Below are 112011 nucleotides of genomic sequence, written 5' to 3'. Positions count from 1 at the left end.
GACGATTAGCGCGGGCCACAGTCGCAAGACGCGCGCAAGGCCGAAGTGCCAAATACTCGCGCGGCGATCGAAGCTTCGCGCAATCAGCAGCCCCGAAATTGCGAAGAACACCGCCACGGCCAGGAAGCCGATGGATGTGCCAAGCGGGGCGTGCAGTGGGTCGGCAAACGGATCGCCGCTCGTCAAAACGAAGGCGTGCGACACGATCACGGCCATTGCGGCCAGAATACGCACCAGATTGAGATTGTTATTTCGTCCGGTCAGGCGGCTTGCCAGAAGCGGTCCGAAGCGGTGTTCTCCCTCGTACTCCATCTCGTGCCGCTAAGGTCGTTGTGCCAGCGGGCGCCACCATGCTTCGTTTTGCAGGTACCACTCGACCGTTTGCACCATGCCTTCCTCGAAGGTCCAACTGGGCGCGTAACCTAGCTCGGCCCGTGCTTTCGTTTCGTCGATTGCGTAGCGGCGATCATGGCCCATTCGGTCGGTGACGAAGGTCTTGAGCGTGGCCGTCGGGCTACCCTTGGCGGCGGGCGCGTTGGGGAAGCGGGAGGACAGTGCCTCGTTCCCGGCAAATGCCTCGTCTACCAGCGCGCAGATCTTATCGATCACCGCCATGTTCGCAAGTTCTGCGCCGCCCCCGATATTGTAGTTCTCCCCGACGGTACCGTTATCGAGGCAAGCCTCGATCCCTCGGCAATGATCTTCCACATGCAGCCAGTCGCGCACATTCATCCCGTCGCCATAGATCGGCAGTGGCTTGTCGTGCAGCGCGTTCAGCAGGAACAGCGGGATCAGTTTCTCCGGGTGTTGGTAAGGTCCGTAATTGTTCGAGCAATTGCTGCTCGTCACCTCGAGGCCGAAGGTTTGGTGATAGGAACGGACAAGATGATCGGACGCTGCTTTTGACGCTGCATAGGGCGAATTGGGCCGGTATTGCGTCGTTTCGCTGAAGGCCGGATCGTCCGGTTCGAGCGATCCGTAAACTTCGTCGGTTGAAATATGGTGGAAGCGGTGCGGCTTGCCCGATCCTTCGTCCAGCCACGCGGTGCGCGCAGCTTTGAGCAACGAATGTGTGCCGACTACATTGGTCTCGACAAAGGTGTCAGGCCCGCTGATCGATCGGTCGACATGGCTTTCTGCCGCAAAGTGGACGAGCGTATCCACATCGTGGTTACGCAGCAGCTTCTCGACCAGTGCCGTGTCGCGAATGTCGCCTACAACCAGTTCGGCCTGTTCGACACCGGCAATTGTCGCGCGATTGCCGGCATAGGTCAGGCTGTCGAGCACGATGAGCTTGTCTTCCGGATGCCGTGCCGCCCAGAAATGCACAAAATTGCCGCCGATAAAGCCGGCGCCGCCGGTGATGAGGAGGTTAGCCAAGCTCCTTCTCCGCGCGCAGCATGTGCCACAGGTTCATGCGCCAGTGAGTGTGGCCATCATCTAGCAGGGTTCGTGTCTTGCTACTGTCCAGCAGCGAAAAGGCCGGGCGTCTTGCCGCCGTCGGGTAGTCTTGCGTGCTAACGGGAATGATCGGCACACTCTTGCCCAGCAGGCCGATGGCGCGTGCCTCTTCCTGGATCGCAACGGCGAAATCGTACCAGCTCGCAACGCCCGTATCGCTATGATGGAATGTCCCTGTAGCCTCTGCATTGACGAGGCCCCAGATCGTCTTTGCCAGCCCCGCTGCCCATGTCGGTGCGCCGATCTGGTCGGCTACCACGCGCACCTCGTCTTTTTCCGTCATAAGCCGCAGCATCGTGCGCACGAAGTTCATGCCCCCCGCGGCATAGAGCCATGATGTCCGCACCAGCAGATCGGTATCGCGCAAGTGATCCTCGCCTGCCGCCTTGGTACGTCCATAGACGGACAGAGGACTCCGCGTATCATCGGGGCGATAGGCGCGGCTGGAATCGCCGCCGAACACGAAATCGGTCGAAACGTGCACCAGCTTTCCCGAATGCGCGGCGACGAGCGCTGCCACGGCATCTGCATTCACGCGGCGTGCGGTCTCTTCGTCACTCTCCGCCTGGTCAACCGCGGTATAGGCAGCCGCGTTGATGATCAGGCCGGGTTCAACGTCACCAACCATGCGGGAGATAGCGTCGCTATCGGTAAGGTCGCATTGCTCGGCGGAAACGGGCACCAGTTCGGCCTCGGGCGGTGCGGTTGTGATCAATGCGCGGCCAAGCTGGCCGGTCGCCCCGGTGATCAGGACCTTCATACCAAGGCCTCTATCTCGGTGAGCGATCGCCCGTCGCGATCCTTCGCCGATAGCCGGATGTCCAGCCCGGCGGTTGGCCATTCAATCGCGACATCGGGATCGTCCCACGCCAGCGTTACTTCATGCTCGGGCGCGTAGGGCGCATCGCATTTGTAGAGGAAATCGGTTCCGTCCTCGAGCGTCAGGAAACCGTGCGCGAATCCGCGTGGTATCCAGAGCATCCTGTGATTGCGCCCGGACAGCTCGACCCCCACCCATTTGCCGAAAGTGGGAGAGCTCCGGCGCAGGTCTACGGCCACATCGAACACGGCGCCCCTCACCACGCGCACCAGTTTGCCTTGGGCACACGGATTCTGGAAATGCAGGCCGCGCAGCACCCCCTTGTCGGAACGCGAATGGTTGTCCTGTACGAAAGCAATGTCCAATCCGGCCTCGGCAAACGCGCCTGCATTCCAGCTTTCCATGAAGAAGCCGCGATCATCGCCGAACACCTCGGGTTCGATGATCAGCGGCCCGTCGATGTCGCAGGCGATGACCTTCATCAGCGCTTGCCTTCGCGCAGCAGCGCCATCAGATACTCGCCATACCCCGATTGCACGAGCGGCGCGGCAATCTCCTCCAGTCGGGCATCGTCGATAAACCCTTGTCTCCAGGCAATCTCTTCCGGGCAGCAGATCTTCAGGCCCTGCCGCTCTTCGGTGATACGCACATAACTGGCGGCATCGAGCAAAGAGCTATGCGTACCGGTGTCGAGCCATGCGAAACCGCGGCCCATGATCTCAACCTGCAGCAAATCATCATCGAGATAGCTCCGGTTGAGATCGGTGATTTCCAGCTCTCCGCGCGCAGATGGCTGCAAGCTCTTCGCGCGGTCCACCACGGTCTCGTCGTAGAAATAGAGACCGGTTACAGCAAAGCGGGATTTGGGCTCGGCCGGTTTTTCTTCGATTGAAAGGGCGGTGCCATCAGGGGAGAATTCAACCACGCCATAGCTCTCCGGATTGTTGACGCGGTAAGCGAATACAGTCGCACCGCTTCCCTGCGCGGCCGCATTGCCAAGCAACTCGGGGAGTCCGTGCCCGTAGAATATGTTGTCCCCCAGAACGAGAGCGCTGCGGTCACCGCCGATGAAATCGGCACCGATGTGAAAAGCCTGCGCCAATCCATCGGGGCTCGGCTGGACAGCATAGGACAGCGCGATGCCAAAACCGGAGCCATCGCCAAGCGTGCGATGGAATTGCTCCTGATCCTGCGGCGTAGTGATGATCAATATGTCGCGAATACCCGCCAGCATCAGTGTGCTGAGCGGATAGTAGATCATCGGCTTGTCATAGACGGGCATCAATTGCTTGGAGACGCCGCGTGTCAGCGGATAGAGGCGCGTTCCCGATCCGCCGGCCAAGATAATTCCCTTGCGCTGCAAAATCTCCGACCTTTCCCGGTATTATTGCTGAAACTGCGGTGTCTGCGGCGCAACATCGCGGCATGCTCATACTGCGTCAACCTATTCCCCCTGCCAATCGAGTAGGTTGCGGAGTGGAACTGGCAATTGCGCGGGCGGCAGTGCAGACGTGCGTTGTGCAGGAGAACGAAATCACATCAAAACCCCCTCAGGTTGGTCCGCAACAAACGGAGGACTGGGTCGCTGTCTTGAGTGCGCTGCTGCGTGGTGAGACCGTTGCTTGGCAAGACACGTGGGAGCCGGAGCGTATTACCGATATGATCCGATATCACGGTATCGCGCTGGCACTCGTCGAGGGCGACTCCGACCTCTCGGCATGGCCTGCGTCGGCGTTGAAGCCTGTTCGGGAAGAGGCGCGCCTGCAGGCTCTGTGGGAAGCATCACATCGGGAGATGCTGGTCCGTGTACTCGATGCCCTTGCGAAAGAAGGGATCGAGACGCGACTGCTCAAGGGGGCCGCAGTCGCTTACCTAGCATACGAAACGCCCGCCGTGCGGCGGCGCGGGGATAGCGACCTTCTGGTTCGTCCAGGTCGGGAACAAGACGCCGAACGGGTATTACGCGGCCTTGGGTTGAAGCCGGAGGGCCCGCCATCTTTCGGACAGCAGAACTGGGTGTTCGACACCGGAATGGGGTTCCGCCACGCCATCGACCTGCACTGGCGGCTGGTCGGCAGCCCGTACCTTTGCTCTGTTCTCGACGAGGTTGCTTTCTGGGGCGAGCCGGTCGCCCTGCCGCGCCTCTGTGTCACCGCGCAGACGGTGCCGCAGGAGCTGTTGATGCTGCGCGGACTGATCAACCAGGCACTGCATGCAACGCATGGCTATTATCACGATGGAGAGCGCGTGCACGAGGGGGAGAGGCTTATCTGGCTGATGGACCTTGCTTTGCTGATGCGGCGGTTCGCTCCGGCAGACTGGGAAAGGCTGGTTGCCGCCGCTACCAAGAGCGGGTTGGTCGCGCGTTGTCTTGCCGGAATGCAAAGAGCAGCGGCTCTGCTGGACGCACCATTGCCGCAGTCGATCGCTGCGCAGCTGGCCGCCGCGTCAGGGCCACATGCAACAGAGCATTATCTTACCGATGCAACCCTTGGAGAACGGGTTCGCAAGGACTTTGTCAGCCTTGATCGGTGGAGTGATCGCCTGCAGCTGATCCGGAGGCATGCGTTTCCGGACGCGCAATCGCTCCGCAACCGGTATCCTGAAAATGCGCATTGGCCTCTCATCATGCTCTACGCAAAACGGATGCTTGGCGCGCTGTCGAAGCGCCTGACTAGGAGGCGTTAAACTGCGCGTTTCACTAGCGCGTTCGCTTCAAGCTCGGTCAGCAAAGCACGCAGATCTGCTTCGGCATCCGCGACAGTAACGTCAAACTCGTCCGTGAGCAGAGCGATAATCTCGCCAATCGTGCGGTCGCCGCCTTCAAGGAACTCCCAGATACGCCCGCCAACAGCGTTCAACCCGTAATAGGTGCCCTGACCAAGATCGAGCAGCACCGTTTCGCCACCAACCTCGCGGGAGACTACGTCATCAGAGCGGGAGATCGTGTCACTGTCCTGCATCGGCGGCCCATTCGGTCTGGAAGTACGCGGCAATTGTGTCGACGGTTTCGGAAAATTGGGCAAAATCGCGAGGGTAGTCAAGCGCGTAGCAAGGGACGGCTTCGGCCAGCCTTGCCAGCCGTTCGAAATGCGACCGAAGCGCCGCCTTGTCCTCAACATCGAGAATAAAGCTGTGTTGCATGATCTCCGCCAAGATGTCGGACTGGCGCATAGGAGAGATGGAGAGTTCTTCCGTCTCTCCCGGTCCAAGGATGCACATTGCACCCAGCGGCACAGGCGCGCTCGCCACCGGGATGGCACCGCTTGCGATATCCCGTTTTTCGCTTTCGCTCTGTGGCCTTTCCGGCCTTCCGAGAAGGAATGCAGCGCTATCTTCAAAAACCCTGAGCGAAGCGCGCTGCGGAGTGACCATGTGCCGGTCTTCAGTCCGGGAAATCGCCAGTACGTCTTCGGTCAGTAAGGGCAAACCGCGCATGGCCAACGCGCCTGCAAGCGTGCTCTTGCCACGGCGTGAATAGCCCATCACCGCCAGTGCACGACCCTCTATATTAACCGCGCTGCCATGCAGATTCAGCGAGCCTGCGTGATTCGAGAGCACGGGGCGGACGGAGTTCTCGAACAGCGACTGCAAGGAAGCCTCATCCATGTCCGGTGCGGGCGAGCATCGGATATCTCGCAAATCGCGGGTGATGAAGAAGTCGGCTTGCTCGGGAAAGCGCAAAAGAAAGTCTCCGGCGTGGCGGTAGAATTCCGCGATGACCGTGTCGTCGGGAGAAAGCCATCTGTCGTAAGGATCGGTAGCCAGATCTCGTTGTGGGCCGGGCGCAAGAAGGACGAAGGAAGAGGCCGGTTTCACTCTGCCCCCTTCGCCAGGTCAGCGGCCGAAAGGATTGTACTCTTCCACGTGCTCATCGTTTGCGCTTCGCCACCGTTGCCCGGCTGGATTGTCCAGGTGAACAGTTGCGCTTTGTGATCGATACGCATCGAGACTCCAATGCGATTGCCGGCTTCTAAGTCGAGTGGCTTTGCCAGCGGGAAGAAGGCCTGCGAGCGATTGATTGCGTCTTTTTCCAACGGCGAATTTGTCATCCACACGCCTTCGGCCAATTCGCAGTCGAACCATCCGGCGATGCCATGCATCATGCCCGGCTGGGTGATGACCAGTTCTGAATTGAACTCGAGCAAATCGGGGTTGTCTTCGTCCAGCCTCACACGGCCGATGCGAGCGGGCGCGCTGCACAGGTCGTCGGGAGCAAATTCGAATTCGTGGCGGCTGTTCGCGGCATAGGTGTCGAGCCAGGCGTACTCAGCCGGCACGGGCGCGCGTGACCATGCCGTGGCGAGGTCATGGCATGCTTCGGATGAAACCGCCGCAACGTTCAGGTCCAGGTGCTGGGGAACCACTGCACCGTCCGGCTTGAGCATCCGTTGGCGCGCATCCTGCAGCATCGCGATGATACCGTAATCGATGCCGAAGTATCCCACATGATCGCAGACCAGTACGTCGGCCTTCTCGGGCAATTCGGCTTTGAACGTGCTGGAATGCAGGCAGGTGTAACGGTCTTCCAGTCCGCTTCGTCGTGCAGTTTCCCGGGCAATTTCGATGGCCGCAGTCTGGTCAATTCCGAAAACGCGATCAGCCCCTGCCGCCAAACTTTGGAAACCGAGGACGCCAAAACCGCAGCCGAGATCGGCCACGACATCTCCGGGTTGTACAACCTGGCCAAGCGCCCGCGCGAACAGCGCATGCCGCCCTGTGGTGGAAAGATATTCCAGATGCTCTTCAAGGATGCCAACCATTATCTGGCCACCCTTCGGCAATGTGCGTGAAGGCGTAAACCCCTAAATCAGGCTTGCACGATGCCAAGCTGCGCGTAGTCGACGCGCGCATAGCCGCTGGCATCACGCGAAACTGCGGCCGGAACAATGGCCTCAACCTCGTCCGCCATAACGCCGAACTGGCGATCCGAACCGTGCTGCTCTCGGAACTGCGGCTTGTAGTCGAACAGGTAAAGTCCGAAGCCGGCAGGGTGTGTGCCAACGCGCTGCACGTTTTCTTTGGCCCGCGGATCGGACATCAGCATATTCATCACGCCGCCATCACCGGCGGTCCCGAGGCTGCCGCCGGTCAGGTTCCGGACGGAGCCGAAGACAGTCAACTGAGGGCGGGAATATGTCTTCTTGTGTTCGGTGCGCTTGTTTTCCATCGGCCTTACTCTTGCTGTGCCGCGGAATTCTCCGAGAGAAATGCGGCAGATGCGTACAATCCCCATAGCGTCCATATGGGCGCGCGGTCAAACGGCTGGGCACAAGGGGAAGCGACCATCCGCTTCACTGCTGGCGGATCAACAAGAGTGGAAAACGGTTGCTTATCAATATCTTGAAGGATGGGTTGCCGCATCTTCGGCAGATGCTTGTAAAATGTCTGATTGAAGTGCGCCTTGCTGTCACGGCGGACAATTTCGTCCGGCAGCACGCCTGACATCGCCACGCGATGGATGAATTTGGTTTGCCCGCCGCGCCACCTGATATGTTCGGGAGTGGCCGTGCTAAAGGAGAGGAAACGGCGCGAAAGTATGGGGTGGCGGTATTCGAGGCCCGAACGTGATGCCTGCAAGTTCATCATGTCATAGACGAGCAGGGGGAACGGAGATTCCAGTTTCAGGCGCTTGATCCGGTCATCCGGCGGGATATCGGCGAACCGTGCTGCAAACACCGCGCGCCGTTCAGCAAGAACGCTGCGCATGTCATCGGAGAGAATGTGCGCAGCGCTATCGTCCTCACTTGTCTCGATTGTTTGGCGGAATCGCTTCAGCCGGTCATGCAGAGCGGGGGGAGCCAGAGCCATCGCGGATTGCTTGGCAAATTCGCGGATCGTCCAGATCGCACCTTTGGCGCGCCAGTCGGCGCGCCAGTTCCGCCAAAGTGCATTCCAGTCGCGCATTTGCAGCGCTTGGCGGAAATGGTGCGGAAGCCCGTCCAGCCATTGATCGCCGCCTTGCCCGACAAGGTTGACGCGGCACCCCTTGCTGGCAGCTGTCTCTGCCATGTTGCGCATCATCACGGTATTGGGAAGGAATGGGAGCCGGCGGTCAGCCTCTCCCTGCCCCTCGAACCAGTCCAGGCCGGGCATGAACAGATCGACGGGAGTAATGACCCGCGAAGTTTGCTGTTCAACGGCGCGAACATACATCGCCTCGTCAGCTGCCGTTCCTTCAGGTGCCCTGAGAGTGAACCCGTGCAGAGCGGGGGCGGGAAGTTCGCCACTCTTTTCCAGCCGGTCCGCAATGCAGAATATCGCCGATGAATCGAGGCCGCCGCTGACATCGCAAGCCAATGGCGCATCACTGCGCGAAGCGCCGCGGATGCAATCGACCAGAACGCTGCGATAGTGCTCTGCATACTCCGCGTCGTTGGCGTGCCGGATCGTGACTTCGGTCGGCAGCTGCCAGTACTCGCGGCGCTGTGGTCCCGAAGCACCAACAGTCAGTGAATGGGCTTTTGGCAGCCGCTTGATGCTTTGCCACGGCGTCTCGTCTTGCGAATACCACTCGTTCGCCACATGCTCGGCGAGATAGGGGAGGTTGGGGGCGGGGCGCTGTGGAAGCGCCGCCAGCACCCCCGCTATGTCGGTCGCTGCAAGAAGGGCCCTCCCGTCCCAGTGATAGTGCAGCTGGCGAAGCCCTGCATGGTCACAGGCGCAGAAGAGTGCTTGCTCGGCATGATCGGCGATAATGCAGGCAAATTCGCCCTCCAGCCTGTCGAGGCAGTCGGGACCCCACAGTATGTATGCTTGGAGGAAGAGCTCCGCATCGCTGCGGTTGTGGAGTGCCACTCCGCGCCCGAGCAAGTCGGTGCGCAGATCGGCATAATTGGCAATGTAGCCATCAAGAACAATCGCGAAGCGCCCGTCCGCTCCGGTAAGAGGCTGCGCTGCATCGCGGTCTTCGGCGCTGGTGTGGAAGGCGCAGTGTCCCAGCGCCACGGGGCCGCGAAGGTGACGACCCGTGCCGTCGCGTGCACGGTATGACATGGCGGATGTCATAGCCTCGATCATTGGCACACCGGCGGGGCGGCCATCTGTGTGCAGTATCGCTGCAATTCCGCTCATCCGGCGTTCTCGTCCTCTGCGCCGTCGCGAGTGCGAGGGCATAACCTTGCGAAACGGCTTAGGGCGGCCGGGGAGATCGTGTCCATAGCCGGTCGGGGGAATTGAGGCTCGACCAGAGATTGCGGCTGCGGTGTAACGCGGCCTTAGGTCTTCTCGCCTACCCTTGCTTGCATCCGTTGCTGCGGTGCAGTACGAATATGGGTCTGATTTGAAGGGAAAGAGACATGCTGAAGCAAAGCCTGGCGATCGCTGCAGCCACCATGCTGGTGCTATCCCCCATTGCTGCAGAGGCGAATACCCGTGCGGCAGCCGCATCCGTCTCGCTCGATATGGCGCCTTCACAGATCATTGAAGGCGATGATGACGACGATGAGTTTCCCATCTGGGCGATCCTGCTCGGCGTGCTGATCCTGGGCGGTGTTGCTGCTGCTATTGGCGGTGATGTGAGCGAGAATAACGAGGGTTTCCCCGGCAATAACGCTTCGCCGGGCACGGGTGGCTGATTCTTCCGGCGGTCAGGCTGATCCGGTAGTCACCGTCTCCTCACCAGAGCGGTTGGGTGGCCCGCTTCTGCATCTCCAGATCCTGATTGTTCTAGCTGTCGCGCTTGGTGGGGGCGGCCTTGCCTACGGGCTGCGGAACCTTGCTATCCAGCTCTTCGCGCTTGCTGTGTTGGCGGTGAACCGTGACGCGGTACTGGCTTTCTGGCGCAGTGCTCCACGTGCCTTGGTGGCGCTTGTCAGCATATCGGTTGCCCTGCCGCTGATCCAGCTCATCCCGCTTCCCGCGTCCCTTTGGCAAGGGCTGCCCGGGCGCGAACCGGTTGCGGAGAGCTTTGCGCTCGCCGGGCTGGCCAGCGACCGGTGGTTCCCGATAAGTGTTGATCCGATGCGCACGCTGGTGGCTTTTAGCGGGACACTGGCGTCGGCTACGATCATTGTCATCGGGAGCACCCTCCAGAGGCCGGCGAAGCTGCGGCTTGTTGCGGCGGGCCTGCTCGTCATCCTGGCCGCTTTTTTCCTAGGCGCGGTGCAGCTCTCGACCGCGAACAGTCTGGGCCTGCTTTATGGGGAGCGCACCGAGGCCGACGTTTTCTATGCCACCTTTGCAAACCGCAATTCGACAGCGCTGATGTTCGTGGTCGGACTGACACTGCTGGCATCGCTTCCACGGCCAAGGCAGGCGCAATGGCTCTTCGCTGCTGCGATTACCGGCATGTTCTTCGCGCTCGCAGTCGTTTTGACCCAGTCCCGCACGGGAATGGTGCTGCTTGGCGTACCGCTCGCGATCCTGCTGCTGCGTGCAGTTGCCTTGCTGCGAGTGGGCGTGGTGCGGCCGGGCAAGCTGTTTGGCGTGGGCGTCGGCATAGTTCTGCTTGCCACTGGAGCGCTCGGCGCTTCCTACGCCAGCGGCGGACGCGTGGCGGAGAGCGTGGAGCGCTTTGCCTCGGCGGGTGCGGCAGACCGTCCGGAGATCTGGGAGGATGGCCTCTATGCAGCCGGGCAATACTGGCCTGTCGGCAGCGGTATGGGCACTTTCGACGAGGTGTTCCAGCTTCACGAGTCGCTCGAGCATGTGTCCCCGCGCAAGGCGGGCCGGGCGCATAGCGACTGGCTGGAGATCGCCATCGAAGGTGGCATTGTCTCGCTCGCCATGGCCACTGCGTGGCTCATCTGGATCCTGCTCGCTGCGATACCGCGCGGTTCGGCGGAGGGCATGTGGATGCGGCTGGGCGGAGCAGCGGCATTGGCAGCCATTGCCGCGCAATCGCTGCTCGACTATCCGCTTCGTAACCAGACGCTGTTGTGCCTCGCTGCCGTGTGTGCCGTCATGCTCGTTCGCCAGCGAGAGGAGCGGGCATGATCGCACGAGTTCCATTCTATCTCCTGCTTGGCATAGTGGCTGTTCTCACAAGCTTCGCCCAGCTTGACAGGTCCTCGCGTTTCGCGCCGCAGCTGGCGGCATGGGTGCCTCCTGCTTTGTCCGGCTTTGCGGCGGAGCAGCGCACGCGCATCGCTATCGAGGCGCAACAAGGCGATGTTGCGCTGACCGAAGCCCGCAACCTGATCGCCCGACGTCCGCTGCCGGGCGAGCATCTCGCCCTGCTTTCCACTGCCGCGGTACTGGAGGAGGACCGCGTGCTTGCCCTTTCCGCACTCGAAGCCAGCGCAGCGCGCGGCTGGCGGGTGCCGGTGGCGCAGTACGCTTCTGCCCGGGCCGCCCTATCGAGCGGTCAGCATGACATTGCCGCCCAGCGCATCAGTGCCCTGCTTGCGACCAGCGCGTTGGCTGACGAGACCCACGCGCTGCTCGCCGAGCTGATTGCTTCACCCGAAGGTCGCGGCGCGATGGCGCGGCGCTATGCGGCCGGGGGCCACTGGCAGGCGAACTCGCTCACTTCGGCGCTTCCTGCTGCTGATCCGCAGCATGTCGCGCTGCTGCTGGCAGAGGCGTTGGATGCGGGCGCCTCGCTTCCCTGTGAGCGGCTGGCGCTGGTCGCCGGGAGCTACACACCCGAGCAGGCCGATCTTGCAGCCTTGTTCTGGCCGCGCGATTGCACGGACTGACCTAGTTACCTTCCGGCACCTCGAAGGTGCCCGATACGCGGCCATTACCGTCGCGCGAACCGGCGCCATCGACCGAGGATACGCCGGAGTTGAGGTCGATCACCAGACGTCCACCATCAAGCCGGTCCTGCCCGCGGTTGACCGAGACGCCGCCCGACAGCACGATCACCCGGCGGTTGAAGTCGTAAACAGCCGCATCGCCGCGCGCGCGCTCGCTGCCACGCGTCACCACTACGCCGCCGGTGGCGTTGATCCGCAGGATGCGCAGCGCGCCTGCATCGTCATAGGCGATGGTGGTGCGTTCCGCTGTCATGCGCAGGTCGCCCTGCTGGATGATCACATTGCCCGAGAGCACCACGCGGTTCTGCCGGTCCTGCAACTGCCCGCTATCGGCGGACCAGGTCACCGGTGCATTGGAAGTGAGCCCGGTGATGTTCTGCGCGCCCGCAATCGAGCCGAAGCCCACCGCGCCAATGCTGCCAGCCAGCAGTCCCGCGGCGAGGCCGCGCAGGGCCAGCTTGCGAAGGGTGGGGCGATTGCCTGTCATGTCGCTCATCATTCTGGTCTCTTTCATCGTCCGGGCATTTCCATACCGCGCGGGGCGCGGACCTGGCCGGGAACCATCGTCATCCGGGCATTGCCCGATAGCGTGTAGGTGCGGGTTTCCAGATCGACACGCATGGAGTCGGCAGAGAAGCTGCCGGCCGGAAGCTCGCCGGTCACGCGCCCGTCACCGCGCACTACGCGGGCGGGCAGGTCAATCGTCACATTGCGTGCGGAGAAGGCATAGCCATCGGCAGCAGTAAACTGCACGATGCCGGGAACGCCCACCTCTTCATCGTCGATGTCGTATGTACCCGCAGGCGCGCTCAGCACGGCTGGCCCGTCAGGCAGCAGGATACGCGCGGTCAGATCTTCCAGCTGAACCACGGGTACCGCATTGCTTTGCTGCACGGCAGAGCCTGCCATCAGGCTGAAGGGGCGACCCTGCGTGTCCTGTCCGCGGTACATCGCATTGTTCACCCGCAAGCGATCCTCGGCCAGGGCGACCTTGTTGCGATCGAGCAGGAAGCTCACTTCGCCGCGCGGGGAAAGCGGCGTGATCAGCATCATTGCCGCCACTACGCCTACCAGTGCAGGCAAGCCGACGGCCATCGCGCGTACAACCTTGTCGAGCTTGCTGCCCGGGGCGGCGAAGGCCTGGCGCCTGGTGCGCATCTGGTCGGCGGCGAGTGTCATACCTTGTATCTCTAACGCCCGTGCATGGCACATGGTGCCTTACATGTGGCTGAAGATGTCCTGTTCTGCCCATCCGGCGATATCGAGCCGCGCGCGGGTCGGCAGGAAGTCATAGCAGGCCTGTGCCAGCTCCATGCGCCCTTCGCGCTCGAGCCGCTCGATGAACACTTCGCGCAGGCGGTGGAGATAGCGCACGTCCGATGCCGCATATTCGCGCTGCGCATCGTTCAGATTGTCCGCACCCCAGTCAGAGCTTTGCTGCTGCTTGGAGATGCTTTCACCCAGCAGCTCCTCGACGATGATCTTGAGCCCGTGGCGATCGGTGTACGTCCGCGTCAGCTTGCTAGCGATTTTGGTGCAGAACACCGGCCCGGCTTCTACGCCAAGGTAGTGCTCGATAGCGGCAAGGTCGAAGCGCGCGAAGTGGTAGATCTTGATGCGGTTGGGATCGGCCAGCACGGCTTTCAGGTTCGGTGCGTCATAGCTGCTGCCGTTGGCGAAGCGTACAAGGTGCTCGTCGCCCTTGCCGTCGCTGATCTGAACAACGCAAAGCCGGTCACGCGAGGTCACCAGACCCATGGTTTCGGTATCGACGGCCACCGGGCCATCCGCGAGTACGCCTGCGGGCAGGTCTTCTTCGTGAAAGTGTACAGTCATTGCCCGTCCCTTAGTCGCAATGGGGATAGGAGGGAAGGGTGGCTTTGCTTCGCGCGAGAACCATCCGTACACCGGGTTCCATGAGTGATGCCATTCCTGACAGCTGGGCTCCCGTGCTCGACCCCGCGCTTGCCATGCCCGAAGCACGCAGGCTGGGCGGCTGGCTGCGCGCTGAGGAAGAGGCGGGCAAGCGTATCTATCCGCCGCGCGGTATGCGGCTCAAAGCGCTTGAACTGACCCCGCTCGAAGCGGTTAAGGTCGTGATCCTCGGGCAGGACCCGTATCATGGCGAAGGCCAAGCGCATGGCCTGTGCTTTTCGGTGCCCGAAGGCGTTCGACCACCGCCGTCGTTGGTCAACATGTTCAAGGAGATGGAGAGCGATCTCGGCCTTGCACGGCCCGATCATGGCAACCTTGAAAGCTGGGCACGGCAGGGCGTGCTGCTCCTGAACAACACGCTGACGGTGGAGGATAGCAAAGCGGGCAGTCACGCTGGGCGCGGGTGGGACGCGATCACCGATGCCTGTGTTGCCGCCGTAGCGGAGCGCGATGCACCTTGCGTCTTCATCCTCTGGGGCAGCCATGCGCAGGGCAAGGCCTCGCGCATTCCGGCGCTGGGCGCGAGCGACAAACACCTCGTGATCAAGAGCCCGCATCCCAGCCCGCTCTCGGCCCATCGCGGGTTCTTTGGCAGCAAGCCTTTCAGCCAGACCAATGCGTTTCTGGAACAGCACGGGCTTGGCGCGGTGGATTGGGCGCTCTGACCGCGAAGCGCTTGACGAAGTTGACATCGTGACGATGCGCTTTGGTGAAGATTTATCGTTGTTTATCAACAGCCTGGTGACGGCGTGCGCAGTTGACACCTTGCGCGGATTTTCGGACATGATGGCCTCGGTAAACATGTGATCGCTTTGACAAGCGGGTACTTTGTAGGAAAGCTGTTTCCGTCCATGACCGAAGACGATGCCCGCAACGCCTTGGAAGCGCGCCTTGCAGAACTGGATCGGCTCGACGCGATAAGCGCCGAAGGCCGTGAGCCCGTCACCCTGCAGCAGGACAGTGTTGGTCGTCTCAGCCGTATGGACGCCATGCAACAGCAGGCGATGGCGCAAGCCGAAGAGCGCCGTCGCCAGGCCGAACGTGCGCGGATCAGGGCAGCCTTCGCGCGGCTCGCAGAAGGCGAATGGGGTTACTGCGCCAAATGCGGCGAGGAGATTGCCGAAGGGCGGCTGAAGAACGACCCCAGCGTGGCACGCTGCGTGGGGTGTGCGGGGTGAGCATTGCATCCCTTGCAACAGCCCTTCGCAAATGGTCACTTTCGCGCCGCGCAGAAGCGCTTAAAGTAAAGCCATGACACGCGCTCTGATCGCTCGCATTCCGCGCAATGTCGCGGTGATCCTTGCCACTCTTGCCGCCTTGGGCCTCGCGCGGCTCATGACCTACACCGATTGGGCGGCGGCCAATGCCACGCTGGCGGCACTGCTGTTTGCGTGGATCGTGATCGACGCGCTGTGCCTCTCCACCATTGCCAAGGCGAAAGACCGCAAGCCCCCCGTTTTTGCCATGCTCGGCGCTGCGGCATTGGGGGCATTCATAGTGCTGGTCGGTGCTTCGTCGGCGGTGCGCGAGCGTATCTTTACAATGCCAGCCTTGCTCGCTGCGCTGGGTGGGACGGTGCTTCTGTGGCTTGTTCTCGCCGCAACGCGCGTTGCAAAGAGCCGCCGCGCAGGCGCGACCTGGGACGCGGCATTGGCCGAAGTGGCGCCGGGTCCGTTCGTGCAATTCTATCTTACCGAGCTGCGGATGATGCACCTCGCGCTGTTTGTCTGGCGGCGTCCGCCCGATGTGCCCGAGGGCGCACAGGGCTTCGCCTATCACCGCTACCTCACGCCGATGCTCGCGACTCTGATCGGGCTGCAAGTGATCGAGCTCGGGGTTGTTCACCTGCTGCTGGTGCTGTGGAACCCGACGGTGGCGTGGGTGATTTTTGCGCTGACTTTTGCCGGGCTGTTGTGGTTCATCGCGCTGACCAAGAGCTTGCGTCTGATGCCGCTCCTGCTCACCGAAACGACGCTACGCGTGCGCATGGGCACGCTTATCGACCTGACTATTGATCGCGACGCCATCGCGGCGATTGGCGAGACCTTCGATGCCGACACGCTGAAGGACAAGCGCACGCTCGATGCGACGATCCTGAGCGCACCCAATACCACTTTGCGGCTCAGCCGCCCGGTGCCGATGAAGCGCCTGTTCGGCAAACCCCTCATGGTGGATCGCATTGCCCTTAGGCTGGACGATCCAGCGGCATTTCGCGCGGCGTTTGACTAGGCCGTTTTGCGTCCGCGCATTGGCCAAAATGACACAATCAACGTGAGCACCATTGCGGCATAGCTTGCCCACATGTTCATCGCGCCAGAGGGCATGCCGAACACCAGGATCGTGCCGTTGCCACCTGGGATGCCGGTGGCTGCTGCGCCCATGATCACGCCGCCAGTGAGATGGCGCGCCCAGTCTATTCCGCTGCCTATCTTCACGCTGAACCGCCTGCTGAACAGCGATGCCGAGACTGCACCCAGCACCAATGCGGAGGCGCCCGCAATCGCCTTGGCATCGATCATGAGATTGCTCTGGCCCGCAGCCACGCGGCCTTCCGATTGCAGGACCGCGATAAGCGTCCAGCTCCCGGCAAGCGCATAGAGCAGCCCACCGAGCACGCCGATCACCAGCATCGCGGTAAACGGACGCAGAGTGCGGGCATTGCGGCGGAACAGGCTGCGCAGGTTCTGCAAATGGCGCCGTTGCAGCGCGGGTGCGGCGATGCTGATGCAGACGATCAGGGCGAATATGCCGATCAGGTTGGGCTGACCGAACGTGACGGCCCCTTCGCTGGGCAGAGCGATGCGAGACGATGCCAGCACATATCCCGCAACCGAGCCGACCAGCGTCGCCGCGAAGGAAACCTGCCCCGATCCCAGGCGATAGATCGTCCCGAATGCGCACCCGCCATTAATCCGCGCGCCCAGCCCGAAGGCGATCCCGCAAACGAGCGTTAGGAGGGTGACCGGCAGGCTCGGCGCGAGTGTGATCGCTGAGGGAAAGGCCCATGCCAGCGGCAGAATCACACAGCCGGAAGCGGCGGCGGCGATATTGAAGGCGCGGATACGGCCCGAATTCCGCTTCACCGTCCACTGCGCGACGGCATCGACCAGGCAGATACTTCCCTTGCGGATGGCGAACCCCATAACAAAGGCGAGTGCCAGCGCGCACAAAGCCAGCAGTGTGTCGCCGATCATGTCAGGCATGGGTCAATCCGATTCAACCCGCACCATCTCGACTTTGCTGTCGCACGGCCACAACTGGATGTCGGTCTCGGTTGGCGTCATTCGGGCGCGGGGTGCAGCGATGGCAGGTGTGGCAAACAGGCGATGCATGCCTTCAGCGTAACGCAGGCGCCGGGCCCCGTCCATCAGGTCAACGCGGCAGCTCGGTCGCTCCCATTAGCGCCTCGTCCACGCTGGCAGCGCACTGGCGGCCTTCGCGAATGGCCCAGACGACAAGGCTCTGGCCCCGGCGCATGTCTCCGCAGGCATAGATCTGTTCGTCGCTGGTGCGGTAGCTGATTTCGTTCGCTTCGATATTGCCGCGCTGTGTCAATTCGACACCAGCCTGATCGAGCATCCCGCGCTTGCGCGGGCCGAGGAAGCCCATTGCGAGCAGGATGAGGTCTGCCTTCAGCGTGAATTCGCTGTCCGGAACTTCGGCTAGCTTCCCGTCCGACCAGTCGGCACGCACGCATTTCAGGCCGGTGACCTTGCCATGTTCGCCGATCACCTCCTTGGTCAGCACGGCCCAATCGCGCTCAACGCCTTCTTCATGGCTGGAGGAGGTGCGCAGCTTCATCGGCCAGTCGGGCCAGGTCAGCAGCTTGTTCTCTTTTTCGGGCGGCTGCGGCATGATTTCGATCTGCGTGACCGATGCCGCGCCCTGCCGGTTGGAGGTGCCGACGCAATCGCTGCCGGTGTCACCACCGCCGATCACGATCACGTGCTTGCCAGTTGCGGTCAGCGTGCCACGCGGCGCTGCGCGCGCTTCATCATCGCCCGCATTGCGCTTGTTCTGCTGGGTGAGGAATTCCATCGCGAGCCGCACCTCGGGCAGCTCCGCGCCCGGAATTTCGAGCTGGCGCGGGTCTTCTGCACCGCCTGAAAGCACAATCGCGTCAAAGTTCCCTTTCAGCGACTTGATCGACGTATCGACGCCGATCTCGTTGGAGGTTTTGAAGATGACGCCCTCGGCTTCCATCTGTACCGCGCGGCGGTTGATGAGGGTCTTTCCCATCTTGAAGTCGGGAATGCCGTAACGCAGCAGGCCGCCGACACGGTCGCTCTTCTCAAACACCGTTACCGAGTGCCCCGCTCGTGCCAATTGCTGGGCGCAGGCCATGCCAGCGGGGCCGGAGCCGACCACGGCAACCGTCTTGCCCGTCTGCTTGGCGGGCACTTGCGGCTTGATCCAGCTTTCCTTCCACCCGCGATCAACGATGGCGCATTCGATGCTTTTGATCGTCACCGGCCCGTCGGTGATGTTGAGCGTGCAGCTTGCCTCGCAAGGGGCGGGGCACACGCGGCCGGTGAATTCGGGAAAGTTGTTGGTCGAATGCAGCACTTCGAGCGCGTTCTGCCAGTCGCCCTCGTAAACCAGATGGTTCCAGTCCGGGATGATGTTGTTCACCGGGCAGCCGTTGTGACAGTACGGGATGCCGCAATTCATGCAGCGGCTAGCCTGCTTTTGCAGCGCCGGCTCGTCATGCGGAACGACAAATTCCTTGTAGTGCTTCAGCCGTTCCTTGGGATCGTCATAGGTGCGATCCTGGCGGTCGACTTCGAGAAAGCCTGTTTCCTTGCCCACGAGGTCAAATCTCCGATTTGTCCGAAGCCCCAGCGAAAGCTGGGGTCGGGTTGTTCTGAGAGCGATCCCAGCTTTCGCTGGGATGACGTGTGAAGGCGCGCATCACTCTGCGGCCTCCATTGCGGCGGCATCTCGCTCGGCTTCGAGCTGCCCCAGCGCGCGCGCGTAATCCTTCGGCATAACCTTCACGAACTTGGTCAGCGTGTTGTCCCAATCATCGAGCATCGCTGCTGCGCGGGCAGAGCCCGTGTGCAGCTTGTGCCGCTCCAGCAGCACCTTCAGCCGCGACGCATCGTGATATAGCGGATCGCCCATGCCCAGATCATCGACAGTATTGGCGCGCTGTTGCGGCAGGCCCATTCCTTCTGGGTCATCAGCATTAGCATCAAGCGGCAAGAGATCGACCTGCGCCAGGTTGCAGCGCTGATCGAACGTGCCCTTGGGATCGTAGACGTAGGCAATGCCGCCGCTCATCCCGGCTGCGAAATTGCGGCCCGTGCGGCCGAGCACCGCGACAACGCCGCCGGTCATGTATTCGCAGCCGTGATCGCCGGTGCCCTCGACCACTGCAACCGCGCCCGAATTGCGCACGGCAAAGCGTTCACCCGCCACGCCCGCGAAATAGGCCTCGCCAGCGATCGCGCCATAAAGGCAGGTGTTGCCGACGATGATGTTCTCGCCCGGATCGCGGTCCACATTGTCCGGTTGGCGCACGATCACGCGGCCGCCCGAAAGACCCTTGCCGACATAGTCATTGCCATCGCCGACCAGATTGAGCGTTACGCCATGAGCGAGCCATGCGGCGAAACTCTGGCCCGCAGTGCCGGTGAAGTTCACGCGAATAGTATCGACGGGCAGGCCCTTGTGGCCATGCAATGTGGCAATTTCGCCCGACAGCATCGTGCCGACAGTGCGGTTCACGTTGCGGATCTCGCGATCGAGCTGCACCGTGTCGCCCGCGTCGAGCGCCGGACGGCACGCAGCAAGCAGTTCCATGTCGAGCGCTTTGTCGAGCCCGTGATCCTGGCATTCAGTCTGGAAGAGCGCTTTGCCCTGCGGCGGCTCCACCGTGTGGAGCAGCTTGGTCAGGTCCACGCCGTCTGCCTTCCAGTGGCGGATCGTGCGGTTCATATCGATGCGGTCTACGCGGCCGATCATTTCCTCGACCGTGCGGAAGCCCATTTCGGCCATGATCTCGCGCAGTTCCTCGGCGACGAAGAAGAAGTAGTTGATTACGTGCTCGGGCTGACCGACGAAGCGCTTGCGCAGTTCGGGGTTCTGCGTGGCAACGCCAACGGGGCAGGTGTTCAAGTGACACTTGCGCATCATGATGCAGCCAGCGGCAATCAGCGGAGCAGTCGCGAAACCGAACTCGTCCGCACCCAGCAGTGCGCCGATGGCAACGTCACGCCCGGTCCGCAGGCCGCCGTCGACCTGCACCGCGATGCGGCTGCGCAGATCGTTCAGAAGCAGCGTCTGCTGCGTTTCGGCCAAGCCGATTTCCCACGGGCTACCGGCGTGGGTGAGGCTGGTGAGCGGCGATGCACCCGTGCCGCCTTCGTAACCCGAGATTGTCACGTGGTCCGCGCGCGCCTTGGAGACGCCCGCCGCCACTGTGCCGACGCCTACTTCAGCCACGAGCTTGACCGAAACACGCGCGGCAGGGTTTACGTTCTTCAGATCGTGGATCAGCTGCGCGAGGTCTTCGATCGAGTAGATATCGTGGTGTGGCGGGGGAGAAATCAGGCCTACGCCGGGGGTCGAATGGCGTACCTTGCCGATCCGCTTGTCGACCTTGTGGCCGGGCAGCTGGCCGCCTTCACCGGGCTTTGCACCCTGCGCCATCTTGATCTGGATATCGTCCGAATTGGCGAGATACTCGGTGGTCACACCAAAGCGTCCGGACGCCACCTGCTTGATCCGGCTGCGCATCGAATCGCCATTTCCCAGCGGCTGGAAACGGAACGGTTCTTCGCCGCCCTCACCGGTGTTCGAGCGACCGCCGATCCGGTTCATCGCCACGGCGAGCGTCGAATGCGCTTCATGGCTGATCGAGCCGAAGCTCATCGCCCCAGTGCTGAACCGCTTGACGATCTCTTCCGCGCTCTCGACTTCGTCCAGAGGCACCGGATCGTTGGCGGGCTTCAGCTGCATCAGGCCGCGAATGGTGAGCAGACGCTCGGCCTGTTCGTTCACGGACCTGGCGAAGGCGCGGTACTTGTCTTGCGCGTTACCACCCTGCTCGCTGCGCACGGCGTGCTGCAGATCGGCGATATTCGCAGGCGTCCAGGCATGTTCCTCGCCGCGCAGGCGGTATTGGTAGATGCCACCCACATCGAGCATGTTCTTGTAGATCGGATTGTCGCCAAATGCCTCTGCATGGCGGCGCACCGTTTCCTGCGCGACTTCGGTGAGGCCTATGCCTTCGATAGTGGTCGCGGTGCGGGTGAAGAAGCGGTCGATGAAGTCGGAGCTCAGCCCCACCGCGTCAAAAATCTGCGCGCCGCAATATGACTGGTAGGTCGAAATGCCCATCTTGGACATGACCTTCATAATGCCCTTGCCGACAGCCTTGATATAGTTCTGTTCGACCTGCTCTGTCGTCAAGTCGGGCGCCTTGCGCTGGCGAATATCCTCGAGCGTCTCGAAGGCGAGGTACGGGTTGATCGCCTCTGCGCCGTAGCCTGCGAGCACGCAGAAGTGGTGCACTTCGCGCGCTTCGCCGGTCTCGACCACGATGCCCGTTTGCATGCGCAGGCCTTGGCGGGTGAGCTGGTGGTGCACGGCTGCTGTGGCGAGCAATGCGGGCATGGGAATCCGGTCTGGCCCCTGCGCGCGGTCAGACAGGATCAGGATGTTCTTGTCCTGCAGCACGGCTTCGGTCGCTGCCCAGCACATTTCCTTGATCGCCATCTCAAGGCCATCGGCTCCGGTCTCTGCGTCCCAGGTGATATCGATTGTGGCGGTGCGGAAGGCTCCGTCGAGGCTCGCTTCGACCGAGCGGATTTTCTCCATCCCGCGGTTGGTCAGGATCGGCTGGCTGATCTCGAGCCGTTTGTGCGTACCCGCTTCCATGCCGAGCAGGTTGGGGCGCGGGCCAACCATCGTCAGCAGGCTCATCACCAGCTCTTCACGGATCGGGTCGATCGGCGGATTGGTGACCTGCGCGAAGTTCTGCTTGAAGTAATCGTAGAGAAGACGGCTCTTGCTCGAGAGCACGGCAATCGGCGTGTCGGTGCCCATCGATCCGATGGGGTCTTCACCCGCCATGGCCATCGGCTCGAGGAAGCGCGAGACGTCTTCCTGCGTGTAGCCAAAGGCCTGTTGGCGATCGAGCAGACTGACGTCGTGTTCGAGCACCGCCTCGTCATCGGTCTCGATCGCTTCGAGGTCCTTCAGCTTGTACTGCGCGGCTTCGAGCCATTCCTCGTAGGGCTGGGCATTGGCGAGTTCGGCTTTGAGCTCTTCATCCTCGATGATGCGGCCTTGCTCCAGATCGATCAGCAGCATGCGACCCGGCTGCAGGCGCCACTTGCGAACGATATTCTCTTCGGCCACCGGCAGCACGCCGCTTTCAGACGCGCAGATGCACAGATCATCCTTGGTCACGCAGTAGCGCGCGGGGCGCAGGCCGTTGCGGTCGAGCGTCGCGGCGATCTGGCGGCCATCGGTAAAGGCGACCGAGGCGGGGCCGTCCCATGGCTCCATCAGCGCGGCGTGGTATTCGTAGAATGCGCGGCGCTTGGGATCCATCAGGTCGTTCTTCGCCCAGGCTTCGGGGATCAGCACCATCATGGCATGCGCGAGCGAATATCCGCCGAGCAGCAGCAGTTCGAGCGCATTGTCGAGGCAGGCAGTGTCAGACTGGCCGTGCGGCACAATCGGCCACAGCTTGTCGAGGTCCGCACCGAGCAGCTCGCTTTCCATCGTGCGGCGGCGCGCGTTCATCCAGTTCACGTTGCCGCGAACCGTGTTGATCTCGCCGTTGTGGGCGATCAGGCGGAAGGGTTGGGCAAGCCGCCAGCTGGGAAAGGTGTTGGTGGAGAAGCGCTGGTGGACGAGGCCCAATGCGCTTTCGCAATCGGGGTTGCGCAGGTCGTCGTAAAAACTGCCGACCTGGTCGGCGAGAAGCAACCCTTTGTACACGACGGTGCGGCTGGAAAAACTCGGCATGTAGAGCTTAACCAGATCGGGCATGTCGTGCTTTTCGGCGAGTTCCTTGAGCGGGTTTTGCGTCTGCTTGCGAATGACAATCAGCTTGCGCTCGAATGCGTCCTGGTCGGCGCAATTCTCGCCACGTGCAATGAAGCACTGGCGGATTACCGGCATCGAATCGAGCACCGCCTTGCCAAGCCCGTCGACTGTTACCGGAACATCGCGCCAGCCGATCAGCCGCTGGCCTTCCTTGGCGATGAACTTCTCGAATTGCTCGGTAATGAAGCCGCGCGCTTTTTCATCCTGCGGCATGAAGCACATGGCAACCGCGTAGTCGCCTTCAGGCGGCAGGGTCAGGCCTTCGCTTGTCGCCCATTGACGATAGAGCCTGTCCGGGATCTGGATCAGGATGCCTGCGCCATCGCCCAGCAACGGGTTCGCCCCCACCGCACCGCGGTGATTGAGGTTGGCGAGGATTTCCAGCGCCTGTGGGATAATATCGTGCGATTTCGCGCCCTTGATGTGCGCGACAAAACCCATGCCGCAATTGTCATGCTCGTTGCGGGGATCATACAGGCCCTGGGGATCAGGGAAATCGGCGCGATACTCGGTCAAAAGCTACTACTTCCATGTTGCAGTGCGAAGAAATCGCGCTTCGGAACCGGTTTCACCGGTAACGAAACGCGAATCTTCAGCACGGGGCTGCACGAAAATGTCGTGAGCCACCCCTATGGCGACATGAAACTACTCTTACAGGATTTGCTGCACCGCACAAGGGCATGCAATCCTATGCGCGCAACTGCACGTGGAGAAGTGGCCGGATTGTGAAGGTGCGCGGGGTTCTGCGCCGTGGGCTTACTTGCCCATCCGCTGCAGGTTCATCAGCGCCTCGCGCAGGGCGCGCTCGTTGTCGTCACTGTTAGCCGGCTGGCGGTCTGTTTGCGGGGCCTGCACTGGCGCAGGGGCATCAGCGGGGCGATCAAACGGGCGTGCCACATTGGAAGCGGGTGCTTCCTGAGCATCGACTTCCTCTACCGGAGCTGGAGCGGGCGTTGCCATGCGTGTTTCCTGATGCGGGAAGACCACGGCAGGCCGTACAGATTCGACATCGGGCTCGGGCTCGTCGATGCGCACGAATTGTTGCGCGTCCTGCTTGAACGGATTGTTCACGCTGGAAAGCGAGCTGTAGGCAGCATCGCTTTGCGGAGATGTCTCTTCTTCTTCTTCGTCTTCTCCGATCTCTTCGCTTTCAGCTGCAGCTGCAGCGTCGGGCGGAGGGATATCGAAAGACGGACGCGGGGTTGGTGTGACCGATGGCGGGATCGGCGACTCAGCGCGTGTCAGCGGCAATGCAAACGACGCGGCGAGGTCATCCATCTCGTCCTCATCGTCTTCATCGCGAATACGCATGTTCTCGGCCAGTGGAGCGAACTGCTGACCCGGGATTGGGGCGGGCGGAGCAGGCTGATCCGCGTCAGGCATTTCGTCCTCGACCGGAGTAGGCGCTGCTTCGGCGGGCCGACTGAAATAGGCGGCCATGGCTTCGGCCGCATCATCCGGACGCGCGGCTTCGAAATCTTGCGGGATGCTCGGCGCAGCTTCGCTGGCTTCGGCTTCGTTGGCCGGTGCAGGTTGCGGTGCGGCGGCGGCTTCTGCTGCGCGCTGCGCGCTCCATTCACGGTGCTTGTCGAGCGCGTCACCCAGCTTCTGGACCAGTTGCACCAGCCCGACGCTATCTCCCTGCGCTTCTGTCGGGGCAGCGGGAGGTGTCATATCTTCCTGCGGCGTTTCGGCAGATGCGATCTCAGCTTCGTTGGCCGCCTCGCGTGGTGCCTCGAAAGGCTGGGGTACGGCTGGCTGGAAGGTCTGTTTGTCTGACACAAGGTCCTCTTGGGGTTCTTCCGGCATTTCTGCCTGCGCTTCTGTGGCTTCGTCACTCGCGGAAGGTGTATCGAAGAGGCGTGGCGCCGCTTCTGCCTGGGCGGGCGTCTGGCGTGCCATCGACGGGGGGGAGAATGCCAATGGCTCGGCAGTGTTCGAACGATCCCGGAATGCGAAAGGCTGTGGCTCTTCACCAGCCTCCTCACTGTCTTCCGGTGCCACGAATTCCTGGTGTGCAACAGCTGGAGGAGCCTCCACAGGCCCGTCGACGGGTTCCGGTGCGGGTACATCGGGTTCAGATTCGTCGGTGAACTCGACTTCATCTTCCAGCTCGAGAGCCTCTTCCATCAGGTCGAGGCCGGCATCGCCTTCTTCAACGCCGGGGAGCGGGGCGACGGACAGGAAATCGCTTGGTCCCTCTTCCTCTTCCATCGCCAAAGCGCGGCGGCGCTTGCGCTGGCCGGATTCTTCATCGGGGGCATAGTCTGCGTCCGGATAGAATTCTTCGGCTTCGATCCCGTCTTCCTCGAGATCGTCATGCGCGCTGAAAGCGCGACGGGCACCGGTTGCTTCACCGATATCGTCATCGCGGTTGCGGCTCGCATTGGCGACACGCTTTGCAGCGACAACCCCCAGCAGCGCTCCAAAAATGGTCGCGACGAGAGCGATCGCGGCGCGCGCGGTAAAGCCGAGTGGTGGCGCGGCTGCGGGAATGAGCGAAGCAATGCCGGTCGCGCTGACAACGCGCTCGATCAGTTGCACGGGAAGGATAAGGCTGCCCAGCCCCAGCAGCGCGGCAAACCATAGTGCTACGATAGCGGGGAACGCAGGATGCGCGCTTACCGGCGGCTTTCCGCCTCCGCGCCGCGCTTCGTGTTCCTGATCCATTGGCATTGATGCCACGAGCAAATCCTGTTTCTACGCCTTTTCCCGGGTGCGCTGATTAATCAGGCCGCCGCGGAAATCGGGCTATTCGATTTGGGCTCTAACAGGGTTTGGTAAACGACCTGATAACGCTGTGCATTGCGGTGCCAGTCATGATTGTCGCGGACATGTACCTTGCCCCGTGCGCGGAAGGCGTGCCAATCGCTGCGCTGGTCGATCAGATCGGCCAGGGCAACCGCGCAGGCCGCGGGATCGTCTGGCGTGAACAGCATGCCGGTATCGTTATGCGTCACCAGTTCGCGGTGTCCGCCGACATCGCTTGCCGCGACCAGCTTCATCTGCGCCATCGCCTCGAGCGGCTTGAGCGGGGTCACGAGATCGGTCAGGCGGCTCTTCTTGCGCGGATAGGCCATGACATCGGTGAGCGCGTAAAAGCGTTCCACTTCGCTGTGCGGTACGCGGCCGGTAAAAATGATCGCATTGCGGGCGGATGAGGCGGCAGCTTGAGCTTTCAGCGCTTCCTCCATCGGTCCGCCACCCACCATCAGCAGGCGCGCGCCGGGATGCCGCTCTATCAGCATCGGCATCGCGGCGATCAGGTCATCCAGCCCCTCGTAATCGTAGAAACTGCCGATAAAGCCGATAACCGGCCCGCTACCCACGCCGAGTTCTTCGGCAAGAGCATCGTCGCGCACAGCGGGCTCGCCAAACATGGTCAGGTCCACGCCGTTGGGCATGATGCCGATCTTGTCCGGGGAAACGCCGCGCGAAACCAGATCGTCTTTCAGGCCCTGGCAAATCGTCATCACATGGTCCGCGCCGCTGACGGCTATGTTTTCCAGCTGGCGGGTGAGGCGGTATTTGAGCGACCCTTCGCGCGACGTCAGGTTGCCGACCGCAGCATCTTCCCAGAATGCGCGAATTTCATAGACGACCGGAATGCCCAGCTTCTTGCCCGCACGAACGGCGGCGAGACCGTCGAGCGCGGGAGAGTGAGCATGCAGCACATCGGGCCGCCATTCCTGCGTGAGCGCGACGATGGCATCGGTCAGCGCACCGATTTCGCGCCACTCCTTGAGGCCAGCTGGCCCCTCTGCCTTGCCCGGCGTGCGATGGAAGGTGAGGCCGTCTACCTCCTCTTCGGATGGACCATCGGCGCTGTGTCGCAGGCCGGTAATGCCGCGTACTTCCAGCCCTGCCGCTTGCTGCGCCTTCAGAATGGCGCGCGTGCGGAAGGTGTAGCCGCTGTGGAGCGGCAGCGAGTGGTCAAGAACGTGCAATATCCGTGTCATCGCCGCTTCCCCTGCCACATCTTGCTTAACGCAGCGTCAAGACCATGCGCGTATGGGCGACATTGCAATACCTGTTTGGAACCGACGAAACGTGATCGATATCTTCTCCATCCTGCTGACGCACGGCCTGATTCTGGTCGCCGCATGGCGGTTGCTGGCGCGTGAGGATCTGGACAGGAATTCCGGCGATGAAGCGCCACCACCGCCGCCGTGGTTGAAGAACCACGAAGGGCCGCATGGGGGCGATGCCGATGCGTGACATCGTCCTGATCATCTTTATCGGCCTGATCATCGCCATGGGCTTCAAGCGCCCGTTCCTGTGGGTGCTGTTGTATATCTATGTCGATATCGTGTCCCCGGGCGAAGTCGGCTGGGGGTTCATTCGTAGTCTGCACCTGTCGGTGGTAGCCTTTATCGCCGCCTTTGCCGGATATGCCTTGCTCGATACGAAAGAGGGCAGCCGCTTTACCTTCCGCCAGGGCCTGATCGTCGCTCTGCTCGCCTGGTGCGGATACACAACGCTGGGTGCCGCCTTTCAGGATACCGCCTGGGCCAAATGGGACTGGGTGTGGAAGAGCCTGATCTTCGCCGCCTTCCTGCCACTTACTTTGCGCACGCGCTTGCGGATCGAGGCTGCCGTCCTCGTGTACATCCTTTCCATTGCAGCGATTGCCATCAGCGGCGGTGTGAAGACTGTGGCGGGCGGTGGCGGATACGGCTTGTTGGTGCTGCTGGTGCAGAACGATTCGGGGATTTACGAAGGTTCGATCTTCTCGACCGCGGCCATCGCTTCGATCCCGCTGATCCTTTTTCTTGCGCGGCACGGCACCATTTTCAAACCCGACTGGCGGGTGTGGACTTTCGCCGCCGCGCTGATCTTCTCCTGCTTGCTCATCCCGATCGGGACGCAGGCACGCACGGGGCTTGTGTGCATTGGAGTCTTGGGCGTGTTGATGATGCGCGCGGTCAAACACCGTTTCCTGTTCGCCGGCCTCGCCAGCGTGGCATTGGTTGCGTCTATTCCCTTCCTGCCACAGGCTTTCACTGATCGCATGGCAACGATCACCGGATTCCAGTCCGATGAAAGTGCATCTACTCGCCTGCAGGTGTGGAAATGGACTTATCACTATGCGCTGGCAAACCCGACCGGCGGTGGCTTCGATGCCTATCGCTCCAACAGTTTCACCTATGAAGTTCCCAAGATCGAAGGTGAAGGCAACAACCAACAGATCACCTATGAAACTGTGACCGATGAATCGCGCGCCTACCACTCCTCCTACTTCGAAATGCTCGGCGAACAGGGATGGCTGGGACTGTTCATGTGGCTGCTGCTGCAGGGTCTCGGCGTGTGGCACATGGAGCGGATCAGGTGGAGGGAAGGCCCCAAACGCGCAGACCGCGACGTCTGGATGTTCGATCTCGCTACCGCGCTCCAGCATGCCCAGATCATCTTCCTCGTTGGCGCGTTGTTCGTCGGGATTGCGTTCCAGTCGTTCGCGCTGATCCTGATCGGCTTCCAATGCGCGCTGTGGAGTTTCTGGCGCATCCGCCGCAAGGGATTCCAGCGCTCTGCAGTGGCAGAGAAACTGGCGGCGGAGCGGGGAGAAGGCTCGCCTTTTCCCACCTAAGGCTCGACATTTGCGCGGCTTGCGGGAATACTCATCTGTATGGACGCACCTGCAGCGCTTGGCATCATGGAAATCATCGGCATTGCCGGCAGCGTGAGCCTGCTTGCGGGATGGCGGCTATATGTCGTTGTGCTGGGCACCGGCATTGCCATGCAAAGCGGTGTGGTGCCTTTGCCCGAACATCTCGAATCGCTGCAAGTCCTCGCCAATCCATGGGTGATGGGCATTGCTGGTTTCGGTGCACTGGCAGAATTCTTTGCGGACAAGGTGCCCTGGCTCGATAGCGCGTGGGACACGCTGCACACACTGATCCGGCCCATCGGCGGCGCGCTGCTTTCGTTGGCCATTGTCGATCCGGGTGACCCTGCGATGCAGGTAATCGCCTTCCTGCTGGGCGGCGGCGGTGCTCTGCTGGCGCACGGTGGCAAGGCCGGCGCGCGCGCTGCGATCAACACCTCGCCCGAACCCGTCAGCAATATCGCCATGTCGACGGCAGAAGACGTCGCGACCATCGGCCTCTTGTGGTTCGTCTACGAATATCCCGTCGCAGCCGCAGGCGTGGCTGTGGTGCTGTTGCTGATTGCCATCGGAATGGTGCTGTTGCTGCGGAGACTGATCAAGAAGGTGCTGGGTCGGCGCGAGGTGGAACCGGAAGAGGTCTAGACCTCACCCATTCTCCCGCATCCATTCCTCGACCACAGGGGCAATTCGCGTGCGCCACTTGCTGCCGTTGAAAATGCCGTAGTGACCGCAGTCCTTGGCCAGGTGGTACTTCTTCTTCGCCTTGGGCAGGTGCTCGGCGAGATCGAGTGCTGCACGGGTCTGGCCGATGCCGGAGATGTCATCGAGCTCCCCCTCGATTGCCAGTAGCGCAGTGTCACGGATGGCATCGGGGTCAATCGCCTTCCCGCGATGAACGAACTCGCCTTTCGGCAGCGAATGCTCCTGGAACACGTGCTCGATGGTCTGGAGATAGAACTCTTCGGTCATATCGCAGACCGATAGGTATTCGTCGTAGAACTGCTTGGTCCGATCCGCACTGTCATGATCGCCAATCGTCATGTGTTTGAACATTTCGTAATGGCTCATCATGTGATCGGAGAGGTTCATGGAAATGAACCCGGCGAGCTGGAGGAAGCCCGGATAGACCTTCCGTCCCGCGCCCGGATAGTTGAACGGCACGGTGGCGATCACATTGTTTTCAAACCAGCTTAGCGGTTTGTCCATCGCCAGGTCGTTCACGCTCGTCGGGCTGGCGCGGGTATCGATCGGGCCGCCCATCATGGTGAGCGTTTTCGGACGGCACGGATCCTTCGCCGCGCCCATCACAGCTGTGGCCGCGAATGCAGGGACCGAAGGCTGGCACACCGCCAGAACATGCGTGCCCCCCTTTGATTCTTGGCCAATAAATTGCAGGAATTCGATCAGGTAATCGATATAATCGTCGAGGTCGAAATGCCCTTCTGACAAGGGAACGTTGCGCGCATCGGCCCAATCGGTGATCCACACTTCCTGGTTCTGCACCATGCGCTGCACCGTGCCGCGCAGCAGCGTGGCGTAGTGGCCGCTCATTGGCGCGACGATCAGCAGCTTGGGCGCATTCTTGGGCAGGTTATCGCGCTTGAAACGGCGCAGTGAGCCGAAGGGCTTTTCCAGCACCACGGTTTCCGAAACAGGCCTTGCGACGCCTTCCACTTCCACCGGCTGGATATCGAAATCGGGCTTGCCGCGCTCTTCATAGAGGTGAGCGAAGACTTTCAGCGCGCTCGCCGCCGCCGGGCCCATCCCGAAATAGCCCATCGGCAATGATGGATTGTCGAGCAGCCGCGCGCCCACGGTCGCCCAGTTGCTGGCCGAACTGAACCACGCTTTCTGCAATTCATAGGCGGAATAGAGCAATGTGGAGCGTCCCCTGCAAAATTGTGGCCACCGGGACAGTCGTCTCGCCAGGGCCGGAAGTTGGTGCGCCTGCCTGTGGGCTGTTTTGCGCGAGCGGGAGGCATGCCCCTTTTTGACAGATGTTGCAATGCGGCAAAGCGATTCCGCACTGCGGCGGTGGAAAATTTGCCTCACTTCCTTCTGTTGCGAGCGCCGCGCTGGCTTGACGGCGCGGTACATTGGGTTAGGTCGAAACGCGATATGGCACTTCCCGAAACTGCAGACGATCCCAAACCGGCCAAGACGCTGCGTCCGTTGCGGATGATCTATCGAGAGGCAGTCAAGTATCCGACGCAAATCACGCTGGCGCTGATTGCCCTGTTGGTCACAGCTTCGGTCATGTCGCTCGCCATTCCCTATGGCATGAAGCTGGTGGTGGACCGCGGTTTTGGCGCGGCGGGTGAGGGCGCCGGGGATATCGACCGCTGGTTCCGTTACCTGATGCTGCTGGTCGGCGTACTTGGACTTGGTACAGCGCTGCGTTTCTATTTCGTCAGCTGGATTGGCGAGCGTGTGGTCGCGGATGTTCGCGAGAAGGTCTACACCAACCTGTTGCGGCTATCCCCGGCCTTTTTCGAAGAGAACAGTCCCAAGGAAATCAGCAGCCGTATGACATCGGACACGGCAATTATCGAGACAGTGGTGGGCACCACCGTTTCGGTGGCGCTGCGCAATTCGATCATGGCGGTGCTCAGCATCGGGTACCTGTTCTGGCTTGCTCCGCAGCTCACTGTCTGGTTGCTCCTCGGCATTCCGGTGGTGATCGTGCCCATCGCTGTTTTCGGGAGGCGACTGCGCAATGTCAGCAGATCCAGTCAGGATCATGTGGCGGATGTTGGCGGGATCACGACAGAAGTCCTGTCTTCGATGAAGATTGTCCAGGGGTTCAATCAGGAAGAGCGCGAGGCTGGGCGCTTCAGCAAGGCTGTGGACGCGACCTTCGCAATGGCGAAAAAGCGCATCCTTATCCGATCGGTCATGACGGCAACGATCATGACGCTGATCTTCGGTTCGATTGTCCTGTTGCTGTGGCGCGGTGCGATGTTGGTCAGTTCGGGCGAGATTACCGGCGGCACGATTACCTCCTTCGTGGTTGGCGGGATCATCGCTGCGGGTTCGTTTGGCGCCCTGACCGAAGTCTACGGTGATCTCTTGCGCGGCGCAGGTGCGGCAAGCCGCCTTGCCGAATTGCTCGAGGAAGAGCCCGAGATCACCGCGCCTGCGCGTCCGCAGGCCTTGCCCCAGCCACCGCGCGGAGGGCTTGCCTTCCAGAGCGTCACTTTCAGCTATCCCACACGGCCGGATGAGCAGGCGATTGCCGAGTTTAACCTGACCGTGGAGCCGGGCGAGACCGTCGCCATCGTCGGCCCCTCGGGCGCGGGCAAGTCGACAATTTTCCAGCTGGTCGAGCGGTTTTACGATCCGCAATCGGGCACGATCAAGCTCGATGGCGTTCCGTTGACGCAGGCTGACCCAGCAGAAATCCGTCGCCGCATGGCGCTCGTGCCGCAGGAAGGCATCCTGTTCGCCGCCAGCGCGCGCGACAACCTGCGTTACGGTGCATGGGGAGCGGGCGAAGAGGCGATCTGGGACGCAGCGCGCGCGGCCAATGCCGAACAGTTCCTGCGCGACCTGCCTGATGGCCTCGATACTTTCCTGGGTGAAGGCGGTGCGCGGCTTTCGGGCGGCCAGCGCCAGCGCGTGGCGATTGCCCGTGCCCTGCTGCGCGATGCTCCGATCCTTTTGCTCGACGAAGCCACCAGCGCATTGGACGCCGAAAGCGAGAAGCTGGTGCAGGACGCACTTGAAAACCTGATGCAGGACCGCACTACGCTGGTCATTGCCCACCGCCTTGCCACCGTGCGCGCGGCCAATCGGATCATCGTGATGGAGGATGGCCGGATCGTGGAGCAGGGCGATCACGCCAGTCTGACTGCCAAGGGCGGACTTTACGCACGTCTTGCCTCACTCCAGTTTGACGAACCTGCGATGAAGTGAGTCATTCGCGCGATGACTTGCGTCGGAGCGAATCGACGCTTAATCGAATTGGTAACGACAGAAACCGCTGCACAATGCTGTGCGAAACTGGTCATACCCTATCTACATTTGACGAGAGGACTAAACGGACATGATCCGCAAGATCTTGATTACATCGGCATCGGTCATTGGCCTTGCTGCCGCATCGCCCGCGCTGGCTCAGGACGAGCACCAGCACGGGCTTCACGATGAACTCGCCAGCGCCCCACAGGATGGCGGCGGTGAAACGCCTACCATGGACTTCGGTGAGTGGGGCGTTGGCCTCGACTACGTAAACACCGACCTCGATCCCGGCGATGATTTCAACGCCTATGCCAATGGCATGTGGATCGAACAGAACGAAATTCCGGCAGACCGCCAGCGTTTCGGCGCATTCGACATGCTGCGTGAAAAATCGATTGTCGATGTGCAGACGCTGATGGCCGATCTTGTAGCGTCAAATCCTGCGCCGGGCACCACCGAGCGCCGCATCGTTGATGCTTACAACGCCTTTGTCGACGTGGAAGCGATCGATGCCAGCGGTCTGGCACCGGCCTATCCTTACCTTGCGCAGATCTTCAACGCTCCCGACCTGGAAGCGCTTGTACGCCTGATGGAAGAGCCGGGCATGCCCAGCCTCGTTTCCGCCGGTGTCGGCATTGATGCGCGTAACCCGACCGAATATGCCGTTTCCATCGGCTTCGGCGGTCTCGGCCTGCCTGATCGTGACTACTACCTCGTCGATTCAGAGAGCAATCTCGAGATTCGCGAGCAGTACCTTTCCTACATGGAAACGATCTTCGGTGCGGCCGGCTACCAGGATCCGGCGGCAACGGCCCGCGCGGTCTACGCCTTCGAACACAAGATTGCCGAGCTCGAGTGGGCGCGGCAGATGTTCCGCATTCCGCAGCTGACCTACAACGTTCTCAGCCGTGACGAGCTTGATGCGCTTGCGGGTGATTTCCCGGTTGGTGCGCTGCTCGAAGCCGGCCAGTTTGCCGATCAGGACCGTTTCCTGGCCAGCCAGCTGCCGCCGACCGATGAAGAAATCGAATCGATCGGCCTGACGGAAGAGCAGCTTGCGATGATCGGTGGCGGTCTTCCGGCAATGATGGAACTGCTTACCGAAACGCCGCTCGAAGTGATCAAGGCACACATGGCCGGGAACTTCCTGGCCGGTAACGCCGCAGTGCTTTCTACCGAGCTCGATGAAGCCAACTTCGACTTCTTCGGTCGCACCATCGGTGGTGCCGAACAGCAGCAGGAACGCTGGAAGCGCGGCATCAGCACCGTTGAAGGCATGCTGGGCGAACAGCTCGGCGCGCTCTATGTCGAGCGGTATTTCCCGCCCGAAAACAAGGCTCAGATGGACGAGCTGGTTGCCAACCTTTCGCGCGCCATGTCGCTCGCTCTGGACGAGAACGAGTGGATGACGCCGGAAACGCTGGCAGAAGCACGCACCAAGCTCAACGGCTTCGTTCCGATGATCGGCTACCCTGACGAATTCGAGACCTATGACGGCCTGGAAATCACCGGTGACGATCCGCTGGCCAACCGTATGGCGGCATCGCGCTGGGGCATTGAAGACAACCGTTCGCGTCTTGGCACGCAGGTTGATCCTACCGAGTGGGGCATGCTTCCGCAGACGGTGAATGCCTACTATTCACCGCTGACCAATCGCATCGTCTTCCCTGCAGCCATCCTGCAGCCGCCGTTCTTCAACGGTTCGGCTGATCCGGCTGTGAACTACGGCGGTATCGGCGCGGTGATCGGCCACGAAATCGGTCACGGCTATGATGACCAGGGCTCGCAGTTCGATGCCACCGGCACGCTGCGCAACTGGTGGCAGGATGCCGACCGCGAAGGTTTCGAGCAGTTCACCACTCGCATGGGCGAATTCATCGAGGCGTTCTGCCCGGTTGAAAGCGCGGAAGGCCCCGTTTGCCTGCGCGCGCGCCAGTCGATGGGTGAAACGCTGGGTGACGTCGTCGGCCTGCAGATGGCCTATCGTGCTTACCAGCTCTCGCTGAACGGTGAAGAAGCACCGGTGATCGACGGTCTGACCGGCGACCAGCGCTTCTTCCTCGGTTTCGCGCAAATCTGGCGCGGTATGGAGCGTGAAGAAAGCCTGCGCAACCGCGTGATGACGGCCAACCACCCGCCGGGTGAGTTCCGCCTCAACAACGCCGTGCGTCACCTTGATGCATGGTATGATGCGTTCAACGTCACCGCAGACGATGATCTTTATCTGCCGCCCGAAGAGCGCATCCGCATCTGGTAAGCGCGCCTTACCTGGCAATTGAAAGCCCGTCCCTGGCACATACCAGGGGCGGGCTTTTCATATCCGGACATCCCCATTCGCTTGACTTGGCGCGGCGAGCCGCCATTGAGCTTGGCGTATGACTTTTCTCCAGCTGCTGCTGATCGCCATCGTCCAGGGCATTACGGAATTCCTGCCGATCTCATCGTCAGGGCACCTGATCCTGATTCCCTACCTGACCGACTTTCCCGATCAGGGGCCGCTGATCGATGTGGCCGTCCATGTCGGATCGCTGCTTGCGATCATGGTCTATTTCTTCAAGGACGTGGCCATGCTCGCGCGTGGCGGTTTTGCCAGTGTTGGGCTGGGTGAAGCGCCCGAGGCGAAGAAGCTGTTCTGGTGGATCGTGCTGGGCACTATCCCTGCGGTTGCGTTCGGCCTGTCGATCAAGCTGGGCCTGTTCAACGGTATCGCCACCAGCCTGTTCGGCATCGAGATTGTCGATGATGATCTGATGAGCTCGATCCGCTTTACCGATCTTATCGCCTTCAACCTGATCTTCTACGGAATCCTTCTCGGCATTGCCGACCATTTCGGGCGCGAAGTGAAGAAGTTTGAAGACATGACCTGGCGCGATGGTCTGATTGTCGGCATCGCGCAGGCGCTGGCGATTATTCCGGGCACAAGCCGTTCGGGTGTCACGATGACAGCTGCGCGAGCGCTCGGATACAACCGCTTTGAATCCGCGCGCTTCTCCTTTTTGTTGTCGATCCCTGCCGTGGCGGGGGCGGGCGTCCTGATCGTGCCGGAAATCTTCGAGGCAGGCGGAGATCTGGCGTTCGAAGCCCTGATCGCCGGCGTGCTGACTTTCATCGCGGCCTTCCTGACGATGGCCTTCCTGATGAACTTCCTGAAGAAGGCGAGCATGCTTGTCTTCGTGATCTATCGCGTGGTGATGGGCGCCGCCCTACTGATGCTGTTCTGATCAACGCCGGACCGCAAAAACAACTCGTCGTAAACTCCGCACCGCGTCGGAACAAAGCGCTTAGCGCACTGTTTCTTGGGTGAGTTCCAACGCACCAAGAGGCGCGTTTAACCGTGGGTATCGTATTCATGATTGTTGCCGGAGCAGCCCTGGGCTGGCTGGCAGCCGTCGCGTCCCGTGCGCAGGAATTATCGCGCAGTGTACATATGCCTATCGCAAGCGGCGTTGCCGGTGCGCTTCTGGCAGGATTGGTCGTGAGCCCGCTGCTCGGCACGGGTAGTATGGCGGGCGGGCCGTACGATGTTTCCGCGCTGCTCGTCTCTGTTTTGGGTGCACTCGTGGCTATCTCTGCCGTGGTCCTTTTACAGGTGCGCAAATCGGGTTAGTCCCACGCCGGGCGCGAGCCAGAAAGGCAGCGCAAACCGGACAGAGGATGCCCTTATGAAGAAGATTGTTGCTTTCGCATCGGCCGCCGCTCTCAGCCTCGGCCTGGCTGCCTGTGGTAACGCCGCAGAAGAAGCCGACGACATGGCAGAGGAAGTCGAGGATACCGCCGGCGCTGCGGAAGAAGCCGTCGTCATGAGCGACGAAGAAGCCGAAGCCATGGTCGATGAAGCCGCCGATGATGGCGAAGCAATGGCCGAAGAGTCCGGAGATACCGAAAGCGAAGGCGGTGAAGAGATGTAGTCTCGGGCCTGTCATGCAAGCCAAAGCAAAGGCCGGTTACCTTCGCGGGTGCCGGCCTTTTTCGTTGGTCTTCCAGTTGCGCTTTACACAGGTGCGGCGCTGCTCCCACGGCCACCACGCAGGAAGTATTCTTGGGTGCCGCGATGCACGACATTGTCGACGTCGATCACCGCCGAATTGGCATAGGTGAAGCTCGGGTCGAGATTGCGATAGAGCCGGTCAAAATCGCGCTCCACCGTTTGGCGATAGAGATCGTCAAAACTCTCGATCACGAAATAGGTCGGCTGCAGGTCGCTGATCACGTAGTCGGTACGCATCACGCGATCGACATTCAGCATGATACGGTTGGGGGACTGGCCTTCCAGCGCAAATACCGCTTCCTGCGGACCGGACAGGATACCCGCGCCGTAAATGCGTGGCTCGCCCTGCTCCATGATCAGGCCGAATTCGACCGTGTACCAATAGAGTGAACCCAGCGCCTTCAACTTGTTGTACCGCATCGCCTTCCACCCGGCGCGGCCGTATTCCTGCATGTAATCGGCAAACACCGGGTCGGTCAGCAGGGGTACGTGGCCGAACACATCGTGGAACACGTCGGGTTCCTGGATGTAGTCGAACGTTTCGCGGGTGCGGATGAAATTGCCCGCCGGGAAGCGGCGATTGGCAAGGTGCCAGAAGAACACGTGATCGGGGATCAGCATCGGCACAGGAATGACGCTCCAGCCCGTCAGCGCGCCCAGCTCCTCGCTCAGCCGGTCAAAATCGGGAACGCCGCCCTTGCCAAGGTCGAGCTTTTCCATGCCCCGCATCATGGCGCTGCAAGCGCGGCCGGGGAGCACTTCCATCTGACGCGAAAACAGGTCGTTCCAGATCTGGTCGTCTTCAGAGGTATATTGTGTTTGCTCCGGCTCGATCCAGTCTTCACCCACGTGGGCAGGGCGCTGGAGCGGCGCGGTAAACACGTCCGCCGAGATTTCCGGTAGCTTGGAAAAATCCTGCGTTGCTGCAGGCGTATCTGTCATAGAATTCATACCGCGCGATCTACCACAGAAGTCCGGCGCAATCCAGTTTCGTGTGATACCAGATAACCCCTAATCCGCTGGGTCGCTCCCTTCATCGGACGGAGCCGCTTGCGGCGCATCCTCGCGTGGTCGCTCTTCGAGCATCTCTGCCGCCTGTGACAGCGCGCGCGCTTCATCGGCGGTGGCAGGATCGGGTCCGCGGTCACCCCTGCTGTCGGAGCAGGAGGAAAGCACCGCGCCCAGCGCGAAAAGCGGCAAGGCGCGGCGCATCATGGCCAATTACTCGGCGGCCTCTTCCATTTCGGCCTGAGCAGCCTCGGCTGCTTCGACAACGCTCATGGCATCGTCGGCAGCTTCTTCGGCGTCGGCTTCGCGCGCTTCCATTTCGGCAGCGGCATCTTCCTCGCTCATTTCGTCTTCCATCGCTTCATCGGCGACAGGCTCTGGCGCGTCTTCCATTGCATCGTCAGCGGGGACTTCCACGGTGTCTGCCACGGCATCTTCGGATGCATCGGTGGAGGAACCGCAGGCGGCGAGCGCGAAGGCCGCGCCGGTGGCGATAATTGCAAGCTTCTTCATAACAAGAACCCCTCTTGTGGTGGTTTGAAACAGAACAACCTGCTTAGCCCAGCGATCGCCCGCGTGGAAAGCCGTTTTGCGACAGTGGTCGCACAGGGCGTGATCTGTCAGAGACGAATGGCAATGGACACCGCTCCCGCCCCCGCCATGACACTTGACCATGCAGCCGAAGAACTGCGCCGCCTGTTCGGCTTTACCGACTTTCGCGGCGTGCAGAGCGATGTGATCGGGCGCGTGCTTGCGGGGCAATCCACGCTGGCGGTGATGCCTACGGGGGCGGGCAAGTCGCTAACCTATCAATTGCCTGCGACCATGCTGGACGGCACCTGCGTGGTAATCTCTCCGCTGATCGCACTGATGCATGACCAGCTGCGCAGTGCGCGCGCCAATGGCATCCGCGCGGCGACGCTCACCAGCGTCGATGCTGACTGGCGCGAGACGTTGGACGCGTTTGAGGCGGGGGAGCTCGATTTGCTCTACGTCGCGCCCGAGCGTGCTAGCCAGCCGGGCTTTCGCGATCTGCTCTCGCGCGCGAAGCTTAGCCTGTTCGCGGTGGACGAGGCGCATTGCGTGTCTGAATGGGGGCATGATTTCCGCCCTGACTATCGCCAGCTTCGCCCGCTGATGGACACATTCCCGCAGGTTCCTCGGCTGGCGCTGACCGCGACTGCAGACGCCCATACGCGCAGCGATATCCTCACCCAGCTTGGGATTGCGGAGGACGGGCTGATCATTGCGGGCTTCGACAGGCCCAATATCCGTTACGCCTTCAATCACCGCGATTCGCTGCCCAAGCAGCTCGCGCGCCTGCTGGCAGACGAGCCAGGGCCGGGCATCATTTACGCGCCAACACGCCGCAAGGTGGAGGCGCTGGCAGAGCAACTGGCGGCAGCGTCGGGCCGTCCGGTGCTCCCCTACCACGCAGGCCTTCCGCCGGAGGAGCGCGCGGCCAACCAGGCGGCCTTCGTTGCCAGCGAGGATATGGTGATGGTCGCCACCATCGCTTTCGGCATGGGGATCGACAAACCCGATGTTCGCTTTGTCGCGCATGCCGGAATTCCGAAATCGATAGAGGCCTATTATCAGGAAACCGGGCGCGCGGGCCGCGATGGCGATCCGGCGCTGGCGATCACCCTGTGGGGTCCGGGCGATTTTGCGCAGGCACGGGCGCGGCTGGGCGAAGTGGGCGAGGAGCGTCAGCGCGGCGAACGTGCACGGCTCGATGCGCTGGCTGGCCTCGTGGAAACCGCCGGATGCCGCCGGGCGGTGCTATTGCGGCACTTCGGCGAGGACCCGCCAGAGACCTGCGGGAATTGCGACAATTGCCTCGAACCGCCGCAGCAGATCGATGTGACAGAGCTGGGGCGCAAGTTGCTCTCCGCTGTCTATCGCACCGGGCAAAGTTATGGCTTCGGCCATGTGCAGAAGGTGCTGACGGGCGCTGCCGATGATCGCGTGGTCCAGCGCGGTCATGATCAGCTTTCGGTTTACGGCATTGTCGAAGGTGAGGATGCACGGCTGTTGCAGGCCGTCGCCCGCGCCCTGCAGGTGCGCGGCAGCCTGGTGCAGAACGAACATGGTGGGTTGAAGCTTGCGGGCGATGCGCGCGCGCTCCTCACCGGTGAAGCTGAGCTGATGATGACGCGTCCTCCCGAACGCCCATCGGGCCGCAAGCGGCGCAAGGACCAGACGCCCAATCCTGTCGGCGATCCGCTGTTCGATGCGCTACGGGCACTGCGCCGCGATCTGGCAGCAGAGGCGCAGGTGCCGCCCTATGTCGTGTTTCACGATGCAGTCCTGCGCAGCATGGCTGCAGACCGCCCCGCTTCGCTTGCCGAAATGGGCACAATCTCGGGCGTCGGCGAGAAGAAACTAGCAGCCTATGGCGAGGCGTTTCTGAGGGCGATCCGCGAAAACTGACCTCTGCCGAACCGATTCTCCTTGAAAATCCGGCCCGATGATATAAATATGATATCATAATTATATTACGGAGAAGGATATGACAGACAATAGTTCCGCCATGACCGCCAGCCGGGAATCTCCCGCAAGCGGGCACAATGGCTATCTCATGCTTGCACTCGCCCTGGCGCTAACGGCGGCTATCATTTGGTGCGTGGCATCCGCGATTGTGGCGGAGGAAACAGGCGGTTCGGGGGAGCCTTGGTTGCTCAGCGGCGCGGTCACTTTCATACTTGCGCTCTTCACCTGGTGCGGATTCTACATGATCCAGCCCAACCAGGGCGCGGTAATCACGCTGTTCGGCGAGTATCGCGGCACCGATCGGACCGAGGGTCTTCGATGGGTATTGCCATGGATGGGCCGCAAGAAAATCTCGGTGCGCGCGCACAACGTTCATTCGGAACGCGTGAAGATCAACGACAAGCGCGGTAATCCGATCGATGTCGCCTGTAACGTTGTCTGGCGGGTGAAAGACACCGCGCAGGCTGTATTCGATGTCGATGACTTCAAGGAGTTCGTGAACATCCAGATCGAAGCGGGTCTTCGCACGGTTGGCGCACGCCACCCCTATGACGATTTCGAGGAAGGCGAAACGACGCTGCGCGGCAGCCCTGAAGTGGTGAACTCCGAACTGCGCGAGGAGCTGAACGAACGGCTGGCGGTGGCTGGTATCGTCGTGGACGAAGCGGGCCTCACCCACCTTGCCTATGCAAGCGAAATTGCCGGTGCGATGCTCCGTCGCCAGCAGGCTGATGCGGTTATCGCGGCGCGCAAAAAGGTGGTGCTCGGCGCGGTCGGTATGGTCGAAGACGCGCTCGAAAAGCTGGCTAAGGACCAAATTGTCGAGCTCGATGACGAGCGCCGTGCAGCGATGGTCTCCAACCTGATGGTCGTCCTGTGCGGTGATCGCGAGACGCAGCCCATCGTCAACACCGGCTCGCTCTACCAGTAAAGTGCGAATGGCTTCGCGCGGAGGTTCATGATGACCAAGGCGACAAAGAAAGCATTTGCCCTGCGGCTCGATCCGGCGCTCCACGATGCGGTGGAGCGCCTTGCCGCGAAGGAACTGCGTTCGGTTAATGCAGAGCTTGAGGTGCTGATTCGTGAAGCGCTGAAAAAGCGCGGGATCGATGTCCCGATTAGCGCTAGGCCGAGACGCGGGCGACCGCCTAAAGGAGAGTGACCATGCTGCACCGCATTTTGAGTGACGAGCCGTGGTTTCACCCGAAGAAGTACGGCTACGGATCGGGCTTGCCCTGCGCGTGGCAAGGGTGGGTTCTGCTCCTGCTCTACATCGCTGTCGCGACATTGATTGGCCTCTATGTCGAAGCAATGGGATGGATTGTGTTCGCCCTTGCCCTCACCGGAATCACCATTCCATTTCTCTGGCTGGCCAAACGGCACACCAAAGGCGGCTGGCGCCAAAGGCTCTGATGCAGCAGCCGTGCTTAGCTGCCCGTTAACCGTTTTCCGCTACGCCTGCGGGCATGACTTACGCCGCCAGCCGTCCGCCCGTTTCGCGTCTCACGTCCAAGCTTGCATTGGGTGTCGCTGCGCTTGCCATCGCTGCTATTCCAACCGCGACGCTGTTCGCACAGGACCGTGCCTCGCCGTACACCGTGGTCGAGACGGGGCAGGGCTTTACCCGCTTGCAGGATGCGGTGAACGCGATTGGCAGCGGGACCGGCACTATCGCGATTGCGCCGGGCCGACACGAACAATGCGCGGTGCAGACCGCGGGCAATATCTCATACTTCGCCAGCACGCCGGGCAGCGCCATTTTCGACGGCGTGACGTGCGAGGGTAAAGCCGCTCTCGTGCTGCGTGGCCAGAGCGCAGAGGTCTCCGGCCTCATTTTCCAGAACATGCGCGTGCCCGATTACAACGGTTCGGGCATCCGGCTGGAAACGGGCAACCTGACAGTTGCTCAGAGCTGGTTTCGCGATAGCCAGCAAGGCATTCTGACCGCCAGCGATGGCTCGTCGCAGCTGGTTGTCGATCGCTCCACCTTTACCCGCCTTGGCACTTGCGAAGGCGCAGGCGGCTGTGCGCACTCGATCTACACAGGCGATCTTGCCCATGTTCGCATCACCAACTCGCGCTTCGAAGAGGGGCGCGGAGGCCACTATGTCAAATCGCGCGCAGGCCGTGTCGATGTGGCTTCGTGCAGCTTTGACGATGCCGCAGGGCGCGGAACCAACTACATGATCGATCTTCCGGGCGGTGCCACGGGCCAGATCAGCAACAACTGGTTCGTGCAGGGCCTCGACAAGGAAAACTACTCCGCCTTTATCGCTGTCGCGGCCGAGGGTCGCTCACGCTCCAGCGCAGGGCTGGTTGTGGTCGGCAACGATGCGCGGCTGGCTCCGGGTGTGAACCGCACCACGGTGTTCGTGGCCGACTGGTCGGGCGACATGGGCGGTATCGGTGACAACGCGCTGGGCCGTGGTCTCTCGCGTTACGAGGTGCGCTAAGCTTCGCTTGGAACCCATGCCCGCCCCGGTCTATTGAACGGGCATATGTCGAAACCGTTTATCGCTCTCCAGCATGCTGCACCCCAGCACGCCATTTCTCGCCTCGCCGGAAAGTTCGCCGCGTCCCAGAAGCCTTGGCTCAAGGACCGCCTGATCCGGCGCTTTATCGACGCCTACGATGTCGACATGGCCGAAGCTGCACGGCCGGTGGAGGCCTATGCGAACTTCAATGACTTCTTCACCCGCGAGCTGAAGGACGGTGCACGCCCGTTAGCGGATGCGGACACGCATGTGCTGTCTCCGGCAGACGGAGCGGTGAGCCAGATCGGTGAGATTACCGATGGTAAGGTGTTCCAGGCCAAGGGGCGCGAGTTTACCGCCACGCAATTGCTCGGCGGCGACCCGCAGATTGCCGGGCGGTTCGAGGGCGGCACTTTCGCCACAATCTATCTGAGCCCGAAAGATTATCACCGCGTCCACATGCCCGCCGCAGGGACGCTTCAGGGCACGATCTACGTGCCGGGCGACCTGTTTTCGGTGAATCAGACGACGGCGGAGAATGTCGATGACCTTTTTGCGCGCAACGAACGCCTCGCCTGCTTCTTCGACGGGCCGCACGGCAATTTCGCCAACGTCATGGTCGGCGCGATGATCGTGGCCGGGATCGCCACGGTCTGGGGTGGGCGAGAGAAGGCGCACCAGCGCAGGGCTCGTCACCGCACCTTCGATGCAGGCGACCACAGCTTCGCTGCAGGAGACGAAATGGGCCGCTTCTTCCTGGGCTCGACGGCAATCCTGCTGTTCGAACCGGGCAAGGTTGAATGGGACGCGGGTCTCTCCGCCGGAAGCCCCGTGCGCATGGGCCAAGCGCTGGGCCGCTGGCTTTAACCGAAAGCGGGCGCGTAGGTCAGTGTCGCTGCGGGAATCTGTGCACCGAAGCTCTTCACTTGCAGGTATTCACCCAGCTCGCCGTCGAGAGTCATCGCCGTGTGCTGCAGATAGCCGAAGCGGCTGTAGAGCTGCGGATCACCGAGCGCGGTGACACCTTTGGCGCCCTGTGCTTTCAGGGCCGTTTCGCCAGCCTCCATCAGCGCGCGCCCTATCCCTTCGCCCTGACACGACGGATCGACTGCAATCGGGCCGATGACCATCCAGTCCTGCTCTCCATTGGACAATATCGCGCGCGAATAGGTGGCCTGCCCGATCAGCTCGCCATTGCGCTCTGCCACAAGTGACAACAGCAGATCGCCATCTGCACGCAGTCGCGCGATAACGTCCTGTTCGTCACCGTCGGAATAGGGGTGGCCGGTGAAGGAACGGCGGGTAAGGGCGTCAATCGCGGCTTCATCGCCCGCCCGCTCTTCGCGAATGATCCAGCTCATTTGAGCATGTGTCCTGCCTTGTCGCGCTTGGTGGCGAGATACTTGGCATTGTGCGGATTGCTCGGCAGCTCAAGCGGAATGCGCTCGACCACAGCAATACCTTCGGCCTCCAGTGCGCGGATCTTCTCAGGATTGTTGGTGAGCAGCCGAACTTCGCTCACGCCCAGCTGGCGCAGCATTTCAGCCGCGATCCGGTAATCGCGCTCATCATCGCCAAAACCGACATGCAGATTGGCATCGACCGTATCGAGCCCTCGGGCTTGCATCGAATAGGCGCGCATCTTGTTGACGAGGCCGATACCGCGCCCCTCTTGCCGCAGGTAGACAAGATAACCGCCATCAGCAGCAATTGCCTGCTTCGCAGCGGTTAGCTGCGGGCCGCAATCGCATTTGAGCGAGCTCAGCGCATCACCCGTCAAGCATTCGGAATGCAGCCGGACAAGCGGCGTCGCGTCACCCTTCTCCTTGCCTAACCACAGCGCGAGATGGTTGCGGTCACTCAAAGCCTCGCGGAAGATAAAGGCCTTGGCCTTCTCGTCTTCGTGCACCGGCAGATTGGTGCTGACTGACAGGGCAAGGCCGCGCTCGGGGGAGTAGGTTTCGAGCAATTCCACCGGCAGGTCGACCGCTTCATCCTCGCGGGCATAGCGGTAGATCAGCGCGGGCAAGACTTCTGCCATCTTGGCCAGGCGAATGGCCGCATCGGCGATCTGGGGGACCGTGGGCGTGCGCTGGCGGGCGGGCTTTACCGGCGTGTATTGATCGACCAGCGGGTTGGCGAGCGCGAGCGCCTCATCAATCGTGATGCTGTCGAGCTCGACGACGAAGCTTGCGCCCGTATCCGCCGGATCGACCAGCCCCAGCCTTGCGGCGCGTTCGGTGCTCAGCAGCACGCGCGGTGCGGTGTCGCCCAGAAAGCTGGCGATGGCAGCGTCATCGGCCAGCTCGGCGGAAAGGAACGCTACCGACAGCTCGCCATTGGAGAGGACAATTTGGCGTCCCTTGCGCAGCGCTGCGAGCGCCGCATCGACTTGCCGCTCCGCAGAGGGTGCAGCGGCCGAACTCACAGATCGAACTCGGTGATCAGCGGGATGTGGTCGCTCGGCTTTTCCCAGTCGCGCGTATGCTCCGCCAGGCGGTGACTGCGGCTTTGCGCGGCCAGATCGGGGCTCGCCCACATATGATCGAGCCGGCGCCCACGATCCTTGCCCTGCCAGTAGGTGCGGTAGGACCACCATGAATAATTGCGCTGCGGCGCAGGGATGTGCTTGCGGCCAAGATCCACCCAGTCGTGCGCTGCCTGCATCTTGCCCAGCGTTTCGACCTCGATCGGTGTGTGGCTCACGACTTTCAGCAATGCCTTGTGGTCGTAAACATCGCATTCGAGCGGGGCGACGTTGAAATCGCCGACCAGCAGCGTGGGGCGATCAATCGCCTCCGACCAGCGCGTCATCCGCTCGAAGAAGTCGAGCTTTTGCCCGAACTTCGGATTGATCTCGCGGTCCGGTTTGTCACCGCCTGCCGGGATATAGACGTTTTCGAGGATCAGCCCGTCATGATCGGGCAGTTCCACACCAACATGCCGTGCTTCGCCGTTATCCTGCCAGTCATGGCGGGAGAATTCCTTGATGGGCACCCGGCTGACCGTAGCGACACCGTGATAGCCCTTCTGCCCGTGCACTGCGAAGTGGCTGTAACCCAACTCCTCGAACGCCTTGTAGGGGAACTGGTGCTCCTGGCACTTGATTTCCTGCAGGCACAAAATGTCTGGTGCTTCCTCTTGGAGGACGCGCTCGACGATCGGCATGCGCAAGCGGACGGAATTGATGTTCCAGGTGGCGATAGAGATCATCAGGCAGCCCTAGTCCCGCTTGAAATAAATAAAAACCCCCACCGCGGGGGCATTGCGGTGAGGGTTCCTATTGAGCGTTCGTCACGCTTCGCAAAACGCGAACCTGTTAAGAGGTTGGGGCAACAGGGGGGAAACCCGCCTCAGCCCGCGCTTTGTTTTTGTAAATTAGTGTGTCGAATCTGTCTCGCCAATGAATTTCAGCGGCATTCTGTCGCATTTTTACAACCGCTGACCCCCGAGGTGATTACCCCGGGCGACGGGTCGAGCGGCGCGGATCGCGGTAGCGGAACGTGCTGTCGGGCACAGACATGCCGTAACGGTGATTCCGCAGGCGAACCGTGGTGCGGTTGTTCTGCGAGTCGAGCGCAACCCAGCTGGCCAGTTCCAGCCCGCCCGGCGCACTCGCATCTTCCACGAAAATCAGCGTCATGATGCCGAATTCGGGGCGATTGGGATCGCGCACGGCCACACTGATGACATTGTCCGTATTGGTCGGCTGCACCGTGCCATAGCGCGTCATATCGCGGTCGGGATCGAGCAGGGCGCCAAGAGGCGAGTTGCTGATCGGCCAGCGTTCCACCTGCTGCACATCGTAGTCGACCAGTGTCAGCGAGTTGCCGTCAGACACGACCAGCATGTTGACACTCGATTCGTATTCGAACCGGATGCGGCCCGGATTGCGCAGCGTCAGCTCGCCGGCAACGGTGTTACCGGCACGGTCCGTCTGCGTAAAATCGGCGCGCATGGTGCTGATTGCCCGCAGCGCGCGCGTGGCGCGATCAAGATCGCTCGCCTGCGGCTGGGCAACGGCGGAAGTAACCGGCACTGCCAGTGCGGCAGGGACGGCAAGGGCTGCGGCCCCCATCAGGGTGGCGGCAAGCGGCTTGGTGATGATTCGTGTCAATGCGTTCATGCTGCAATCCTTAGTGTTGCAGCGTTGAACTGTCACTGAACCCGGCTTGTTCCCGGCGTTCATAAATCAAGCGACAGAGCGGCCTTGCGGCACGGCTGCTTACTTGATTTTGCCTTCCTTGTACTCGACGTGCTTCTTCGCAACGGGGTCGTACTTGCGGAAGGTGAACTTCTCGGTGTGGTTACGCGGGTTCTTCTTGGTCACATAGAAGTGGCCGGTGTCCGCGGTCGAGTTCAAGCGGATCTTGATGGTTGCGGGCTTCGCCATTGTCTTGCTTCCAAAAGTGTCTGTGAGCGCGGGTTACGCGCGAAAAAATAAGGGCGGCGCACGCGGCACCGCCGTTCCGGCGCGCCCAATGAGAGAGAATCGGGTAAAAGTCAAGCGTGGAAGGGGGCAAGTGCCTCCCAACTTCAGAGATCAATCTTCCCGCGCAATGCCTTCTTCTGGCCGTGGGCTTTCTTGCCAGCGAGGCGTTTTGTCTTGCCCACCCGATTCACCCGCGTCTTCGCGCGCTTCTTGGGCTCCTTAAGGGCCTGCTCGATCAAGTCGCCGAGCCGTTCACGCGCTTCGCGGCGATTGGCTTCCTGCGTGCGGTGATTGCGCGCATCGATCACGATCTCGCCAGCAGCGTTGAGCCGACTGCCCGCAAGATCTTTCAGTCGATGGAAAATACGCGGGGCAAGGCCAAGGTCGTAGATATTCACCCGCAGCTGGACTGCGGTTGCCACCTTATTGACGTTCTGCCCACCCGGACCTGATGCGGCGATAAAGCTCTCCTCGGCGATGGCGTTTGCCCTGTCGAGGATAGTGCCCATTACTCCGCGCCCAGCTTCACGAAGTCGGCAGGTAGGGGCGCGCTTGCGGTGATCTCGGGCTTATTTTCGCGCGGCACGATAATCGCGCTTGCATGCAGCATGGTGCGCGGTGCGCGGGCATCCTTGTTGCCATAGACCGGGTCACCGAGCAGGCTGCGACTGAAAGCGTGTTCTGCATGGACGCGGATCTGGTGCGTGCGGCCTGTTTCTGGGCGAAATTCGACCAGCGTCAGCCCGCCGTCTAGCTCCTTGCGCTTGGTCCAGTGGGTGATCGATGGCTTGCCCGCCTTGGCCACGATCATCCGCCAGCCGCGTTCCTTGCTGCTGATCTTGGAGAGCGCGAGATCGATGGTGCCTTCATCGTCTTCGACCGGACCCGCAACAATGCCGAGATAGGTCTTCTGGACGAGCTTCTCCTGAAACGCCGCGTTGAAGCGCTTCAGCGCCTTGGGATTGCGCGCGAGCAGCAGGCAGCCCGAGGTGTCGGTATCGAGCCGGTGCACCGCTTGCGGTGCGCGCTGAAAGCCGAGCTTGAGCTGCTCCATATGGTCTTCAAGACTCGCGCCGCCCTTGCGCGGTTGCTCGATCGGCAGACTGGCAGGTTTGTCAATGACGAGAGCTTCGCCATCTTCGAAAATGATCGGAATTTGGGTCATACAAGGGTGGCTTTCATCAATCCGCGCAGGGCATTGCCGACAAGGAAGCCACCTTCAAGATCGTTCAGCGTCAATTCCGCCTCGTGCGCCTTGCCCTGTTCGATAAGCGATCGGCGCAGGACGCCTGGGAGCAGGCCGAGCGAAGCGGGCGGGGTAAGCAGAATGCCGTCCTCGCGCTCGACAAAGAGGTTGGTCCAGCAGCCCTCGGTCAGCTTGCCATCGGCGCGGACCAGTAGGGCTTCAGACGCCCCCGCATCCTTCGCACAGGCGAGCGCTGCCTCGTAAAAGCTGCGGTCGGTCGATTTGTGGCTGAGGCGCCAATCGTGCGGCACTGTGGGGTGGGGCAGAGCAACGCATCTCACCGCGCTATCCATCGGCGTTGGCATGGCATGCGTTTCAAGCGACACAGCGCCAGAACGTGCGATAACAAGCCGCACCTTGGCCGCTTCTTCCAGCTCGAAACACAGCGCCTGGATGCGGTTACGCGTTTCGTGCCGGTCGAAGGAAAAGCCCAGCTCCGCCGCACTCGCTTTCATCCGTTCGAGGTGGAATTCGAGAAGCGGCATGCCTTCACGCGGATCGAACCGCATGGTCTCGATCAAATCGTGACCGCCTGCCGGGCCGCGCACGAAGGCGCCCTTGATCAGGCATTCACGCCACTCGCCCATCGCATCACTATCGGCAACAATCGCGCCGCCCACGCCCAACACCGCCTTGTGCTTGGCGTTCTCGCCCGGGGTCAGGCGGATAGTGCGGATCGCGACGTTGAAGGCGGCATCGCCTGAAGCATCGATTCTGCCGATGGAGCCGCAGTAGGGCCCGCGCGCGTCACGCTCGACCTCGTCGATCAGCTCCATTGCGCGGATCTTCGGTGCGCCGGTGATCGAGCCGCACGGGAACAGAGCATGCAGCATATCAACTGCGCCCTTGCCATCGGAGAGTGTCGATCGGACGGTAGAAACCATCTGGTGCACGGTGGGATAGGTCTCGACCGCAAAGGCGTCCTCAACGCGAACGCCGCCCGCTTCGGACACGCGCGACAGGTCATTGCGCATAAGATCGACAATCATCAGGTTTTCGGCCTTGTCTTTGACCGATTCCGCCAGTTCTTCGCGCATGGCTGCATCCTCCGATGCATCGGCGGCGCGCGGACGGGTGCCCTTCATCGGTTTGACCTTGGCCTCTTGCCCTTTCAGCGAGAAGAACAGTTCAGGGCTGAAGCTGAGCAGATAGTGCGATCCGTCGAACACCAGCCCGCCGTAACCGGCTGCGGCGGTAGGGCGGATCTTGGCGTATATCGACAGCGGATCACCGCGCGCAGGGCCGGCGAGCGGGAAGGTGAGGTTGACCTGATACATGTCGCCTGCGCGGATCGCGTCCTGCAAGCGCTCGAACGCGGCGAGGTAACCGCCGGGAGAGACCTGCGGATCGAGCGGACCGATGCTTGCGCTCTCGTCATTGGCGCGGGCAGCCAGCCAGCCGGGCATATCGGCGGCGGGGATCGTCTCGAGGTCGTCGAACAGGCCAAGCCACACCAGCGGCCCGCTCCCTCCGCTGCGCTGCGCTGCCAGTGGCTCCAGCTTGCTCTCAAGCGCGAGCCCCGCTTCGTATGCGATGTAGCCCGCCAGATGTTTGCCCGATTTTACACGTGCCGCGTCCGCAGCTTCCAGCGTGTTGGAGACTTGTGCGGGATCATTCGTGACAAACACCTGCTCCGGCGCGGAATACAGTTGCGCATCGCTCGCACCCGTGGCGCGCGCATCATCCAGCAAAACAAAGGGGGACTTGCCATCCATCGCTCCCGCTCTAGGGTCAGTGTCAACTTACGGCAACAATCGAATAGGGGCCCCAATGGCTGACATTTTTCTCGGTAACGATCTGGACGGCAATCGGCAGGCGCTGGATCTGGGCCGGGCAAACCGCCACGGACTGATCGCGGGCGCGACCGGCACGGGCAAGACGGTCACGTTGCAGGGCATGGCGGAAAGCTTCTCGGCAAATGGCGTTCCGGTGTTCGTGGCCGATGTGAAGGGTGATCTTTCTGGCGTCGCCATACCGGGTTCGCCCAAGTTCAAGCATGCCGACAAGCTGGAAGGCCGGGCCAAGGAACTGGGCATGGATGACTATGCCTATTCGGATAATCCGGTGGTGTTCTGGGATCTCTATGGCGAGCAGGGCCATCCGATCCGCACCACGGTTTCCGAAATGGGGCCGCTTCTGCTGTCGCGCCTGCTCGATCTCAACGATACGCAGGAAGGGGTTTTGCAGATCGTATTCCGCGCGGCGGACGAGGGGCTGGCGACTGATGGCAAGCCCACGCTGCTGCTCGATTTCGATGACCTGCGCACGATGCTCGCCTGGGCCTATGACAATGCGAAAGAACTGTCGGGCGAATACGGCAATGTGTCAAAGCAGTCGGTTGGCGCGATCCAGCGCCAGCTGCTGAGTTTTGAAAGCCAGGGCGCGGACCACTTCTTTGGCGAGCCTGCACTCGAGATCAACGATTTTCTTGCCACTGACGAGAACGGTCGCGGCATGATCAATGTGCTTGCTGCCGACAAGCTGATGCAGAGTCCCAAGCTCTACGCCACCTTCCTGCTCTGGCTGCTCGCCGAACTGTTCGAAAGCCTGCCCGAGGTTGGTGACCCTGAAAAGCCGACGCTCGTATTCTTCTTTGACGAGGCACACCTGCTGTTCGACGATGCGCCCAAGGCTCTGCAGGAAACAATCGAGCGTGTCGTCCGCTTGATCCGCTCGAAAGGTGTCGGCGTGTTCTTCGTGACGCAGAACCCTGTCGACATTCCCGAAGAGGTCGCCGGCCAGCTCGGCAACCGCGTGCAGCACGCCCTGCGTGCCTTCACCAAGAAGGATCAGCGCGCGATCAAGGCAGCGGCGGAGACCTTCCGGATTAATCCTGATCTCGACGTCGAAGCTGCGATTACCGAACTGCGCGTGGGTGAAGCGTTGGTCTCCACGCTCGATGACGAGGGCGCGCCCACCATTGTCCAACGCACGCTGATCAAGCCACCGCGCTCGCGCCTTGGACCCGTGACCGCGAAGGAACGCGCGATCATCCAGTCGGTCAGCCCGCATGAGGGCAAGTATGACGAGCGCGTCGACCGTGAAAGCGCCGAGGAAGTGCTCGCCCAGAAGGCGCAGGATGCTGCCGAAACCGCAAAAGAGGTCGAGGAGAAGGGCGAGGAGGAAGTCCGCAAGCGTGAACGCAAGACACCCAGCATGTGGGAAAAGGCGGGCAAGAGCGCTGCCCGTGCCGCTGCAGGTTCACTCACCTCGATTGCCGTCGCCACCGCACTCGGTCGCAAATCGCGCGCCGATCCGCTGCGCACCGGCTTGAACGCCTTTGTCCGCAATATCGTTGGTGGGTTGATGCGTTGACATGGATCGCTCGCTTGCCGAATTTCTGGACGAGAGCGGACTGTCCGAACCCACCGATACGAGCGCGCTCTACGATGTGGAGCGTATTCGCGGCATTCTGGTCGATGCCGCGAAAGCTGGTGAAGCGGTCAGCTATTCCGAAATGCTAGGCAAGCTCGGCTTCCGCTTCACGCGCCCCAAAATGCGCACCTTGTGCCGCACGCTGGACGCGATCGATAGTGAAGGAAGGGCAAAGGGCGAACCGGAACTGGCGGTACTGGTCGTGCGCGAAAGCGACCGGCTGCCTGGGCAAGGTTGGTGGACGGGACGCACCGAATACAAGGGCGAGTGGACGGGTGCAGAGGCGCTGCGTTTTGTGGAGGAGTTGCAGGCCAAGGTGTTCGATTTTTGGAGCGAGAGTGCGAACGGGAATGCCGCATCTTCAATGTGAAAACTACTCGTCCGGCAGGAAGCGCACGAGATAGTCGTCGGAATAGTCCACTTCCAGCTCCACCCAGATCGGCAGGTGGTCTGACATTTCGAACGTCATGAAATTGCTTCCATGCTCTTCCGCAAAATCGGCATAGGGTTCTTTGCCGTACCTCCTGCGCATTTCGTCATTGATCGGCCTGTAGTGCGCGATGTTTTCCGCATCGGTCAGCCGTTCGATGAATTGCGGATCATCCGGCGCGTCCGGGTCCCTTTCCTGCGCCGGGCCGAAGACAGCGTTGCGCCAGTCGAACGTGCCGAAGTTGAGCAACCGTGTCTTGCGGGTGGAGGCACCTTGCACAGTGTAGGCGATCTGGTCGTAGAATCTGTCGCCTTTCATATTGGTCGGACCAAAAACGGGCACTTCCATGTCACTATCGACCAGTGCCTGCCATACCTCGTCGTCGCGACTTTCGATGTTCATGTCGCCAAGGAAAATGAACACCTGGTCTTCCTTCTTGGCGCGTTTGAGCAGCGCCTTGGTGACGGCGGTGATCTCCTGCGCACGTACGCCAAGATCGTCTCCGAAGATTATGTGGCTCGAACAGAGCGTGAAGCGGAACCAGCCTGCCTGGAAGGCCGCGAAGAAAGGCGTGCGAGCGATCTGGCCGCCGCCTGCCAGCGCGTCTGACCGCACGACAATTTCGCCGATGACATTGCGGAAGAAAACGCGCTGTTTGTTGTAGAGGAACCCCATCCGTTCGTAGTTGGAGCCTTCCTGGTTGCCGACATCGGTCACGAAGTAGTCCCAGTCCGGGCCGAGCAGTCCCATCAGTCGCTTGAGTGGACCAAGATCGTCGCGCAGCTCCTGAATGGCGCAGATATCGAACGTGGCAATGATCTCTGCAATGTAATGGAAGCTCTCGTTGAGGCGTGGCATGCCACCGTCGAACGCGCGGATATTCCACGAACCGATGATCAGCGAGTTGGGGCTGCGCTTCTTCGTAATGGCCTGCGCCAGGTCATAGCGTAGCGTTAGCAGTCTGCGGGCAATCCACTCGGCTTCATTCGGGTACACCGGATCTTGCCCGTATCCCTTGAGATCATGATAGAATGGCACAGCTAAACCCCCTCGTTTGCTGGAAAATCCGCCCGTACAGGACGCTGGCATTGTGAACGCTTTGTGCGGACTGTCAAATTAACTGACCGTAATCCGGCTGTCGGCGCGCCGGGCGACGTTTAACTGATCGGCAATCGCAATTCTGCCTGTAATCCTTCGACTTCGCCCGTTTCTCCGATGCGATTGGAGAGTGACAGCGCGCCGCCGTGCTGTTCGGCGATGGCGCGTGCAAGGGTAAGGCCAAGGCCGGCGCCACCGGTGTCGCGATTGCGCGAGGCTTCTCCGCGCGTGAAGGGCTCCAGCATGCTGGCGATCTGCGTGTCGGGGATGCCGGGGCCGGTGTCGGCAATGCGGATAATCGCCTGATTGCCCGATTGTGACAGGCTGACCCGCGCCTGATTGCCATAGCGCAGCGCATTGCTGATGAGGTTACGCAGTGCGCGTCGCAGCCACGTAGCGCGCAGCGGCATGGCGATTCGCTCGCTTGTGTCCAGAGCGACATCGCGGCCGCGGTCTTCATACTCCTCGACCACTGCCGAAACCAGCGCTGCCAGATCGGTCTTCTCCAGCGGATCGGACGGGCGCCCGACACGCGCAAGCGAAAGGATATCGTCGAGCGACGTGGTTATATCCTCGATAACCGCGGCCATCCGTTCGCGCTGCGCAGCATCTTCCACGCTCTCGATACGGACGCGTAATGCCGCCAGCGGGGTTTTCAAATCGTGCCCGATGGCGCCGAGCATCACGTCTTTCTCGTCGAGCAGCGCGGCTATGCGTGCTTCCATCGCGTTGTGCGCCGCGATCAGGCGATGGGTGTCGGCAGGCCCCGATGGCTTGAGCGGTTCAGCGTTCGAGCTGCTCCCGTCAAAGTGCTCCACCCGTTCGGTCAAGGCGGCGAGCGGGCGGGTGATGCGGCGAAGCAGCCACCACAGGATCGCCATCACCACGACGAAGATCACCAGCGTCTGGAAGATGATGGCACCCATTGCACCTTGTTGCCGCGGAGGTTCGAGAACCCGCGCCACCTGCCATTCGCTATCGGGAGTCATGCGGATCGCTGCGACCAAAACGCGCCGTTCACGCCAACCGCTCGCGCGATCAAACCGCGGTCGCTCGGCAGCAAAAGCGTTGAGCACCGGATCGCTTCCTGCCTGTCGCACGGCAACGGCAACTTCATGCGGTTCCATGTCCTGGCGGGCAAGCAGCTCGCGCAGGAACTCTTCCCGTTCGCCTTCGCCCTGAAACTCGGGATAGGCAACCGGAGCAGAGGCGACGCGTTCATAACGCAAGGGTGGCGGTAAACCGCTGCGTCCCGGACCCTGCGGCGAGGCTCGCCGTGCGGCGCGTCTTTCCCCGCGCCTGCTTGCAAAGCGTTCTTCCCGGGTCGAGCCTTCGATCAACTGGAATGCAGCGCCGGTTAGCGCGGCGACTTCGCGGCGATCTTCGGCCGCGCGGAACAGCATCACGGCTGAGGCAAACTGCGCCAGCAGCAAGGCGCCCGCAATGGCGAGGATCGCCTGGCCCAGAAGGCTTTGGGGGAGAATGCGGCGCAGCACGGCGGCGAGTGTGCCCTATTCGCTCGTCGGCACAAAGCGGCGTACTTCGCATGCCAGCCGATAGCCACCGCCCCATACGGTCTGGATCAGCTTGGGGTCGCGCGTATCGGCCTCGATCTTGCGGCGCAGGCGGCTCACCTGGTTGTCGACTGCACGGTCGAACAGATGCGCCTCGCGCCCCTGCACCATGTCGAGCAGACGATCGCGGTCCATCACCTGTTTGGGATGTTCAAGGAATGCGACAAGCAGGCGGAATTCGGCGGAAGATATTGGCACCACAGTGCCTTCGGGATCGCTCAGGCGGCGCTTCAGCGGATCAAGCTGCCAGCCTTCGAATTCATAATGCGCTTCGCCTTCCTCGCCAGTGCTATTGTTGGCGGCTTTTCCTGCGCGACGCAGGACGGATCGGATGCGCGCAACCAGCTCGCGCGGTTCGAACGGTTTGACCACGTAATCGTCCGCGCCCACTTCCAGGCCGATGATCCGGTCGGTCGCCTCTCCCTTGGCGGTGAGCAGGATGACGGGGAGGTTTTTGGACTCGATAAGATGTCGGCACAGCGACAACCCGTCTTCGCCCGGCATCATGATATCGAGCAGGACAATGTGCGGCACAGAATCAAGCAGCACGCTACGCGCCTTGGAAGCATCGGCGGCCTGCACCACGTCAAACCCCTGACCGGTAAGGTACTCGGCCAGGGGTTCGCGTAAGCTCTGCTCGTCATCGACAAGCAGGACTTTGACGGGTTCGTCAGTCATTAACGACGGCCACGCTCACCACGCATTTGTCCACGCCGTTCGGCGCGCTGCGCACGGCGCTCTTCGGCGGTCACGGTGCCGTCGCCATCGGCGTCGGCGCGGTCAAAGCGGGCCATTGCAGCTGTCATGAATTCGGTCCGGCTGATGGAGCCATCGCCATCGGTGTCGGCCATTCGCATCATCCGCTCACCGCCACCGTGGCCACCGCGGCGACCCATACGCGGGCCGCGCTGGCCACGTTCACCACGCTCTGCGCGGCGTTCCTGACGCTCTGCACGGCGTGCTTCACGTGCGGCCTGTGTTTCGGCGAAGGTCAGCGCGCCATCGCCATTGGCATCGGCGCTGTTGAAGCGTTCGAGCGCGCGGGCTTCACGGTCTTGCGCGTTGAGCACACCGTCGCCGGTCAGATCCATCCGTTCGAAATGCTCGGCAGCGCGGGCTTCGGCATCGGCGCGGGTCACATCGCCACCGCGGTCCTGTGCAATTGCAGCACCGCCAATGGTCAGGCCACCTGCGGCAAGGGCAATCATAAGGGTTTTCTTCATCGTACAAACTCCATTTGCGTTACAAAGTAGAGCAACGCGCCGCCTGATTGAAGGGGGGAGGACGCTGGGCGACCCGCTGCTCCATGTCTGCAGTTCTAGAGGCTGCCTGTCGCAGGAGTTTGCCCGAAAACGGGAGAATTGTCGCAAATTGTCGCGGGATCGCAGGGCTGTTCAGCGGCGCGTTATCTGCGGTTTAGCGCGGCCGGTGCTGGGTATCTTTACCCGCCGTAATAAAGATCGCTTCGACCTCTCCAGCGACATCGGCCGTGTGCCAGACACCCGGCGGATTGATCACATATTCACCGCGCGAGATAGTGGTGCGCACCTCTGCACCATCCACTTCCTGAATGAGCGACATTGCGCCATCCGTGCAGATCACCACTTCCGCGCCTTCGGGGTGCATCTCCCACACGTCCCAATTTGCCGAGAAGCGGAATTGCGAGACCAGTCGCCCTTCAGCACCGTCTGTCTCGTGACGCTCCGCATAGCGGGCATACCATTCCATCCCGTCAAATGGCGACTGGGGCTCGGCAGTCGCGCCAAGCCCCAGATGGAGCCATTCCTCCGAGAGTTTGCGTGCGCTCATCCGCCGCCCATGCAGAACGCGTTGAGCTTGTTGCCGTCGCGGTCACGGAAATAGCCAGCGTAGAAGCCGCCGCCGCGATCGCCTGGCGCGCCTTCGTCCGAGCCGCCCATTTCCAGCGCCAGCTTGTGCACGCGGTCGACCTGTGCTGCGTCCGCGCACTGCAGCGCGACCATCATGCCGTTGCCGACGGTGGCCTTTTCCTTGTCGAACGGGCGGGTGGCAGCGAAGCCGGGCGTGTTGTCCGGCCCTGTCCATGCGATGAAATAGCCTTCTTCTTCCATCATGCGCGAACCGCCCATTTCCTTGGCGATGGCATCGTAGAATTCTGCCGCGCTATCGAGGTCGTTGGTGCCCAGTGTGACGTAACCGATCATCTGCAGTCCTTCCTTGGTCGAGTCGTTGCAAGAACATTACAAGAACATTTGGTGGTTCACAAGGGTTGGCAGGCATCTTCCAGCCACGCGAGATCATCGCCCTCAAGCTGTGGCGCGAGGATTTCGCGGACCTTGGCGTGGTAGTCATTCCACCAGGTGATTTCAGCCTCGCTCAGCAGGCTCTTTTCGACCAGGCGCTTCTCGATCGGCACGAAGGTGAGGGTTTCAAAGCCAAGCCAGTCGCCTTCCATCCCGTCAACTTCGCGTTCTTCGACAAGCACGAGGTTCTCGATACGGATGCCGTATTCCTCGGCCTTGTAGTAGCCCGGTTCGTTCGAAAGGATCATGCCCGCGATCAGCGGCTGGTCGGTGCCCGCCTGCGATCCGTTGCCCTTGGCAATGCGCTGCGGGCCTTCATGCACGGCGAGAAAGCTACCCACGCCGTGGCCGGTGCCATGTGCATAGTCGACGCCAGCCTGCCACAGGAATTGCCGTGCGAGCACGTCGAGCGCGCTGCCGGGTGTGCCGGTCGGGAACAGCTGCATGTCGAGCGCGATATGGCCCTTCAGCACGCGGGTGAAGCGATCCTTCACTTCGGCGGGCGGCTCGCCCGGGCCAACCCACACGGTGCGGGTGATGTCGGTTGTGCCATCCTTGTACTGGCCACCCGAGTCGACGAGGTAGACGCTGTTGGGCACCAGCGGCAGGCACGTCTCTTCGCTCACCCGATAATGACACAGTGCGCCGTTGGAGCCCGCGCCCGAGATCGTGTCGAAACTGAGATCGAGCAGCTCCCCTGTGGCTTCGCGGAAGCTCAGCAGCTTGGCGGCGGCAGAAAGCTCGTCCACCGTGCCCTTGGGTGCTTCGCCTTCCAGCCAGTTGAGGAACTTGCTGACCGCTGCACCATCGCGCGCCTGTGCCGCACGGTGACCAGCTTGTTCGGCCTCGTTCTTGATCGCCTTCGGGAGGACCGCGGGATCGGTCTCAAGCACTGATTCTGCTCCGACCTCCTCGAGCCGGTCGAAGATCGCGTAGACGCTGCGCTCGGGGTCCACTGCCACACGCTTGCCAGCGAGCTCCGCAAAGGCGTTCGAGAACTCGGAACGGTCGCGTACGCGCACGGCATTTCCGAGGGCCGAGGCGACCTCGTCGCTCACCTTTTCGGGCGCGATGAACCAGTCTGCCGTGCCGTCTGCCTGCACCATCAGGTATGAAAGCGCGACGGGCGTGTGGTCGACATCCTTGCCGCGAATGTTGAGCACCCATGCCACCGAATCGAGCGCACTGATCACAACGGCATCGAGCTTTTCTTCCTTCAGCCAGTCGGCAATCTCGCCGCGCTTGTCCGCACCCATGCGGCCGGTGAACTTGTCATCCTGAATGAAAGCGGGTGCGTTTGACGGTTCGGGCTGGTCCGCCCAGACCGCGTCAATCGGGTTGCTCTCCAGCGCGACCAGTTCGATTCCGTCCTTGGCGAGGCGCTTCTCCATCGCCTTGGCCCAGTCACGTGTGTGCAGCCACGGGTCGAAACCGATGCGAGAGCCCTCGGGCGATTTCTCGGCGATCCAGTCACCCGGCTTGTCTGTCGGCACGCTCTTGTACTCATACAGCTTGCCGTCGACCTGATCGCGCACCTGGATGGTGTAGCGCCCGTCCACAAACATCGCGGCATGGTCCTTCAGCACCACTGCGCTGCCGGCAGAACCGGCAAACCCGGTCAGCCAGTCGAGACGCTGGGCATAGGCACCGACATATTCGGACAGATGCTCGTCACTGATCGGCACGAAGAACCCCTGGATTTCCCGGCGGGCGAGTTCTTCGCGCAAGGCGGAGAGGCGGGCTTCGTGGGTTTGCATGAGCATGGTCAGTTTTCCGGTTTCTTGCGGTGTAATTTGTCTCTAGGCAGACCACATAGGCCTTTCCCGGCCAGCTTTCCAGCAAAGCGCGACAAGCTTCTATTCGTTCAGGACGGAATTGCACCTTGCCCCACGACAAATCGCTCCCCCCGCCGCGCGTCGAAAAGCGCCTGCACGAATTCACCCATCACGGCATAACAATCACCGACCCTTATGCCTGGCTGCGCGACCCCGGCTATCCCGAGGTGAAGGACGAGAGCATCCTGTCCTACGTCAAGGCGGAGAACGCCTATTTTGAGGCGCAGATGAAGGGGCAAGATGTTGCGGTTGAGTCGCTTTTCGCGGAGATGCGCGGACGCATCAAGGAAGACGATTCCACCGTTCCACAGAAGGATGGTGAGTGGGAATACTGGTCCGAATTCGAGGAAGGCGGGCAATACCGCAAGTTCTATCGCCGCCCGGCCGGAAGTGATGAAAAGATCCTGATCCTCGACGGTCCGGCGCTTGCTGAGGGGCAGGAGTACTTTCAGCTCGGCGCGCTGGCGGTGAGCGAGGATGGGCGCTTTCTCGCCTATTCGACCGATACGACGGGCGGTGAATTCTACACCGGTTTCATCAAGGATCTGGAGAGCGGTGAGCTCCTGCCTGACAGGATCGAAAACGTGAATACCGCGCTCATCTGGGCGGCAGGCGATACCATCATTGTTTACGGCCGCGCGAACGAGCAGTGGCGGGTGGATCGCATTTTCGCTCACCATGTGGGCAAGACTGGCGATGACGTGGAAATCTACCATGAGGAGCAGCTCGGCTTCACCGCTTCGCCGGGCCTGTCTTCCAACCGGGAATGGCTGATCATCGGCACGGGCGATAACGAGACATCGGAGGCGCGATTGCTGCCGATTTCTGATCCGCTGGGCGAGGCCATGCTGGTGCGCGCTCGGGAGAAGGGTGTTGAATACGATGTCGATGTGCGCGAAGAGACGTTGTTCGTCCTCACCAACGACAATCACGTCAACTTCCGGCTGGCCACCGCGCCGATGTCTGCGCCCGGAGAATGGACTACGCTGATCGAAGGGTCGGACGAGTTCTACCTCACCGATTTCGACCTGTTCCGCGATTTCTACGTCGTCGAAGGTCGGCTGAACGGCCTCGATCAGGTGCAGATCCGGTACTACGATGATCCCGCGCGGATCGAGACCATCGATTTTCCCGAAGAGGCCTATTCGGCAGGGCTGGGCAACAATCCCGAATGGGCGATGGATGTGCTGCGGCTCGGCTATCAAAGCCCGATTACGCCAGCGACGACCTTTGACTACAGCGTTGCCGACCGCACGCTGACAACACTCAAGGTGCAGGAAGTCCCTTCCGGATTCGACCCCGATCTCTACGCGGTCGAGCGTTTGCAGATTGAGGCGCGAGACGGCGCAATGGTCCCGGTGAGCGTCATGTATCGCAAGGATCGCAAACCCGGCGGTCCGCTGCATCTCTACGCTTATGGAGCCTATGGCTATGCGGTTGCTCCGGGCTTTTCGGTCACGCGGCTCAGCCTTGTCGATCGCGGTTTTGCCTATGCCATCGCGCACATTCGTGGCGGCGATGATCTGGGGCGCAACTGGTATCTCCAGGGCAAGATGCAAGCGCGCACCAACACCTTCAACGACTTCGTCGATGTTGCGCGCGGGCTGATCGATCGGGGCTACACCGCAAAGTGCAAAGTCACCGCGAGCGGCGGCTCTGCCGGTGGCGAGCTGATGGGCGCGGTGATCAACCAGGCGCCCGACCTGTGGGGCGCGATTGTCGCGCACGTGCCTTTCGTCGACGTGCTCAACACCATGCTAGACGAGACGCTGCCTCTCACCCCCGGCGAGTGGCCCGAATGGGGCAATCCTATTGAAAGCAAGGAAATGTTCGATTTCATCCGCAGCTACAGCCCCTACGATCAGGTGAGCGCGCAGGCCTATCCGCCTATGCTCGTTACCGCCGGCCTCAACGATCCGCGCGTTACTTACTGGGAGCCCGCCAAATGGGTCGCCAAACTGCGCGAGTTGAAGACAGACGACAACCTGTTGATGATGAAGACCAATATGGGCGCAGGCCACGGCGGCAAGTCCGGCCGGTTCGAGGGACTACGCGAAACCGCCGAAGAAATGGCCTTCATCCTGTGGCAGATGGGAGTTGAGGTGTGACGATTAAGGAATCGCTCTTCGAGCTAGGTTCGCTATTGGCGGTCCTTGTCACGGTGCTGCTCATTCTGATCAGAATCGGGGATGGCACCCTCTACATGATGAGTTTTCCCGTTCAAATCTTAGGACTGATCATGATGATCGTGGCGATTCTGAAGAATCGAAGTTGGTGGATTTTGGCATTCGCGCCGATCCTGATTTATCCGCTCTATGGATGGGCAGCCCTTCTCTACAGCTGCTTCAATGGTGACTGCCTGTGAGCAACACCTTCTCCCGCCCCTTCACCGCGCTGCCCGAGCACATCGATGTGAACGGCCACGTCAACAACACCGTCTGGGTGCGCTGGATGGAAGAGCTCGCCACAGAGCACTGGGTGGCACAGGCGCGGTCCGAGGATGTTGAGGCATTTGCTTGGCTCGTCCTGCGGCACGAGATCGACTATCGCGGCAACATTGCGGAGGGTGAGAGCGTCACCGGCACCACCGAAATCCGCGAAGGCCCGCGCGGTCCCCGCTTCAACCGCCACTTCAGCTTCACCGATTGCGAGGGCAAAGAACTCGTCCGCGCCAAGACGACATGGGCGATGGTCGACAAGGCCAGTGGCAAGCTGATGCGCGTGCCAAGCGAAGTCGCTGCGCCCTTTATGCCGGATGGCGGGTGGAGCGCCGCTTAGGCAATCGCCTCGTCGATTGGCAGCAGGTCGTATCCCAGCTCGCGCGCAACTGCCGGATAGGTGACCTTGCCCGCGTGGACATTGAGGCCCTGCGCCAGATGCGGATCGGCGCGCATGGCCTCTTTCCAGCCCAGATTGGCGATGCGCAGCGCGTGTGGCAGCGTGACGTTATTGAGCGCATAGGTACTGGTGCGACTGACCGCACCCGGCATGTTGGCGACGCAATAGTGCACAATGTCGTCCACCACATAGGTCGGGTCGTCATGCGTGGTGGCCTTGCTCGTTTCGAAGCAGCCGCCCTGGTCGATGGCGACGTCCACCAGAACCGCGCCGGGCTTCATGGTGGAGAGCATCGCGCGGCTTACCAGCTTGGGTGCAGCAGCGCCGGGAACGAGCACCGCACCCACGACCATGTCGGCTTCGGCAACGGCTTCTTCCACATTCGCCTTGCTGGCAAATCGCGTGCTGGCGCGCGCTTCAAAATGCGTGCCGACCTTTTCGAGGACCACCGGATCGAGATCCATGATGATCGTGTCTGCACCCAGACCCGCAGCCATCTGCGCCGCGTTGAAACCGACGACACCACCGCCGATGATCACGACCTTGCCTGGCATAACGCCCGGGACACCGCCGAGCAGTACGCCGCGGCCGCCATGTGCCTTCTCAAGCGCGGTAGCACCGGCCTGGATGCTCATGCGGCCGGCTACCTGGCTCATCGGCGTTAGCAGCGGCAGTCCGCCCCGGTGACTTGTTACGGTTTCATAGGCAATCGCGGTGCAACCCGACTTCACCAGGTCTTCGGTCTGCGGAGCGTCCGGAGCGAGGTGGAGATAGGTGTAGAGGATCTGGCCTTCGCGCAGCATCGCGCGCTCGTTCGCCTGAGGCTCTTTCACCTTCACGATCATCTCGCACTCGGCAAAGATCTCTTCAGCCGTTTCGACCACTTTGGCGCCGCGATCCGAATACTGCGCGTCATAGGCACCGATACCTTCACCAGCGCCCGACTGGATCCACACTTCGTGACCGGCATTCACCAGCTCACCCGCGCTCTCTGGCGTCAGGCCGACACGATATTCGCGGTTCTTGATTTCCGTGGGACAACCGATGCGCATGGGATGAACTCCGATGAATGAAATATGCGCGCCCGTTACAGGCGAAAGCGGATTTGGGCAATGGCGCGCGTTAGTTGATGAAATACATGTCGGAGCGCACGGTGGCTGTATCTCCGCGCGGCGGCGATGACGGGTGAAGGTAGGTTCAGCATAACCGGAGAGCCTGTGGGCCGGCCGCCGCTGTAGGAAAGCACATTTTCGAGGCTGCTTGCATCTGGCGCGTCCCGGCCTATCGTGGCGCAGGGGGAAATTACACATGTATTACAGAATTCTGTGCGCGCTTCTGCTGGTCCTCACCCTTTCGGCCTGCGCCAAGAACGTCACATTCTTCCCTCACCATGCGCAAACCCGGGCGGAGGGCATTACGCGGGTTTATGTAGACGCGCATGGCAGTATCTATCCGCGCAGCCATCTCAACCCTGTCACCAGCGACCTGCCTTCCGGCAGTCTGTACCGCTACATGTCACGCGGCCAAGCCAATGAGTGCGCCATAGCGCCAGCCGGGTCGCAGGCCGGGCGATTGTGCGCTACGCAGGGCGACCTCGAGCTCTGGCGCGATGTGCAGGCTACGATCTGGTCGGAAACCGCCGACGAGGTTCTCGCGCAAAGCGGAGCAGCCGAGCGCGATGTCGACCTCGTCGTCCTCGTGCACGGGTTCAACAACGATTACGGTGAAGCCAATAGCGCGTTTCTCTTGGCGCAGGATGCGCTGCGCACCCACGCCAATACAGGCCGACCGATCCACTTCGTCGAGGTGTACTGGGATGGGTTCCAAGGCGTGCAGAATCGCGCATGGAGCTATGCGCAGGGGTCGGGGCCACTCGTGGGTTTCCAGATGCGACAGCTACTCAACGGGATTTCGGAGGGGCTGCAGCAGCGCGCCGACAATGCCACCACCGTGCGTATCCTGACGCATAGCTCGGGCGCGTTCGTATTGGGCGCGACTTTCGGCAATCCCGCTGCCGCGCTGCCCGAACTGCGCGATCCCGACAGCGAAGGTTACTACCTCTTCGCGCAGCACGCCTCGCTCGATTACACCCAATACCGCGTGCCGCAATTCCGCGACTTGCGCATCGCCATGCTCGCCGCAGCCACACCCAGCCTGACCTTCGATCCGATGGGTGACGAAGCGGCCGGTTTCCTCAGCGAGGGTGCCCACGTCATGCTCGCGGTCAATCCGAATGATGCCACGCTGGACAAATACGGGCTAGGCGCGAACTTTTTCTGGAGCGGCGCAACCAATCTCGGCATCGAAGCCGAATTCTATTGCGAAGATTTGCGCGGCGATCCGCTTTTGGCAGGGCGCGACGTCAGCTTTGTGGGGTATGATTTCGACCGGACAGGAACACCGCTGGAAGCCGAGTACCTGCGCGAACATGCCTTCACCAAATACATCGAACAGGCCAATCTCCATACGTCGTTCTTTGCCGATTTCATGGCGATGGAACGAGTGGATCGGAGCAGCCAAGTGGCCGATCTTTGCGAGGGCTTCACCCCAGAAGGTTAAGCGACCACTTCCTCTATGCCGGGCACGGTGATCGTGCGCTGGCCGCCGAAATCCTCGTGTACTACGATCAGGCCGGTCTTCTCGAGATGTTCGAGCAGGCGGCGAATGCGCCCCGGGCTGGCGGTGCCATAGACTCGGGCAAGCGTGTCTTCATCGGGTGATGCGCGTCCTTCGGCAGCGGCCACCACGATGGCGAGATAGGGTGCGAGGACATCCTCTGCGACGTTTTCTGCCATGTGTTCAACGCGTTCGCGCTGTTCGGGGTCGAGTCGGCCCACGCCCGCGCTGGCGAAAGCGAACAGCCGCCGGAAGGCAGGCATATCGACATGGGCAGACGGGATCGCACGCTCGCGGCATCGTGTGGCAAAGGTGCGGAACAGCGTGCTGGCAGGCGTGAAACTGGCGCCGTCCTCTGCCGCCATTTCACGTAAGACGCCGTCGATATCGCCCTGTGGCAGCGGGATGGCCGGACTATCGCCCTCGGGCTGCGCGGGCTCTGCGCTGTCGGCCATGCTCTGCGCCAGTTCCTCGACCGCCGGAGCGGGAGGCGGCGAGGGCGGCGGAGTGCGCACCGGCTCAGCCGCTTCTTCCTTGAGCGAGTCGTGAAGCAAAGCGCCCATGGCCTCGGCATCGGTCTTCGGCAGCGGGGTGAGTGCGGTCGCCGAATTCTTACCGCCCGATTTGACGCTGCCGATATGCACCGCGACCGGGCGACGGCTGACTGCCGGGCCAAGCCCAAGGAAATGCCCGCGCTGCAAATCGCGGATACGCTCCGCCTGCTTACGGTCCATACCAAGCAAGTCCGCCGCGCGTTGCATATCGATATCGAGGAAAGTGCGCCCCATCAGGAAGTTGCTCGCCTCCGCCGCGACGTTCTTGGCGAGTTTTGCCAGTCGCTGCGTGGCGACGATCCCGGCAAGCCCGCGCTTGCGGCCGCGGCACATGAGGTTGGTCATGGCCGACAGCGTCATGCGCCGCGTATCTTCCGCCATTTCACCTGCTGCGGAAGGGGCGAACATCTGCGCTTCATCGACCACCACCAGCGCGGGAAACCAGTGTTCGCGCGGGGCATCGAACAGCGCGGTAAGGAACTGCGCGGCACAGCGGATCTGCTGCTCGACCTCAAGCTCTTCCAGCGCCAGCACCACGGAGGCACGATGCTGCCGGATGCGGCCCGCCAGTGCCTCTATCTCTCGCGGAGAATAGCTTGCACCTTCAATGACCACGTGATCGAAATGATCGGCCAGCGACGTGAAATCGCCTTCGGGGTCGATCACCACCTGCTGCACCATTTGCGCACTCTGTTCGAGCAGCCTTCGCAGCAGGTGCGATTTGCCGCTGCCCGAATTGCCCTGCACCAGCAAGCGGGTTGCTAACAGCTCCTCCACGTCCACCAGAACGGGAGTGTCGTGCACGTCCTTGCCGATTTCGATTTCCGCTTTCACCCCGTCAGCGATAGGTCAGGCGAGGTCGCGCGCCTAGCGTGGCAGGAAGGCTTATCCAGCGTTCAGTGCCGCGTGTCGCCCATCGCAAGAATTTGCTCTGCTTCAATCTCGCGGATCGTATCGACGCCCATCTCTGCATGGATCTTCAGCTTTGCGAGTGAGTTGTTGACGCCAAGCGCCATCATCTCGACTTCCTGCTGCCATTCTGCCCTTGTCATGCCTGCCTCGAAGTCGGCTGCAACACTCAGCGTGACGCGGCAGTTGCTATCGTCAATCGGATCAATATCGTAGCTTTCGGTTGTGCCGATCAGGCGTCCGACCTGCGGATCGGCCTTGCAATCATAGGCGTAGGATTTTCCGGGCTTTGCCTCGCTTATGTCGAGCAGAAAGGCATGTTCGGGTAGCATATCGAGCACCATGCGGAAGCTGCTCGCCCCGGTAGCCTCGACTGAGCCAACGTCCCGCTTCCAGCATATGTCATCACCATAATCGATGATGCGATAAAGCTCTTCCGCAGAGCACGCGAAGTCGGCGGCATACTGGAAGGCCACCGGTCCTTCGGGTGCGGGTTTTGGCTTGAACAGTCCGAACATGGCAAATTCCCTCAATAGCCTGGCTGGGCGTAACGGCATTGCGCTAAGGTCCGGTGGGCAAGCGCGGTTAATGGCCCAGCTCGCTCCTCAGCACTTTTCGCCTGCTTCAAGCATCTTGGCGCGCAGGCCCTTCTGGTTGATGTTCTGGATTTCGATGCCGGGGTGGGCGTTCACTTCCAGCACCATCGGCCCGTCGTTTTCGTCCAGGATGATGTCGACGCCCAGATAACCGAGACCGATTGCGGCACTGCACTTGGAGCTCATTTCCAGCACGCGGTCCCATTCGGGAAGCTTCACTCCGATCAGGTTGACGCCGGTGTCGGGATGATGGGTAATCTCTTCGCCTACCACCATGGCACGGGTGATAATGCCGGTGTCGATGTCGACTGCGGCACCGATGGCGCGCTGGTGCAGGTTGGCCTTGCCGTCAGAAGCGAGCGTGGGGATGCGCATCATCGCCATCAGCGGATGCTCGCGAATAGAAATAACGCGCACGTCAGGCAGGCCTTCGGGAACAAGCGCAAGGATGCGGGCATCAGGGCGGATCAGCGGCTCGATCAGCGCAGCATCCTCCGACCCGGAATCGCCGGAAAAGCCTCCGTCAACAATGCGGCGTACATGGTGCACCACGTCTGCCGGAGTAATCTTGGCCCCCGAACCCTTGTACCAGTTGTTGCCTTCGCGTTTGAGCGCAAGAACGATCCCGTCGCCCTGGGAGCCGCGGGCGGGTTTGATGGCCCAGCTGTCGGGCAGGTCGCGCAACGGATCGAAGTTAAGCAGATCCCCATAGCTGGAGATTACGCATATTGTGCCGGTAGTTACGACGCCGCCAGCGTTCAGGGCCACCTTGGCCGCTACCTTGTCGCGCGCCTGCTCGATCGCCCAGCGGGGATTGTATTTGGCGATAATGGCGTTGCGCAGATTGATACCAAGAATCTCGTCCATCGGGCTTCCGAACTTCTGGCGTGAAGGCCGGGAGGCCCCTGCCGAAGGTCGGGATGGGGATGCGTGGGATTTCCGGGGCGACAGGCGTGATGACGTCTTGTTCGTCGTCCCGCTCTGCAGTCTCGGCGGCGTCGGCTTCTCTTTCTTCAAGAGCTTCGAAAGCGTGAGCATTCTTCCTTCCTTCCAGCCAGATTGGCGCGAAGCGTTTGATCTCGCTCAGGCGCAGGCCGCGATATCGGCCCAGCAGGGCAATCGCGAGACCGGCAAAGCCGGGCAGCACCAGCGGAGAAATTTCGATGAGGGTGAGGGCCACGTGGCTGACCATCACGAACTGGATCATGAGCGCGAGGAAGAAGGTACTCATCGCGATCGAGAAAGCTTCCCACGCGCCGTCCTTTTCCCACTGGCGGTACCAGCGTTCCACCACCAGCGCGGTCACCACAACAGGGAAGGCATCGACCTGAAGCTCTGTATCGAGCGCGACCTGCAGGCCGGCGAGCACGAACACCACGAAGCTGATCAGCACGCCGAGGAAGCCCACGCGTGTCATACGTAGCTTGAGCAGGGTCGGCGCCACCAGCATGCCGACGCCAACGGCTGAAATAAGAACCAGCGGACCGAAAATCGGGCCGATCTGCAGGAAGGCGATAGCGATCAACATAGGTGTGAAGAGGCCGAACGCCTTCATCCCCACGAAGCTTCGTGCCAGCACCACGAGGAATGCACCTATGGGCAAGGCCATCAGCAGGTTGGACGGCTTCATGCCCCAGACCTGGTAGGAGACCGCTGCCTCTCCCATCGTTTGCGGCATGTAGAAAACGTTTTCGGTATTGGCGATACCTAGGAAAGCGAGCAGGCCAATAACACCGAAAACGGCCGCACCGATCAGGGCGGGCCGTTTGATCTGCGGCGTTGCTTTGCCAAGCACGCGTCGCAGTTTGACGAGGCGGCTCAACCGCCATTTGCGAAAGCTCTTAGAAGACATAGCCAACGCTCAGGCTAAAGCGATATCCCTGCCGGTCGCGCACGGGATCGTTACTGTCGCTGAAAATGTACTTGGCTTCGGCTTCCATGCGCCAGTTGCCTGTCCACCACAGCAATTCGACCTCTGGAACGAACTGCGTGTCTTCGCGCGCTTCGCCGCCAGGTGTCAGGCGGCCGTCAAAGCGGGTGTGGCGCAGCTCGACTGCCGGGCGAACGCGCAGGTCACGCGTGATCGGCTGGGTATAGGATGCACCTACGCTTTCGCGGGTGTAGCTGCGATCGGGATTGTCCGAATTGATCTCTTCGGCGCGCAGGTCGAAATTGATATAGTTGTAGCGTCCCAGACGGTGGCGGTATTCAAAGTCCACGCGCGGCCCTTCGCCTGTCGAAGAGGTGCCGCCCGGGCCTTCGCTGTCATCATATTCGCGGTCACGCCAGGTGCCCGAAAGGCGGAAGCGGTGCGCGCGCTCGGGCTCGTATTCTATGCGGACAGAGCCCTGCTTTTCGTCTGTGTCGGGCGATTCGACGGTGACGAGATCGTCATACAAGCGGCCGCGGAGCTGCACTTCCCAGTCATCGCCCACAGCTTGCGAGAACTGCGCGGTCAGGCGGTCGCGGTTGTAGGCATCGCGACCCGTAGCGGAGCCAAATCGTTGTACTTCGATGCGGTCGGCTTCGAAGCGGAACTCGCTCTTCTCATTGCCAAAGGTCACGCCGGCCTGCGCCCGCAAATAGCCGCCATCGCCATTGATGATCAGCTCGTCATCACGGTCTTCGCTTTGGGAGAAAACGGTGCCGAGTTCGATACGGGCGAAAGGATCGAGCTCCCAGGCGTTCTCGTCCTCTTCGTCCTGCGCATGGGCAGGCACGACCAGCAGCATGGCGGCAAGCGTCACGTAGACAAGCGTGCGCAGCCAACTGGTAGCAGACATAGCTTGGGCAAGAGGAAGCGTATCCCTGAACATGTCAGGACTTTTACGCAGGCAGTGGTTTACGAATTGCTAACTGTAAAACGAAACGTTTGGCGGTGCAGCCAGCCGAAAAGCTATCCCTTGCCGCGGGTCTTTGTTTTTCCGGCCTTTGCATTGGCTTCAAGAAACTGCACGATCATGCCCGCCACGTCCTTGCCGCTGGCCCTTTCGATTCCTTCAAGGCCGGGGGAGGAATTGACCTCCATGATTACCGGACCGTGATTGCTGCGCAGCATGTCGACGCCGCACACGTTAAGACCCATGCGTTTGGCCGCGCTGACAGCGGTTGAACGTTCGGCAGGAGTGATCTTCACGAGCTCTGCGCTGCCTCCGCGGTGGAGGTTGGACCGGAAATCATCCGCCGCCCCGGTACGCTTCATCGCCGCGACAACCTTTCCGCCCACCACCAGAGCGCGGATATCGGTGCCGCCGGCTTCCTTGATGAATTCCTGCACGAGGATGTTCACATTGGCGCCTCGGAAAGCCTCGATAACCGATTTGGCGCTACTCATCGTTTCTGCCAGCACCACACCGATGCCCTGTGTGCCTTCAAGAAGTTTGATCACGACCGGTGGGCCGTTGACCGCCTTGATGATCTCCTGAGCCTGCTTGGGATCGTTGGCATAGGCGGTTAGCGGTAAGCCAAGTCCATGCTTTGCAAGGATTTGCATAGACCGCAGCTTGTCCCGGCTGCGGCCGATGGCGACGCTTTCATTGAGCGGATAGCACCCGCGCATCTCGAACTGGCGCAGGATCGCAAGACCATAGTTGGTGATGCTCGCTCCGATACGCGGGATCACCGCATCATAGCCCACGCATGGCTCGCCATTGTAGAAGACCTGCGGGCGATGGCTGGCGATATGCACCGTGCAACGTGTGGTGTTGAGAATATCGATCTCGTGACCGCGCTCCTCTGCCGCCTCGACCAAGCGTTTGTGCGAGTAGAGGTTCGGATTGCGCGCGAGCATGGCAATTTTCACGGCTTATGTCCTTTCTTCGGCTCCATGCCGGGTGTTTGCAGCCAGCTGTGGCCCGAATCGACCAGAAAACGCCGACGTAGCGATGACCGCCCTATCAGCATGGGGAATTTCATATCGGAACGGTCCGCCAGACTGATCTCGGCGCGGAAAGTAAGGCTGCCGATCTTCAATGGCGTCTTGATGACATAGCGGCGCTGGGTTTCCCCGTTGGAGCTGGTGATCCCGCGAATATCGACATGCACCGCCTCGCAAGTGTGGCGCTGGCCGCCCCAATCGACGCAGAAACGCACGTAGCGCTTCCCGTCGCGCTCGAATTCCTCAAGCACTTCAGCATGCAGCGATGATGTACGCGCGCCGGTATCGATCTTGGCGGGAATCCCGGTGAGGCCGAGATCCGGCAAACCCACCAGCTCGCGCCAGCCGACAGGGCGCAATTCGCGTTTCGTCGTCATTGGTGGCGCTTAGAGCATTTTGTGACGATGAGGACTAGTCGCAGTTTCGGGTAAGAGCGATTGCTTGCGTTGATGCCACCTGTCAGGTGGAAAGCGGACGCGTCTTTCAACTCGTCAGCGACATTCGACACGGTCTGAATAGGCGGGCTGCGTGACACAGGTGCCGCCTCCTACGACTTCGACATCCCCCCCGCCTCTTCTGAGAAACGCAATCTGGGCCTCGCCGGAAACGTTGGCGTAGTTCGAGCCTGCTCCGCCGACCGTGATGTCGGCATCTGTGACGCGGAGCCGCATGGCATCGATCGATCCCGCTCCGCCGACCGAGTATGTCCCCTCACGCGCGGAGCCGGTCGCCAATATGCTGCCCGAACCATGGGTTGTGAGGCTGACCCGCTCGACATCAATATCGGTGATCTCGACCGACCCGGCCCTTTCGAGCGTTGCGGCAAAGCTTTCGCCCTGCGGTCGCCACACTTCGACAGACCCCGGACCCTGGACATTGATGGACGACAGACTTGGCGTCCAGACGACGACATTCAGCCCCGAACCCGGATTCCAGCTCCAGCTCGCGCCCTCGCGATATCGGATGGTGAGTGTGCCGTCCTCGACTGCCACAATGGCATCCTCGATCAAGGCACGCGGACCCTGCAATCGCGCCCGATTTCCGTCGGCATCCGCTATGACCAAAACCTGGATCGCACCGAACACTCGCACATCATCGAATTCGGTGAGCGGAACGTCGAGCACCGGATAGGGGCTGGGATTTCTTTCGGCGGCGCTAGGCGGAACCTGTTCGGACGTCGCGGCATGATCCTGCAAAGGCGGTTCGCTATCCGAAAGGGTGAGGGCGAGTGCGGCAGTGGCGAGCAAGATCATGATGGCGGCTCCAAAATAGACCAGCGTCCGGTTCGTGCTGGATTGGGCCGCAGGGGTAATGTCCGCTGCCGGACCGGCCACCCCAATACTGCTGGGTCCCATGGAATTTGGGGGTCCCGCTTCGGCATGATTGAGTATCCGGGCTGCTTCCCGACTGTTGGATACACCCAGATGGCGGCGAGCTTCGCGTAAGTGCTCGGTCACGGTGTGAACCGAGATGTCCAGCTCGCGTGCAATCGATTTGGTGTCGAAGCCGGCTTGCAGAAGCCGCAAAACCTCTTTTTGGCGAGGAGTTAGCTTTTCAAGATCCGCCACACTCATTGTTCTGAATACTTAGCAAAAATGCGATCTGCTGCAATCGGTCAGAACCTGGCCAGGGCCCGTCAAATCGGATTGCCGTTCTTATCGCGATAGATATCCCGCCGCCCGACGTGGTTCGCCGGGCCAACCAGCCCCTCGCTCTCCATGCGTTCGATCCATTTGGCGGCGGTGTTGTAGCCGACGCCCATCTGGCGTTGCAGCCAAGAGCCTGACGCCTTCTGGTTCTCGATCACCATCTGGCAGGCCTGGCGGTACTTGCGCTCTTCGGGGCTGTCCGACGCGGTGAGTTCGTCCTCGAAGGTGATACCGCCTTCTTCGGGCTCTTCGGTGACCGAGTCGACATATTGCGGGGCGCCCTGGCTGCGCCAGTGTTCGGCGACCTTCTCGACCTCTTCATCCGACACGAACGGCCCGTGCACGCGGGTGAGCTGGCCGGAGAGCGGCTTGTAGAGCATGTCGCCCTTGCCGAGCAGCTGTTCCGCGCCTTGTTCGCCGATGATCGTGCGGCTGTCGATACGGCTCGATACGGCAAAGCTGATACGCGTGGGCAAGTTGGCCTTGATGACGCCGGTGATAACGTCGACCGAGGGGCGCTGCGTGGCGGTAATCACGTGGATACCTGCCGCACGGCTCTTTTGGCACAGGCGTTGGAGCATTCCTTCGATTTCCTTGCCAACCACGAGCATCAGATCGGCCAGTTCGTCCACGATCACGACGATTTGTGGAAGCACCTCGTAGTCGAGCTGTTCTTCCTCGATGATCACATCGCCCGTCTCGGGATCGAAGCCCGTCTGCACGGTGCGCTGGAGCGGCTTACCCTTGGCGGCGGCGGCGCGGACGCGGTCGTTGAAGCCAGCAAGGTTACGCGCGCCCACGTCCGACATCATGCGATAGCGGCGCTCCATTTCCTCGACTGCCCATTTGAGTGCGCGCACCGCCTTTGGTGGTTCGGTGACGACCTCAGCGAGGAGGTGCGGGATATGCTCGTAACTCTTCAGCTCAAGTACCTTGGGATCGATCAGGATCATCCGGCACTCTTCGGGCGTAAAGCGGTAGAGCAAGCTGAGCAGAATGGCATTGAGGCCGACCGACTTACCCGCGCCCGTAGTACCCGCAACCAGCAAGTGCGGCATGGCGGCAAGGTCGGCAACAATCGGATCGCCCGAAATGCCTTTGCCCAGGATGATCGGCAGGCTGCCTTTGTTGTTCACATAGGCTTCGCTTTCGACCAGCTCCTTGAAGCTGACCATCTGCCGGTCGGCATTGGGCAGCTCGATACCCATTACCGTCTTGCCGGGGATCGGCGCGACGCGGGCGCTTATGGCGCTCATATTGCGGGCAATATCCTCGGCGAGGCCGATCACACGGCTGGCCTTGATGCCGGGGGCTGGCTCGAGCTCGTACATGGTGACCACGGGGCCGGTCTTCACCGCGGTAATCTCGCCCTTGACGTTGAAATCGTCGAGTACGGTTTCCAGCAGGCGGGCGTTCCGTTCGAGCGACAGCTTGTCGAGCGGCGCGGTGTTGCCCGATGCCGTATCTTCGAGCAGGTCGATGCCCGGTAGATCGTACTCGGCGAACATGTCCTTTTGCGCGGCCTTGGGTACGGGCTTGGCGCGGCGCGGCGGTGCGGCGGGATCGCTGATCTCGGGTGCGCGGCGCTGGGCGAGGGGCGTGACTTCGCCTTCACCCTCGTCATCCGCGCTGCTATCCTGCGCTTCAGGGCGACGACGCTGCTTCTTGGCCTTCTCCGGTTTGAACGGATTTGCCGGACTGGTTAATTGCGGTGGATTTCTTATCCATTCTGGTAAAACAAGGAAGCGTGACCAGTCGAGCGCGAAGATGCGGCCGGCAAGGAAAGCGCCGCCAAACAGGCTGGCGACCCCGCCCGCGAGGATCGCCCAGAACCGCCCCGCCTCTGGAAGCAGTCCGGCGAGCGCGCGGATGCCGTCTTCACCAAGAAGTCCGGCAAGGCCGCCAAATCCGGCGGGCCAGGAGTGATCGCGCGCATCGGTCACGAGCGAAAATGCGGTGGCGAGCAGCGCCATGGCGAGCAGCATGATGGCAACGGTGCGCCACCAGCTGCCGCCCCAGCTTTCTTCCTCATCCGCATCACGCCACAATTTGCGTGCAAAAACATAGGTTAGCGGCAGAAATAGTACCGAGACCCAGCCAAAGGAGGTGAGCGCAAGATCGGCGACGAAAGCCCCGGGCTTGCCCATCCAGTTGTCGACCACGTCACCCGCGGCGGTGGAGAGCGAAGGATCGGTCTGGCTATGGCTCAGCAGCGCAATCGCGAGGAAAATCGTGAATCCGTACAGCAACACCGCGCCTGTCAGCTGCGCACTACGCGTCAGCGAGCGGCGGAAAGCGGCTTTCCAATCAGCACCTTGTTTCGAGGCCCGGCTGGCCATGGAGGATCCCCTTGCGAATGCGTCCCGGACGAGGAGAATCCCATACGGGGACTCGCGGGTCAAATAGTTTGTTTTTCGCAAACGCGGAGACGTTTTCGTCCTCGGTGCTATTCTCTCCGCTTCGCTGCGCGGCACCTGCGGTCGCGCAGTCGCGCTCTGTCGGTCGCTAGTCGCGCCCGATCCCAGCTCTACCAAGCTACCGTGTTGCGGAGCTCGCTAGGGGACTAGCCGAGGGCAAGGGCGAACGCCCGCCCGCAGCGGGCGCAGCTTGCTGCGCATCTAGCGAGGACGCATCGATGGAGGTCGATGCGAAAATCAAACCGGAAACCCATCGATCGCGGCCCATCGCTCGCAACCCAGTCTGTTGGCAGAGCGCACACTTATCCCTCCCAGCGCAATCACCGGCATCTGCGCGTGACGCGCTAACGTTCGCCAACGCATTGCCCCCAAAGTCTTCGCCCCTGGGTGCGAGCGCGTGGGGAAGACCGGTGACAGCATCACTGCATCGGCCCCGATCCGGTTAGCCTGTGCGATCTCGCGCATGTTGTGCGCAGTGGCGATCATCAGAAGGTCGTGGCGGCGCGGGTAGAGCGACAGCGGTGCACCATAGATGCCGTCTGCACCCCATTCGCGCGCCGTCAGCGCACTGTCGGCAAGGATCACGAGATGGCCTTCCGTCCGCGCAATGCGGTCGAGGGTGCGGAAACGGGCGTACCTTTCCCGATCAGGCAGATGATAGTGCCGGAACACGAAGCCTAGTGGCACCGTGAAGGATTGCAGACTGCGCTCGATCACATGATCATTACGTTCGTCCGAAAGCAGCCAGAGGTCAGGGAGGGGCTGGAATGCGGCCATCGGGCGGCTATAGCGCGGGCATGAGTGAAAACGCCACAGACCGTTTGGCCGCCGTAGAGGCCGAAATCGCCAAGGCCTGCAAGATTGCCCGCCGCGAGCCCGAAGACGTCTCTCTGATTGCGATCAGCAAGACCCATCCGGCAGGGGCGATCGCGCCGCTTCTCGACGCAGGGCAACGCGTGTTCGGTGAAAACCGCGTGCAGGAAGCGGAAGGCAAGTGGCTGCAGCTGCGTGAGGAGACGCCCGGTGTGGAACTGCACCTCGTCGGCCAGCTGCAATCGAACAAGGCAGACGATGCCGTGGCGCTGTTTGACTGCATCCACTCTCTCGACCGGCCATCGTTGGTGAAGGCGCTCGCCAAGGCATTCGACAAGGCGGATAAGCAGGTTCCGTGCTTTGTGCAGGTCAATATCGGTGATGAAGATCAAAAAGGTGGCTGCGCAATCAAGGACCTGCCCGACCTGCTTTCGCAAGCACGCGATGCCGATATTCCGCTCGCCGGCCTGATGTGCGTGCCTCCCTTCGGCATCGAAGCCGCGCCCTATTTCGCACTGATGGCCAAACTGGCAGACGATCACGGGCTTGAAGGACGCAGCATGGGCATGAGCGGGGATTTTGAGACCGCAATCATGCTCGGCGCAACGCACATCCGCGTTGGGACCGCGCTGTTTGGTGAGCGTGGCTAGCGCAACCGTCGCAGCGCGTCCTCAAGCCGCAGGGCCAGCGCGGCAATGGCGAACGGGGCGAACACCAGGCCTGTCCAGAAATAGTCAGGCTCGAAAATCCTGCCTGTGTATGACACGGTGAATGTCACCACGATAGCGTTCACCCCAACCCAGTGCAGCCAGCGCCAGTACTTGCCCATGCGCCGTTGCGCAGCGTCGTTCGACGTCAGCGCCATCAAAACGATCAGCACATAGACGAGACCGCCCAGCGCCACTTCGGAGAGTTCTCGCGGGCGGAATTGCAGGACGTTTATGGCCAGTGCCAGCAGGTGAAGCATCATCAGCCCGGCAAAGGCCAGCCCGAGGTGCCGGCGCCGGCGAGCAAGCCAGGTCCACGGGTTGCGCCTGAAATATCGCGCTGCCGGACCGGCCGAAACAACCAGCAGGAACATCAGAAACGAAACGCGAGCGGTATATCGCGCGCTGAGAAGCGCCATCTCGCTCACCGTGTCGGAAAGAGCGTAAGCACTGCCAAGTGCTATGGCTGCCAATGCCACTGCAGCGCCGTAAATGCGTGCCAACCCTACTGACTTTTTCCCGTCCATAGCTGTTGCTTGCCACAAATTCGCAGAGCTGGGCAATCGCAAGAGTTGACGCCAACCCCCCTGCCACGCCAAACCGCGTGTTCACACAGTTTCAGGACATCAGCATGACCCTTCGCAACGCCAGCATCATCGCGCTCCCGCTCCTCACCGTACTCTCTGTGCCTGCACAGGCGCAGGACGCAGATCCTTATGCCGATTGCGCGGCGCTGACCGATGATGCAGCGCGGCTTGCCTGTTTTGATCGCACCTATGCGGCCCAGCGTGTGGTTATTGCCGAGGCGGCAGAGGCTGCGGAAGTGCGGCGCGAGGAAGTTTTTGGCTTCCGTGAGGAAGATGCTGCGATTGAGCGCGAAGAAGAAGACGCCACGCTCACCGTTACCGTGGCCGAAGTTCTTCGCGGATCAGGCCGCACCCAGGTTCTGCTGATGGAGAATGGCCAGCTCTGGCGCGAAGTTGACGGATCGACGCTACGCAACCGCGCACGCGTCGGCTGGACGGGCACGGTCTCGCGGCACTGGTCCGGCGCTTACGAAATCCGTTTCGAAGGCCGAAGCGGCTACCTTCGTGTCGCCCGAATGCGTTGATTTTTTAGCGAATCCGCACCCTGTGTTAATCCGCATCCTGGTGAAAACCTAAAGTTAACCGGAACGTCATATATTCCACCCTGTACGAGAGTAATATCCGGCGAACAGGCGGATTAACACGATGCTGGAAAGTGGGATCATGCAGTCGCACGCAGACGAAAACACAGAGATTGAGGAGCGCCGCGGCAATGACCGTCCGGCGGTCAATCTCCAGTGTGAAATCCGCGTCGGCACGCGAGCTTGGCGCAAGGCACAGGTTGCCGATCTGACGCCGGGTGGTTTCCAGGTGCAGATTCTCGACATGCCGCCAATGGGCACCCCTGTTTATGTGCGCATGGCCAACCTGCAGATGATGCATGCCGAAGTGTGCTGGACGAAGGTTGATACCGCAGGGTGCAAGTTCCTCCAGCCGCTGAACGAACACGTTTACAACCACATTCTGAACTTCATCCGCGCCTGATGGCGCCAGACTTCAGGCCGCTCGGGTGCCCGCGTCCGGCTCTCCGGCAGCGATAGCGTCCAGCAGGGCTCGCTCTACCTTCTCCAGCCGTTCTGCCGATTGCAGTTTCGCGCCGAGAAGATCGGTAACGTAGAACGTGTCCACCGCGCGCTCGCCGTAATGGGTGATGTGTGCCGAATTGATCAGCAGACTCTGTTCGAACATCGCGCGCGTCAGGCGGTTCAGCAATGCCGGACGGTCGGTCGCGTTGACCTCGATCACGGTGAAACGGTTGGATGCGTCGTTATCGAAGCCGACTTGCGGCGCGATGCGGAAATGTTCGGCGCGCATTTGTTTGAGTGGCCGCTTGGCCAGGCTGGACACCATGTCGATACGATCCAGCAGCGAATCCTCGATGCTCTTTTTTAGCCGAGCAATCTGCTGTGCTTCGCGGAACGGATTGCCCAGCGGATCCTGCACCAGCAGGTTATCGACCGCTTTGCCCACCCGGTTGGTGTGAATACGCGCATCGATAATGTTGCCCCCCGCCAGCGTGATGGCGCCTGCGATCCGGTAGAACAGGCCGGGATGGTCATCGCTGATCACCGTCACCAGTGTGGCGCCGAGCGAGGCATAGTATTCGGCATTGATCGACAGTGATTGATCCCCGTCAAGCGCGGCCTGATAGTGCGGCAGGTTGATCGCAATCACCTCTTCCGGCTCGGCAATCCAATAGGCATCGTCGAAAGCGTTGGAGAGGTCCTCCACCAGATGCGCCTGCTTGCCGAGCATCTCGGCCACGCGTTCCTTCTTCGCGGCCACCCGTTCGGCCCGACCGTGTGTCTTATGGCCAAGCCGCAAGCGCTCCTGCGCGGCTTCGAACAGGTCGGACAGCAATTGCCGTTTCCAGCTGTTCCAGACGCTCGGACCAACCGCGCGAATATCAACGATGGTGAGCACGGTGAGCAGGCGCAGCCGCTCCAGCGTGTGCACTTCGGTCACGAAATCGGTGATGGTCTTGGGGTCGGCGAGGTCGCGCTTGAAGGCGAAGGCGCTCATCCACAGGTGATAGCGCACGAGCCAGGCGACCAGCTCGGTTTCCTTCGCATCGAGCCCCAGCCGCGGGCACAGTTTTAGAGCGACCTCGGCCCCAAGCACAGAGTGGTCACCACCGCGTCCTTTGGCGATATCGTGCAGCAGCGTGGCGACATAGAGCACGCGGCGATTGGCCAGCTTGGGTAATAGTTCGCTCGCAAGCGGGTGATCATCAGCCAGCTTGCCGCGCTCGATCTCGCTCAGCAGGCCGATGGCGCGGATTGTATGCTCGTCCACCGTGTAATGGTGGTACATGTCGAACTGCATCTGCGCGTTGACCTTGCCGAAATCGGGCACGAAGCGGCCGAACACGCCAGCTTCATTCATCCAACGCAGCACGGTTTCGGGATCGTTCTTTCCGGCCAGCACATCGAGGAATAGCGCGTTGGCGCGCTTGTCTTTGCGGACCTTGGCAGTGATCAGCGCGGCATCGCGGCGAGCAATACGGATAGTGCCCGGATGGACTTCCAGCCCCTCCCGTTCGGCTATGGCGAAGAGTTCGATCAGCCGGACAGGATCAGTCGCGAACCAGTCATCCTTGGGTGCGGCGATCGTGCCATCGTGAACCAGGAAGCCGTCGATCTTCTTGGCCCGGCCCTTGCGCATGGCATTGAGAAGCTCGGCAACGCGGCTCCGTTCGGCGGTCTGCTCTTCCAGATGTGAGAGGAACAGTCCGGTCAGGTGGCCGACGTGTTTTGCCTGCAGGAAATACATCTGCATGAAGCGCTCGACCGCGCTTTTGCCCGGGCGATCAGCGTAATTCATACGATCAGCAACTTCGCGCTGCAGGTCAAAGGTCAGCCGATCCTCGCCGCGCCCGGCAATGGTGTGCATGTGCGCGCGCACGGCGAGGAGGAAGCTCTCCGCACGGCGGAACTGGCGATATTCTTTCTGCGTGAACAAGCCCTTCTCGACGAGCTCGGCAGCGCTGTGCACGCGGTGCAGATACTTGCCCATCCAGTACAGCGTTTGCAGGTCGCGCAGGCCGCCCTTGCCGTCTTTGACATTGGGTTCAACGACGTAGCGCGAATCCCCCATACGCTTGTGCCGCTCGTTCCGTTCGACCAGCTTTTCCTGCACGAAAGCGTTCTGCGATCCGGGGACGACTTCACCCCAGAAAAGGTCACGCGCCGCGTCATAAACATCCTGATCACCCCACAGGAAGCGCGCTTCCAGCAAGGCGGTGCGGATGGTGAGATCTCCCTGCGCCATACGTGCCGATTCCGCTAGCGAACGGCTAGAATGGCCGACCTGCAGGCCAAGATCCCAGAGGTAATAGAGGATCGCCTCGATCACCTGCTCGCACCAGCTGGTGGGCTTGTCTGGCGTGATGAAGGCAAGGTCGACGTCAGAAAATGGCGCCATCTCGCCGCGCCCGTATCCGCCCACGGCCAATAGCGCGATCCGCTCTCCGCTGGACCGGTTGCCTACCGGATAGACGTCATCAACCACATGATCGTGGATCACGCGAATAAGCTGGTCGATCAGGAAGGCCTGGCCGTGCGCATGCTCGTGGCCGGCACCCGGGCGTTTGGAGAGACGCCGGGCGAGTTCTTCGCGGCCCGCTGCGAGAGCCTCTTTCAGCGCCGCGACAATGTCCATCCGGCCCGACTGCGCACCTTTATCCTCCACGATAACTGAAACGCTCGCGGCCAGTGCGCGGCGATCAACAATCTTGCGCTGCTTGGGGATACGGGGAAGGCTCACAGCTGTAGAAATACGCGCGGTGCTGGCGCATTGCAAAGCGATCATGCGTTTGCGCGTGATTAGCAGGGCTTTAACCCGCGGCTGCTCTATGCCATTGCGCGCTCATACAGGTCGTGACCGGCCGCTATGCCAAAGGGCGAATTGAACATGCTGGACATGCTGGCGGCAGCCACAGGTGATGTGATTTACTGGCGCGATTTGGGTCTCAGCCCGGGTCTCGACCTCGGCTTCTTCGAACTGAAATACTATTCGCTCGCTTACCTGCTCGGCATCATTTTTGCCTATTGGCAGGTCTCCAAGATGCTCAAGCAGCCCGGCGCCCCGATGGCGCAGGTGCATGCCGATGACCTGTTCTTCTATTGCACGCTCGGCATCATTATCGGCGGGCGTCTGGGCTATGCGATGTTCTACGACACCAGCCTGTGGACTACGTTTGAAGAGGACTCATTCGTATCCTGGCGACTGCTGCGCCTGTGGGACGGCGGGATGAGCTTCCACGGCGGACTGGCTGGCGTTGTTGCCGCTATCGCCTGGGTTTGCTGGCGCGGTGGGCTGCCGTTCCTGCGCGTGTGCGACTATGTCGCGGTGCCGGTGGGCGTGGGCATGCTGCTCGGGCGGCTGGCGAACTTTATCAATGGCGAGCTTTGGGGCCGCGTTGCAGGGCCAGATGTCCCGTGGGCCATGGTTTTCCCCGGAGGCGGCGATGTCGCGCGCCACCCCAGCCAGCTCTATCAAGCCTTCGGCGAGGGGCTGGTCGTGCTCGTCGTGATGATGAGCCTGTTCTGGTTGACCAACGCGCGCTTTCGCAAAGGACTGCTGGTGGGTGTTTTCACCGTCCTCATTTCCCTCGCGCGCTTCGTGAACGAATTCTTCCGCCAGCCCGACGCGCAGCTGACCGAATTTGCCGAGCGTACCGGTCTTTCGATGGGCCAATGGTTGACGATCCCGTTGTTGCTGCTGGGCTTGGGCCTTATTGCGTGGTCGCTGACTAGGCCAGCGATTGGCAGTAAAATTGCCCCGCACAAGAGCGAAGCGGAGGCCTCTTGAGCGACTTAAGAGACGAAGATGCGAAGCGCGATCTGGGCGATACATTTCGCCGTCTGATCGCTGCTACCGGGCCCATCAGCCTGGCGCACTTCATGGGCGAATCCAACCAGCGCTACTATGCCGACAAGCGCCCGATCGGCGGGCAGGGTGGTGACTTTATCACCGCACCTGAAGTCAGCCAGATGTTTGGCGAGCTCATCGGGCTGTGGCTGTCCGACATCTGGATCAGGGCCGGACGGACAGAGCCGGTGCACTACGTCGAGCTGGGTCCGGGCCGGGGCACGCTGGCGCGCGATGCATGCCGCGCCATGAAGCGATACAATGTGGAGCCGCGCGTGCACCTGGTCGAGACGTCGCGCCGCCTGCGCGATGCACAGCTCGCCGCCAATCCGAATGCGATCCACCACCATGATCTCTCGACGGTGCCCACCGAAGGGCCGTTGTTGATCGTTGCCAACGAATTTCTCGATGCGCTTCCGGTGCGCCAGTTGGTCAAGACCAATGAAGGCTGGCGTGAAGTGATGGTAGGCGTGGACGCGGACGGGAATTTCATCGAGATGCCCGGCCGCCAGCCAATGGATTCCGCCGTGCCAGAGGCGCGCCGCGGCGATGCACCCGGCACCGTCATCGAAACCAGTCCCGCCAGCGCGACGATCATGTTCGAGGTTGCCGGACGGCTAAGAGATCAGGACGGCGCCGCGCTCTTTATCGATTACGGCTATCGCCACGGTCGCAGTGGCTCGACCATCCAGGCGGTGAAGGATCACCGGAAAGTCGGCATTTTCGATACACCGGGCGATGTCGATCTGTCCGCCCATGTTGATTTCGCCCAGATGGAACAGATTGCCCTGTCCCGCGATGCGCGCGTGCTGGGCACGGTGCCGCAAGGGGAGTGGTTGCAGGCTCTCGGCATTCGGGAACGTGCGGACGCGCTGGCCGAATATGCGCCGCAACACCGCGAAGCATTGATGCTCGCGCGCGATCGTCTGATCGAACCCGATCAGATGGGCGAGCTGTTCAAGGTGATGGGCCTGGTCGCGCCCGGCTGGCCAGACGGTGCAGGTTTCCCGGTCCGCTAGTGCGCGATAGCTGACTTGGCGATGGTGATGGCGGCGACCATGCCGTCCTCATGGAATTTGCGCTCGATAGCGCCGCCGAGCTGCCCGGACACGCTCATTTCAAGCAAGCGGGTCCCAAAGCCCTCTTCGCCGCTGGCCTTGATCTTCGGGCCACCTTCCTCGACCCAGCGCATGCCGATCATGCTGCCGTCATCGGTGATTTCGAGCGTAACCGTTCCAGTTTCGTTGCTAAGCGCACCATATTTGGCAGAATTGGTGGCGAGCTCATGGAACACCAGTGCGAGCGGAGTCGCAGCACGGGGGCTGATTTCCGCATCGAAGCCGGTCACCAGAACGCGCTTCTCTTCTTCCGAATGCGCATAGGGTGAGAAAAGCGATTCAAGCAGCCCTTTCAGGCTTTCCTGGACGACGCCGCTCTCCGGCCTCACGAATTCATGCGCCCGGCCAAGCGCACGCATGACATCGGTGAGCTCGCGCGCAAAGGGTTCATGTTCGGGCGCGCGTTTCACTTTGAGTGAGGCGAGTCCGATGACCACCGCGAAGATATTCTTGATCCGGTGTGATAGCTCGCGCGCCAGCATGTCACGCTGTTCCAACGCCTGATGCACTTCATCGATATTGGTAACGGTGCCGAACCAGCGCAGGTTGCCTCCCTGAGAATCGGTCACCGGAACTGCCAGCGAAAGCACCCAGGCCCATGAACCATCACTCTGTTTGAGGCGGTATTCGGCCTCGAACTCCTCGCCGCGGTTGAAGGCTTCGTACCAGTCGGCGAAGACCTTCTCGGCATCGTCCGGATGGACATATTGCCGCCAGTCTTCGGAAACCTTGGGCGGACTGGTGCCCACCTGTTCTTCCCAGCGCCGGTTGAAGTAGTCGAAATTGCCATCCGCATCGGCAGACCAGGCAATTGTCGGTACGCCGTCAATCATTCGCCGCAAGCGATCCTCGCGGTCTTCGATCTCGCGCATCAATTGCAAATTGGCGCGGCGCGCATTCAGCCGCCGCATTACCGCTTGCGCCAGCACTTGCATGCCTTCGCGCTGAAGTGCGGTGAGGCCATGCGGGTGCGGGTCTGTATCGAGCACGCACAGCGCGCCTAGCGGAGCGCCTTCGTCCGACACGAGCGGCTGACCGGCATAGTAGCGCAGGTGCTTTTCACCCGTGACCATCGGATTGTTGGCAAAGCGCGCGTCCTTTGTCGCATCGTGCACTTCCATCAGGTCGGGCTCGACCATTGCATGGGCGCAGAAGGAAACTTCGCGCGGCGTTTCCCGCTCTTCCAATCCCTCTTTGGCCAGGAACCGCTGCCGCAGCTCCTCTACCAGAGTTATCGTGGCGGCAGGGGCCCCACAAAGCTTGGCCGCGAACTGGACGATAGCGCGAAGTTCTGTATCATCTTCCAATGCATCGCTCGAGAACGAGTCGACGACTCGTAGACGCGTATCCTCCATCACCTGCGGATGAAACGCTGTTCCAGCCGATTCAGAAATATAATCGTTAGATTTCAATAGTTTACCCCATCCCTGCTGGAGTCATACCCAAGAAAGGGAGCAATTGGAAGCGCCAAGCGCTCCAGTTTCAAATGTAACGAGTTTGCCTTTGCCTGTGCGCTTGCTATGCGCCGCGAATTGCTTTCGAAGAGGACTCGATAATGCGCGCCACTCCCGATTTTGATTTTGGCCTGACCGAAGAAGCCCAGATGATCCGCGAAAGCGTTGCGCGCTTTGCCGATGATCGCATTGCGCCGATTGCCGCAAAGGTTGATGCAGAGGACTGGTTCCCGATCGAGCTGTGGCCGGAAATGGGCGAGCTGGGCCTGCACGGAATGACGGTAAAGGAAGAGGACGGCGGCACGGGTCTCGGCTATCTCGAGCACACGATTGCGGTAGAGGAAGTCAGCCGCGCCTCTGCCTCTGTCGGGCTTTCTTACGGCGCGCACTCCAACCTGTGCGTCAACCAGATCGCGCGCTGGGGCAATGCCGAGCAGAAAGCGAAATACCTCCCCGGCCTGATTTCAGGCGAGCATGTTGGCAGCCTTGCCATGAGCGAGCCGGGCGCGGGTTCGGACGTTGTTTCGATGAAGCTGAAGGCCGATGCGGTGCAGGGCGGTTATCTGCTCAACGGCACCAAGTTCTGGATCACCAACGGCCATGCGGCAGAAACGCTGGTGGTTTATGCCAAGACCGATCCCGCGGGCGGCAGCAAGGGCATTACCGCCTTCCTGATCGAGAAGGACATGGCTGGTTTCAGCTGTGGTCAGAAGATCGAGAAGATGGGCATGAAGGGCTCAATCACCAGCGAACTGGTGTTTGAAGATTGCCACGTTCCGCAAGAGAACGTGCTCGGCGAAGTGGGCAAGGGCGTGCAGGTGCTGATGAGCGGCCTCGATTACGAGCGCGTCGTGCTCTCCGGGGTGCAGCTCGGCATCATGCAGGCGTGTCTCGACACGGTGATCCCGTACGTTCGTGAACGCCAGCAGTTCGGCAAGCCATTGGGCAGCTTCCAGCTGATGCAGGCCAAGGTCGCAGACATGTATGTCGCACTGCAATCGGCGCGCGCCTACGTCTATGCCGTCGCCAAGGCCTGCGACAACGGCCAGACCACGCGCTTCGATGCAGCGGGCGCAATCCTGCTGTCGAGTGAGAATGCCTTCCGTGCGGCGGGCGAAGCGGTGCAGGCGCTGGGCGGTGCGGGCTACACCACCGACTGGCCGGTAGAGCGCTACCTGCGCGATGCAAAATTGCTCGACATCGGTGCCGGAACGAACGAAATCCGCCGCATGCTGATTGGTCGCGAGCTGATCGGCAACGGCTGATGCCCGCCTACATCATTGCGCGCTTCACGATCCATGATCGGGAGAGCTATGACCGCTACGATGCGGCGTTCATGCCGGTGTTCGCCAAGTTCAACGGCAAGCTGCTCAGCGTCGATGAAAAGCCAACCGTGCTCGAAGGTGAATTCAATTACACCCGCTCCGTGCTGATCGAATTCCCCGACAAGGCGAGCGCGAAAGCATGGATGACTTCGCCCGAGTACCGCGAGATCGCGCGGCACCGTATCGCAGCCAGCGAGGGGCAGGTGATTATGGTCGATGGCTTGCCTCCCGCCGCATAACAACGCAAAGACTGGCCGCATGACAGCACCCGTTCTCACTTCATCGCTCGACCGCGAAGACGCAGCTGCCAAAGCGCGCTTCGATCATAACAAGGCACTCGCTGAAGAACTGCGCGCCAAGGTGGCAGAGGCCGCACTTGGTGGACCGGAGCGGCATCGCGAGAAGCACGTGGGGCGGGGTAAGCTGTTGCCGCGCGAGCGGGTGGAGCGGTTGCTCGATCCGGGCTCGCCTTTCCTCGAGATCGGCCAGCTTGCGGCGAACGGGATGTATACCGGAGACGTCAACGGGGCGAGCATGATTGCGGGGATCGGGCGCGTTTCGGGTCGTCAGGTGATGATCGCGGCGAACGATCCGACGGTGAAGGGCGGCTCCTATTACCCGATGACGGTGAAGAAGCACCTGCGCGCGCAGGAGATTGCGCAGGCGAACCGGCTACCTTGCGTCTATCTCGTCGATAGCGGCGGGGCGAACCTGCCGTTCCAGGCCGAGGTCTTTCCCGATCGCGAGCACTTCGGGCGGATCTTCTACAATCAGGCGCAGATGTCCTCGATGGGCATTCCGCAAATTGCCTGCGTGATGGGCAGCTGCACCGCGGGCGGCGCCTATGTGCCTGCTATGAGTGACGAGAGCGTGATCGTGAAAGAGCAAGGCACGATCTTCCTTGCCGGGCCTCCGCTGGTCAAAGCCGCGACGGGCGAGGAAATCTCAGCCGAGGACCTTGGCGGCGGCGCGCTCCACGCAAAGAAATCGGGCGTAGTCGATCACCTGGCTGAGAATGACGAGCACGCGCTCACTGTAGTGCGCGATATCGTCAGCCATTTGGGTGCGAATGAAGGCGCGAAGGTCGACATTCGTGAGCCGCGTGCGCCCAAGTTCGACGCCGAAGATCTCTACGCCATCATCCCTGATGATGTACGCGCGCCCTATGATGTGCACGAGGTGATCGCGCGCATCGTCGATGGCAGCGAGTTCCACGAGTTCAAGCGCGACTATGGTTCAACTTTGGTCTGCGGCTTTGCGCATATCTGGGGCATGCCGGTGGCAATCCTTGCCAACAATGGCGTGCTGTTCAGCGAGAGTGCGCAGAAGGGCGCGCATTTCATCGAGCTCGCCTGCCAGCGCGGCATTCCGCTGCTGTTCCTGCAGAACATCTCCGGCTTTATGGTCGGCGGGAAATACGAGGCGGAAGGCATTGCCAAGCACGGCGCCAAGCTGGTGACGGCGGTTGCGACGGCGCAGGTGCCCAAGATCACCGTGGTGATCGGCGGCAGCTTCGGCGCGGGCAATTACGGCATGTGTGGCCGCGCCTACTCACCGCGCTTCATGTTCACCTGGCCCAATGCGCGCATTTCGGTGATGGGCGGCGAACAGGCCGCATCGGTGCTCGCCACCGTCCATCGCGATGCCGACACATGGACCGAGGAACAGGCCGAGGAATTCAAGGCCCCGATCCGCCAGAAATACGAAGACGAGGGCAACCCCTACTACGCCACCGCGCGCCTGTGGGACGACGGCGTGATCGACCCCGTGCAGACCCGCGATGTGCTGGGCCTGAGCTTGGCGGCATGTCTGGAAGCACCGATACCCGAGACGCCAAGGTTCGGCGTGTTCCGGATGTGATGTGGGACGCGATCATCGATGGTGAGGAGGTCAGGGTCAAACCAACGTCCGCCTGGATCCGTCGCGCGCTCTCGCTGTCGAAGATGCACGATGATCGCTTTATCTGCCTTCTTCGCGACGCGGGTGACCAGATGAATGCCCTTTACGTCGACGGGGCGTTTGTCATGGAATGGTATCGCGCGGAGGAAGGTGGCCCTTTGGCTGGCTTCCGTCCGGGCGAGAAGCGCAAGGAACAGCCCACCCGCTCTGGCTTTTTCGCGCGGCTTTTTGGGGAACGGCAGCCGATTGTCGGGAGCAGGATTCCACTTGAAGCAGCAGCAACAATACTGGACGCCTATGTTGCGGGAGCGAACGAATTCGATGGACTCGAGTGGCAAAGAATTGGGAAATAATAGATGAGCAAAGACACCCTCTTCATCCTCGACCGCAGCTATCACGATGATGCTGGCAACGAATTCTTCTGCCGCGATTGTGTCGAGATCGACGGTCTTCTCAATCTCTTTCCCGAGCGTGCTGCGAATTTGAATATTGTCCGTGTGCCCTGGGCCAGGCCGCGCACCGCTGTCGTCGAAGCCATCAGCGAGGATCAGCAGAATTGCCCTGCGCTCGTTTTTGCCGAAGGCGGGTTTGTGAATACGCAGGATGCACTGCTGGAAGCTTTGCATAGGCGCCACGGATTTCCGCGCCGATCCTCTTGAGCTGCGGGTAACCGCCTAGCGGTGGCCCCAATCGCCTTCTTCATCGCTACTGGGTGACGTGCCGAGCGTCTCCCCGTCAATCGCTACGCCCAACCCGAGCACGGTGCGGTTGGCATAGGCGAAATAGGCGGCGACCTGGTTGATCTCGAGCACCTCGCCGTCGTCCCATCCCGCTTCGCGCAAGGCCGCAATATCGGACTCTCCCACGGTGGCCGGGACCTGCGTCAATTTCTCTGCATAGCGCAGCGCGGCAAGCTCCTTCTCGCCCAGCAGCTGCGTTGCAGTGAGGTCCGCTGAGAGGCTCGCCCGGATCGCTTCAGCCTGCGCATCGTCACCCAGCAACCGTTGCAGCCCGGCAAAGTGATGCTCGACACAATAGTCGCAGGCATTGCGCAGGCTCACCAGCACGCCAATCGTTTCGAGAAACCACTTGGGCACCTGGTTGGCATTGTGGTGCAGCACGTTCTTGTACAGCGCCATATGCCCTTCAAGGCTGGCGGGGCGCAGGCTGTGCGCCATGAGGATATTGTCCACGTCGCCGTCCGGGCCGCGCACGCGGTCATACAGTCGGGCGAGCTTGCCATCGGCATCGGCGGGCGGAATTGTCGTGATAAAAGTCATGCGCGATCTGTGTCCCAAGCCGCATTGCCATGCAAGCGCATCCACCGTCTTTGACCTGCACCGCTTTTCCTTTGCACCCGTCTGGTGCACAAGGGCGCGGGGTAGGGGGAGAGAACCGGATTGCCGCAAGCGAACAATACCAAGCCAACGCTCCTTTCGCGCATTGTCTGGCGGTTGCTCCGCTGGCTTTTCAACGCGAAGGCGTACAGGCTCGAAAACCATCCGCCAAAGCTGCCCAAATTCATCCTTGTCGGCGCGCCGCATACGTCGAACTGGGATTTCATCTATTTTGCCGGCGCGGTGCAGGAAGTTGGGATCAAACCCAGCTTCATCGGCAAGCATACGCTGTTCAAATGGCCGATGACGCGGTTCATGTACGATATGGGCGGCATGCCCATCGATCGCAGCGCCCCGCGCGGCTACGTCAACTCGGTGATCGACAGGATCGAAGCGGCGGACGAGATTGCGCTTGTTATCGCGGCGGAGGGTAGCCGCACGACCGACGGGCGCTGGCGCAGCGGGTTCTATCACATCGCCCATGGTGCGGGCGTGCCGATCGTGCCTGCCTGGCTTGACGTATCAACGGGCCGCGCCGGTTTTGGCGAGGCCTTGATTCCCTCTGGCGACTTCCTTGCAGACCTCGGCAAGATAGCGGAGTTCTACAAGAGCAAGATGCCCCATTGCGAACGGTTCGATGTGCTGGCGGCGCAGGCGCGCGGCGAACTGGAAAGTCCGGGCAAGAAAAGTGGCTGAAGCGCTTGTCGTCAATGCCATGCTGCTGCTGGCTGCAGCGCTGGTATTCTGGCTGATTGCGCTCGCTATCGACAAGGTCAGCTTTGTTGATGCGGTCTGGGGCGGAGCGATGGCTGGCCTTGCCGTTGCAAGCTTTGTGCAGGTGTCAAAGCCCGGCGCGATGGCGACGCTGATCATGCTCATGACGGCTCTGTGGGGCGTGCGGCTGGCACGGCATCTGTTGCTGCGCTTCCTGCGCCACGGGGAAGACAAGCGTTACGTCAAGCTCCTCTCCGATGCGCGAGAAGAGGGGCGCTGGGGCCGCACCATCCTGATCCGCGTCTGGCTGCTGCAATCGGTGCTGTTGTTCATGGTGAGTAGCCCGGCGCAGGTCGGCATTTTGGCTGCGGGGGAGAGCGATGTCATGGTGCCGCTGGCCTATGCAGGGATCGCGCTGTGGGCGGTGGGAATGTTCTTCGAAGTCGTTGGCGACTGGCAGCTCGCCCGCTTCAAGGCGGACCCGGCAAGTGAGGGCAAGGTGATGGACAAGGGCCTATGGCGCTACACCCGCCACCCCAATTACTTCGGCGATGCCTGTGTATGGTGGGGCATCTGGCTGGCGGCGATGAGTGTTGATGCGGGCGCAGTCATCTGGACGCTGCCGGGACCGGTGTTCCTCACCTTCACGCTTGTGAGATGGTCCGGCGCGGCGATGACAGAGCGTGGCATGAAAGAGAAATACGGCGAGGCGTTCGCAAGCTATGTCGCGCGCACTTCGGCCTTCGTTCCGTGGCTGCCGAAGCGGGCTTAGCCCTCTCGATTGAGCGCGTACTTCAGGCTTGTGCCGATCATCAGGCCGGACAGGATGATTATCAAGCTCGCCCAGATCCAGTGCGGCAGGACCAGCGCCTGTTCCATCGCCCCGGTATCGGAAACCATGGTGCGGCCAGCGATCACACCGCTTTCGGAAAACAGGTAATCCCAGTCGCGGAACATGCTGAGGGCGGCGAGTACGCCGAGGAACTGGACGGCGAACAGCACCAGCCAGTCCTTGCCCTTCAGTGCGATCCAGACAAGCGTCGCCGCAACCAGCGGGAGGACAACGAGGCCCGTTATGCTGCGCACCCAGATGAGGGTTGATCCGACAAGCGCTGCTGCCAGCGCGAGCAGGGCGGGCTTCCACCACTGGTGGCGGCTACTGGCAAGGATCAGCAAGGCACCCATCAGGCTGGGGCCAAGCGGTCCGCCCGCGGCTATCAGCGCGCGTTGTACATTGCCTATTTCCTGACTTGAGGTGGTTTCGGCATAGCCTGATCCATTGGGCGTGATAACCAGCTGCTCGAAATTCATGCCGAGCATGACACCGGTCAGCCCGTGGCCCATCTCGTGGAACCAGGTGGTGAGAATAGTGAAGGGATAGAGCAGATAATTGCCCAGCGGCACACTCGGCAGGAACGTGACCAGCACGCCCGCCAGGATCAACCTGCCGATCTTTTCTTCCTGGCTTCCGGCGCGAACGCGATAGGGCATGGGGCCTATATCGTTTCGACTTGCCCTGCTGCGCAAGGATAAAAGCACTTGCGAGTTCCGATAACAATGCCATGTAGCTTCTGTGCGACGCAGATCAGGGGGGCGGTAGCAGCATGAATGCGATGGCACGCCTCCGGTCGATCACGGTTATGGGCGATCCGTTAATGGCTCGGGTGGTGGCGGCCATGCTTTCGCAGGCGCTGGATCATCACCAATGCCGGGTAACGCTGGGCGACCTGGGCGATACGCATGCAGATGGTACCCGGTGCCTTGTCGGACCGGCGAGTGCTGATGCCTTTACCAATATCGGTTTGCCGCAGGACAAGTTGCTGGAAGCAGGCGGCTCCGTCCATTTTTCGTGGAAGCTGCGCGGCAAGGAAATCATGAGCGGGGCATTCGGCGCGCCGATGGGCGGGGTCGATTTCCATCATCATTTACACCGCGTTGAAGGCGAGTTGACTTATGAAAAGATGGTGCCGTTCAACCCCGGTGCGATCATAGAGAAGAGCTGGCCTGCTGAACAGGTGGTCAAGCGCAAGCCTGCGCGTTTCGGCATGATGGTCGCGCGCGGAACCTTGCAGCAGTTGCTGTTGGGGAAGAACGAGTACGGAGCAGGCGGTGAGGCCGATTTCATCTTTGACGTCCGCGGAGACGGCGCGGCCGAATGGCACGGCAATGTGATCTCCGCCCCCGCCAGTGCATCGTTTCCCGAGCTTGGGCTCTACCGCTGCGTCCGCGCGGTGGAGCGGTTCCTCGCTTTGCTGCCGGGAGCGGAGGAAGGTTCGTCTGCGCAGTCAGAATTCAACCACCTGTCCTTGTTGGAAGACGAACGGATTACCGATTTCGCCGCCTTGCTGGTCGGGCAGACCGACCGTCCTGCGCTGCAACGCAAGATTGAGGCCTTTTCCGCATGCGGTGACATCCCGCTCGAGGAGTACGAGCTGTTCCCACCCGGTCAGTGGATTTGCGCTCTTCTGCAATCGGGCTTCGCGCCGCGTGATTACAACCACATGGCTGATCGCATCCCTATCGCGGAGACGCGGCAATGGCTGGACGGGCTGCTTGCCCAGCTCGATCAACTGGCAAGGAGCGGCGCAGACTAGGCGGCGATCCGCCGACGGCCCGGTTCGTTGCGCTCCTTTGGACCGGGGGCTTTTCCATGTGGCCGAAATTCCGACCGGCCTAACTGGCTGTGGCCTCCTGCTGGCGCAGCTCGTACATGATCCCCCAGCCGGCAAGGAACAGGCCTGCCGCCATCGGCCCGACCACAATACCTGCCAGCCCCATCGCGGCGATACCGCCAAGCGTGGAAATAAGGATCAGCCAATCGGGAATACCGGTATCGCGCCCGACGAGGATAGGGCGCAGGACATTGTCCGCCATGCCGATCACGGCAACGCCTGAAATCAGCACCAGCACGCCTTGCCAGATATCGCCTGTTACCAGCAGGTAGAGTGCCACCGGGGCCCAGACGATGGCCGGACCAATGGCAGGCAGAAGCGAGAAGATCGCGGTGAGCAGGCCGAGCAGGACGACAGAGGGCATTCCCGCGATCCAGTAGGTTGCCGCGCCAAGCGCTCCCTGCACCAGGCCGACCACGACCGAACCTTTGATGGTCGCGCGCACGATGGAAAGGAAGCGCTCGGCCAGCTTTGTGGCGATTTCGCTTGCAAGAGGGAGGTGCGCCATCACCTGCTCGCCAATCGCCTTGCCATCGCGCAGCAGGAAATAGGCGACATAGAGTCCGACACCGAAGGACAGCACGAAGCCAAAGGCGCTGCCCGTGATGGAAACCGCCTGCTGGGCAATCAGGCCGGAGCTTTCGAGCGCCAGTTCCTGCGCCCGCTCCTGCACCATGGCTGCCGTTCCAAAGCCCGAATCATCCAAGTTTTCGCGGACCACTTCGGGCAGGGCGGCGAAAACGGTATCGAACAGGCCGACAAGGTCTATCCGGCCTTCCTGAAAGGCGATGACGACGGATGTTGCCTGCTCCACCACCACGCCGCCGATAAACAGCGCCGGGATGATTACGGCAAAGGTAATGACCAGCAGAGTGGCAATGGCAGCGCGATTGCCGGTGCCGCCCAGCTTGCGCAGGAACCACTGGAACAGCGGCTGGAACATGATCGCTGCCAGCACCGCAAACAGCAGCGGCGATGCGAAGGGCCAAGCAATGTAGGCGAAAGCGAGAGTGGCAAGGAGGAGGAAGACGAGGTAGCCCCCGTTCTCAACGCGTCCGGCGCTTTCTCCTGCTGTCACCCCGTGCTCCCTATCAGACGTCAAGGTTTGCCACGTTCAGCGCATTGTCCTGGATGAACTCGCGGCGCGGTTCGACGACATCGCCCATCAGGCGGGTGAAGATCTCGTCGGTCACGTCGGCGTCTTCCACCTTGACCTGCAGCAGCTCGCGGTTTTCCGGATCGAGGGTGGTCTCCCACAGCTGCTCTGCGTTCATTTCGCCCAGACCCTTGTAACGGCTGATCGAGAGACCGCGCCGCCCGGCAGCGAGCACGGCATCGAGCAGCTGAGATGGCCGCGTGATGGCGGTGTTGGGATCGAATACGGGTGCATCCTCGCCCTCTTCCGCAGCCTCGGCGGCGCCGGCTTTCACCAGCCGCGCCGGTGCGGTGTAGGTGTCGGCTTGCGATGTGCCTCGCTTGTGCAGCTTGCGTGCTTCGGCGCTGTCGAGGAACTTGGCCTCGACCAGATGCACATCGGTTACGCCGCGCCACACGCGGTCAAAACGGACATCGCCCGTCTCGGTGACACGTGCGGACCATTCGGCTTCGGGATCGCTCATCTGCAATTGTGCGGCAGCCTTGGCGAGCGCCTTGTTGCGCGCATCTGTGGCCATACCGGCTTCGAGAGAACCGCTGAGCGCCATCGCTTCGATCACCGCAGTGTCATACTTGCGCGGCGCAAAAGCGATCAGGTTCTTCAGCAGCAGTGCCTGCTCCACCAGATCGGCTAGGTCCGCGCCCGAGCGTGCCCCGCCGGCGGTTTCCAGCACGCGGTCCTGCAAGCCTGCCTCGACCAGATAGCGATCGAGCGCGCCCTGATCTTTCAGGTAGACCTCGCTCTTGCCCTTGGCGACCTTGTACAGCGGCGGCTGGGCAATGAAGAGGTGTCCGGCCTTGATGATTTCGGGCATCTGGCGATGGAAGAAAGTGAGCAGCAGCGTGCGGATATGCGCTCCGTCGACGTCGGCGTCGGTCATGATCACGATCTTGTGATAGCGCAGCTTTTCAAGATTGAACTCGTCGCGCAGGCCCGTGCCCATCGCCTGGATTAGCGTGCCGACTTCCTTGGATGAAATGATCCGGTCAAACCGCGCGCGCTCCACGTTCAGGATCTTGCCCTTCAGCGGCAGGATCGCCTGATACTTGGAATCGCGCCCGCTCTTGGCGGAGCCGCCGGCTGAGTCACCCTCGACCAGGAAGATTTCGCTCTTGGCGGGATCGCGCTCGCGGCAATCGGAGAGCTTGCCCGGCAACGAGGCGACAGACATCGCGCCCTTGCGGCTCATCTCGCGCGCCTTGCGGGCCGCTTCGCGCGCTGCAGCAGCATCGATGATCTTCTGGATGATTGCCTTGGCTTCGTTGGGGTTTTCTTCCAACCATTCGCCCATCTTCTCGCCCATCAGGCTTTCGAGCGGAGAGCGCACTTCGGACGAGACCAGCTTGTCTTTGGTCTGGCTGGAGAATTTGGGATCGGGCAGCTTGACCGACACGATGGCTGTCAGGCCTTCGCGCATATCCTCGCCCGACAGCGAGATCTTGCCACCCTTCAGCATGCCCGAACGGTCGGCGTAGCTGTTGAGCGTTCGCGTCAGCGCAGCGCGGAAGGCTGCGAGGTGCGTGCCGCCGTCGCGCTGCGGGATGTTGTTGGTGAAGGTGAGGACGTTCTCGTAGTAGGAGTCGTTCCATTCGAGCGCGACATCGATGCCGATCCCGTCCTTCTCGGCAGAGACCGAAATTGGCTCGCCTATCATCGCCTGCTTGTTGCGGTCGAGCCACTTCACGAAGGCTGCGATGCCGCCCTCGTAATAGAGGTCATGCTCTTCGGGCTCTTCGGGACGGCAGTCGCGCAGCTTGATGCGCACGCCCGAGTTGAGGAAAGCAAGTTCGCGGTAGCGGTGCTCGAGCTTCTCGAAATCGAACTCGGTGACGTTCTTGAATGTGTCGGTGCTCGGCATGAAGGTGACGCGCGTGCCCTTTTTCAGGCCCTTGTCATCGCCATTGCTTGCAACGGCGGGAGCATCACCCACGATCTCGAGCGATTTGACCGCATCGCCATGCTCGAAGCGCATCCAATGCTCTTTGCCGTTGCGCCATACGCGCAGCTCAAGCCATTCGGAAAGCGCGTTCACCACCGAAACGCCCACCCCGTGGAGGCCACCCGACACCTTGTAGGCATTGTCGTCAGAGGTGTTCTCGAACTTTCCGCCCGCGTGCAGCTGGGTCATGATGACTTCTGCTGCCGAAACGCCTTCTTCCTTGTGGATGTCCACCGGAATGCCGCGGCCGTTGTCTTCGACAGAGACCGACCCGTCGGCATTCAGCTCGATCAGCACAAGGTCGCAATGGCCGGCCAGCGCCTCGTCAATGGCATTGTCGCTGACCTCGAACACCATGTGGTGCAGGCCGCTGCCATCGTCTGTGTCGCCAATATACATGCCGGGGCGCTTGCGCACCGCATCAAGGCCCTTGAGCACCTTGATGCTCTCTGCGCCGTATTCGCCGCCCTGGCGCTTCTTTTCGCCGGATTCTGCCGGGGTGTCTTCGGGGGTGTTTTCCATGTCCATCATATAGGCGTGCGCGTGGCAAAACCCAAACCCGACAGGCATGTTTTACCCACAGTCAAACAGAGGGCTGTGCCACAGCCGGACAGGCCTGCCGAACGGGCTATTTCAACTGAAACTATCTTGCCTTTCGCAGCGCTTGGGCGCATCGCGCGTCCCATGCTTTCGCTACTCGATATCTTCCGCATCGGGATTGGCCCGTCATCCTCGCACACTGTCGGTCCGTTGCGTATCGGTACGCGCTTTCTGGAATCGCTGTCACGCAAGGGGCAGTTGGAACGGGTGGCGCATGTTCATATCGAGCTGCAGGGATCGTTGGCACTGACGGGTGTCGGTCACGGCACTCCCCGGGCGAGCATTCTGGGCCTTGCCGGGTTTCGCCCCAACAAATTTGATCCCGATGCTGCCGATATGGTGATGGCACAGGTCGAGAATGAACACCGGCTGCCGCTGGGCGGTGGTCCGACAATTGCTTTCGATCCCAAGGCGGACCTCGATCTGGCCGGCCACATCGTGCCCGATCTCCATCCCAACGGCATGCGGCTGATTGCACGCGATGCTGATGGCGAGGTGCTGTGTGACAAGACCTATTACAGCACAGGCGGCGGCTTCATTGCTTCGCAACGCCAGCTGGAAAAGCCGGTGAAACAGGATCAGATCAGCTCCGGCACCAGCGTGCCCCATCCGTTCGGATTGGCGGAGGAACTGCTATCTATCTGCGCGCGTGAGGAGCAGTCGATTGCGCAGATCGTACTTGCCAACGAAGGAGCGCGCCGCAGCGAGGAAAAGACGCTCGCCGGGCTCGACCGGATAGCTGAGGCAATGGACGCTTGCATAGAGCGCGGGCTGACGCAGGAAGGCATTCTGCCCGGCGGCCTCAAGGTCCGTCGCCGCGCGCCGGAATTGTGGGGCAAGCTTTCCGCCAATCCGCAATCGAACGAGCGTGAACAACTGTTCGACTGGCTCAATTGTTATGCGATGGCGGTGAACGAAGAGAATGCTGCCGGCGGATCGGTGGTGACAGCACCCACCAACGGCGCGGCCGGAATTCTGCCTGCCGTCATGCGCTTCTACTGCAGGAATGCAGAGGAAAAGGCATGCCGCGATTCGCGCCGCACTTTCTTGCTCACTGCAGGCGCCATCGGGCTGCTTTACAAGCAACGCGCAAGCATTTCGGGCGCAGAGATGGGCTGCCAGGGCGAGGTGGGCGTTGCCTGTTCGATGGCGGCGGGCGGGCTTGCAGCCCTTTGGGGCGGATCGCCAACGCAGGTCGCCAGCGCGGCGGAAATCGGCATGGAGCACAATCTCGGCCTGACCTGCGACCCGGTGGGTGGACTGGTGCAGGTGCCCTGTATCGAGCGCAATGCCATCGGCGCGGTCAAGGCGGTGAACGCGGCGCGGTTGGCGCTCCACCGTGATGAAGCGACCTGTGTCAGTCTTGATCAGGTGATCGAGACGATGCGCCAGACGGGGCTCGATATGTCGTCCAAATACAAGGAAACGAGCCAGGGTGGCCTTGCCGTCAATGTCGTCGAGTGCTGACCGGCTAGGCTGCCGCGCGCTTGTGGCTGGCGCGTTAACTATTTCCCCCACCAGATGACCCGAATTGAGACGGCGAATTATGCCGCGTGGATTTTCTCGCCACATTGCGCCAGCCCACCATCACGAAATGAGTTTTCCGTCCGATGGGGGCAATAGAAATGAAAAAGACAATCGCAGCGATCGGCGCAGCAATGGCAATGGCGACAGCCGTTCCCGCGCAGGCCGAAATCATCAACTACGATGCGGCCGACACGCATTTCACCAACGGTTGTTCGCACGGCCTGTATACGGGTGGCTCTTGCGAGCGTCGCTACAGCTTCCAGGACGGCACGGTCTTCTCGATCGACACCGAAACCGGCACAGCAACCCTGACCGGCACCGCGCTCAACTCGCTCGGCCAGATGGCTACGCTGGACCTGACTTTTTCGGGCTTCCTCGATTCGCTCGACGGCACCGGCTTTGATTACAAGCAGAATGGCGGCGGACCCTATGATCCGGCCAACCAGGATTACTGGACCTCTGGCATGGGCACGATCACCATCGGCGGCCGCACCTATTCCATCAATCCGAATGATCCTTTCCCCGGCGATACCGTTCTGCAGTTCGGCGACGGCGCCAATGCTCTCAACGATGCATTCGGTGGTTCGGCCTGGCTGAACATGCTGAACCCTTACGGCTACTCTGTTGGCATCTGGGACATCAACTTTAACCTCACGCCGATCACTTCGGTGCCTGCACCGGCCGGAATGCTGCTGTTCGGTCTGGGTCTCTTCGGCGCGGCACAGATCCGTCGCCGCAAGAAGCTGGCTGCCTAAGCAACCAGTACCCACATTGTGATTGTGCTTTGACGGCGGGAAACCTCGGTTCTCCGCCGTTTAGCGTGGCCTTAAGCAATTTCGGCTATTCGCGTGAACCATGAACATTCGCGCACCCTTTTTCGCTGCCCTGTCGGCGCTCGCTCTTGCCAGTTGCGGTCTTGCCGATGGCGACCCCATGCAAACTGCCCGCGATGCCTATGCAGAGCGGGACTATCGCACCGCGCGTGTCGCGCTTGCTTCTGTCGTGAGCGGCGAGGCTGTGACGCCCGAGGCGCTCGATCTCTATGCTCGCACTTTGCTGGAGCTGGAAGATGGCGAATCCGCGCAGCGTGTGCTTGCGAACCTTGCAGAGACGGCCAATCCTCCTGCCGATATCGGTGCGCTGTTTGCCCATGCGTCGCTGTTGCAACAGGATTTCGAGCAAGCGCTCGCGCAGGCTGATGCAGCAAGTGGCCATCCGCTGGCGCAGTGGGTGGCAGTGCAATCACTTGGTCGCCTGTCGCGTGATGAAGAGGCCTATGCCCGCGCTGACAGTGCGATCGGGCAGTTTCCTGACGATGCCCGTTTGCTCGCCCTGCGTGGCGCGATGGCGCTCACGCAGCGACGTTCTTCCGAAGCGAAGGATTATTCAGAGCGCGCTTTGGAGGCCGACCCTAAGAACTTCGATGCCCTGATGCTGGCAGGCCAGTTGCGCGTGATGCGCGGCGACTATGCCGAAGCGCGCGAGTTCTACAGCACCGCGACCAGCGAACATCCTTCCAACATCAACGGCATTTTCGCCATTGCTGCTATTGAGGCCGACCTGGGTGAGTATGACGCCGCCCGCGACCACCTTGATCGCTTGCTTGAGATTGCTCCCGACCACCCGATGGCGCTGCTCTTGAAAGCGCGTATTGCCTTCAACGAAGGCGACCTGAACGAAGCGAACACTATCGTCCAGCAGGCCGAGGCCCAGATTGGCCAGCTGCCGCAAGGGCGGCTGTTGCTGGGCGAGATCGCCTACCTGCGCGGCTTCCCGGCGCAGGCCATTTCGCATCTCGAGAATTTCCTGCGCAGCTGGCCGGGCCATATCCACGCCTCGACCATCCTGGCGCGCGCGCTTGATGAAGAGGGTGATCCGCAGGCTGCCTGGGCCATCGCCGCGCCACTGGCAGACAACGCAACGGCCACGCCGCAGTTGCTCAGCCTTGCATCAGATCTGGCCGGACGGCTCGGCGAAGAAGACCGCTTCGCCGCACGCATTTCCGCCAGCCGCCCTCAGGACTATGGGGATAATGCCCGCGCTGCCCAACGCGCGCTCACCGGAGGTGAAGCGGAAGAGGCCGAGCGCCTGTTTGCGGCTCTGATCGAAAACGGTGCGCGCAACGATCCGGTGATCCTCAACAATGCGGCCCATGCCGCGCTTGGTGTCGGCAACGCATCCGAAGCGCTCCGCCGTGCGCGGCTCGCCTATGAGCTGGCCCCGCAAGACCCGCGCGTGATGGATACGCTCGGCTGGATGATGCTGGAAAACGGGCAGGCCAGCCCGGCGCTGACGCATCTGGGCCGCGCCGTCGAGGCACAACCGGGCAACCTGCAAATCCGCTGGCACTATGCCAATGCGCTGATTGCCAATGGCCGCAATGCCGAAGCACGGCGTATCGTGAGCGAGCTGCGTGAATTCGCCCAGGGCGAACAACGCGAGGCGATGGACGCCCTGCTCGCGCGGCTCTAGGCCGATACCGCCAGAAATCTGAAGCAGATGCAAAAATGGCCACCCCGGGGGACGGTGGTGGCCATTCTGCTTGGATCCGGAAGGCGGGAAGGGGGGGAGGAAGGCCTTCGCGGATCAGGGGTTCTGGTCTGATGCGCCGCTTACCCAGGCGCGTCTGATGAAGTGCAAATAGGCCTCGCAAGATTATTGTGCAAATGCGAAATAAGCGACATGTGTTGCGTGTTTTGCAACATAACCGCGCGGCTTTCCGCATTGCTGATGGCGTGTCTGTCTTGCCACTGCTGCCCATGCGCCTTAATCCGCCGCAATGCAGCACGACCATCTCCCTGATTCCATCCTTATCGTCGATTTCGGCAGCCAGGTGACCCAGCTGATCGCGCGCCGCGTGCGCGAAGCGGGCGTCTATTCCGAGATTGCGCCGTTCAGCCTGGCCGAAGAAGCCTTCCACCGGATGAAGCCCAAGGGCATTATCCTCTCGGGTTCGCCTGCCGGTGTGCCTGAAGAGGGCAGCCCACGCGCGCCGCAAGTACTGTTTGATAGCGGCCTGCCCATCCTTGGCATTTGCTATGGCCAGCAGGTGATGAGCCATCAACTCGGCGGCGAAGTGCGGCCGGGGCACGAGACTGGCGAAGGTGGCGAATTCGGCCGCGCTTTCCTGACCGTAACCAAGGACTGCGCACTGTTTGACGGTCTCTGGAAAGAGGGCGAGCGCCACCAGGTCTGGATGAGCCACGGCGACAAGGTCACCAAATTCGCGCCGGGTTTTGAAATTGTCGCCACCAGCGATGGTGCGCCCTTCGCGGTGATCGCCGATGAAGAACGCCAGTACTACGGCACGCAGTTCCACCCGGAGGTCGTGCATACGCCTGACGGCGGCAAGCTGATCGCCAACTTCGCGCACAAGGTCTGCGGCCTCGCCGGCGACTGGACCATGGCGGCCTATCGCGAAACCAAGATCGCCGAAATCCGCGCGCAGGTAGGAGATGGCAAGGTCATCTGCGGCCTCTCCGGCGGCGTCGATAGTTCCGTCGCAGCGATCCTCATTCACGAAGCGATTGGCGACCAGCTGACCTGCGTCTTCGTCGATCACGGCCTGTTGCGTTTGAACGAGCGCGAGCAGGTCGAGACCATGTTCCGCGATCACTACAACATCCCGCTCGTCGTGGTGGACGCCGAACACCGCTTCATGAAGGGCCTCGCGGGGCAAACCGACCCGGAAAAGAAGCGCAAGTTCATCGGCGGCGAATTCATCAACGTATTCGAGGAAGAGGCGAAGAAGATCGGCGGCGCCGATTTCCTCGCGCAGGGCACGCTCTATCCCGATGTGATCGAGAGCGTCAGCTTTACCGGCGGGCCAAGCGTTACGATCAAGAGCCACCACAATGTCGGCGGCCTGCCCGAACGCATGAACATGGAACTGGTCGAGCCTTTGCGCGAGCTGTTCAAGGACGAGGTGCGCGAGCTTGGCCGCGAGCTGGGCCTGCCCGACATGTTCGTCGGCCGCCACCCGTTCCCCGGCCCCGGCCTTGCCATCCGCATTCCGGGTGAAGTGACCAAGGAACGCTGCGATATCCTGCGCAAGGCGGACGCGATCTACCTCGATGAAATCCGCAAGGCAGGTCTCTATGACGCGATCTGGCAGGCCTTCGCCGTGCTGCTGCCGGTCAAGACCGTGGGCGTGATGGGCGATGGGCGCACCTACGATTCAGTCTGCGGCCTGCGCGCGGTAACCAGCACTGACGGCATGACCGCCGACGTCTACCCCTTCGACGCGAGCTTCCTCACCGGCTGCGCGACGCGCATCGTCAACGAGGTGCAGGGCATCAATCGCGTGGTCTATGACTATACGTCGAAGCCGCCGGGCACGATTGAGTGGGAGTGATTTGCGTTCGTCGATTGCTGATCACGCTTCAAGGATTTAATGTGTAGCGCCAATTTTAGTCCTCCAAACAGACTAGGAACTTTTGTGTTTGCGCATCAGCACCTGACAGGAGGATTTATTGAAGCAGGGATTGGTATATTCGGTTGTATTGGCTTCAGCTGCCATGACCCTTCCTGCAGCCGCACAGGAATACGCGGTTGCTACACTCACGCCGAATGGGAGTATTGAGCGAACGACTTACGGCGGAGAGCGTCCTGACGCGTTGTACGAAGCTGGCTCCATCGGCAAATTTGCGTGTACCATTGCCGCACTCCGGCTGGTAGATAGCGGCTACCTGATGTTGGATTCTTCGGTCGACAGCCTGTTGCCTGAATTCGCCAATACTCCAATTGCTTCGATTACTCTTCGCCAGCTTTTGGCGAGCCGAAGCGGTTTGACCGATGGCTTGCTGCCCGCATTCGGAGCAGATCCTGCGCGCGTCATGGCCACCCCGGATGCGCAAACGGCAACTGCCAATTTCGCCGCCGGCCCATTGGCATTCGAACCCGGCACCCAATGGTCGTATGATCTTGTGAATTGGGTAGTTGTTCAGGCGATAGTCGAACGCGTCACCGGGGAGCCGATAGCACAAGTGCTAAACCGAAACGTGCTTAGTCCTGCTGGCATGGGCGCTAGTAAGATATTTGTAGGCAGGGTTGGTGATGCGGGTGCGGTACCGGTCAACACCTCTCCGCCGTTACCAACTTTTCTGACATGTGCAGGGGGGCTTGCGGCGACTCCATTAGACCTGATCGCGCTGTTGCGCTTTGCTCATATGGGTGGATTGAGTGAGACGAGTCTTGCCGAGCTGATGACGGTCCACACCGTTGAAGAAGACTACGCGCTGGGTGGACGATTTATCAGATGGGACGGGGCAGGCGAAACGCGCCTGATGAGTTGGCAAAGCGGGAGTAACGGGGCGTATAAGTCTCTTGCTGTGTATGACCCGCTTAGCGACACCGGCTTTGCTGCCATGACCGCGCAAGATGACTGGGAAGAAATCGAATCAGCGCGCGAAGAATGGCTGGCACAATTGAATGATTCTGATCTCATAGACGCCAACCCTGCCAGCTAAGCTCCATGCCCACCATCATGACTCACGCCATTGTCCCGCTCGCGCTTGCTGCGGCGGCTGGTCCCTCGCGCATCGCACCCAAGGTGGCGCTGGTGGGAGCGGGGCTGGCGATGCTCCCCGACGCAGACGTGATCGGCTTCGCATTCGGCATCGAATATGCCGATCCTTGGGGCCATCGCGGGGCGACGCATTCGCTGGTGTTTGCCACACTTACCGCTGCCGGCATCGCGCTGGTATGGAAGCGGGCGCGCAGCCTGTGGGCCTTTTTCTTCCTCGCGTTGGCTATGGCGAGCCACGGGCTGCTCGATACGTTTACCGATGGCGGACTTGGCGCGGCCCTGTGGTGGCCGTTCGACAATGCCCGCGTGTTCGCGCCCGTTACCCCGGTTCGGGTTTCACCCATCGGTGCGGACTTCTTCTCTGCGCGCGGGCTTGAAACACTATTGTCCGAGCTGGTGTGGATCTGGCTCCCTTGCGCTGTGCTGGCCTTTGCGGGATGGAGATTGCGCCATGCAACTCCCCCTCGGCCCTGACCCGCGCACGCAACGGCTTGCGAGCCTTCACGCCACGCTGATCGCGCATTTCGGGCGGATCGTCCGGCCCGATGACAAGCGACGCGATCCGGTGTGGACACTGGTGCAGGGGGTAATCGGAGCGCGGACCAAGACGGCGATCTCCAACGCCAATACCGATCGGCTGCTCGAAGCCTATGGAACATGGGAAGGTGTTGCTGCGGCTCCCGAAGAAGAGCTGGCGGAGCACCTGCAAACCGCAACCTTTCCCGCGCTTATGGCCGAGCGGCTGAAGGCGTGCCTGATGCAGATTATCGAGGAGCGCGGGCAAGTCGATCTGCGGCACCTCTCCAACCTGCCCACCGAAGAGGGAATGGAGTGGCTTGAAACGCTGCCCGGTGTCGCGCGCAAGATCAGTGCACAGGTCGTCAACACCAGCATGTTCAATCGCCGTGCGCTGGTCATCGACACCAACCATCGCCGGGTGATCCAGCGGATGGGGCTGGTGCCGCCCAAGGCCGATACCACACGTGCCTACAACGCGCTGATGCCGGTTCTGCCCGAAGAATGGTCTGCCGGAGACATTGACGAGCATCACTTGCTGGTGAAGAGGGTGGGGCAGGTTTATTGTCGGCCGAGTATGCAGAAATGCGATGCCTGCCCGATGCGGAACGATTGCCAATATGCCGCGCGTGCGGCGAGAGGATAACAATGAGCTGGCAAAGCGGCTCGAACGGTACCTACAAATCAATCGCAGTGCTGGATCTTGGCTTCGGTACCGCTTTTGCTGCCATGACCGCTCAAAACGAATGGACTGCAATTGAACCACGCGTGCCACCTGGCTCGAGGCCATGAGAGAGTAGCGGAGGGCTTGCGCCACTCGTATTCGTCAGCTCTCTGCGGCGTCGGCGTCATCTGCAGATAGTAGCTGGCTTCGGATGATATGGACCATTTCGGTGAGTATCTCGTTTGCTTCCGGGTTGACGCGATTGGTCACCACGTAGATGCCCATATCCTCCTCCGGAAACAGGATCATCACGTTGCGCACATTCGCGTATCCGCCATCATGGCGAAAGCTTGTCGAACCAGCCGGGCGATCGATATTCCACCAGAATGACGCAATCCGGTAGTCCCATGCGAGCTCATGCAAAGGCACATGAGACAGGCGCACCGCTGGATTACGCTCACTTAAATGAAATTGCATGTACCGGATTGTATCCGGCAGCGGTGCCTTGGCAGCGCCTTCCGCTCCTCCCATGGGCCAGACTGGCCACGGATCGATCCGTTCTCCGCGTTCATTGTAGCCACTGGCCAGTCTGGCCAGTGCATCGGGTTCCGTCATGGCTAACACCGTGTCATTCATTCCAGCCGGGCCGGTGATGAATTCCGCCACCAGTTCATCCAACGAGCGATCGTATACGCGCTCAAGGATTAGAGCAGTCAAATTGGTTCCGAGATTGCTGTAGTTGAACTCCTGGCCGGGGACGCTTGCCAATTCAAATCCGCGAAGATTTGCGAAAAACTTCTCACGGGTCATGCCCATTTCCACATCGCGAAACGTTCGCCACGCTATCCCACCGGCATCGTCTCCTGGAGCCGGTTGGTCTAGGTTTGCAGGCAAGGGATTATTGCTCGGCAAGCCGCTGGTATGGGTCAGCAGGTGACGGACAAGGATAGGCTGTCCATCCCGCTCCAGGTTGTCAAAGCCGGGCCCAAGATATTCGCGAATATCGGTATTAAGAGAGATATTCTCATCGAGTATCGCTTGGGCCGCCAGCGTTCCGATGAATGTCTTTGTGATTGAACGCAATTCGAAGATGGTTCGATCATTGGCAGTTTCGGGACCGTCCCGATAAAGCGGGCCGGCATGCACTGTTGCTGAGCGGCCATTGTGAACGACACCGATCGATACAGCTTCCAGTCGGCCTTGCGCGATGAAATTGTCCGCAATTTGCTCGATCAGCTGGGTCTCCCGCGCTTCCATTTGCGAATCTACCGCCTGCGCGCGGACCGGAATATCCCCGATGGTCGCTCCCATCGAGAGAGCGAGTGCCAAAGTAGCCGCGAACGCATTCTGCATGTGTCTCTCCTTCTCCCTTCACGATAGGCAAAAAAACGCAAATGGGAATGCCTATTTGGATAAGGCACAATTGGACCAATTGCCGGAAATCTCGCTGTCGATGCACCGCAATACATCTACCCTTCGGCCCCGATCCGCGCACTGGTAATCGATGGGCATCATCGCTGGGTGATGCAACGGACGGGCTTCGCCCCTAAAAAGACCGACACCACGCGCGCCTACAACGCGTTGATGCCGGTTCTGCCCGAAGAATGGTCTGCCGGGGACATTGACGAGCATCACTTGCTGGTGAAGAGGGTGGGGCAGGTTTATTATCGGCCGAGTATGCAGAAATGTGATGCCTGCCCGATGCGGAACGATTGCCAATATGCCGCGCGTGCGGCCAAGGGGAAGCGATGAGCTGGGATGACTATTTTGCCGAAGATGCAGGCGCGGACGAGGCTGAAACGCGGGGCAAACCGCGCACGGAAACTGTCGGCTGGACGGTGCGCTGGCCGGGTGCGGGTGATTCCATCTGGGCGCCGCCCAAGACCTTCAGCCGGTCTGACCCCAAAGCGGCCTCCGCCAAGAGCATCCAGGCCTGCCCCGCAGCGGTGGACTTTGACCGGCGCCATTTCGTGGTGCCGTGCCCCGTCGATCTGACGCTGAAGTTTGAAAAGAACGCGCAGGGCCAGATCCAGCTGACCGATGCCGATGGCGAGCAGTCGGGTATGCGCCCGCAAGGCCGCGCCAACCTGTTTATCGTCCAGCCGCCGAATGAATGGCGCGATCCCAACCGCCCGATTGTGCAGTTTACCGCGCCCTACGTCTTCGTGGCGGACAGTCCGTGCTACGTGGTGCAGACCGCGCCGTACCTGCATTACTTTCCTACGCCGCGCCCCGGCGTGCAGATGGGCGGACGTTTTCCGATCCATATCTGGCCAAGGCCGCTCGCTTGGGCGTTTGAATGGTATGACATTTCCAAGCCGCTGGTGCTGAAGCGTGGCGAGCCGTGGTTCTACGTCTCGTTCGAAACGGAAAACCCTTCGGCGCGTGTACGGCTGGTCGAACAGGAAATGACCGAGGAGCTGGAAAGCTACGTCAATTCGATCACCGACGTGTCGAATTACGTCAACAAGACCTACGGCCTGTTTGCCGAGGCACAGCGCATGCGCCCCGCCAAACTGGTCAAGCCCAAAGGCGGGTGATCAGCGGCGCTTAGCCGTCCGCTTCTTCAACCTCGGTATAAGGTACCCAGTCTTCAAGGAACAGAACGCCGGAAAAGATGCCCGTACTGCGGTCAATCGTGCGCGTCACATCGTGGCGGCACAACTGGCTGCCGTAACGCTGGATGATCGGAACATCCCATACGCCCAGACTGTCCGGATTGCTGGCGCGAGCCACCCACAGCGTGTTACCGCGGCGGTAGGTCAGGCCGACATGGTCGACCACGCGCAAACGGTTGGAATTGAAAACGCTGATGCAGCTTTCGGCTTCGCCCGAGACTTCATAGCCGTCCACCACTTCGGCAAAAGCGGCATCGGAACGCTCGCCATAATCGCGGTCTTGCGCGGCAGCAGGAGCGGATAGAGCCAGTGCGAGACCGGCGGCTGTGACTTTCAACATGTGCTTCATAGTCATTCTCCAAGGCTTACCACGTTACACAATACCACTGAACCTAGCCTGACTCTTGAGATTGCAGGCGGTCTTCATGATATTCGTTCGCGCCGGAGAAGCGGTTACCCGGCCGCAGCATCCGGCACATTGCCATCGTCGGCAGGTCCGCCTTCAAGCACAAAGCGCCGGTCGCAATAGCCGCAATCGACATAGCCCTTTTCGTCGATCTGCATCCACACGCGCGGATGGCCGAGGCTGGCGGGCCTGTAGTTCTCGCCGCCGCGAATGTCTCCGGCGCCATCGCACCAGACGCGGGGAGTATCAACGATAGTAGTTTCGGGTGCATTGCTCATGAGGACAGCCTCTATCGCTTTACGTCGCAGGCGAAAAGCCCCAAAGAGCACGCCGTATGACTGAAGCCGCCATTGAAATCCGCGATCTGCAAAAGACCTATGCCGGGACCAAGAAGTCTCCGCCCAAGCATGCGTTGAAAGGCGTCAGCTTTGATGTGCCGCAGGGTCAGGTGTTCGGTCTGCTCGGCCCAAATGGGGCGGGTAAATCGACGCTGATCAACATCATGGCGGGGCTGGTCAACAAGACCGGCGGCAGCGTGAAGATCTGGGGCCACGATATCGATGCTGACCATCGCAATGCAAAGCTCAATATCGGCATCGTCCCGCAGGAAATCGTGTTCGATCCGTTCTTCACCCCGTTCGAGGTGCTGGAGAACCAGAGCGGCATGTACGGCGTCGCGAAAGCGCTGCGGCGCTCTGAAGAACTGCTCAAGGCCGTGCGGCTGGAAGACAAGCGCGATGCCTATGCCCGCACGCTCTCGGGCGGGATGAAGCGGCGGCTGCTTATTGCAAAGGCGATGGTCCACTCGCCGCCGATTCTGGTGCTTGATGAGCCAACCGCCGGTGTCGATGTGGAACTGCGCAAGCAGCTGTGGGAGCTGGTGAGCGAGCTCAACGCAGAAGGCGTGACAGTGGTTCTCACCACGCATTACCTCGAAGAAGCCGAGGAGCTGTGCGAGCGCATCGCCATCATCAACCACGGCGAATGCATCGCCAACAAGCCGACCCGCGAACTGGTCGGCATGATGGGCGAGAAGATCGTGCGCGTGAGCGTCGACAAGGATCTCGCCGGTCCGATTATCGACGAATGCATCGTTCGCTCCGAAGTGGTCGAGCCGCGCGTGCTCGAAATGACCTATGACAAAGGCTGCACCAGTGCCGGGCAGGTGCTCGCGAAAGTGCAGGAGCACGGCTACGCCATCGAGGACGTGACCACGCGCGAAGCGGACCTTGAGGATGTCTTCGTGCAGCTGACCGCGCCATCGGAAGTCTCAGCCTGATGGAGCATGACGTCCTCATCATCGGCTCGGGCGCGGCGGGGCTGACTGCGGCGCTTACGCTTGCTGAGAAGGGCAAGGTGCTGGTGCTCGCCAAGGGCAAGCTCAACAGCGGCTCCACCGCCTGGGCGCAAGGCGGGATCGCCGCCGTGCTCGATGCGGGGGATACTTTTGACAACCACGTCCGCGATACGATGGTGGCGGGTGCGGGGCTGAATGATCGCGAGACGGTCGAGTTCGTGATCGAAGGCGCGCCGCGTGCGATTGACCGGCTGTGCGAGCTGGGCGTGCCGTTTAACCGGGATGCAGGTGACTTGCATTTGACGCGCGAGGGCGGACACTCGCATCGCCGCATCGTGCATGTGAACGATGCCACGGGCTGGGCGGTGCAGGCCGCGCTGCTCAAGGCGGCAGAGGAAAATCCCAACATCACCCTGCTGCCGCACCAGAGCTGCATTGACCTGATCACCGGACGTCATGCGGAAAAGTATTCAGGCTCGGGCCGCGTATGGGGCGCCTATGCGCTGGACGAGGCCAGCGGCGAAGTCGTCGCTCACACCGCCAAGGCTACGGTCCTGGCGGCGGGCGGCGCGGGCCGAGTGTACCAGTTCTCCACCGCTCCACGCGGCGCGACGGGTGATGGCATCGCCATGGCCTGGCGAGCGGGCGCGCGCGTGTCCAACATGGAAATGATGCAGTTCCACCCAACCTGCCTCTACAATCTGGAGGTCAAAAACTTCCTCATAACAGAGGCGGTGCGCGGTGAGGGCGGACGGCTCTACCATCCTGAAACCGGCCACCGCTTTATGGAGGATTACGACAAGGAGCGGATGGAGCTTGCCCCGCGCGACGTGGTCGCCCGCGCCATCGATGACCAGATCAAGCGCTACGGCCTCGACTACGTCCATCTCGATATCAGCCACCAGCCTCCCGAATTCGTGAAGGAACACTTCCCGACCATTCACGAAAAGCTGATGGGCCTGGGCATTGATATGACCAAAGGTCCGATCCCCGTCGTGCCTGCACAGCATTACACCTGCGGCGGGGTGGTGATTGACCTGAATGGCCGCACCGATCTGCCCGGTCTCTATGCTGCGGGCGAGGTGACTGAGAGCGGACTGCACGGCGCCAACCGCCTTGCTTCCAATTCACTGCTCGAATGCTTTGTGTTCGGCGAAGCAGCAGCGAAAGACATCCTTGCGCACTGGGACAGCTTCGAAGCGCCCCCCGCGATCAAGCCGTGGGACGAAAGCCGCGTGACCGATTCCGACGAGGAAGTAGTTATCAAGCAGAACTGGACCGAGATCCGCCGCATGATGTGGAACTATGTCGGCATCGTGCGCACGACCAAGCGACTCGAACGCGCAGGCAACCGCATCGCGCTACTTGGTGAGGAGATCGAGGACTATTACGGCCACTTCCGCGTGACCACCGACCTTATCGAACTGCGCAACCTGCACCAGTGCGCCGACCTGATCGTGCAAAGCGCATTGAAGCGCCACGAAAGCCGCGGTCTGCACTTTATCTTGGACTACCCTGAGATGGACGAAGCGCCGATCGATACGGTGCTGGTGCCATGATTGAACGTGTGCTCTGGGCGCTTTTGGCCCTGCTTCACGTGGTTCCGGCATTTGCCTTGCTCCGGCCCTCTCTGATCTCTCAGCTCTACGGCGTCGATGCAGGCGGGCCGGTGTTCGCTTTGCTTCATCACCGTGCGGCACTGTTTCTGGTGGTGTTCGTTGTTGCGCTTTGGGCAGCCATCGACCCTGCTGTGCGCAAACTGGCCAGCATCGCTGTTTCAATCAGCGTCGTCTCGTTCCTTGTGATTTACTGGCAAGCCGGTGCGCCGGTGTCTCTGCGCACCATCGCTATAGCCGATTTGGTGGGACTGCCAATCTTGGCATGCGCAACGTGGTTGGCTTGGCGCGCGCGGTAAGCGCCCCTCAATCCCCCCATCATCAGCATAAAGACGAAAGCAAGGAAGGTTCCGCCCAGGAACAGCGTCTAGCTCTGCCCACCCGACACGGTGCTGGTGCCCTAGCCCGCTGCCGAGGCGAACCAGGCGCTCATGGCTTCGCTCAGCTCGGGCGAATAGTAGAGAAACTCGGCCGGTTCGTGGCGCCATGCGGTGCGATGGCTCTCGAAGGCGATGAACAATTCGCTTTCAGCTGACGGTTGGCCATAGGCTTCGCGCATGGCGGCGATGGCCGAATCCTCTTCTTCCGGCTCGACCATCACCCACACCATTTGCAGCCGGTCATCGCCGATCACGAACTCGGCGAAGCGGGGCGCGCCGAAATGATCGAGACCGGCGCAATCGATTTGGACCTGCTCCGACGCATTGGGTAGAAACGGCGGACTGATCTCGCGAACGGTCAGCCCGTCTGCACACTTGCCTTCCAGAGCCCCCTCAACAGCTTCGGCACTCGCGCCCCATTCGACGGATTGGGGTAGCGAGACTTCCTGTGCGAAGGCAGGGCTGCTGACAGCAAGGGCAAGTGTCGTAATCGTATAGCGCATGAGAGATCCGTAATGCTGTGTCCGCACAATGCAGACTGATTACGTGACCATGCCCCAGCGCGGAGGCTTTGGGTGATCTACTCGACTAATACACAAGCGGTAGCGACCAACGACTTGCCACCTGTGATCCTAGTCCCCCATCATCAGCATGAAGACGAAAGCGAGGAAGGTTCCGCCCAGGAACAGCATCCAGCTCCAGTAGAAGCTGAAGACAATGCCGTATTCGGGAAAGTTCACCGGCACGCGGTGGACATTGAGGATCCCGCCTGTCGCCCCGCCCGACCCGATGAACAGCGCAACCAGAATGGCCAGCAAGGCTCCGAAGGGAATGGCTTTGAGGAAGGCAATCATGAGGGCACCCGTTATGGTTTGCGTTTTGCACGGAGCTTTAGCGCGAATGGCCAATGCGTCCAGACTTGGGAGCCGCGCGGTGGACAATTCGAACGAAAATTTCAGCTTGTGATTCTTTTGATTCAGGCGCCGGGCATTTTGAATCCCGATTGTGAAACTGCACAGATTTTTTTCCGCAGATTGATTTTACCCCTTGCGCTCCGCGCGACCCAAGGATTCTCCACGCGTCGCGGCGTATTGAGTCTATAACACACCAGCAAAATCGGGTGCTCATGCGCGGTAAATCGACATTAACCCTCTTGCGTGTGGAATCGGTCTGATTCACTATGGGTTGTGGTCGCAACTGCGGGGCAACCTACTAGACCTTGTTTTGAACGCGAACGTGCGGATTCGCACGACGGGGCCGGATTCGGCTTATTTGCGGGGGAGCAGGCGGGTCGGCTGTGGAGCAGGCAGTGGGCGACACGTTGATGCGCGGGGGATAAATTATTGCCTCTGCGCGGGTGTGAATTGGGCTTGTGAAGGACTACATAAGGGGCACTTCCCCGAGTCGAACACAAGTAGAACAAGAACAAGGGTGGCTGCGGGAAAATTCCGCAAGTCGGCCATGACAGGACGGGATACGGGGCCAATGGAATTTCGAAACGGAGACGATGCGGCAATGGGACTGGACGAAACGATCGCGAGCAATGCTCCGAACAAGGCCGCACCCGAAAAGAAGGCTCCGAAGAACAAGACAAAATCTGAGGCAAAAGCAGTGAGCATGGACAAGAAAGACGCCGGATCGGAAGAGCTGGTTGCAGAAGCCGCCGCTGAAGCCATGGCTGAAGCTGCCAAGGCTGCGGTGACCGAAGCGGCCAAGCCGAAGGATGATTCCAAGAGCATCCTGCCGCGCCGTTTTGACGTGCAGATTGACGAATCGCGCGATGCCAACCTGACCGAATTCGGCAAGGAAACGCTGACCGACCGCTACCTGCTCCCGGGCGAGAAGTATCAGGACCTCTTCGCGCGCGTCGCGGACTATTACGCTGACGATGCCGAGCACGCCCAGCGCCTGTACGATTACATTTCGAACCTGTGGTTCATGCCCGCCACGCCTGTTCTCTCGAACGGCGGCACCACGCGCGGCCTTCCTATCAGCTGCTACCTGAACTCGGTTTCCGACAGCCTCGACGGC

113 protein-coding genes (2 of these 113 cut by a window edge) are annotated in these 112011 nt (G+C 61.2%); 52 read left to right on the top strand and 61 right to left on the bottom strand.

The window, feature by feature from the left end; translation table 11 throughout:
* The 5 genes in view from OOZ52_RS06880 to rfbA are tightly spaced (at most 9 nt apart) and all read right to left on the bottom strand, a layout consistent with a single transcriptional unit that may run on beyond the window.
* On the bottom strand, positions 1 to 312 hold the beginning of the coding sequence (locus OOZ52_RS06880; protein ID WP_274697761.1) for an acyltransferase family protein. 786 nt of this gene lie to the left of the window's left edge; 312 of the gene's 1098 nt are visible here — the first part of the coding sequence; the start codon lies at positions 310 to 312; the stop codon falls past the left edge of the window.
* 9 nt (positions 313 to 321) lie between these two features.
* Positions 322 to 1380: a dTDP-glucose 4,6-dehydratase gene (gene rfbB, locus OOZ52_RS06875; protein ID WP_274697760.1), complete on the bottom strand. Its 1059-nt coding sequence runs from the start codon at positions 1378 to 1380 to the stop codon at positions 322 to 324.
* A complete protein-coding gene (rfbD, locus tag OOZ52_RS06870; RefSeq protein WP_274697759.1) occupies positions 1373 to 2221 on the bottom strand; it encodes a dTDP-4-dehydrorhamnose reductase in 849 nt (282 codons plus the stop codon). Before rfbD ends, rfbB begins: the two co-directional genes overlap by 8 nt.
* Positions 2218 to 2763, bottom strand: coding sequence for a dTDP-4-dehydrorhamnose 3,5-epimerase (rfbC, locus tag OOZ52_RS06865; RefSeq protein WP_274697758.1), 546 nt, complete (start codon positions 2761 to 2763; stop codon positions 2218 to 2220). The genes rfbD and rfbC overlap by 4 nt, the downstream gene beginning before the upstream one ends.
* The gene (gene rfbA, locus OOZ52_RS06860) at positions 2763 to 3644 is read right to left on the bottom strand and encodes a glucose-1-phosphate thymidylyltransferase RfbA (RefSeq protein ID WP_274697757.1); all 882 of its coding nucleotides are present in this window, start codon (positions 3642 to 3644) and stop codon (positions 2763 to 2765) included. Before rfbA ends, rfbC begins: the two co-directional genes overlap by 1 nt.
* A gap of 227 nt (positions 3645 to 3871) precedes the next feature.
* Between rfbA and OOZ52_RS06855 the strand changes: the two genes are divergently transcribed.
* Entirely contained in the window at positions 3872 to 4969 is a 1098-nt protein-coding gene (locus tag OOZ52_RS06855) for a nucleotidyltransferase family protein (RefSeq protein WP_274697756.1), read from the top strand.
* Here the strand turns inward: OOZ52_RS06855 and OOZ52_RS06850 are convergent.
* Genes OOZ52_RS06850 through OOZ52_RS06830 form a run of 5 tightly spaced genes read right to left on the bottom strand, consistent with a single transcriptional unit; the run spans position 4966 to position 9355 of the window.
* Positions 4966 to 5244: a PqqD family protein gene (locus OOZ52_RS06850; protein ID WP_274697755.1), complete on the bottom strand. Its 279-nt coding sequence runs from the start codon at positions 5242 to 5244 to the stop codon at positions 4966 to 4968. The two genes, OOZ52_RS06855 and OOZ52_RS06850, sit on opposite strands and share 4 nt — an antisense overlap.
* Positions 5231 to 6100: a hypothetical protein gene (locus OOZ52_RS06845; RefSeq protein WP_274697754.1), complete on the bottom strand. Its 870-nt coding sequence runs from the start codon at positions 6098 to 6100 to the stop codon at positions 5231 to 5233. Before OOZ52_RS06845 ends, OOZ52_RS06850 begins: the two co-directional genes overlap by 14 nt.
* Positions 6097 to 7044, bottom strand: a complete 948-nt coding sequence (locus OOZ52_RS06840; RefSeq protein ID WP_274697753.1) for a 50S ribosomal protein L11 methyltransferase — start codon at positions 7042 to 7044, stop codon at positions 6097 to 6099. Before OOZ52_RS06840 ends, OOZ52_RS06845 begins: the two co-directional genes overlap by 4 nt.
* A 47-nt stretch (positions 7045 to 7091) precedes the next feature.
* The gene (locus OOZ52_RS06835; RefSeq protein WP_274697752.1) at positions 7092 to 7451 is read right to left on the bottom strand and encodes a tail fiber domain-containing protein; all 360 of its coding nucleotides are present in this window, start codon (positions 7449 to 7451) and stop codon (positions 7092 to 7094) included.
* A 5-nt stretch (positions 7452 to 7456) separates the two neighbouring features.
* On the bottom strand, positions 7457 to 9355 hold the full coding sequence (locus tag OOZ52_RS06830) for an asparagine synthetase B family protein (RefSeq protein WP_274697751.1): 1899 nt from the start codon (positions 9353 to 9355) through the stop codon (positions 7457 to 7459).
* 224 nt (positions 9356 to 9579) lie between these two features.
* Between OOZ52_RS06830 and OOZ52_RS06825 the strand changes: the two genes are divergently transcribed.
* The 3 genes from OOZ52_RS06825 to OOZ52_RS06815 are packed head-to-tail and all read left to right on the top strand — an operon-like array spanning position 9580 to position 11922.
* Positions 9580 to 9858 (top strand): hypothetical protein, encoded by a 279-nt coding sequence (locus OOZ52_RS06825; RefSeq protein ID WP_274697750.1) that lies wholly within the window; start codon positions 9580 to 9582, stop codon positions 9856 to 9858.
* Positions 9851 to 11218, top strand: coding sequence for an O-antigen ligase family protein (locus OOZ52_RS06820; RefSeq protein ID WP_274697749.1), 1368 nt, complete (start codon positions 9851 to 9853; stop codon positions 11216 to 11218). Before OOZ52_RS06825 ends, OOZ52_RS06820 begins: the two co-directional genes overlap by 8 nt.
* Positions 11215 to 11922 carry a hypothetical protein gene (locus OOZ52_RS06815; RefSeq protein ID WP_274697748.1) on the top strand — a complete coding sequence of 236 codons (708 nt, stop codon included), beginning with the start codon at positions 11215 to 11217 and terminating at the stop codon, positions 11920 to 11922. The genes OOZ52_RS06820 and OOZ52_RS06815 overlap by 4 nt, the downstream gene beginning before the upstream one ends.
* A 1-nt stretch (position 11923) precedes the next feature.
* Here the strand turns inward: OOZ52_RS06815 and OOZ52_RS06810 are convergent, their stop codons facing one another.
* The 3 genes from OOZ52_RS06810 to OOZ52_RS06800 are packed head-to-tail and all read right to left on the bottom strand — an operon-like array spanning position 11924 to position 13818.
* The gene (locus OOZ52_RS06810; protein WP_274697747.1) at positions 11924 to 12496 is read right to left on the bottom strand and encodes an LptA/OstA family protein; all 573 of its coding nucleotides are present in this window, start codon (positions 12494 to 12496) and stop codon (positions 11924 to 11926) included.
* Positions 12493 to 13161 (bottom strand): LPS export ABC transporter periplasmic protein LptC, encoded by a 669-nt coding sequence (gene lptC / locus OOZ52_RS06805; RefSeq protein WP_274697746.1) that lies wholly within the window; start codon positions 13159 to 13161, stop codon positions 12493 to 12495. The genes OOZ52_RS06810 and lptC overlap by 4 nt, the downstream gene beginning before the upstream one ends.
* Positions 13162 to 13200: 39 nt before the next feature.
* Positions 13201 to 13818 carry a ribonuclease D gene (locus OOZ52_RS06800; RefSeq protein ID WP_274697745.1) on the bottom strand — a complete coding sequence of 206 codons (618 nt, stop codon included), beginning with the start codon at positions 13816 to 13818 and terminating at the stop codon, positions 13201 to 13203.
* 80 nt (positions 13819 to 13898) lie between these two features.
* Here OOZ52_RS06800 and ung point away from each other — a divergent pair, with 80 nt between their 5' ends.
* The 3 genes from ung to OOZ52_RS06785 all read left to right on the top strand — a co-directional run bounded on the left by ung (position 13899) and on the right by OOZ52_RS06785 (position 16146).
* Positions 13899 to 14582, top strand: coding sequence for a uracil-DNA glycosylase (ung, locus tag OOZ52_RS06795; RefSeq protein WP_274697744.1), 684 nt, complete (start codon positions 13899 to 13901; stop codon positions 14580 to 14582).
* A gap of 186 nt (positions 14583 to 14768) precedes the next feature.
* Entirely contained in the window at positions 14769 to 15095 is a 327-nt protein-coding gene (locus tag OOZ52_RS06790) for a TraR/DksA C4-type zinc finger protein (protein WP_274697743.1), read from the top strand.
* 73 nt (positions 15096 to 15168) lie between these two features.
* On the top strand, positions 15169 to 16146 hold the full coding sequence (locus tag OOZ52_RS06785; RefSeq protein WP_274697742.1) for a hypothetical protein: 978 nt from the start codon (positions 15169 to 15171) through the stop codon (positions 16144 to 16146).
* Here OOZ52_RS06785 and OOZ52_RS06780 read toward each other — a convergent pair.
* The 6 genes from OOZ52_RS06780 to OOZ52_RS06755 form a co-directional block, all read right to left on the bottom strand.
* Positions 16143 to 17120, bottom strand: coding sequence for a YeeE/YedE thiosulfate transporter family protein (locus tag OOZ52_RS06780; protein ID WP_274697741.1), 978 nt, complete (start codon positions 17118 to 17120; stop codon positions 16143 to 16145). The genes OOZ52_RS06785 and OOZ52_RS06780 overlap by 4 nt on opposite strands.
* Before the next feature lie 3 nt (positions 17121 to 17123).
* The gene (locus OOZ52_RS06775) at positions 17124 to 17285 is read right to left on the bottom strand and encodes a hypothetical protein (protein ID WP_274697740.1); all 162 of its coding nucleotides are present in this window, start codon (positions 17283 to 17285) and stop codon (positions 17124 to 17126) included.
* A 4-nt stretch (positions 17286 to 17289) separates the two neighbouring features.
* Positions 17290 to 18726: a glutamate synthase subunit beta gene (locus OOZ52_RS06770; protein ID WP_274697739.1), complete on the bottom strand. Its 1437-nt coding sequence runs from the start codon at positions 18724 to 18726 to the stop codon at positions 17290 to 17292.
* Between the two features lie 102 nt (positions 18727 to 18828).
* Positions 18829 to 23496 carry a glutamate synthase large subunit gene (gene gltB / locus OOZ52_RS06765; protein ID WP_274697738.1) on the bottom strand — a complete coding sequence of 1556 codons (4668 nt, stop codon included), beginning with the start codon at positions 23494 to 23496 and terminating at the stop codon, positions 18829 to 18831.
* 240 nt (positions 23497 to 23736) lie between these two features.
* Positions 23737 to 25665: a hypothetical protein gene (locus tag OOZ52_RS06760; RefSeq protein WP_274697737.1), complete on the bottom strand. Its 1929-nt coding sequence runs from the start codon at positions 25663 to 25665 to the stop codon at positions 23737 to 23739.
* Between the two features lie 44 nt (positions 25666 to 25709).
* Entirely contained in the window at positions 25710 to 26939 is a 1230-nt protein-coding gene (locus OOZ52_RS06755; protein WP_274697736.1) for a TIGR04063 family PEP-CTERM/XrtA system glycosyltransferase, read from the bottom strand.
* Positions 26940 to 26991: 52 nt separating this feature from the next.
* Between OOZ52_RS06755 and OOZ52_RS06750 the strand changes: the two genes are divergently transcribed.
* The 3 genes from OOZ52_RS06750 to OOZ52_RS06740 are packed head-to-tail and all read left to right on the top strand — an operon-like array spanning position 26992 to position 29230.
* On the top strand, positions 26992 to 27198 hold the full coding sequence (locus OOZ52_RS06750) for a hypothetical protein (protein WP_274697789.1): 207 nt from the start codon (positions 26992 to 26994) through the stop codon (positions 27196 to 27198).
* Positions 27191 to 28567: a putative O-glycosylation ligase, exosortase A system-associated gene (locus OOZ52_RS06745; protein ID WP_274697735.1), complete on the top strand. Its 1377-nt coding sequence runs from the start codon at positions 27191 to 27193 to the stop codon at positions 28565 to 28567. The genes OOZ52_RS06750 and OOZ52_RS06745 overlap by 8 nt, the downstream gene beginning before the upstream one ends.
* A 39-nt stretch (positions 28568 to 28606) precedes the next feature.
* Positions 28607 to 29230 carry a DUF4126 domain-containing protein gene (locus OOZ52_RS06740; RefSeq protein WP_274697734.1) on the top strand — a complete coding sequence of 208 codons (624 nt, stop codon included), beginning with the start codon at positions 28607 to 28609 and terminating at the stop codon, positions 29228 to 29230.
* 3 nt (positions 29231 to 29233) lie between these two features.
* Here OOZ52_RS06740 and OOZ52_RS06735 read toward each other — a convergent pair whose 3' ends face one another.
* Positions 29234 to 30466: a polyhydroxyalkanoate depolymerase gene (locus OOZ52_RS06735; RefSeq protein WP_274697733.1), complete on the bottom strand. Its 1233-nt coding sequence runs from the start codon at positions 30464 to 30466 to the stop codon at positions 29234 to 29236.
* 240 nt (positions 30467 to 30706) lie between these two features.
* On the opposite strand from OOZ52_RS06735, the gene OOZ52_RS06730 reads away from it, so the two are divergent.
* The 5 genes from OOZ52_RS06730 (at position 30707) to OOZ52_RS06710 (ending at position 36453) form a co-directional block, all read left to right on the top strand.
* A complete protein-coding gene (locus OOZ52_RS06730; protein WP_274697732.1) occupies positions 30707 to 32503 on the top strand; it encodes an ABC transporter transmembrane domain-containing protein in 1797 nt (598 codons plus the stop codon).
* Positions 32504 to 32633: 130 nt separating this feature from the next.
* Positions 32634 to 34802, top strand: coding sequence for a M13 family metallopeptidase (locus OOZ52_RS06725; protein ID WP_274697731.1), 2169 nt, complete (start codon positions 32634 to 32636; stop codon positions 34800 to 34802).
* A 118-nt stretch (positions 34803 to 34920) separates the two neighbouring features.
* Positions 34921 to 35766, top strand: coding sequence for an undecaprenyl-diphosphate phosphatase (locus OOZ52_RS06720; protein ID WP_274697730.1), 846 nt, complete (start codon positions 34921 to 34923; stop codon positions 35764 to 35766).
* A 113-nt stretch (positions 35767 to 35879) separates the two neighbouring features.
* Entirely contained in the window at positions 35880 to 36152 is a 273-nt protein-coding gene (locus tag OOZ52_RS06715; RefSeq protein ID WP_274697729.1) for a GlsB/YeaQ/YmgE family stress response membrane protein, read from the top strand.
* Between the two features lie 55 nt (positions 36153 to 36207).
* Positions 36208 to 36453 (top strand): hypothetical protein, encoded by a 246-nt coding sequence (locus OOZ52_RS06710; RefSeq protein WP_274697728.1) that lies wholly within the window; start codon positions 36208 to 36210, stop codon positions 36451 to 36453.
* Positions 36454 to 36536: 83 nt separating this feature from the next.
* Here OOZ52_RS06710 and phhA read toward each other — a convergent pair whose 3' ends face one another.
* From phhA to OOZ52_RS06695, 3 genes are all read right to left on the bottom strand, one after another.
* Positions 36537 to 37475, bottom strand: a complete 939-nt coding sequence (gene phhA / locus OOZ52_RS06705) for a phenylalanine 4-monooxygenase (RefSeq protein ID WP_446698119.1) — start codon at positions 37473 to 37475, stop codon at positions 36537 to 36539.
* Positions 37476 to 37544: 69 nt separating this feature from the next.
* A complete protein-coding gene (locus OOZ52_RS06700; RefSeq protein WP_274697726.1) occupies positions 37545 to 37748 on the bottom strand; it encodes a hypothetical protein in 204 nt (67 codons plus the stop codon).
* Between the two features lie 6 nt (positions 37749 to 37754).
* Positions 37755 to 38054, bottom strand: a complete 300-nt coding sequence (locus OOZ52_RS06695; protein ID WP_274697725.1) for a hypothetical protein — start codon at positions 38052 to 38054, stop codon at positions 37755 to 37757.
* Positions 38055 to 38177: 123 nt separating this feature from the next.
* Between OOZ52_RS06695 and recQ the strand changes: the two genes are divergently transcribed.
* The 6 genes from recQ to asd all read left to right on the top strand — a co-directional run bounded on the left by recQ (position 38178) and on the right by asd (position 43375).
* On the top strand, positions 38178 to 39974 hold the full coding sequence (gene recQ, locus OOZ52_RS06690) for a DNA helicase RecQ (RefSeq protein ID WP_274697724.1): 1797 nt from the start codon (positions 38178 to 38180) through the stop codon (positions 39972 to 39974).
* Positions 39975 to 40053: 79 nt separating this feature from the next.
* The gene (locus OOZ52_RS06685; protein ID WP_274697723.1) at positions 40054 to 40965 is read left to right on the top strand and encodes an SPFH domain-containing protein; all 912 of its coding nucleotides are present in this window, start codon (positions 40054 to 40056) and stop codon (positions 40963 to 40965) included.
* A gap of 30 nt (positions 40966 to 40995) precedes the next feature.
* Entirely contained in the window at positions 40996 to 41196 is a 201-nt protein-coding gene (locus OOZ52_RS06680) for a toxin-antitoxin system HicB family antitoxin (RefSeq protein WP_274697722.1), read from the top strand.
* 2 nt (positions 41197 to 41198) lie between these two features.
* Positions 41199 to 41447, top strand: coding sequence for a hypothetical protein (locus tag OOZ52_RS06675; RefSeq protein WP_274697721.1), 249 nt, complete (start codon positions 41199 to 41201; stop codon positions 41445 to 41447).
* 53 nt (positions 41448 to 41500) lie between these two features.
* The gene (locus tag OOZ52_RS06670) at positions 41501 to 42487 is read left to right on the top strand and encodes a right-handed parallel beta-helix repeat-containing protein (RefSeq protein WP_274697720.1); all 987 of its coding nucleotides are present in this window, start codon (positions 41501 to 41503) and stop codon (positions 42485 to 42487) included.
* Between the two features lie 45 nt (positions 42488 to 42532).
* Entirely contained in the window at positions 42533 to 43375 is an 843-nt protein-coding gene (asd, locus tag OOZ52_RS06665; RefSeq protein ID WP_274697719.1) for an archaetidylserine decarboxylase, read from the top strand.
* Here the strand turns inward: asd and OOZ52_RS06660 are convergent.
* The 8 genes from OOZ52_RS06660 to pabB all read right to left on the bottom strand — a co-directional run bounded on the left by OOZ52_RS06660 (position 43372) and on the right by pabB (position 49901).
* Entirely contained in the window at positions 43372 to 43869 is a 498-nt protein-coding gene (locus OOZ52_RS06660) for a GNAT family N-acetyltransferase (protein ID WP_274697718.1), read from the bottom strand. The two genes, asd and OOZ52_RS06660, sit on opposite strands and share 4 nt — an antisense overlap.
* Positions 43866 to 44936 carry a GTP cyclohydrolase II gene (gene ribA, locus OOZ52_RS06655; protein WP_274697717.1) on the bottom strand — a complete coding sequence of 357 codons (1071 nt, stop codon included), beginning with the start codon at positions 44934 to 44936 and terminating at the stop codon, positions 43866 to 43868. Before ribA ends, OOZ52_RS06660 begins: the two co-directional genes overlap by 4 nt.
* Positions 44933 to 45721: an exodeoxyribonuclease III gene (locus tag OOZ52_RS06650; RefSeq protein WP_274697716.1), complete on the bottom strand. Its 789-nt coding sequence runs from the start codon at positions 45719 to 45721 to the stop codon at positions 44933 to 44935. The genes ribA and OOZ52_RS06650 overlap by 4 nt, the downstream gene beginning before the upstream one ends.
* A gap of 244 nt (positions 45722 to 45965) precedes the next feature.
* Positions 45966 to 46634 (bottom strand): LolA family protein, encoded by a 669-nt coding sequence (locus tag OOZ52_RS06645; RefSeq protein ID WP_274697715.1) that lies wholly within the window; start codon positions 46632 to 46634, stop codon positions 45966 to 45968.
* Between the two features lie 99 nt (positions 46635 to 46733).
* Positions 46734 to 46901 (bottom strand): 50S ribosomal protein L33, encoded by a 168-nt coding sequence (rpmG, locus tag OOZ52_RS06640; protein ID WP_131451429.1) that lies wholly within the window; start codon positions 46899 to 46901, stop codon positions 46734 to 46736.
* A gap of 143 nt (positions 46902 to 47044) precedes the next feature.
* Entirely contained in the window at positions 47045 to 47449 is a 405-nt protein-coding gene (arfB, locus tag OOZ52_RS06635) for an alternative ribosome rescue aminoacyl-tRNA hydrolase ArfB (protein WP_274697714.1), read from the bottom strand.
* Positions 47449 to 48105 carry an RluA family pseudouridine synthase gene (locus tag OOZ52_RS06630; protein ID WP_274697713.1) on the bottom strand — a complete coding sequence of 219 codons (657 nt, stop codon included), beginning with the start codon at positions 48103 to 48105 and terminating at the stop codon, positions 47449 to 47451. Before OOZ52_RS06630 ends, arfB begins: the two co-directional genes overlap by 1 nt.
* Positions 48102 to 49901 carry an aminodeoxychorismate synthase component I gene (gene pabB, locus OOZ52_RS06625; protein WP_274697712.1) on the bottom strand — a complete coding sequence of 600 codons (1800 nt, stop codon included), beginning with the start codon at positions 49899 to 49901 and terminating at the stop codon, positions 48102 to 48104. Before pabB ends, OOZ52_RS06630 begins: the two co-directional genes overlap by 4 nt.
* Before the next feature lie 55 nt (positions 49902 to 49956).
* On the opposite strand from pabB, the gene OOZ52_RS06620 reads away from it, so the two are divergent.
* Together OOZ52_RS06620 and OOZ52_RS06615 are read left to right on the top strand one after the other, a co-directional pair.
* Entirely contained in the window at positions 49957 to 51501 is a 1545-nt protein-coding gene (locus OOZ52_RS06620; protein ID WP_274697711.1) for a helicase HerA-like domain-containing protein, read from the top strand.
* 1 nt (position 51502) lies between these two features.
* Positions 51503 to 51931 (top strand): ribose-phosphate pyrophosphokinase, encoded by a 429-nt coding sequence (locus OOZ52_RS06615; protein ID WP_274697710.1) that lies wholly within the window; start codon positions 51503 to 51505, stop codon positions 51929 to 51931.
* Between the two features lie 3 nt (positions 51932 to 51934).
* Here the strand turns inward: OOZ52_RS06615 and OOZ52_RS06610 are convergent, their stop codons facing one another.
* From OOZ52_RS06610 to OOZ52_RS06580, 7 genes are all read right to left on the bottom strand, one after another.
* Complete coding sequence (locus tag OOZ52_RS06610; RefSeq protein WP_274697709.1) at positions 51935 to 53029, bottom strand: endonuclease/exonuclease/phosphatase family protein; 1095 nt, start codon at positions 53027 to 53029, stop codon at positions 51935 to 51937.
* A gap of 119 nt (positions 53030 to 53148) precedes the next feature.
* Positions 53149 to 54585, bottom strand: a complete 1437-nt coding sequence (locus OOZ52_RS06605; protein WP_342454938.1) for an ATP-binding protein — start codon at positions 54583 to 54585, stop codon at positions 53149 to 53151.
* A 15-nt stretch (positions 54586 to 54600) separates the two neighbouring features.
* A complete protein-coding gene (locus tag OOZ52_RS06600; RefSeq protein WP_274697708.1) occupies positions 54601 to 55341 on the bottom strand; it encodes a response regulator in 741 nt (246 codons plus the stop codon).
* Positions 55341 to 55886: an EF-hand domain-containing protein gene (locus tag OOZ52_RS06595; RefSeq protein WP_274697707.1), complete on the bottom strand. Its 546-nt coding sequence runs from the start codon at positions 55884 to 55886 to the stop codon at positions 55341 to 55343. The genes OOZ52_RS06600 and OOZ52_RS06595 overlap by 1 nt, the downstream gene beginning before the upstream one ends.
* A gap of 193 nt (positions 55887 to 56079) precedes the next feature.
* Positions 56080 to 56472: a cupin domain-containing protein gene (locus OOZ52_RS06590; RefSeq protein ID WP_274697706.1), complete on the bottom strand. Its 393-nt coding sequence runs from the start codon at positions 56470 to 56472 to the stop codon at positions 56080 to 56082.
* Positions 56469 to 56846 (bottom strand): VOC family protein, encoded by a 378-nt coding sequence (locus tag OOZ52_RS06585; protein WP_274697705.1) that lies wholly within the window; start codon positions 56844 to 56846, stop codon positions 56469 to 56471. Before OOZ52_RS06585 ends, OOZ52_RS06590 begins: the two co-directional genes overlap by 4 nt.
* 56 nt (positions 56847 to 56902) lie before the next feature.
* On the bottom strand, positions 56903 to 58708 hold the full coding sequence (locus OOZ52_RS06580; protein WP_274697704.1) for an aminopeptidase P family protein: 1806 nt from the start codon (positions 58706 to 58708) through the stop codon (positions 56903 to 56905).
* Between the two features lie 119 nt (positions 58709 to 58827).
* Here OOZ52_RS06580 and OOZ52_RS06575 point away from each other — a divergent pair, with 119 nt between their 5' ends.
* From OOZ52_RS06575 to OOZ52_RS06565, 3 genes are read left to right on the top strand one after another with little or no spacing between them, the layout of a single operon-like run.
* Entirely contained in the window at positions 58828 to 60888 is a 2061-nt protein-coding gene (locus OOZ52_RS06575) for a S9 family peptidase (RefSeq protein ID WP_274697703.1), read from the top strand.
* Positions 60885 to 61145: a hypothetical protein gene (locus OOZ52_RS06570; protein ID WP_274697702.1), complete on the top strand. Its 261-nt coding sequence runs from the start codon at positions 60885 to 60887 to the stop codon at positions 61143 to 61145. The genes OOZ52_RS06575 and OOZ52_RS06570 overlap by 4 nt, the downstream gene beginning before the upstream one ends.
* Positions 61142 to 61558 (top strand): acyl-CoA thioesterase, encoded by a 417-nt coding sequence (locus OOZ52_RS06565; protein ID WP_274697701.1) that lies wholly within the window; start codon positions 61142 to 61144, stop codon positions 61556 to 61558. The genes OOZ52_RS06570 and OOZ52_RS06565 overlap by 4 nt, the downstream gene beginning before the upstream one ends.
* Here OOZ52_RS06565 and ald read toward each other — a convergent pair.
* Entirely contained in the window at positions 61555 to 62670 is a 1116-nt protein-coding gene (ald, locus tag OOZ52_RS06560; protein WP_274697700.1) for an alanine dehydrogenase, read from the bottom strand. The two genes, OOZ52_RS06565 and ald, sit on opposite strands and share 4 nt — an antisense overlap.
* A 256-nt stretch (positions 62671 to 62926) precedes the next feature.
* Between ald and OOZ52_RS06555 the strand changes: the two genes are divergently transcribed.
* On the top strand, positions 62927 to 64177 hold the full coding sequence (locus OOZ52_RS06555) for a hypothetical protein (RefSeq protein WP_274697699.1): 1251 nt from the start codon (positions 62927 to 62929) through the stop codon (positions 64175 to 64177).
* Here OOZ52_RS06555 and OOZ52_RS06550 read toward each other — a convergent pair.
* The 10 genes from OOZ52_RS06550 to OOZ52_RS06505 all read right to left on the bottom strand — a co-directional run bounded on the left by OOZ52_RS06550 (position 64174) and on the right by OOZ52_RS06505 (position 75013).
* Complete coding sequence (locus OOZ52_RS06550; RefSeq protein ID WP_274697698.1) at positions 64174 to 65622, bottom strand: helicase HerA domain-containing protein; 1449 nt, start codon at positions 65620 to 65622, stop codon at positions 64174 to 64176. The genes OOZ52_RS06555 and OOZ52_RS06550 overlap by 4 nt on opposite strands.
* Positions 65623 to 65684: 62 nt before the next feature.
* Complete coding sequence (locus tag OOZ52_RS06545) at positions 65685 to 66215, bottom strand: hypothetical protein (protein ID WP_274697697.1); 531 nt, start codon at positions 66213 to 66215, stop codon at positions 65685 to 65687.
* Between the two features lie 87 nt (positions 66216 to 66302).
* A complete protein-coding gene (locus tag OOZ52_RS06540) occupies positions 66303 to 67094 on the bottom strand; it encodes a sugar-transfer associated ATP-grasp domain-containing protein (protein WP_274697787.1) in 792 nt (263 codons plus the stop codon).
* Complete coding sequence (locus OOZ52_RS06535; RefSeq protein ID WP_274697696.1) at positions 66988 to 68145, bottom strand: 7TM domain-containing protein; 1158 nt, start codon at positions 68143 to 68145, stop codon at positions 66988 to 66990. The genes OOZ52_RS06540 and OOZ52_RS06535 overlap by 107 nt, the downstream gene beginning before the upstream one ends.
* Entirely contained in the window at positions 68135 to 69076 is a 942-nt protein-coding gene (locus tag OOZ52_RS06530; protein ID WP_274697695.1) for a hypothetical protein, read from the bottom strand. Before OOZ52_RS06530 ends, OOZ52_RS06535 begins: the two co-directional genes overlap by 11 nt.
* 113 nt (positions 69077 to 69189) lie before the next feature.
* Complete coding sequence (rimK, locus tag OOZ52_RS06525; protein WP_274697694.1) at positions 69190 to 70095, bottom strand: 30S ribosomal protein S6--L-glutamate ligase; 906 nt, start codon at positions 70093 to 70095, stop codon at positions 69190 to 69192.
* Complete coding sequence (locus OOZ52_RS06520; protein WP_274697693.1) at positions 70092 to 70547, bottom strand: ATP-dependent zinc protease family protein; 456 nt, start codon at positions 70545 to 70547, stop codon at positions 70092 to 70094. The genes rimK and OOZ52_RS06520 overlap by 4 nt, the downstream gene beginning before the upstream one ends.
* A gap of 114 nt (positions 70548 to 70661) precedes the next feature.
* Entirely contained in the window at positions 70662 to 71744 is a 1083-nt protein-coding gene (locus tag OOZ52_RS06515; protein WP_274697692.1) for a GIN domain-containing protein, read from the bottom strand.
* Between the two features lie 62 nt (positions 71745 to 71806).
* Positions 71807 to 74158 carry an FtsK/SpoIIIE family DNA translocase gene (locus OOZ52_RS06510; RefSeq protein WP_274697691.1) on the bottom strand — a complete coding sequence of 784 codons (2352 nt, stop codon included), beginning with the start codon at positions 74156 to 74158 and terminating at the stop codon, positions 71807 to 71809.
* A 315-nt stretch (positions 74159 to 74473) separates the two neighbouring features.
* On the bottom strand, positions 74474 to 75013 hold the full coding sequence (locus tag OOZ52_RS06505) for a thiamine phosphate synthase (RefSeq protein WP_274697690.1): 540 nt from the start codon (positions 75011 to 75013) through the stop codon (positions 74474 to 74476).
* Positions 75014 to 75033: 20 nt separating this feature from the next.
* On the opposite strand from OOZ52_RS06505, the gene OOZ52_RS06500 reads away from it, so the two are divergent.
* Positions 75034 to 75699: a YggS family pyridoxal phosphate-dependent enzyme gene (locus tag OOZ52_RS06500; protein ID WP_274697689.1), complete on the top strand. Its 666-nt coding sequence runs from the start codon at positions 75034 to 75036 to the stop codon at positions 75697 to 75699.
* Here the strand turns inward: OOZ52_RS06500 and OOZ52_RS06495 are convergent.
* The gene (locus tag OOZ52_RS06495) at positions 75696 to 76259 is read right to left on the bottom strand and encodes a ferric reductase-like transmembrane domain-containing protein (RefSeq protein WP_274697688.1); all 564 of its coding nucleotides are present in this window, start codon (positions 76257 to 76259) and stop codon (positions 75696 to 75698) included. The two genes, OOZ52_RS06500 and OOZ52_RS06495, sit on opposite strands and share 4 nt — an antisense overlap.
* Before the next feature lie 128 nt (positions 76260 to 76387).
* On the opposite strand from OOZ52_RS06495, the gene OOZ52_RS06490 reads away from it, so the two are divergent.
* Together OOZ52_RS06490 and OOZ52_RS06485 are read left to right on the top strand one after the other, a co-directional pair.
* Complete coding sequence (locus OOZ52_RS06490) at positions 76388 to 76867, top strand: hypothetical protein (RefSeq protein WP_274697687.1); 480 nt, start codon at positions 76388 to 76390, stop codon at positions 76865 to 76867.
* Between the two features lie 139 nt (positions 76868 to 77006).
* Complete coding sequence (locus OOZ52_RS06485; RefSeq protein ID WP_274697686.1) at positions 77007 to 77327, top strand: PilZ domain-containing protein; 321 nt, start codon at positions 77007 to 77009, stop codon at positions 77325 to 77327.
* 12 nt (positions 77328 to 77339) lie between these two features.
* Here the strand turns inward: OOZ52_RS06485 and OOZ52_RS06480 are convergent, their stop codons facing one another.
* Positions 77340 to 80108, bottom strand: a complete 2769-nt coding sequence (locus OOZ52_RS06480) for a [protein-PII] uridylyltransferase (RefSeq protein ID WP_274697685.1) — start codon at positions 80106 to 80108, stop codon at positions 77340 to 77342.
* Between the two features lie 147 nt (positions 80109 to 80255).
* Between OOZ52_RS06480 and lgt the strand changes: the two genes are divergently transcribed.
* Positions 80256 to 81155 (top strand): prolipoprotein diacylglyceryl transferase, encoded by a 900-nt coding sequence (gene lgt / locus OOZ52_RS06475; protein ID WP_274697684.1) that lies wholly within the window; start codon positions 80256 to 80258, stop codon positions 81153 to 81155.
* Positions 81152 to 82234: a class I SAM-dependent methyltransferase gene (locus OOZ52_RS06470; RefSeq protein WP_274697683.1), complete on the top strand. Its 1083-nt coding sequence runs from the start codon at positions 81152 to 81154 to the stop codon at positions 82232 to 82234. Before lgt ends, OOZ52_RS06470 begins: the two co-directional genes overlap by 4 nt.
* Here the strand turns inward: OOZ52_RS06470 and OOZ52_RS06465 are convergent.
* A complete protein-coding gene (locus tag OOZ52_RS06465) occupies positions 82231 to 83745 on the bottom strand; it encodes a PAS domain-containing protein (RefSeq protein WP_274697682.1) in 1515 nt (504 codons plus the stop codon). The genes OOZ52_RS06470 and OOZ52_RS06465 overlap by 4 nt on opposite strands.
* Positions 83746 to 83888: 143 nt before the next feature.
* On the opposite strand from OOZ52_RS06465, the gene OOZ52_RS06460 reads away from it, so the two are divergent.
* From OOZ52_RS06460 to OOZ52_RS06440, 5 genes are read left to right on the top strand one after another with little or no spacing between them, the layout of a single operon-like run.
* Positions 83889 to 85052 carry an acyl-CoA dehydrogenase family protein gene (locus OOZ52_RS06460; RefSeq protein ID WP_274697681.1) on the top strand — a complete coding sequence of 388 codons (1164 nt, stop codon included), beginning with the start codon at positions 83889 to 83891 and terminating at the stop codon, positions 85050 to 85052.
* Positions 85052 to 85351, top strand: coding sequence for a DUF1330 domain-containing protein (locus OOZ52_RS06455; RefSeq protein WP_274697680.1), 300 nt, complete (start codon positions 85052 to 85054; stop codon positions 85349 to 85351). The genes OOZ52_RS06460 and OOZ52_RS06455 overlap by 1 nt, the downstream gene beginning before the upstream one ends.
* Before the next feature lie 19 nt (positions 85352 to 85370).
* Positions 85371 to 86972 carry a carboxyl transferase domain-containing protein gene (locus OOZ52_RS06450; RefSeq protein ID WP_274697679.1) on the top strand — a complete coding sequence of 534 codons (1602 nt, stop codon included), beginning with the start codon at positions 85371 to 85373 and terminating at the stop codon, positions 86970 to 86972.
* Entirely contained in the window at positions 86972 to 87364 is a 393-nt protein-coding gene (locus tag OOZ52_RS06445; RefSeq protein ID WP_274697678.1) for a hypothetical protein, read from the top strand. The genes OOZ52_RS06450 and OOZ52_RS06445 overlap by 1 nt, the downstream gene beginning before the upstream one ends.
* 3 nt (positions 87365 to 87367) lie before the next feature.
* Complete coding sequence (locus OOZ52_RS06440) at positions 87368 to 87670, top strand: DUF3088 family protein (protein ID WP_274697677.1); 303 nt, start codon at positions 87368 to 87370, stop codon at positions 87668 to 87670.
* 15 nt (positions 87671 to 87685) lie between these two features.
* On the opposite strand, the gene OOZ52_RS06435 is transcribed toward OOZ52_RS06440, so the two are convergent.
* On the bottom strand, positions 87686 to 88291 hold the full coding sequence (locus OOZ52_RS06435; protein ID WP_274697676.1) for a carboxymuconolactone decarboxylase family protein: 606 nt from the start codon (positions 88289 to 88291) through the stop codon (positions 87686 to 87688).
* 120 nt (positions 88292 to 88411) lie between these two features.
* Between OOZ52_RS06435 and OOZ52_RS06430 the strand changes: the two genes are divergently transcribed.
* Together OOZ52_RS06430 and OOZ52_RS06425 are read left to right on the top strand one after the other, a co-directional pair.
* A complete protein-coding gene (locus tag OOZ52_RS06430; protein WP_274697675.1) occupies positions 88412 to 89044 on the top strand; it encodes a 1-acyl-sn-glycerol-3-phosphate acyltransferase in 633 nt (210 codons plus the stop codon).
* Positions 89037 to 89834, top strand: a complete 798-nt coding sequence (locus OOZ52_RS06425) for a DUF1295 domain-containing protein (RefSeq protein ID WP_274697674.1) — start codon at positions 89037 to 89039, stop codon at positions 89832 to 89834. Before OOZ52_RS06430 ends, OOZ52_RS06425 begins: the two co-directional genes overlap by 8 nt.
* On the opposite strand, the gene OOZ52_RS06420 is transcribed toward OOZ52_RS06425, so the two are convergent.
* On the bottom strand, positions 89831 to 90553 hold the full coding sequence (locus OOZ52_RS06420; RefSeq protein WP_274697673.1) for a M50 family metallopeptidase: 723 nt from the start codon (positions 90551 to 90553) through the stop codon (positions 89831 to 89833). The two genes, OOZ52_RS06425 and OOZ52_RS06420, sit on opposite strands and share 4 nt — an antisense overlap.
* Positions 90554 to 90675: 122 nt before the next feature.
* Here OOZ52_RS06420 and OOZ52_RS06415 point away from each other — a divergent pair, with 122 nt between their 5' ends.
* Positions 90676 to 91656: a tryptophan 7-halogenase gene (locus tag OOZ52_RS06415; protein ID WP_274697672.1), complete on the top strand. Its 981-nt coding sequence runs from the start codon at positions 90676 to 90678 to the stop codon at positions 91654 to 91656.
* Between the two features lie 79 nt (positions 91657 to 91735).
* On the opposite strand, the gene OOZ52_RS06410 is transcribed toward OOZ52_RS06415, so the two are convergent.
* Positions 91736 to 92812, bottom strand: a complete 1077-nt coding sequence (locus OOZ52_RS06410; RefSeq protein WP_274697671.1) for an AI-2E family transporter — start codon at positions 92810 to 92812, stop codon at positions 91736 to 91738.
* 13 nt (positions 92813 to 92825) lie between these two features.
* Positions 92826 to 95351 (bottom strand): DNA topoisomerase (ATP-hydrolyzing) subunit B, encoded by a 2526-nt coding sequence (gene gyrB, locus OOZ52_RS06405; RefSeq protein WP_274697670.1) that lies wholly within the window; start codon positions 95349 to 95351, stop codon positions 92826 to 92828.
* Between the two features lie 162 nt (positions 95352 to 95513).
* Here gyrB and OOZ52_RS06400 point away from each other — a divergent pair, with 162 nt between their 5' ends.
* The 7 genes from OOZ52_RS06400 (at position 95514) to OOZ52_RS06370 (ending at position 103645) form a co-directional block, all read left to right on the top strand.
* Positions 95514 to 96896, top strand: coding sequence for an L-serine ammonia-lyase (locus tag OOZ52_RS06400; protein WP_274697669.1), 1383 nt, complete (start codon positions 95514 to 95516; stop codon positions 96894 to 96896).
* 158 nt (positions 96897 to 97054) lie between these two features.
* Complete coding sequence (locus OOZ52_RS06395; protein WP_274697668.1) at positions 97055 to 97711, top strand: PEP-CTERM sorting domain-containing protein; 657 nt, start codon at positions 97055 to 97057, stop codon at positions 97709 to 97711.
* Positions 97712 to 97811: 100 nt separating this feature from the next.
* On the top strand, positions 97812 to 99428 hold the full coding sequence (locus OOZ52_RS06390) for a tetratricopeptide repeat protein (protein ID WP_274697667.1): 1617 nt from the start codon (positions 97812 to 97814) through the stop codon (positions 99426 to 99428).
* A 307-nt stretch (positions 99429 to 99735) separates the two neighbouring features.
* Complete coding sequence (guaA, locus tag OOZ52_RS06385; RefSeq protein ID WP_274697666.1) at positions 99736 to 101310, top strand: glutamine-hydrolyzing GMP synthase; 1575 nt, start codon at positions 99736 to 99738, stop codon at positions 101308 to 101310.
* 163 nt (positions 101311 to 101473) lie between these two features.
* On the top strand, positions 101474 to 102424 hold the full coding sequence (locus OOZ52_RS06380) for a serine hydrolase domain-containing protein (protein ID WP_274697665.1): 951 nt from the start codon (positions 101474 to 101476) through the stop codon (positions 102422 to 102424).
* A gap of 5 nt (positions 102425 to 102429) precedes the next feature.
* On the top strand, positions 102430 to 102957 hold the full coding sequence (locus OOZ52_RS06375) for a metal-dependent hydrolase (RefSeq protein WP_274697664.1): 528 nt from the start codon (positions 102430 to 102432) through the stop codon (positions 102955 to 102957).
* Complete coding sequence (locus tag OOZ52_RS06370) at positions 102935 to 103645, top strand: endonuclease III domain-containing protein (protein WP_274697663.1); 711 nt, start codon at positions 102935 to 102937, stop codon at positions 103643 to 103645. Before OOZ52_RS06375 ends, OOZ52_RS06370 begins: the two co-directional genes overlap by 23 nt.
* Positions 103646 to 103825: 180 nt before the next feature.
* On the opposite strand, the gene OOZ52_RS06365 is transcribed toward OOZ52_RS06370, so the two are convergent.
* Positions 103826 to 105016, bottom strand: coding sequence for a serine hydrolase domain-containing protein (locus OOZ52_RS06365; protein ID WP_274697662.1), 1191 nt, complete (start codon positions 105014 to 105016; stop codon positions 103826 to 103828).
* Positions 105017 to 105411: 395 nt separating this feature from the next.
* On the opposite strand from OOZ52_RS06365, the gene OOZ52_RS06360 reads away from it, so the two are divergent.
* Positions 105412 to 106203 (top strand): hypothetical protein, encoded by a 792-nt coding sequence (locus OOZ52_RS06360; RefSeq protein WP_274697661.1) that lies wholly within the window; start codon positions 105412 to 105414, stop codon positions 106201 to 106203.
* 10 nt (positions 106204 to 106213) lie between these two features.
* Here OOZ52_RS06360 and OOZ52_RS06355 read toward each other — a convergent pair whose 3' ends face one another.
* Positions 106214 to 106636, bottom strand: a complete 423-nt coding sequence (locus tag OOZ52_RS06355) for a hypothetical protein (protein ID WP_274697660.1) — start codon at positions 106634 to 106636, stop codon at positions 106214 to 106216.
* Positions 106637 to 106734: 98 nt separating this feature from the next.
* The gene (locus OOZ52_RS06350; RefSeq protein WP_274697659.1) at positions 106735 to 106965 is read right to left on the bottom strand and encodes a zinc-finger domain-containing protein; all 231 of its coding nucleotides are present in this window, start codon (positions 106963 to 106965) and stop codon (positions 106735 to 106737) included.
* A 56-nt stretch (positions 106966 to 107021) separates the two neighbouring features.
* On the opposite strand from OOZ52_RS06350, the gene OOZ52_RS06345 reads away from it, so the two are divergent.
* Genes OOZ52_RS06345 through OOZ52_RS06335 form a run of 3 tightly spaced genes read left to right on the top strand, consistent with a single transcriptional unit; the run spans position 107022 to position 109899 of the window.
* A complete protein-coding gene (locus OOZ52_RS06345; RefSeq protein WP_274697658.1) occupies positions 107022 to 107966 on the top strand; it encodes an ABC transporter ATP-binding protein in 945 nt (314 codons plus the stop codon).
* Positions 107966 to 109543, top strand: coding sequence for an L-aspartate oxidase (nadB, locus tag OOZ52_RS06340; protein ID WP_274697657.1), 1578 nt, complete (start codon positions 107966 to 107968; stop codon positions 109541 to 109543). Before OOZ52_RS06345 ends, nadB begins: the two co-directional genes overlap by 1 nt.
* Positions 109540 to 109899: a hypothetical protein gene (locus OOZ52_RS06335; RefSeq protein ID WP_274697656.1), complete on the top strand. Its 360-nt coding sequence runs from the start codon at positions 109540 to 109542 to the stop codon at positions 109897 to 109899. Before nadB ends, OOZ52_RS06335 begins: the two co-directional genes overlap by 4 nt.
* A gap of 101 nt (positions 109900 to 110000) precedes the next feature.
* On the opposite strand, the gene OOZ52_RS06330 is transcribed toward OOZ52_RS06335, so the two are convergent.
* Both OOZ52_RS06330 and OOZ52_RS06325 read right to left on the bottom strand, forming a co-directional pair.
* Positions 110001 to 110483 carry a hypothetical protein gene (locus OOZ52_RS06330; RefSeq protein ID WP_274697655.1) on the bottom strand — a complete coding sequence of 161 codons (483 nt, stop codon included), beginning with the start codon at positions 110481 to 110483 and terminating at the stop codon, positions 110001 to 110003.
* A 129-nt stretch (positions 110484 to 110612) separates the two neighbouring features.
* Positions 110613 to 110834, bottom strand: coding sequence for a hypothetical protein (locus OOZ52_RS06325; RefSeq protein WP_274697654.1), 222 nt, complete (start codon positions 110832 to 110834; stop codon positions 110613 to 110615).
* A 631-nt stretch (positions 110835 to 111465) separates the two neighbouring features.
* On the opposite strand from OOZ52_RS06325, the gene OOZ52_RS06320 reads away from it, so the two are divergent.
* On the top strand, positions 111466 to 112011 hold the beginning of the coding sequence (locus tag OOZ52_RS06320) for a ribonucleoside-diphosphate reductase subunit alpha (RefSeq protein ID WP_274697653.1). Its footprint extends 1515 nt past the window's final position; only the first 546 of its 2061 coding nucleotides appear in the window; its start codon is at positions 111466 to 111468; its stop codon lies beyond the right edge, outside the window.

It is taken from the genome of Aurantiacibacter sp. D1-12 (genome assembly GCF_028858515.1).
Classification (GTDB): domain Bacteria; phylum Pseudomonadota; class Alphaproteobacteria; order Sphingomonadales; family Sphingomonadaceae; genus Alteraurantiacibacter.
The sequence above is the reverse complement of the archived record's forward strand: the minus strand, read 5'-3'. Positions and strand labels throughout refer to the sequence as shown.

Bases quoted from the DNA above. Each gene is read 5' to 3' on its own strand.
- ald (WP_274697700.1), bottom strand. From the start codon at position 62,670: ATGCGCATCGGTTGTCCCACGGAAATCAAGAACCGCGAATATCGTGTC.
- OOZ52_RS06775 (WP_274697740.1), bottom strand. From the start codon at position 17,285: ATGGACGGGGCCCGGCGCCTGCGTTACGCTGAAGGCATGCATCGCCTG.
- OOZ52_RS06710 (WP_274697728.1), top strand. From the start codon at position 36,208: ATGAAGAAGATTGTTGCTTTCGCATCGGCCGCCGCTCTCAGCCTCGGC.
- OOZ52_RS06440 (WP_274697677.1), top strand. From the start codon at position 87,368: ATGAGCAAAGACACCCTCTTCATCCTCGACCGCAGCTATCACGATGAT.
- OOZ52_RS06345 (WP_274697658.1), top strand. From the start codon at position 107,022: ATGACTGAAGCCGCCATTGAAATCCGCGATCTGCAAAAGACCTATGCC.
- lptC (WP_274697746.1), bottom strand. From the start codon at position 13,161: ATGACACTCGCCGCCGACCAGATGCGCACCAGGCGCCAGGCCTTCGCC.
- arfB (WP_274697714.1), bottom strand. From the start codon at position 47,449: ATGGGCACTATCCTCGACAGGGCAAACGCCATCGCCGAGGAGAGCTTT.
- OOZ52_RS06800 (WP_274697745.1), bottom strand. From the start codon at position 13,818: ATGACTGTACACTTTCACGAAGAAGACCTGCCCGCAGGCGTACTCGCG.
- OOZ52_RS06360 (WP_274697661.1), top strand. From the start codon at position 105,412: ATGAGCTGGGATGACTATTTTGCCGAAGATGCAGGCGCGGACGAGGCT.
- OOZ52_RS06580 (WP_274697704.1), bottom strand. From the start codon at position 58,708: ATGCTCATGCAAACCCACGAAGCCCGCCTCTCCGCCTTGCGCGAAGAA.
- OOZ52_RS06420 (WP_274697673.1), bottom strand. From the start codon at position 90,553: ATGCCCTATCGCGTTCGCGCCGGAAGCCAGGAAGAAAAGATCGGCAGG.
- OOZ52_RS06740 (WP_274697734.1), top strand. From the start codon at position 28,607: ATGGACGCACCTGCAGCGCTTGGCATCATGGAAATCATCGGCATTGCC.
- OOZ52_RS06325 (WP_274697654.1), bottom strand. From the start codon at position 110,834: ATGATTGCCTTCCTCAAAGCCATTCCCTTCGGAGCCTTGCTGGCCATT.
- OOZ52_RS06750 (WP_274697789.1), top strand. From the start codon at position 26,992: ATGGGCGACATTGCAATACCTGTTTGGAACCGACGAAACGTGATCGAT.
- OOZ52_RS06825 (WP_274697750.1), top strand. From the start codon at position 9,580: ATGCTGAAGCAAAGCCTGGCGATCGCTGCAGCCACCATGCTGGTGCTA.
- OOZ52_RS06660 (WP_274697718.1), bottom strand. From the start codon at position 43,869: ATGAGCTGGATCATTCGCGAAGAGCGGGCGGGCGATGAAGCCGCGATT.
- OOZ52_RS06520 (WP_274697693.1), bottom strand. From the start codon at position 70,547: ATGACGACGAAACGCGAATTGCGCCCTGTCGGCTGGCGCGAGCTGGTG.
- OOZ52_RS06355 (WP_274697660.1), bottom strand. From the start codon at position 106,636: ATGACTATGAAGCACATGTTGAAAGTCACAGCCGCCGGTCTCGCACTG.
- OOZ52_RS06415 (WP_274697672.1), top strand. From the start codon at position 90,676: ATGGCACGCCTCCGGTCGATCACGGTTATGGGCGATCCGTTAATGGCT.
- OOZ52_RS06500 (WP_274697689.1), top strand. From the start codon at position 75,034: ATGAGTGAAAACGCCACAGACCGTTTGGCCGCCGTAGAGGCCGAAATC.
- OOZ52_RS06510 (WP_274697691.1), bottom strand. From the start codon at position 74,158: ATGGCCAGCCGGGCCTCGAAACAAGGTGCTGATTGGAAAGCCGCTTTC.
- OOZ52_RS06730 (WP_274697732.1), top strand. From the start codon at position 30,707: ATGGCACTTCCCGAAACTGCAGACGATCCCAAACCGGCCAAGACGCTG.
- OOZ52_RS06460 (WP_274697681.1), top strand. From the start codon at position 83,889: ATGCGCGCCACTCCCGATTTTGATTTTGGCCTGACCGAAGAAGCCCAG.
- OOZ52_RS06530 (WP_274697695.1), bottom strand. From the start codon at position 69,076: ATGTCTGCTACCAGTTGGCTGCGCACGCTTGTCTACGTGACGCTTGCC.
- OOZ52_RS06375 (WP_274697664.1), top strand. From the start codon at position 102,430: ATGCCCACCATCATGACTCACGCCATTGTCCCGCTCGCGCTTGCTGCG.
- OOZ52_RS06400 (WP_274697669.1), top strand. From the start codon at position 95,514: ATGCTTTCGCTACTCGATATCTTCCGCATCGGGATTGGCCCGTCATCC.
- OOZ52_RS06370 (WP_274697663.1), top strand. From the start codon at position 102,935: ATGCAACTCCCCCTCGGCCCTGACCCGCGCACGCAACGGCTTGCGAGC.
- OOZ52_RS06490 (WP_274697687.1), top strand. From the start codon at position 76,388: ATGACCCTTCGCAACGCCAGCATCATCGCGCTCCCGCTCCTCACCGTA.
- OOZ52_RS06485 (WP_274697686.1), top strand. From the start codon at position 77,007: ATGCAGTCGCACGCAGACGAAAACACAGAGATTGAGGAGCGCCGCGGC.
- OOZ52_RS06615 (WP_274697710.1), top strand. From the start codon at position 51,503: ATGGATCGCTCGCTTGCCGAATTTCTGGACGAGAGCGGACTGTCCGAA.
- OOZ52_RS06450 (WP_274697679.1), top strand. From the start codon at position 85,371: ATGACAGCACCCGTTCTCACTTCATCGCTCGACCGCGAAGACGCAGCT.
- OOZ52_RS06755 (WP_274697736.1), bottom strand. From the start codon at position 26,939: ATGACACGGATATTGCACGTTCTTGACCACTCGCTGCCGCTCCACAGC.
- OOZ52_RS06725 (WP_274697731.1), top strand. From the start codon at position 32,634: ATGATCCGCAAGATCTTGATTACATCGGCATCGGTCATTGGCCTTGCT.
- rfbC (WP_274697758.1), bottom strand. From the start codon at position 2,763: ATGAAGGTCATCGCCTGCGACATCGACGGGCCGCTGATCATCGAACCC.
- gyrB (WP_274697670.1), bottom strand. From the start codon at position 95,351: ATGGAAAACACCCCCGAAGACACCCCGGCAGAATCCGGCGAAAAGAAG.
- OOZ52_RS06600 (WP_274697708.1), bottom strand. From the start codon at position 55,341: ATGACTGACGAACCCGTCAAAGTCCTGCTTGTCGATGACGAGCAGAGC.
- OOZ52_RS06390 (WP_274697667.1), top strand. From the start codon at position 97,812: ATGAACATTCGCGCACCCTTTTTCGCTGCCCTGTCGGCGCTCGCTCTT.
- OOZ52_RS06350 (WP_274697659.1), bottom strand. From the start codon at position 106,965: ATGAGCAATGCACCCGAAACTACTATCGTTGATACTCCCCGCGTCTGG.
- OOZ52_RS06830 (WP_274697751.1), bottom strand. From the start codon at position 9,355: ATGAGCGGAATTGCAGCGATACTGCACACAGATGGCCGCCCCGCCGGT.
- ung (WP_274697744.1), top strand. From the start codon at position 13,899: ATGAGTGATGCCATTCCTGACAGCTGGGCTCCCGTGCTCGACCCCGCG.
- OOZ52_RS06720 (WP_274697730.1), top strand. From the start codon at position 34,921: ATGACTTTTCTCCAGCTGCTGCTGATCGCCATCGTCCAGGGCATTACG.
- OOZ52_RS06330 (WP_274697655.1), bottom strand. From the start codon at position 110,483: ATGCGCTATACGATTACGACACTTGCCCTTGCTGTCAGCAGCCCTGCC.
- OOZ52_RS06545 (WP_274697697.1), bottom strand. From the start codon at position 66,215: ATGTTCGGACTGTTCAAGCCAAAACCCGCACCCGAAGGACCGGTGGCC.
- OOZ52_RS06555 (WP_274697699.1), top strand. From the start codon at position 62,927: ATGTATTACAGAATTCTGTGCGCGCTTCTGCTGGTCCTCACCCTTTCG.
- OOZ52_RS06505 (WP_274697690.1), bottom strand. From the start codon at position 75,013: ATGGCCGCATTCCAGCCCCTCCCTGACCTCTGGCTGCTTTCGGACGAA.
- OOZ52_RS06685 (WP_274697723.1), top strand. From the start codon at position 40,054: ATGACAGACAATAGTTCCGCCATGACCGCCAGCCGGGAATCTCCCGCA.
- OOZ52_RS06365 (WP_274697662.1), bottom strand. From the start codon at position 105,016: ATGCAGAATGCGTTCGCGGCTACTTTGGCACTCGCTCTCTCGATGGGA.
- OOZ52_RS06850 (WP_274697755.1), bottom strand. From the start codon at position 5,244: ATGCAGGACAGTGACACGATCTCCCGCTCTGATGACGTAGTCTCCCGC.
- OOZ52_RS06815 (WP_274697748.1), top strand. From the start codon at position 11,215: ATGATCGCACGAGTTCCATTCTATCTCCTGCTTGGCATAGTGGCTGTT.
- rpmG (WP_131451429.1), bottom strand. From the start codon at position 46,901: ATGGCGAAGCCCGCAACCATCAAGATCCGCTTGAACTCGACCGCGGAC.
- OOZ52_RS06670 (WP_274697720.1), top strand. From the start codon at position 41,501: ATGACTTACGCCGCCAGCCGTCCGCCCGTTTCGCGTCTCACGTCCAAG.
- OOZ52_RS06620 (WP_274697711.1), top strand. From the start codon at position 49,957: ATGGCTGACATTTTTCTCGGTAACGATCTGGACGGCAATCGGCAGGCG.
- nadB (WP_274697657.1), top strand. From the start codon at position 107,966: ATGGAGCATGACGTCCTCATCATCGGCTCGGGCGCGGCGGGGCTGACT.
- pabB (WP_274697712.1), bottom strand. From the start codon at position 49,901: ATGGATGGCAAGTCCCCCTTTGTTTTGCTGGATGATGCGCGCGCCACG.
- OOZ52_RS06840 (WP_274697753.1), bottom strand. From the start codon at position 7,044: ATGGTTGGCATCCTTGAAGAGCATCTGGAATATCTTTCCACCACAGGG.
- OOZ52_RS06380 (WP_274697665.1), top strand. From the start codon at position 101,474: ATGACCCTTCCTGCAGCCGCACAGGAATACGCGGTTGCTACACTCACG.
- OOZ52_RS06395 (WP_274697668.1), top strand. From the start codon at position 97,055: ATGAAAAAGACAATCGCAGCGATCGGCGCAGCAATGGCAATGGCGACA.
- OOZ52_RS06455 (WP_274697680.1), top strand. From the start codon at position 85,052: ATGCCCGCCTACATCATTGCGCGCTTCACGATCCATGATCGGGAGAGC.
- OOZ52_RS06680 (WP_274697722.1), top strand. From the start codon at position 40,996: ATGACCAAGGCGACAAAGAAAGCATTTGCCCTGCGGCTCGATCCGGCG.
- OOZ52_RS06675 (WP_274697721.1), top strand. From the start codon at position 41,199: ATGCTGCACCGCATTTTGAGTGACGAGCCGTGGTTTCACCCGAAGAAG.
- OOZ52_RS06790 (WP_274697743.1), top strand. From the start codon at position 14,769: ATGACCGAAGACGATGCCCGCAACGCCTTGGAAGCGCGCCTTGCAGAA.
- OOZ52_RS06700 (WP_274697726.1), bottom strand. From the start codon at position 37,748: ATGATGCGCCGCGCCTTGCCGCTTTTCGCGCTGGGCGCGGTGCTTTCC.
- OOZ52_RS06590 (WP_274697706.1), bottom strand. From the start codon at position 56,472: ATGAGCGCACGCAAACTCTCGGAGGAATGGCTCCATCTGGGGCTTGGC.
- OOZ52_RS06810 (WP_274697747.1), bottom strand. From the start codon at position 12,496: ATGAAAGAGACCAGAATGATGAGCGACATGACAGGCAATCGCCCCACC.
- OOZ52_RS06335 (WP_274697656.1), top strand. From the start codon at position 109,540: ATGATTGAACGTGTGCTCTGGGCGCTTTTGGCCCTGCTTCACGTGGTT.
- rfbD (WP_274697759.1), bottom strand. From the start codon at position 2,221: ATGAAGGTCCTGATCACCGGGGCGACCGGCCAGCTTGGCCGCGCATTG.
- recQ (WP_274697724.1), top strand. From the start codon at position 38,178: ATGGACACCGCTCCCGCCCCCGCCATGACACTTGACCATGCAGCCGAA.
- OOZ52_RS06650 (WP_274697716.1), bottom strand. From the start codon at position 45,721: ATGATCTCTATCGCCACCTGGAACATCAATTCCGTCCGCTTGCGCATG.
- OOZ52_RS06435 (WP_274697676.1), bottom strand. From the start codon at position 88,291: ATGACTTTTATCACGACAATTCCGCCCGCCGATGCCGATGGCAAGCTC.
- OOZ52_RS06445 (WP_274697678.1), top strand. From the start codon at position 86,972: ATGTGGGACGCGATCATCGATGGTGAGGAGGTCAGGGTCAAACCAACG.
- OOZ52_RS06515 (WP_274697692.1), bottom strand. From the start codon at position 71,744: ATGAGTGTGGCGGATCTTGAAAAGCTAACTCCTCGCCAAAAAGAGGTT.
- OOZ52_RS06535 (WP_274697696.1), bottom strand. From the start codon at position 68,145: ATGTCTTCTAAGAGCTTTCGCAAATGGCGGTTGAGCCGCCTCGTCAAA.
- OOZ52_RS06645 (WP_274697715.1), bottom strand. From the start codon at position 46,634: ATGAACGCATTGACACGAATCATCACCAAGCCGCTTGCCGCCACCCTG.
- OOZ52_RS06745 (WP_274697735.1), top strand. From the start codon at position 27,191: ATGCGTGACATCGTCCTGATCATCTTTATCGGCCTGATCATCGCCATG.
- lgt (WP_274697684.1), top strand. From the start codon at position 80,256: ATGCTGGACATGCTGGCGGCAGCCACAGGTGATGTGATTTACTGGCGC.
- OOZ52_RS06695 (WP_274697725.1), bottom strand. From the start codon at position 38,054: ATGAAGAAGCTTGCAATTATCGCCACCGGCGCGGCCTTCGCGCTCGCC.
- OOZ52_RS06585 (WP_274697705.1), bottom strand. From the start codon at position 56,846: ATGATCGGTTACGTCACACTGGGCACCAACGACCTCGATAGCGCGGCA.
- OOZ52_RS06785 (WP_274697742.1), top strand. From the start codon at position 15,169: ATGACACGCGCTCTGATCGCTCGCATTCCGCGCAATGTCGCGGTGATC.
- phhA (WP_446698119.1), bottom strand. From the start codon at position 37,475: ATGACAGATACGCCTGCAGCAACGCAGGATTTTTCCAAGCTACCGGAA.
- OOZ52_RS06595 (WP_274697707.1), bottom strand. From the start codon at position 55,886: ATGAAGAAAACCCTTATGATTGCCCTTGCCGCAGGTGGCCTGACCATT.
- asd (WP_274697719.1), top strand. From the start codon at position 42,533: ATGTCGAAACCGTTTATCGCTCTCCAGCATGCTGCACCCCAGCACGCC.
- OOZ52_RS06835 (WP_274697752.1), bottom strand. From the start codon at position 7,451: ATGGAAAACAAGCGCACCGAACACAAGAAGACATATTCCCGCCCTCAG.
- OOZ52_RS06780 (WP_274697741.1), bottom strand. From the start codon at position 17,120: ATGCCTGACATGATCGGCGACACACTGCTGGCTTTGTGCGCGCTGGCA.
- guaA (WP_274697666.1), top strand. From the start codon at position 99,736: ATGCAGCACGACCATCTCCCTGATTCCATCCTTATCGTCGATTTCGGC.
- OOZ52_RS06630 (WP_274697713.1), bottom strand. From the start codon at position 48,105: ATGACCCAAATTCCGATCATTTTCGAAGATGGCGAAGCTCTCGTCATT.